Below are 115,343 nucleotides of genomic sequence, written 5' to 3' on the forward strand. Positions count from 1 at the left end.
AAAAATTGGTATGCCTGCCGAAATGTGGTTAAATAATCAAGAAGAATAAATTTGAATTCATGAAAAAAACAATATCAATACTACTATTGCTGACTTTATCTTTTTTTACTTGTAAACAAGCTGAAAAAAAGACATGAATATGGATGTTCATCATGAAGACATACTTAATAATGATTGGATAAATGATATTAAACTAAACGAAGGCGCCAAATGGCAGGTTAATAAAGCTACTCATGAGGGTGTTTTAGAAATGCAAACGCTTTTAAAAACTGAAAAAACAGTATCGATTGAAGCGTATCATCATTTAGCAACACAACTGAATCAAGTTAAAAATACCATCATAAAAAAATGCGATATGAAAGGAAAAGCACATAATAATTTACATGTATGGTTGCTTCCGCTTATTCAAAAATTGGATGTGTTATTAAATTCAAAGTCGGTTGAAGATGCATCAAAATTAAAATATAGCATTGAGGAAAACATCAATAAATACAACACCTATTTTCAATACTAATTTAAATTAAATATCATGGAAAAACATACTTATAACGTTAATATTAGTTGGACACAAGACCGAAAAGGAATGATGTGCTCACCAGAGTTAAAAAAGAATGAAACCAATGAAACCTATTGCATAGAAGTTGCAACACCACCAGAGTTTGATAAAGGAATTCCAAATATCTGGACGCCAGAACATTTATTTACAGCAGCTGTGAGCAGTTGTTTAATGACTACCTTTTTGGCTATTGCCGAATATTCAAAATTAGAATTTGTCAGTTTTAAATGTGATTCCAAAGGGATTTTAGAGAAGCTAGATGGTAAGTTTGTAATTAGTGAAGTATTATTGTTTCCAGAAGTCATCATTACAGACGAATCTAAACGAGAACGTACAGAACGTATTTTAGATAAATCTGAAAAAGCCTGTTTAATTTCAAATTCAATTACTTCAAAAGTTACTATGAAGAGTAAAATCACTATTCAGAATTAGTTAATTTGAGCATTTCTGTTAAACATATCAGTAAAACGTATAAAAAGGCAAAAGCTTTACAAAACATTTCTTTTGAGGTTAAAAAAGGGGAACTTTTCGGACTTATTGGTCCTGACGGAGCAGGAAAAACGACTCTGTTTCGCATTTTAACCACCCTTTTAATCCCAGATGAAGGAACAGCAAACGTTGATGGTTTTGATGTGTTTAATGATTATAAAAAAATACGAAATGGTGTGGGTTATATGCCAGGGAAATTTTCGTTGTATCAAGACTTAACAGTTAAAGAAAATTTAAATTTTTTCGCAACTATATTTGGAACAACCATTGAAGAGAATTACGATTTAATTAAAGAAATCTATGTACAAATAGAACCTTTCAAAAATCGTAGAGCAGGAAAGCTTTCTGGAGGTATGAAACAAAAACTAGCCTTGTGCTGTGCGCTAATTCATAAACCAGAAGTTTTATTTTTAGATGAACCAACTACTGGAGTAGATCCAGTTTCTCGTAAAGAATTTTGGGAAATGCTTAAGCGTTTACAACAAAAAGGTATTACTATTTTAGTTTCTACACCATATATGGATGAAGCTGAACTTTGCGACAGAATAGCATTAATTCAAGATGGAAAAATTTTAGAAATAGAGACACCTCAAGCCCTCGTTAAAAAGTTTCCTAAATCCATTTATAATATTGGGGCTAATAACATGTATCAACTTATAAAAAGCTTAAAAAGTTATTCATATCAATATAGCGTGTTTCCATTTGGAGAGTTTGTGCATTATATTGATACGAGAGAAAATTTTAGCACAAGAGACTTATTACAGTTTTTAGAATCTCAAAGTCTTTCTGATATAACCATAGAAAAAACACAACCAACTATAGAAGATGCCTTTATGGAATTATCCAAATAAAGAGCCCTGAATAGGAGATTTAAAATAAATAATGAGCGATAATAAAGTTATACAAGTTAAAAATCTAACCAAAAAATTTGGTGATTTTACTGCTGTAGATACCATAACATTTGATGTTGAAAAAGGAGAAGTATTTGGTTTTTTAGGAGCTAATGGTGCAGGAAAAACGACCGCCATTAAAATGCTTATTGGTATTTCTAAACCAACATTTGGTGAAGCACAAGTTGCTGGCTTTAATGTATTTACTAATGCCGAAGATGTTAAAAAGAATATTGGTTATATGAGTCAGAAATTTGCGCTATACGATGATTTAACAGTTAGAGAAAACATCACTTTTTTTGGTGGTATTTACGGATTATCTAAAACTAGAATTAAAGAAAAAGCAGATGCGTTAATAGAAGAATTGGGATTAAAAGGAGTTAGTAATCAATTAGTTAAGAGTTTACCTTTGGGATGGAAACAAAAAATATCTTTTTCAGTAGCCTTATTGCACGACCCGAAAATTGTGTTTCTAGATGAACCCACTGGAGGAGTAGATCCTATTACTAGGCGACAGTTTTGGGAACTCATTTATAAAGCAGCAAGCCAAGGAACTACCATTTTTGTAACAACGCATTATATGGATGAAGCTGAATATTGTGACCGCGTATCGATTATGGTTAATGGAAAAATAGAAGCATTAAACACTCCTAAAAATCTAAAAGAACAGTTTAAAGTTGCTAATATGAATGATGTGTTTTTAATGTTGGCGAGAGGATGAAAAAATTTAAAGGCTTTATAAAAAAAGAATTCTATCACATCTTTAGAGATAAACGCTCGTTGTTTATTCTTTTTGGAATGCCTATTGCACAAATCATGCTTTTTGGGTTTGCTATTACCAACGAAATAAACAATGTAGATATTGCTATTTTAGATCATGCTAAAGATGCTACTACAAAAGAAATAATCAATAAAATTTCGGCATCTTCTTATTTTAGTATTCATCAATTTATTGAAAATGAATCAGATATTGAGTCCGTTTTTAAAACAGGAAAAATAAAAGCAGTATTAAATTTTGAAAAGGATTTTAGTAAAAATCTAATTAAAGAAAACCAAGCAACGTTACAAATAATTGCAGATGCTACCGATCCTAATACAGCGAATACAATTAGTAATTATGTAAATGCCATGCTTTTAAATTATTTAAAGGAGCAAAATAAAGATATTAAAATAGCGTATCAAATAATGCCTCAAACCCGTATGGTGTATAATCCAGAGTTAAAAAGTGTGTATATGTTTGTGCCTGGTGTTATGACTATTATTTTAATGTTGGTTTCTGCTATGATGACCTCCATTTCTATTTCTAAAGAAAAAGAACTAGGGACGATGGAAATTTTATTGGTATCGCCTTTAAAACCTTTTTTAGTTATAGTTGGCAAAGTGTTTCCATATATATTTTTATCAATTATTAATGCAGCAGTTATTATCATTTTAAGCATGTTTGTTTTTAAAATGCCTGTTCAAGGAAGTTTGTTTTTGTTAGGATTAGAAAGTGTTTTATTCATTATAACATCATTATCATTAGGTATTTTAATTTCAACTATTTCTGCTACGCAGCAAACTGCTATGATGATTTCATTAATGGGATTAATGCTTCCAACAATTTTGTTATCGGGGTTTATTTTTCCTATTTCGAGTATGCCGCTCCCTTTGCAAATTATTAGTAACATTATTCCTGCAAAGTGGTTTATTATTATTGTAAAAGGTATTATGCTAAAAGGTGTTGGTTTATCATTTATATGGAAAGAAACATTGGTTTTATTTGGTATGACCGTTTTTTACATGGTGATAAGTGTGAAGAAATACAACATTAGACTCGAATAAATGTAAACACATGAAAACGATTTTTTACATCATACAGAAAGAGTTTAAGCAGATTTTTAGAAATAAAAGCATGTTGCCCATTATATTTATCATGCCTTTGTTTCAACTTATTATACTTGCAAATGCTGCGACATTCGATATTAAAAATATCAAGTTCGCTTATATTGATAATGATCATTCATCAACTTCTAGAGCTTTAATTGATAAATTTAGAGCTTCAAATTATTTTAATGTTATAACTGATTTTTCTTCAGAAAAACAAGGAAGTGCAGCAATGCTTAAAGGAGATGTCGATGTGTTATTAGAAATTCCAGTACAATTTGAACGTGCTATACAAAAAGAAAAATATGCTAATTTAGGAATTACCATCAATGCTATTGATGGGGCAGCTGCTGGTTTAGAAAATGTATATGTGACACAAATAATACAACGCTTCAATACGCATTTAAAAACAGATTTACAGATAGCTTCTAATAGCAGTATTAAACCTTTAAATATTGTAAGCATTCCATTATTTTGGTATAATAAAACTTTAAATTATAAAACCTTTATGGTTCCAGGTATTTTGGTTTTATTAGTAACGATGATTACTTTATTTCTATCGGGAATGAATATTGTACGAGAAAAAGAAATAGGTACTTTAGAACAAATTAACGTGACACCTATTAATAAAAGTCAGTTTATTATTGGCAAATTATTTCCATTTTGGGTGATAGGATTAGGGTTATTAACCGTTGGTTTGCTTATTGCAAAACTTGTTTTTAATGTTCCTATGGTGGGTAGTTTTCTTTTAATGTATTTCTATACGTCTATATATCTATTAGTAGTTTTAGGTATTGGTTTATTTATTTCAAACTTTACTGATACACAGCAACAGGCTATGTTTATTTCTTGGTTTTTTATGGTGATTTTTATTTTAATGAGTGGGTTATTTACACCTATTGAAAGTATGCCAGAATGGGCGCAAATTATCACAGAATTTAATCCCATTAAATATTTTGTAGAAGTTATGCGTATGGTGATGCTAAAAGGTTCAGGATTTATCGATATACTTCCACAACTAGCAAAAACCTTATTATATGCGCTTGTTATGAACGGATTAGCAGTTTGGAGTTATAAGAAAATATCTTAATTATTTATTAATAACTAACGAATCAAGTACGGCTCCACCTATAGATGCAATGGCTTTTAATTTAAGTTGACGTCCTTTAATATTAATAAGTGTAAAATGCCCTCTATGCGCTGTTGCAGCAACAATATTTTTATCACATTGTCCTGGATTCCAATCTTTTTTAAGCTTCCCTCCTGCGCCCGTAGTAATTTGTATAAAACCATCTTTAATGTCTCCGTATTCGTTTAATGGAGTATTATAGTGCTCCATAACCTTTCCGTTTTTATCAAAAGGCATTAGTCTTTCATAAGTATGAGCATGCCCGTTTAAAACTAAATCCACATTGTATTTAGTAAACAGCGGATACATATCAACAACAGCTTTATATTCTGGTTTATAAGTACATGTAATACCATTATGATGGAAGTATACAAAGATCCAATCATACTTTCCTTGCGCATTTTTTAAGTCGTTTTCAAACCATTCTATTTGATTTTCTTGATCGTACATTTTTCCACTTCTAGTGTCTAATGCAATAAAATGTGCATTGTTATAATCAAAAGAATAGTAGTGTTCATTATTAGGAAGTTTCCATTCTGTAGCAAAATTTATATCAGGATTAACGTGCCAATCATGGTTTCCTAAGGCAGGATAAAAAGGAATGTTTTTCAAGATAGATTCCATAGGCTTAAAAAGATAAGCATCTGCGAAAGCGCTTTTTCCATCTGGATAAATGATGTCTCCTAAGCCGAGGCCAAAATCTGGATGCTTTTTTAAATTGTGTATTTGCCAAGATGTAATTTCAGGAAAACCACCTTTATTTATAGGCTCACCAATATCTCCCATAGCATAAAAGGAAAAACTAGCATTTTTTTCAGCAGATTCGGTTTTAAAAAAATAATCTTCACCCGAGGCTAGTCGTTTATCATCCGTATAAATAGCATAATAATATTTCTTACCACGCTCAAGACCTTTTATGGAAACTGTATTTCTTAATTTTAAACTGTCTTTTGTTATAAAGCCATGTGCAACTTTATCTAAAACTTTAGATGTTCCATACTTTACTATAGCCTTTTTACCTTTATTGGTAATCCATAAAATACTGATACTATCTTTAAAAGCATTCTGTAAATATGGTTGTCGGATTAGATTAACAGTATTTCTTTTATTGTAAGATGATTTACAATTAAATGCTAAAAACAAACAAGTTAGTATCGTTATTAGTTTGAGAATAGTGTTAGTTGAAAATGTCATATTTTAAATTTAGGAGATATGAGGTAAAGGTATAATCTTCTTTGTTATGCGATGGTTAACATAGTATTATAAAATCACATTAAACAAATATCCTGAAATTATTATACATAGTGTTACAACACTAAAAAAGATACCTATTAGTTTTAATGACATCACTTTTTTAAGGAGCATGGCTTCTGGCAATGATAAGGCAACAACCCCCATCATAAAAGCAATAGCTGTACCTAATGGAATACCTTTACTGACTAAAACTTGCACTACAGGAAGTATTCCTGAGGCATTGGAATACATTGGAACCGCTAAAATAGTAGCTAATGGAACAGCAAAAATGTTGTTTTTGTTCATATATTGTTCAAAAAAACCTTCTGGAATATAACCATGCATTATCCCTCCAATAGCTATACCTACCAGAACATAAGGTATTACACCTTTTAATATTTTTATAGTATCATTATATATTGTAGGCAGCTTTTCTATAAAAGATTTAGGTTCTTCTTTAAGGCTATTTGGATTATTTTTTGATGCCATTAAAACCTCTTTAACCCAAGGGGTTAAAAGCTTATCTAATTTTAAGTGTTGTAAAATGAATCCCGAAATAGTTCCCAATAAAATACCACTAATAATATAAATTGCGGTGATTTTAAATCCGAATAATCCTAAAAACAAACCAATGGCAACTTCATTCACTAAAGGCGATGTAATTAAAAATGCAAACGTAACTCCTAACGGAATTCCTCCTCTTACAAAACCAATAAATAAAGGAACAGAAGAACATGAGCAAAATGGTGTAACAACACCAAAAAGACTTGCCATAAAATAATCTAGACCAAATAATTTATGTGTGGTAAGATAGTTTTTAACCCTTTCTACAGGAAAATAACTATTAACAAATCCCATCAAGAATATTATGATGACTAATAATGTTATGATCTTTATACTATCGTAAATAAAGAAATCTAAAGCTTTAGCAAAATGACTTTCGGAGTTTAGTTTTAAAAGGATATTTACGTAGCTTTTAACGATATACAGTAAGACGTGAAACATTCCTATTTGGTTAACAGCTCGTACACTTCATTTTTAGATGGAACTCTACCTTTAATACCAATAACACCATCAATTACTATAGCTGGAGTTGACATGACATTAAATGTCATTATTTCAGCAATGTCTTCAATTTTTTCAATATGTGCATCAATATTATTTTCGCTTACAACATTTTGAACTAAATCCGTTACAGCTTTACATTTAGAACATCCTGTTCCTAAAATTTTAATTGTTTTCATGTGTTTGTATTTGCTCGTTTTTATTAGTTAGATGCAATATCCTGCTAATCAAATTGGGTTACATTTTACTCTATATATGGAAATGATAGGTTAGTATAAATTCTTGTAAAATTACACCATCTTTATATAGCTTTACATGATAATTATCATGTTAAAAAGATCGTATTCAATTAAAAATATTGAGCAAATAAAAGTATGATTTTGTAAAAAAAATACTGATGATGAATTTTTAGAAATATCGAGTTCTCACTTAAAAATAAATTATGATTTCTAGTAATCATTAAAAATATATTAAAAATGTTTTTTTATAATTTAATCCTTTAAAAGAAGCTTCTGTATTTTGGTATATTTCGCCTTTTATTATAAAAACCACTCATTTTTTTATTTAAACAAAACAAATTAATTTATGCAAGATGTAGTAACTACTGCTGTAGAACAAAAAGAACTTATTTCAGCTATTGATACCGTTTGGGTTGCAATATGCGCAGCAATCATTTTTTTAATGGAAGGAGGTTTTGCACTTCTTGAAGCAGGTTTTGTTCGTGCTAAAAACGCCATGAGTATAATAGCGAAAGTTATAATTGATATTACTTTTGGAGGGCTTGCATTTTATACAATTGGATTTGGAATTGCTTATGGCGCTTCAAATGGTTGGTTTGCTTTTGATATAGGCATCACAGAAGCTGATTTAGGTTTAGGTCTAACGGTCTCTAATAAATTGTTTTGGTTTATCCAACTTGGTTTTGCCATTGCTGCTATTTCAATAGTTTCTGGTGCGGTGGCTGAAAGGATGAAAGTATGGGCCTATGCGGTTTTTGTTGTTATTTTTTGTTCAGTCATGTATCCGTTAGCAGCTAATTGGGTTTGGAATCCTAACGGTTGGTTGGCGCTAAGAGGTTTTAATGATTTTGCTGGATCTGCAGCAGTTCATGCTATGGGAGGCTTTGCAGCTTTAGCCGCTGCTATTGTTTTAGGACCTCGTTTAGGTAAATATGATACCGATGGAAAGCCAGTTGCCATTCCAGGGCATAATTTACCTTTAGCGGCAGTTGGTGGATTTATATTGTGGTTTGGTTGGTTTGGTTTTAATCCCGGCTCTACCTTAGGTGCTGTTGGTAATTGGGAATTAATAGGAATTATAGCAACCAATACCTTTTTAGCCTCGGCAGCAGGAGGTATTTCTACTATGTTTTATACTTATTTTAAATACGGACAAATTGATGTTACCATGACTATTAATGGTGTTCTAGCCGGTTTAGTTGCTGTTACTGCTGGGTGTAATATTTTAGATTCAGGATCTGCTATTATAATTGGATTAATTGCAGGTGTTTTAGTTGATGTTGCTGTTATTTTTATTGATAAAATTAAAATTGACGATCCGGTTGGTGCTATTGCAGTTCATGGAGTAAATGGATTATTTGGTACCATAGCTGTTGGTTTATTTGCTGCAGATGGTGGCTTGTTTTTTGGAGGTGGTGCTGATTTATTAATTACGCAAGTAATAGGAGTCTTAGTTATTGGTTCTTTTTCTTTTATCCTTACTTTTATAATAATGACTATTTTGAAAAAGACTATTGGTATTCGCGTAAATAGATCGGAAGAAACTGCTGGAATTGATGCTGTTTCGTTTGGAGTTGAAGCTTACACAACTTTTGAATAAAAAATTAATAGACTAAATAAAAATTACAAAGATGAAAAAAGTAGAAGCTATTATAAGACCATCAAAGTTAAAAGCAGTACAACGCGGATTAAAAGAAGCAGATATACCATGTATTACTGTTATTCCTGTAAAAGGTACTGGGTTACAAAAAACATATTCTGAGCGCTATCGTGGAACGGAGCAGTCTATGATTCTTCAAAGTCGCGTTATGATTATGTGTGTAGTTAGCGATAAACATTTACAAAAATGTATCGATGTTATTAAGAATAATGCCTGTGAAAATCAAGCTGGAGATGGTAAAATATTTATTTATCATGTAGAAGATGCTATTCGACTAAGTACTGGTGTTCAAGGTATTGATGCTATTATTTAATAATAATAAAATCTATAATTATTGCGGATTTTTAACCTTAAAAGAACCTATAGATAGAAATAAAATAAAAGTAATCGTTATATAACTGATATATTTATAAGATCCTAAGATGGTAAAAGAATAACTAAATAAACTAGGTGCTATTGCACTAGCTATGACAAGAAAACTCATTACTTTTCCTGTTATTGCTCCTAAATGTTTCCTACCATAATATCGAGGCCATGTAACAGCATTAACTACTGCAAACAAACCTCCAAGTATTCCTAAACCTATTATTAATAAATAAATGCCTATCGGGTTAGATAGAAATAATAACCCGAACGATGCTAATACTCCACTTGCTAGCATGATGTATAAATAGATTTTATGATATACATAATCACTTAAAATATTACCAAGTGTAGATACTGAAATTGCAATAATTGAAATAGGAACAAAAACAGCAATAGCTTGCGATTTTGAATAATCCTGACTTGCAAAAATAGACACTACATGAAACGTAAAACCTGTTATAAAAAAACTATTAAAAGCTAAGGTTAAACCAATCATCCAGAAAGCTCTTGTGTTTTTTGCTTGTTTTAAAGTGAAGTTTTTTTCTGTTTTAACTTTTTTAATTGTGTTTTTTAATTCTTTAACCTTTCCATCGGGTTTTAAATTAAAATCTTCTGGTCTGTTTCTATAGAATTGAATGATGCAAATGCTAAATACAAATAAACAAACCGCTAATATTTGCCAACTCATTTCCCAACCATGGTTATCAATAAGTTTATTAATTAAAATAGGTGAACTTGAGAAGCCCAATGAAACCGTAATGCTACTTATAGAGTTTACTTTGCCCCTGTTTTTATCAAACCAAATCATAATCATATTACGAGATGCCATAGTTAAAACACCCTGACCACAAAATCTTATGAATAAAAATAAGATAGTCATTAATACAAAAGGAACTATCCAAGATTGAAAACTTATTATTGATTTTATTTTGTCACTTATTTCAACCGAAACGGAACATAATAATAGTGATAGCCCTAAAAAAAATGCTGCAAAAAATGCCACATATCGTGCACCATAATTGTCAAATAGTACACCCGCTCGTGCAACAAAAAAAGCACTTAATAAGGTTCCTATCATGTAAGCATTACTAAATTGATTTCTGGTAAGTCCTAGCGCATCTTTTACTGGATCGGTAAATACAGAAACACCAACTGTTTGCCCCGGAATACTTGCTAATACACCTATACTTCCAATTATCAATACCACATATCCATAAAAAAATGGTGATTTGTTCGGATTGATTAAAGAAAATCTATTGATTTTGGACATGAGTCTGTTTAGCAATTAAAAGGATATGAAATTCTAATATCCGGAATGATTTCAAGTATTTAAAGTATGTTTTTAATAGCTTTAAACCAATCTTCAATATCCGTTTTATTCGTGTTTAATGCTATACTCCTGTTACCGTAAGGTGCGTAAATATTTTCATTTGTAACAGAAAAGAAGCCGACAGTAGGGGTTAACGAGGCACTTGCTAAGTGCATCACACCATTATCGGCAGCTATAAAAATAGATGTGTTTTTTATAATAGCTCCCATTTCTCTAATGTCTTTACTGTAAAAATTCGGTGCTTTGAAATTAATTTTTGAAATGTTTTCAATCGGTAACATTTCAATAATATTATGATCAGGAAATTCCTTTTGCAAACGTGTGTAAAAAGTTAACCACCAATCTTCAGAATAACACTTATCGCCTGTAGCATTGGTATAAATACAAATCGTTTTTTTATCATTTTTAATGATGTCATCTAAAATCTTCTTGCCTTTAGAAAGCTCAGAATCATTTAATTTTATATCTAATAATGGGACTTCACTTTCATTTTCAGGGAACCCAATTTTAGTTAAGTAATGTCTTAAATTATAAATAGGATATTTTGATATGTGTTGATAATCGCTATATTTTTGTTGTATTTCTTCGTTTATATCTCCAAAAACTTTTATCGAGGCATCTGCTAAATTTGTTAGTAATCGTCCTGATGATGAGTTTTTATCGCCATTAATCACTAAATCATATTTTTCTTGTTTAATAGATATCCATGCTTTAGCATATTTAAATAAATTACTGAATGGTTTTCTTGGAAGTTGAATTATTTTGTTTATCGCTTTATAATTTTCAAATACAGGAAATGCCACACCACCTTTAACAAATAAATCAATTTTACAATCTGGAAATGTATTAATAACTTCTTGTACAATTGGTGTTAATAAAAGTTGATTTCCCAATCTATGATTAGGTCTAATAATTAAAACTCTTTTTATATCGGATTTATTAAGAGCTCCTACTTTTGGTTCAGAATATGAGCTACCAATATTTTTAGTAATACTGTGTGTAATTTTTCTTCTAATCTGATTGATGCGTATTTTGAATGACATTTAGCTTTTTTCTAAAAATAAAATCGAGGCAAAAATACTAATTATAAGTACAATCGTAATCTTGCTACAACTATTATTACTAACTAAATAGTATTTTACATATTTTTCAACTCACTTACCAAGTCGGTTAATGCAGCTTTAGCATCACCAAATAACATAGAGGTTTTAGAATTGTAAAACAATTCATTTTCAATACCTGCGTAACCCGCATTCATACTTCGTTTATTAACAACAATATGCTTTGCATTTTCTACATCTAAAATAGGCATTCCATAAATTGGACTAGCAGGGTCGTTATGTGCAGCTGGATTTACAACATCATTAGCGCCAACTACTAAAACAACATCAGCGTTATTAAATTGCGGATTTATATCATCCATTTCTATAAGTAATCCATAATCAACATTAGATTCAGCTAGCAAAACATTCATATGTCCTGGCATTCTTCCAGCAACTGGATGTATGGCATATTTTACATTAACACCTTTACCAGTAAGTATTTCTTCTAGCTCATGTATTACATGCTGTGCTTGAGCTACCGCTAAACCATAACCAGGAACTATAATAACATTAGTAGCATAATTCATCATTATAGCAGCATCACTAGCATTTGTGCTTTTTATAGTCCCTAAACTTTTATTACTCCCTGCTACTCCAGCTGTCGCTGTGAATGATCCAAAAATAACAGAGGCTAAAGTTCTATTCATAGCTTTACACATTGCTATGGTTAAAATAATACCAGCAGAACCTACTAATATACCGCCAACAAGCATTACCATATTGTCATATAGAACACCTGTAATAGCAGCTGCAATACCTGTTAACGAATTCAATAATGATATAACTACTGGCATATCGGCACCACCAATAGGAAGTACAAAAAGAATTCCGTAGACTAAACCACCTGCTAATAATCCGTAAAGCAATAATGGATTATATCCACCAGACAGTATCATAAATACAGCTAGTGCAATAAGGGCTATAAAAAACACATTATTTACAATATTGTATTGTGGAATTTTAATAACACTTTTTAAAGATCCATTTAACTTACCCCAAGCTATTAAACTTCCTGAAAAAGTAATAGCGCCTATAATTATACCAGAAACAATGGTCGTTGCTTGCATGGCACTATCTACATTTTTACTAAATTCTACTAAGCCAATAAGCGTCGCACTGGCACCTCCAAAGCCATTAAATAAAGAAACCAATTCTGGCATTTTGGTCATTTCAACTTTTACCGCAATCAACCAACCTATAATAGAACCCAGAAGAATGGCAACACCTATTAAAATATAAATGATAGTTGGCACTTCAATTTCATGAATGAAAATAGTTCCAACAATGGCAAGCCCCATACCAGCGGCAGCTATTAAATTTCCTTTTTTGGCTGTTTCTGGATGCCCAAGCTTATTTAACCCAACAACAAAAGTAATTGTAGAAATAAGATATATAACACTTAATAAAACACTCATTATTTTCTCTTTTTAAACATTTGTAACATTCTGTGAGTAACAGCAAAACCACCAACCACATTTAAAATCCCTAAAACCACTGCTAAAAAACCTAAAGTCAATGCTAAATAATCATTAGGATCTGAATGTAACATTACTAAGATAGCGCCTACTATTACAACACCACTTAAGGCATTTGCACCAGACATTAATGGTGTATGTAATACCGCTGGAATACTTTTTATGACTTCTATTCCAACAAAAATGGATAGAATAAGAATGTATGTGATTTGAATGTTGTCTTTAATAAAATCAATTAATTGAATCATACTATATTATTTTTTTCTGATGTCTCCATCCTTTACAATCAATGTTTCATCTGTAATCTCTTCTTCTAAATCCCATTTAAAATTAGTATCCTCTGTTAGATGAAGAATGAAATTATAAATGTTTTTGGCAAATAATTCGCTAGCATTGGTAGAAACACTCTCTGGTGCTATCGTACTTCCTATAACTTTAACACCATTTAATAGTATGGTTTCATCTAGCTTGCTAACCTCGCAATTACCACCTTGAGCCGCAGCTAAATCGATAATAACTGCGCCGTTTTTCATTTGTAAAACTTGTTCTTCTGTAATTAAAACAGGTGCTTTTCTACCAGGTATATTTGCAGTAGTAATAACTAAGTCTGCCTGAAATAATGATTTATTAACAGCTTCTTTTTGTCGTTTTGCATAATCTTCAGAAGCTTCTTTTGCATAACCGCCTTCAGACTCCTCCCCTTCATTATCTACTGAAATAAACTTTGCTCCTAAAGATTGTGCTTGTTCCTTAGTTTCAGAACGAATATCGGTTGCTTCAACAACAGCACCTAAACGTTTAGCAGTAGCAATGGCTTGTAAACCAGCAACACCAACGCCATAAATTAGGACTTTAGATGGCGTAATGGTTCCTGCAGCTGTCATCATTAATGGAAATATTTTAGTCATTTCATAAGCACCACGAATAACGGCTTTGTAACCTGCTAAGTTATTTTGCGAACTTAAAACATCCATATCTTGTGCTCTAGAAATTCTAGGCATAGCATCAAGTGAAAATGCTGTTGCTCCTTTAGAAGCAATAGCTTGAATGAGACTAGGATTAGATTTATGGTATAACTGACTTATTAAAACTTGTCCTTTGTCTACAAGTTTTAAATCTTCTTCATCAAAAGGATTAATTTTCAATAGAATATGCGCTTCTTTAAAAACCACACCTCTCTTTTCAACGTTCACACCTACATCTACATAATCTATGTTTTTATAAGATGAATTTGTGCCAGCTTCTTCTTCAACTATAATTTCGAAACCTTTAGCTATTAATTGTTTTGCAATATTTGGAGACATTGAAACTCGCTTTTCTCCTTTTTGAGTTTCCTTAAGGATACCTATTTTCATAGTGTCTGTTAAGTATTAAGTTGGCTAATATAACCGAAAACAAATCAAAAAAAACAGTAGAAAGTTACTTTTACGAATAGTTAATCATTCATTTATAATCATTGAAAAGACTATAAGGAAATTTGAATATTACCTAATTTTAAGTAGTGCGTATTTTTGATAAATCCATTTTATGATTTATTTAGCTATCATTTTAAAGCTTCCATATTTAACATTTAAAAAAAATATTTCAGGTAAATGCAAATCTTTCATCAGATGCTAAACTTACAGATTATGATTTAGTTGTTGAAGATTTAAAAATAGGTATTGCAGCTGATTGTGATGCAAATTTAACTGTTACTAATACTATGGATATAGATGCAACTGCCGATTGTGTTTTAAGATATAAAGGAAATTCAGAAATTATTCAACAGCATTAGATAGCCGATTCTAGAATCAAAGAAATAGATTAATTTTTAGTTTTTCTTCCTTTATACCAAACATTTAAAACCATACCGCCTATAATTAATGCGATACCTAATAGATTCCAAAACGTATAAATTTCGTTAAATAACAGAACTCCTAAACAAGCTGTAAAAATAACCTCGACGTATTTTATAGGAGCTATTAAGTTTGTGGTTGCACTTTGAAAAGCTTTGGTCATAAAAATTTGACCAATATACCCGAAAACACCTAAACTTGACAAAAACAACCATTCTGTACCTTTAGGTGTCACCCAATTACCAATTGAAAGCACGCCACCTAAAACAGTTGCAATTACCATAAAGTAATTAACAATAACTACAGGGTGCTCGCTTTTGCCTATTTTACTTATAATGACGTATACTAAACCACTAAGAATAGACGCTAGTAACACCAGTATTAATCCAGTGGTATGTATTTGAGTATCTAAGCCTTTTAATACAAGAACCCCAAAAAATGAAATAATAAAAAACAACCATTGCAAAGGTTTTATTCTTTCACGTAATAAAATAACAGCGAAAATAGCAGCAAAAATGGGTGCTAAATATCTTAATGATACAGCTGTACCAACAGATAAGTATTTAACAGACATAAAAAATAATAACATGGAAGTAGCACCTGTTATAGCTCTTAAAACAAGAAGTGTATTCTTTTTCCCGATAATGGGAATTTTATTTTTTATTAGAAATCCAAAGGTGAAGAATAAAGAACCTAAAGACCTGAAAAACACTATTTGATATGTGTTAACATCCTTTAGATACTTTACGGTAACATTCATACATGCAAATGCTAGAGTACTAAAAAGCATGTATTTTATAGCTTTTTTAACGTCCAATACCCCTAGGTTTTATAACTCGTTTAGAATTAATAAAATAAACGCCTGTTAATAATACAATTGCTGCAATTATTGATTGTGTTGTAATTTGTTCATTTAAAATCCACCAGCCTAAAATTAATGCAATAATAGGGTTAACATAAGTAGACGTTGCAACTTTTTCAGGAGACACCACCTGAAGCAAATAATTAAACGCTGTAAATGCGATAATACTACCAAATAAAATAAGTGCTAACATAGACCATTGTACATTAGAACTCCATGAAGATGGTAAAGTCCATGTTTCGCCAAAACAAACACTACCAATTGCTAACATAATACCACCAGAAAGCATTTGGTAGCCTGTATTAACAAAATAGTTTGAAGGTAAGTTTGCTTTGCCAACAAACAAACTACCATAAGCCCAACTTATCATACAAATAAAGATCATAATCATACCTGTTATTTGATTTTCTTGACTTATTAATTGTTTTTGACTTACCAAAAGATAAATACCAATAAAGCCTAAAACAACACCAATATAAGACATGGTAGAAATTTTTTTTCCTTGCAGAATTAGCATTAAAAGAAGAACCACTAAAGGTTGTGCAGAAATTTCTAAAGCGGCAAAGCCACTATCAACATATCTAAGTGACCAAACAACAATACCATTTCCAAATGTTAAAAACAAGAAGCCTGCAATAATGGTATTTTTAAATTGCTCTTTAGTGATTGAAATATTAACTTTTAAAATTTTGGCAATAATAAAAATAAGAATTCCTGCAACAATAAAGCGTATTGATGCTAGTTTAAATGGCGGTAATTCTGTAACCGCTATTTTATTAAGTAGATACGTAGAGCCCCAAATAACATATATCGCAAAAAAAGCTAATGCAATTGTAACTGTTTTTCGAGATACACTCATTTTAAAAACAAAGACTTAATGAAACAAAATTACTTAAAGAAAGATTAAATCTTTTTTACTCGAACAGCATTCATTCCTTTTTGTCCGCGTTCTAATTCGTAAGTAACTTTATCGTTTTCTTCAATAGGTTCAAGAATACCACTAACATGAACAAAATATTTTTCTTGATTGATACTATCAATAATAAAACCGAATCCTTTCGAATGATCGAAAAATGAAACTTTGCCCTCTTTGTTCGCTGGTTCTTCCTCTTCTCTATCTTCTTTTTTAGGAATTCCTAACTCAATACTTTCTGCCTCAACTTTTTCACGCATTGCTGGATCTGGAGGCGTATCAGTTAAATTTCCATTAAAGTCTACATAGGCAAATTGAATACCTTGTGGGTTTTCTTTAGCTTCCGCTTTGCGAGCTTCTTTCTTTTTTTGCTTTTCTTCCCTCTTTTTTAAGCGCTTTTTTTCTTTTTCTATTTTATTAAATGTTACTTGTGACTTAGCCATTGTTTATGTAAAAGTGATTTAAAATTTTTAGAACGTAAAGATACGCCTTATTTTAAGGATGGAATAATAATATTTAAGCTAAATTACACTGTCTGCTATTCTTCTGGCGGATAACCAAAAATTTCTTCGAAAACCTCATCAAAATTTGAACGCAAATAGGCATTTAATTTTTTTCTATAATCGCCTTTTAACCATTCAACAAAATTAAAAGTACTTTTACTGATGCATTTAGTATAGCGTTGTATTCTAAAGTCTATATCATCTCCTAACATTTTAGCTAAAGCTAGGGCATCATAAACATCTTCACTATTTTCAATACATATTTTGGCATGTTGCGCTATAGAACGCTCTAAAACAACTTTTGATGATTCTCCGTTTCTTATAGAGCTTACATAGGTTTTTTGAATATCGAAGTAAACATCCTTAGATTTCGAAAACTCAGCACGTAATTCGTCTGGCATTTCATATCTAAAATTACTTTCTAAATCTTCATCACTTAAAATAGCATCTAAATAATAATTAGGTGATCTAAAAATACGTTGCCAATCTAAATCATCACCCCATGGTCCAAAACGATGAAAATTATTTCCTAAATCAAGTACACTAAATGTTTTCTTACTTTCTAATACACGCGATCCACGACCAATCATTTGATAATAAAGCGTTAACGATTTTGTCGCTCTATTTAAAATAATACAATCTACTGTTGGTTCATCAAAACCAGTAGTTAAAATACTAACCGATGTTAATATAGCATCGGGTGTTTTTTTAAACCACTTAAGTATAAGTGCACGCTCTTTTTTACTGTTGGTATTATCTAAGTGAGCAATAGGATACCCTGCTCTTTTAAACGTATCATATACATGAAGCGATGTATTAATACCATTATTAAATATTAATGTTTTCTTACCTTTTGCACGTTCTTCATAAGCCTGTAATAGCTTAGAAAGCATGTCGTTGGCAGTATACAGATCTTCAGAAGATTTTACGGTATAATCACCATTAGCTCCTACTACCAATGAAGTTAAACCCACATTATATGAAAACATTTCAGCCCGTGCTAAAAATCCGTTTTCAATTAAAGATTCAATACTTTCACCTACAATAAGTTCATCATAATTGTCAGTCATAGGCAACTCCATACTTGAGCTTAATGGTGTTGCAGTAACGCCTAGAATGAACGACTGACTAAAAAACTTAAATAATTTAGTGAATGAATTGTAGTGAGCCTCATCAATAATAACTAAACCAATATCAGAAATATCAAGTTTATCATCATTTAACCTATTATTTAAGGTTTCAACCATAGCCACAAAACAGCTATATTCGGCTTGATCACTTAAATCAGCTTTACTATCAACCACTTTATTATGCACACCAAACTCTGTAAGTACTTTAGAAGTTTGTTTACATAATTCAATACGGTGTGTCATGACTAACACCTTCTTTTTATGATGTTTAAGATATTGTCTTACAATTTCAGAAAATATAACCGTTTTTCCACCTCCAGTTGGTAATTGATATAGTAAATGATAGTCATCTGGAGATTCTTCAAATGCTGTAAAAATCTTATCAATGGCCCCTTTTTGGTAACTATATAAATCTTTGCCTTCTTTTCTTTCTTCTAATTCGGTTTGCGAAATGGACATGTATCTTACTTTTAGTAGCGTGCAAAAATAACATCTTTAAAGGGTTTTTAACGACTATTTTCTATTAAAATTTTGAAATGATTTAAACTGAACTAGATTAATTGGATATCTCATGTAAATAAATAATCAAATAGACGGTGTGTATAGAATTAATTAAAATTGTAATTATTGTAAAAAAGAAGTAAACTTATTTCTATTTTTATCATTCAAAATTATTTAATGAATTATGCAGATAAACGACAAAACCGAAATTAAAGCTTATCAAGCTTCAGAACAACGTTATGATACCATGAAATACAAACGGACAGGAAAAAGCGGTGTTCTTTTACCTGCCATTTCATTAGGTTTATGGCATAATTTTGGATTTGTTGATAGTGTTCAAAATGCGAGAGAAGTTTTGCGCTGCGCTTTCGATTTAGGAATTACGCATTTAGATTTAGCAAATAATTACGGACCGCCATATGGTTCTGCCGAAGAAAATTTCGGAACTATCTTTAAAAAAGATTTTCAAAACCATAGAGATGAATTATTTATTGCCTCCAAAGCAGGATATGATATGTGGCCAGGACCTTATGGTAATTGGGGTTCTAGAAAATATTTAATATCGAGTTTAGACCAAAGTTTAAAACGTATGGGGCTAGATTATGTTGATGTTTTTTATCATCATAGACCAGATCCAGACACACCTTTAGAAGAAACAATGGGTGCATTGGCAGATATCGTTCGTCAAGGAAAAGCGTTATATGTTGGTATTTCTAATTATCAACCTAAAGAAACTCAAGAAGCCGCAGAAATTTTAAAACGTTTAAATACGCCATTTATATTGCATCAAGCACGGTATTCTATGTTCGATCGTTGGGTTGAAGATGGCCTTTTAGACACATTAGAAGAAAATGGTGTAGGTTGTATTACTTTTTCGCCATTAGCGCAAGGGATGCTTACTAATAAGTATTTAAAAGGAATACCAAAAGATTCTAGAGCTGCTAGAGATTTAACGTTTTTAGATGAAGCAACTGTAAATAGTAATATTGATAAAATTCAAAAATTAGCTACTATTGCTGAAGCACGCGGACAAAAATTATCGCAAATGGCTATTGCTTGGATATTAAGGCAACCCCAAGTAGCATCGGTACTTGTTGGAGCTAGTTCTGCTAATCAATTAAAAGAGAATGTAAATGCTTTAAATAATTTAAGTTTTACTAATGAGGAATTGAAATTAATTGATAAGATTATTGGTTAATTAATTTTATTCCTTCATGATAATAATAGTTGCTTTTACTCCTTTAGCAAGGTTCCATTGGTTGGCAGATACTAAATTCCCTGCATCATCAACAACTCTAAATTCGGCTGTATTAGGTCCCGACGAACCTTGGTTTAAGGCTAAAAAATCTATTTTATTAAACCCTTTTTGTAAATCTAATTTAAAACCTTTAAATCCTCCTGATAAAAACACTCTTGCGTGAATAATATCGTCGTTTACTAAAACTTGAATAACATCACCGTCAACATATCCGTGATCACGATAAACGACATTTACAAATTTAGCTTTACTTTTAAAATCTCCTAAAAACTGATCAGTTAAACTTCCATTTCGCTGTTCTATTTCTTCAGGAGTTAATTTTAAATTTTCTATATTTTTATTAATCTGTTTTGTGTAAAGTTCTCCAGGATTTCCAAATTTTTCTTCTGGAAACATAGAAAATTCTTTTTTCGGAAAATTCAAGTTTGTAGATACTTTTGGAGTGTTTAAAGCATTAAATTTATTATTATCACTTTTTATTGGTTCTTTAGGTATTACAGTATTAGATTCAATTGAGTCTTTAGGACTTTCTACCGCTGGTATAGATATAGAATTATTTCTACTATCTATTTGAGAAAAAGCAGATAGCGTAAAAATTGTGAATACAAGAAATGAAAAATAATACTTCATCGTTATTAAAACTACTTCAATTATAAGTGCTCGTATAATTAGCATCAAATATAATTCTTATGATGAAAATTTCAAGCATGCATTAATTATTTAGTAAAATATTAATACAAATACTGTTCCTAAAACTAATTCAGTCAAAATATTTGCCTATTCTTCTAAGCTATTCAAAAGTAAATCGTTAAAATATGTTAATTTATTACTTTGTTATACATAGTACTGTAACAAATTCAAATGCTAATCGTCTATCAAGTATAAATCAATTAAAATATTAGAAATCATGAGAACTTTAAACAACAATCAATTAACAGGAACATTAGTATCAACTAAAAGTAATAACTGGAACAATAAAAGACGTTACAGATAAGTAGCGTCTTTTCTATACAATACTTTTCATTAAACAAATAAAAAAAATGAAACCAATTACTAGAATATCAAAACATTTAAATACGATTACTAAAGAAAATTTATTTTCAGGCAGACGTATTTTAAATTTTCAATCTTCACAAACTTGTATTTGGACAGGGACTAAGCGATATGCGCATTAGTTAGTTTTCAATTGTTTATGGTATTGTTTTTGTGAATATCAGTTCATATTAACATATAAATCTATAATCATGAGACAATCAAGGCTAATGCCCGAAGTAAATGCAGGTTCAATGGCAGATATTGCATTTTTATTACTTATTTTCTTTTTAGTAACCGCCGCCATTCCAAAAGATAAAGGGATTAATAGAAAATTACCTGCTGAATGTCCTCCAGGAGTTATTTGCGATAGTAAAATAAAAGAACACAACCTTTTACGAATTGTTCTTAATAGTAATAATGATATTATGGTTGAAAATGATATTATTGCCATTGAAGATTTAAAAGACATCACAAAACAATTTTTAGACAATAATAAAGATGGAAGTTGTGATTATTGTAGCGGACAAAAATTTGAAGACGCATCAGATAATCCAACAAAAGCAGTTATTTCATTACAAAATGATAGAAATACAAGCTACAATCAGTTTATTGCGGTACAAGACGAATTGACCAAAGCGCTTTTTGAATTAAGAAAAGATTATGCTAAAAAGAGGTTTAATAAATTTCCAGAAGATTTATCGGCAGAAGAATTGAAACAAGTTAAAGCCGCCTATCCATTTATATTATCGGAAGCTGAAACCAAATAATTGAATTAATCACGCTTTGGAATGCCGTATTCGATGTATATTTTTTTTCGCCCCCACTCTTTTGCTGCTTTTACATCAACACCCATATAAATATCAATACGGTTTTTCCATCGCGCATGCATTTTGTCTTTAACATAATAAATATTGTTAAAACCTTCAATTCTTATCGGTGTATTATGTTTTAGACCTAATTTCAATAGGTCTCTAGAAACTGCAATGTAATTTAATCCTGGTTTCAAACTGTCTCCAAAGGCCGTAATACTAGGATTATAATTGGTTTGATAGGATAACGAATTATATGCTGTAGCAGTAACCTCTATCTTATGCCATGTATAATTTTTTTCAAAAGAGTTTTCTGCATTTTTACAGTTAAATATTAATAACAAAAAAATTAATAGTGTCCTCAAAATATGTCATTTTATTAAATTGAATATAATAAATTATTCTTCAAGCAGTGAAAATTTAAAATCCACTAGATTTAATTAATAATCTAAAAGACTTTTTAAGGCAGATTCAAACCTGTCTTTTGGAAGGTATTGTTGCTCTAATTGGGACGCAAAAGGTATAGGACTCTCCATACTGGCCACACGTTTTACTGGAGCATCAAGATATTGAAAACAATTTTCCATAATACTTGCTGAAATATCACTAGCAATACCACCAAATAAAGAGTCTTCTTGTAAAATAATAGCTTTACCTGTCTTTTTTACAGAATTATAAATGGTTTCTGTATCTAAAGGTTGAAGTGTTCTTAAATCAATAACATCGGCATTAATAGTGGGATTTTTACCTAAAGTTTCTAAAGCCCAATGAGTTGCTGCTCCATAACTTATTATTGTAACATCACGGCCTTCTTTTAAAACAGCTGCTTTACCAAACGGAATGGTGTAATAATCTATTGGAACATCTTGACGAATGCTTCTATACAATCCTTTATGCTCGAAAAACAATACAGGATTTGGGTCGTTAATTGCAGTATTTAATAATCCCTTAGCATCATAAGGAAATGAAGGGTATACCACTTTTAATCCAGGTGTTTTTGTAAACCATGCTTCATTGGTTTGTGAATGAAAAGGACCTGCAGCAACACCACCGCCACAAGGCATACGGATAACCACATCGGCATTTTGATTCCATCGATAATACGATTTGGCTAAATAATTTACGATGGGATTAAAACCAGAGCTTACAAAATCTGCAAATTGCATTTCAACAATACTTTTCATACCTGCAATAGATAAACCCATAGCCGTTTCAACGATTGCCGATTCGCAAATTGGGGTATTTCTAACCCGATTTTTCCCAAACTTGGTAACAAAACCTTCAGTAATTTTAAAAGCACCTCCATATTCTGCAATATCTTGCCCCATAATTACTAAGTCATCATGCCGTTGCATACTCTGTTTTAAACTATTAGAAATGGCATCGATAAATCGCATTTCCTTAACTTCTGAATAATTATTAAATTCTTGATAGTCATAAGATTGATAAACATCATTTAATTCAGTAGTTTCATTAGGAATGATAATTTCTTCATTAAAAGCAATATCTAAATGCTCATTAATTTCACTTATAATAGTTTCTTTTATTGTTACTTCATCTTCTTCATTTAAAATAGTATGCGCTCTTAAAAACGATTGAAAATTGATAACAGGGTCTTTTGCTGCCCAATTATCCATAAGCTCTTGTGGCACATATTTTATACCACTTGCTTCTTCATGTCCACGCATTCTAAAGGTTTTAAATTCAATTAAAACTGGATGTGGGTTAACACGAACACGTTCAGCAATGTCTTTAACTTTTGTATAAACTTCAATAATATTATTTCCATCGATAATATGGGATTCCATACCGTAACCCAAACCTCTATCTACAATATCTTTACAATTATATTGCTCACTTGTTGGCGTCGATAAACCGTATCCGTTATTTTCTATACAAAACAATACGGGAAGTTTCCAAACAGATGCCACATTTAAAGCTTCATGAAAATCACCTTCACTAGTACCACCTTCTCCTGTAAAAACTGCTGTTACTTCATTTTTATTTTTTAATTTTGAAGCTAAAGCAATCCCATCAGCCACCCCTAATTGCGGACCTAAATGAGAAATCATGCCTACAATTTTATAGTGCTGTGTTCCAAAATGAAAAGAACGGTCTCTACCTTTTGTAAATCCAGAAGCTTTACCTTGCCATTGTCCAAATAATCTATATAATGGAATGTTTCTAGTGGTAAAAACACCTAAATTCCGGTGCATGGGTAATATATACTCGTCTTTATTTAAAGCCATAGTAACGCCTACTGAAATAGCTTCTTGACCAATACCCGAAAACCATTTGCTTATTTTTCCTTGTCGTAATAAAATAAGCATCTTCTCCTCTATTAATCTTGGTTTCAGCATGTTTTTATAAAGCTGAATTAAAGTGCTATCTTCAAGAGAATCAGCATGGTATTCAATGTTAAACGAAGTAGACTCTTTATTCATGAATTTGTAATCATAATTGTATCAAATATAGCAAAAATGTAAATATGATATTGAAAGTTATATAAAATTGAAAGTCTAAAATTTTACAATGTTTTTGTACATTTGTAATACATTCAAATTAAATTTATTCCATTATGAATATGATTCCAAGTGTCGATTTAAATGATTTCATTTCTAACGATCCTAAAAAAAAACAAAAATTTGTTGATGCTATAGGTAAAGCTTATGAAGAAATTGGCTTTGTTGCATTAAAAGGTCATTTTTTAGATGATACTTTAGCTGATAATTTATATAAAGAAGTAAAACATTTTTTTGAATTGCCTGTTGAAACAAAACAATCCTACGAAATACCAGGAATTGGAGGACAGCGTGGATATGTATCATTTGGCAAGGAAAGTGCTAAAGGAAAAAAAGAAGGTGATTTAAAAGAATTTTGGCATTTTGGTCAATATGTAGAAGATGATGATAAGCTAAAAGCAGAATATCCAGATAATGTTATTGTTAATGAGCTTCCGGAGTTTAATAAAGTAGGTAAAGAAGCTTATCAAATGTTAGAAAAAACGGCAAAGTATGTATTACGTGCTTTAGCCTTGTATTTAGGGTTAGATGAATTGTATTTTGATGTCTATATACATAATGGAAATTCTATTTTACGGCCTATTCATTACCCACCTATTACACAAGAACCTGATGAAGCTGTTCGAGCAGCAGCACATGGCGATATTAATCTAATTACGCTTTTAATGGGGGCGCAAGGAAGAGGTTTACAAGTTCAAAATCATGAAGGCGAATGGATTGATGCTATAGCTGAGGCTGATGAACTAATGATTAATGTAGGCGATATGTTATCAAGACATACTAACAACAAACTAAAATCTACGATTCATCGTGTTATAAATCCTCCTAGAGAACTCTGGGGAACATCTCGCTATTCTATTCCATTTTTTATGCACCCTATAAGCGATATGAAACTGAATGTTTTAGATGGTTGTGTTGATGAAGAAAACCCTAAAGCATTTGAGGATATTACTGCTGGTGAATTTTTAACAGAACGCTTAATAGAATTAGGACTGATAAAAAAATAAGTTACATTCTTAAGTAATTAATATACATTAATTTACTATTACTATTTTATCTACCTACTGAAAACTAAATACTGAATACTAAAAAAAATGGATTTACAGGACCAACTAAAAAACTTATTTCCAGATCACGTTCAAGAAGAATCTGCTGAAAATATTAGTGACGAATCTCAAATATGGATGCAAGACGACCCTTTAATTTGTAAATATGAAAAGCGAAAAGGAAAACCTATAACCATTATAGAAGGCTATACAGGTGCCAACGAAGATTTTAAAATACTTGCTAAAGAAATAAAAACCAAACTTAGTGTTGGAGGCAGTTTTAAAGATGATAAAATAATTATTCAAGGCGATTATCGTGATAAAATTATGCAGATGTTAAAAGATAAAGGCTTTTTAGTAAAACGTGTAGGAGGCTAATTCATATGGATAAAAAAACGCTTCATATCACCAATGGCACAAGTTTAACCCATGTTTTAAATGAGTTAAACCTTGAAGGAGATAAGCTTACATGGCAAGAAATGCTTTGTGAAGGTCCTACTTTAGAGCATGTGTATTCAGAAAAATTTATAGAACTTAGAAAAGCTTTTTTTAGTTCTTACTACGATATTGATTTAAATGTTTCAGAAATTAAAGAGGAATTAGATAAATTAAATCATATAACTAATTATTCTGAAATTGTACTTTGGTTTGAATACGATTTGTTTTGTCATATTAACTTATTAGCTATTATTAATTTAATTCAACAAAAGAAAATAACACTTCCATTGTATTTAGTCACTAGTGGAAGAGTGCGAGGAAGTAAAAATTTAAAAGGTTTAAGCGAATTAAACCCAGGAAATTTATTGAAACACTATCGAGACAAAGTAGAACTCACTCCTGAAGATATAGATTTAGCAAGAACCGTTTGGAACATATACTGCGGAAAAGATCATAATTTACTAAAACCTTATATCGTAAAAAGCTCCTCGTTTATTTATCTAAACAGCTGCTTAAAAGCACATTTAGAGCGTTTTCCAGATTCAAAAAGTGGCTTAAACAATATAGAAAGAAACATATTAGAAATAGTAAAAGATGCTAATATAAAATCGTATCATCATTTATTAGGATATGCGCTTAATTATCAGGGTTTTTATGGTTATTCTGATTTACAAATATTAAGAATTATTGAAAAACTTAAAATTTTTATCAGCGAAGATGATACCAATTTAAAACTAAACCGAAAGGGACATGAAGCTTTATTAGGTAAGCATAACTTTGCTTTAGAAATTGGTAATAATATAAAATACGGTGGTGTTTATAAATTCGATTTTCAATTCAATAAAAAACAAAACAAACTTGTAAAAACGGTGTATAATGCCAATTAAGGAATCTGAACTTATATTAAATCCAGATGGTAGTCTCTATCATTTAAACCTGAAACCAGAACATGTTGCAAAAACGGTTATTTTGGTAGGCGATCAAGACCGTGTTAAGAAAGTATCTAAACATTTTGATACTATTGAATTTGAAACCCAAAAAAGAGAATTTAAAACCCATACAGGGACTTACAAAGGAAAACGAATTTCGGTAATATCAACTGGTATAGGTCCAGATAATATTGATATTGTTTTAAATGAACTAGATGCTCTTTTTAATATTGATTTAATAACAAGACAACCTAAAGTAAAACTCACTAATCTTGACATTATTAGAATTGGTACCTCGGGTTCTTTGCAAAAAGATATTCCAGTAGATGCCTTTGTTTTAAGTACACATGGCTTAGATTTAAACGGGATGCTTCACTCCTATCAAATAGAAACCATTGCTAATATAGATATTGAAGATACTTTTGTAAAACACACCAATTGGGATACAAACAAGGCGCGTCCTATTGTAATTAATAACAGTAGTGTTTTAGAAAAAAAATAGAAAGTAAAAAAACATTTAAAGGTTTAACAGCTACAGCAGGTGGTTTTTACGGACCTCAAGGTCGAGTGTTGCGTTTACCTGTTCAAGATGCTGACTTAAATCATAAAATGGATACCTTCAATTATAATGGCTTAAGAATTTCAAATTTTGAAATGGAAACTTCTGCTATTTATGGCTTATCAAAACTTTTAGGACACAATGCCTTATCTTTAAATGCTATTATAGCGAATAGGGCTACTGGAAATTTTAGTAAGAACGCAGCTCAAACTATAGAAAATCTTATTCTGTATACTTTAAATAAAATTGTTGAATAATAATTCAAACTGATTAGATGAAGAAAGTAAAAATTGGTGGTGTACCAGAACATTTTAATTTATCGTGGTATTTAACTTTGAAAAACGGAGAATACAAAGAAAAAGATATTAATCTACGTTGGAAAGATTACCCTGGTGGCACAGGTGATATGTGTAAAGCATTGCGTGAAAAGGAGATTGATATTGCTGTTATTCTTACTGAAGGTATTATTAAAGATATTATAGCAGGAAACCCAAGTAAAATTGTGCAAACCTTTGTACAAACGCCTTTAAACTGGGGTATTCACGTGGCTCATAATTCGCCATATAAAAACATTGAAGATTTAAAAGGAACTAAAGCTGCGATAAGCCGATATGGTTCGGGATCGCATTTAATGGCATATATAAATGCTCAAAACAATCATTGGAATTTAGAAAAGGATTTAAAATTTGAAGTTATTAAAAATTTAGACGGAGCTGTTGAAGCGTTAACCAATGGTATTGCCGACTATTTTATGTGGGAGAAATTCACCACAAAACCTTTAGTTGATCAAGGTGTTTTTAGACGTATTGGTAATTGCCCGTCACCATGGCCATGTTTTGTTATTGCTGTTAGAGAAGATTTTATAGCGTCGAATAAAAATGACCTAAAAGCTATTTTAGAAATTATTAATAATACAACTATAGATTTTAAAGATATTCCAAGTATTGATAAAACCATTTCTAATCGCTACAAACAACAATTAGGAGATGTACAAGAATGGCTAAGCATCACCGAATGGTCTCAAGATTTAATCGATAAAAAAACGATTATAAATGTTCAAAAAGAATTGTTCGCTTTAAATATTATTCCTGAAATTGTCGAATACGATAAACTTACTTATAAGTTATAATTATATTGTTTATTCGATCATTTAATATTTTATAAAAAACTAGCAAGGGATTTTTAAATTGGTCTTGTAATTATAATAGTAATAAAAATAACCGTAAAGTGTTTTATATTGAATTTAAGATACTTTTAAATATTATACTAATTATACAAATCACCATGAAGAAATTTCTATTATTACTGATAGCTCCTTTACTATTATGTGCTTTTACAGTTAAAAGCAAAACTAGCAATTTAACAACTCTGAATACTCAATTAGAAGATTATGAGTTTTTTGTTAATCCACCTGCTTTCCCTGGTGCCGAAGGTTTTGGGAAATTAGCTACTGGTGGTACTATACCAATGTAGAAGTTTATTTAAATAGTCTTGTTTCATCTATAATATCTAGTCAAAATGAAAACGCATTATCAGTACAAAACAATAAAATAGATTATTCAGAAGTAAAAATATACCCTGTGCCTTTTCAAAATCAGTTTTATATCAATTTTGGAAAAGCAGAAAAAGTCGAGCAGATTTCAGTATATAATGTTCTAGGTAAGCAAATACGTTTAATTAAAGGAAACGAAATAAAAAGCCAAACCTTAAAAATTGATATTAATGATAAAACAGGTAACCTTTTTATAGTTAAGATAGTAACAGCAAATGGTGTCATAAACAGAACCATTATAAAGAAATAAATAATAGTGTTTTTATTCTTTTTTTAAACCATCTACCAAGAATATAATATTCATGATAGGTGGTTTTTTTATAAACCTTGTTAGGTTTTAGTCCTGTTTTAATAATGAAATCCAGGAAGATTTATCATTAAATACCTAAATTAATGTTAATCCTTCACTCAAATTCAAGTTAAATAAGTCATTATTTATATTTTTGCAACCACTAAAAACTTAACATGAAAAAACTTCTTTTATTATCTTCAGTAATAGCTATGTTTGCTTGTAAAACTGAACCTAAAAATTATGTAACATTAACTGGTAAAATAACAGATAAAAATAGTGATTCTATTGTTGTAAGAACAAGAACATTTTCAAAAACTATTAAAGTAAATAATGATGGTACTTTTAGTGATACATTAAAAGTAGAAGCAGGAATTCACAATGTTTTTGATGGAAGTGAATCTACTTACTTATTTCTTAAAAACGGTTACGATTTAAATATAGATGTCGATACTAAAGAATTTGATGAATCTATAAAATATTTAGGAAATGGTGCTGAAACAAATACTTATCTTGCTAAAAAAACATTGTTACAAGAAAGTATTTTTAATGCAAATCTTTTTGACTTAGATGAAGAAGCTTTTACTAAAAGAGCAGCTGAAATTAAAGATGAATTTTTAAAATTATTAGAAAATTCTAAAGGATTAGATTCAATAATAATAACCCAAGACAAAACCGATTTAGAAAAGTTACCAGAGGGTCTACTTCGAGCTTATAAACAACAACAAGCTAGAGCAAATCAGTTTGCTGATTTTATTGGAAAACCATCACCTTCTTTTGAGGACTATCAAAACTATGATGGAAGCAAAACTTCACTTTCAGATTTTAAAGGCAAATACGTTTATATAGACATTTGGGCGACTTGGTGTGGTCCTTGTAAGGCAGAAATACCTTCGTTAAAAAAAGTAGAAGCAGCTTATCATGACAAAAACATAGAATTTGTTAGTTTATCTCTTGACAATGCTAGAACTCACGGAGGTTCTTGGGACAAAGCAGTTGCAGATTGGAAAGCAATGGTAGCCGATAAAGAATTAGGTGGCGTGCAAATAATTGCTCCAGAAAATGGTGAATCAGAATTTGTTTCAGGATATAGAGTTTCTGGAATTCCAAGATTTATTTTAATAGATCCTGTGGGTAATGTAGTTAACGCGGATGCGCCTAGACCTTCAAGTCCTAAACTTACAGAGTTGTTTAATTCATTAAACATTTAGAAAAAAATAACATAATAGTAAAAAAGCCGCTTTAAGCGGCTTTTTTACTTTAATTTCTTTCCTGTTCAGTGTCCTCTTCTGCCACTTGAAGTGATTCAGGCTGCTTAAATAAATCAATATAAGCTTCTCCTAGATAGTCAATAATATGACTTGCTATTAAACTTTGATACCCAAAATCTTCCACAGCAATATCGGCAGATCTTCCATGTAAATAAACACCGAAGATAGCAGCTGATAATGGATTGTATCCTTGAGAAATTAATCCCGTTATTATACCAGTTAAAACATCTCCACTTCCTGCTGTTGCTAATCCAGGGTTTCCGGTAGTATTAATGTGTAAATTATCATGATAGACAGTAATGCTATTTGCACCTTTTATCACTATAATAACATCATACTTTTTAGAGAATATTTTTACTTTATTGAGTTTTTCAAAATCATCTTTCCATTTACCTACTAAACGTTCTAATTCTTTGGGATGTGGTGTTAAGACAGTTTGAGCAGGTAGTGATTTTAATAATGTTTTCTTTTTAGAAAGTATGTTAATGCCATCGGCATCAATTACTAATGGTGTTTTGTTGGTTTTTAAAAAAGTCTCAAAAGCTTTTGAGGTTTTAATACTTATTCCTAAGCCCATTCCAATACCAATAACGGTTGGTTCAATTTTAAATTTAATAGCTGTAATTTCTTCTTTATCAACATCCGTAACAACCATAGCCTCTGGAAAAGATGATTGCAAAACAGTATATCCACATTTTGGAACAAAAGCTGATACCAATCCTGCTCCACTAGACAAAGCTGATCTACTAGCTAAAGTTACCGCGCCAATTTTACCATAGCTCCCTCCTATTATTAAACTATGACCGAATTGCCCTTTATGAGAAAACTTTTCTCTTGGTATATACATGGGTAAAACTTCATTTTTCCCAATTAAATCTACTTCGGTTGTAGTTTCAGATAAAAAATCAGGATCTAACCCTATATCTAATACTTCCCATTGCACTGTGTATTTAGCTGTTTCAGGCAAAAAGAAAACCAATTTAGGCGATGCAAAACTTAATGTGTAACCAGCCCAAACCACAGCGTCTTCATTAGTTACAGCTTTATCCGTGTATAATCCAGAAGGAATATCAACAGATAAAGTAAAAGCTTTGGTTGTTCTAAAATGCACAAATAAAGCTTTTACCCAATCGTCTACAGGGCGGTTTAAACCAATACCGAAAACAGCATCTACAATAATGTCTTCAGATTGAATTTCAGGAAAATCATTAGAACAATTTAATAACTCTGGCCATTTTTTAGTAACATTTTTGATGCGATCATAATTAATTAAAAAGTCTTTAGAACGCTTATCGCTACAATTAATAATATAGGTATTTACATTATAGCCATGTATAATTAAATGTCTGGCAAGCACCAAACCATCTCCACCATTATTACCGATACCACAAAACACATGAATAGGTACTTGTGCCCCTTGCATACGCATATGCATCCAATTAAAAATTTGTTCCCCAGCACGCTCCATTAAATCGGTTGAGGATATATTTTGTTTTTCAGCTGTTAACGCATCACCTTGGTAAATTTGTGCTTTAGAAAATATCTTCATTAGTTCATTATTGATTTTTCAATTCTTAAATGTATTCCTTATTTTTTTTAAAGGAAATAAGCTTCAATATAAGAATACTGTAAAAAAAAAGTTTTTGTTTTTTTATAGAGTTAAAAGTAATACTTTTGATTTGTATTATTATAGATATAATGAATCATTTAATCCAAAATACTAGCACGTTTCTTCCTTTTTTTACAAAAGGAAATACATCTATTTTTGGAACAACTACAATTACTACAACCCTTTGGGGTTGCTAATTATATATTCTTCGGGCTATCTTTGTAATTACACCAATTACAATATTTTCAACTATTATTTCAATTATCAATTCATTAAAACATGAAACTTCCATGACGACAAGTTTATCTTCAAGATCAATCATGATATGGAAGCTACATGTGACCATTGAAAAAAAATAACATAAAACACATGAAAGTTTTAAAATTTGGAGGAACTTCAGTAGGATCCTCAAAAAACATAAATAACGTTATTAGCATTTTAGAAAAATATGCTAAAAAAGACTCTGTAGTATGTGTAGTTTCAGCTGTAGGAGGCATCACAGACAAACTACTTTTAGCGGGTAAACAAGCACAAAATAAAGACACAAATTACATAGATACATTTGCTTTAATTAAGGATATTCATTTTAACATTATAAATGAACTTAATCCAAATAAAAGTAATGCTATTATCGATTATGTTGATGAACAATTAAGCGATCTTAAAAACTTATTAGATGGTATTTATTTAATAAATGAATTATCGCCTAAAACATCTGATAAATTAGTCAGCTTTGGAGAACTTCTGTCTTCTTTTATTATTGCTGAAACTATGAAAAGTCGTGGTTTATCAACGGAACGTAAAAATTCTCAAGAGTTAATGATTACTAATTCTAATTTCACAAAAGCTGAAGTTAATTATAGTGTCACTAATAAGAATATTCAAGATTATTTTAAAACAGCTTCACAAGAAATTACAATTCTTCCTGGTTTTGTTTCAAAATCGCTTACTGGAGAGCAAACAACTTTAGGTCGTGGCGGATCAGATTTTACTGCTGCCATTGTTGCTGCAGCTTTAAAAGTAAAACAATTAGAGATTTGGACAGATGTAAGCGGTATGTTTACTACTAATCCAAAACTAGTAAAGCAAGCCTACCCTATTGATAAAATATCGTATCAAGAGGCAATGGAATTATCGCATTTTGGAGCGAAAGTACTATATCCTCCAACGGTGCAGCCTGTTTTAGATTTGCAGATTCCTATCCATATTAAAAATACATTGGAGCCTGAAGCAGTGGGAACTATTATTTCTAATGATAAAACAAACTCTACATCTCCAGTAAAAGGCATCAGTAATATTTCAAATATTGCATTGTTAACATTGCAAGGAAGTGGTATGATTGGCATTCCTGGGTTTTCTAAGCGCTTGTTTGAGACGTTATCACAGGAGAAAATCAATATTATTATGATTACTCAAGCGTCATCAGAACATTCTATATGTTTAGGTATTGATGAAAAAGAAGCTGATATTGCTAAAACAGCTATTGATACTGCATTTGAAAATGAAATTGCTTTACACAAAATAGATCCTATTATTGTTGAAACTAATTTATCAATCATTGCGCTTGTTGGTGATAATATGAAAAACCATCAAGGTATTAGTGGTAAAATGTTTAGTGCTTTGGGTAAAAACAATATTAATATTAGAGCTATTGCACAAGGAGCTTCTGAAAAAAATATATCTGCTGTAATAGCAGAAAATGATGTAAAAAAAGCTTTAAATACGTTGCATGAACAGTTTTTTGAAGCTAAAACGAAACAACTAAATGTATTTATTACTGGCGTTGGTAATGTTGGTGAGAAATTAGTAGAACAAATAAAACAGCAACGTAAATACCTTAAAGAAAATCTTAAAATTAATTTAAGAATTACAGGGTTATCGAATTCTCGAAAAATGATTTTTGATGAAGAAGGTATCGATTTAAAAAATTGGAAAGACCTACTAGCAAACGGAGAAACGGCTACTTTAGATGGTTTTTTTGAAAATACAAAAGCATTAAATTTACGCAATAGTATATTTGTTGACGTTACTGCTAATAAAGATGTTGCAGGTTTATATGCAAACTATTTACGTGAAAGCATTGGCGTTGTAGCTTGTAATAAAATTGCTTGTTCTAGCGATTTTGAGAACTATAAATTACTGAAACGTTTATCGCTTAAATACAATGCGCCTTACCTTTTTGAAACCAATGTAGGTGCAGGTTTACCAATTATTGATACACTTAATAATTTGATTGCTTCTGGTGATAAAGTAAAGTCTATTCATGCCGTATTATCGGGAAGCTTAAATTTTGTGTTTAATAATTTTAATGATACAACTAAGTTTTATGATATTGTTAAACAAGCTGGAGCAGAAGGTTATACCGAACCAGATCCAAGAATTGACTTAAGTGGTGTAGATGTTGCTAGAAAAATTTTAATTTTGGCACGAGAAAGCGGTATGGAAATGAATTTAGAAGATATTAAAAACACACCATTCTTATCAGAATCTGGATTAAAAAGCGATACAGTTGATGATTTTTATGAAACTTTAATAGCAGATGAAGCACATTACCAAAGTTTATTTGCTTCTGCGAAAGCGAATAAAAGTCAGTTAAAATATGTGGCTGCTTTAAACAATGGAAAAGCGAGCGTGAGCTTACAAGAAATACCAGAAGGTCATCCATTTTATAATTTAAAAGGAAGTGATAATATCGTGATGTTTTATACAGAACGCTATCCAGAGCAACCTATGATTATTAAAGGAGCTGGTGCTGGAGCCGATGTTACTGCTTCAGGTCTTTTTGCCGATATTATTAGAATTGGAAACAATTAAAATCTCATGGAATTGCATAAAAAAAGTGTTCTTTTTTGTTCTAGCTCAGCCGAAAACTATTTAATTGACAAGATGAATGAAATAAAAATATTCTCTCCAGCAACCGTTGCAAATGTATCATGCGGTTTCGACGTTTTAGGATTTTGCTTAGATAGTGTTGGAGATGACATGGTTATTAGAAAAATAGAAAAAAAAGGAATTTATATATCCAAAATTGAAGGTTTTGATTTGCCTTACGAAACAGAATTAAACGTTGCTGGTGTTTCTGCTTTAGCTATGTACAACAGTTTAGATTTAGACTTTGGTTTCGAAATTGAAATTTATAAAAAAATAAAACCAGGAAGTGGTATTGGTAGTAGCGCCGCAAGTGCTGTAGGTAGTGTTTTTGGAATGAACGAACTTTTAGGACGACCTTACAATAAAACCCAACTTACCGAATTTGCTATAAAAGGAGAAGCTTTAGCTAGTAAATGTGAGCATGCTGATAACCTTGCTCCTGCTCTTTTTGGAGGCTTTACATTAGTGAAAAGCTTGAAACCTTTAGAAATATTACAAATTCCGTCACCTGATGATTTGTTTGCCACCATCATCCATCCACAAATTGAAATTAAGACATCTGAATCTAGAGCTGTTTTACCAAATCAAGTTGCACTAAGTGACGCCATTACGCAATGGTCTAACTTAGGAAGTTTAGTGCATGCTTTGCATACGAGTGATTATAATTTAATTAAAAATTCATTACACGATGTCATAATAGAACCTCATAGAAGTAAGCTGATTCCGCATTATGAAGAAGTGAAAAAAGTAGTGTTAAAAGCTGGAGCGTTAGGTGCTGGAATTTCAGGATCTGGACCTTCAATTTTTTCATTATGTAAAGGAATTGAAATGGCTAAAAATGTGGAAGATGCCATGAGAAATGTATATGCTAAAACAGGAATTGAATTTGATATTCATGTTTCAAAAATTAATATTGAAGGGATTAAAATAAAATAAGACCGAAGACTGAAGACTGAAGAGATCGATATGCAAAAGTTCAAATTTGAAAAGCTTATTATTTGGCAAAAAGCTATGGATTTTGGAGAAATCATAAATGAATTAACAGTGGCTTTTCCAGATAAAGAAAGATTCAATTTATCTTCTCAAATTTGCAGAGCGTCTGATTCGATTGCATTAAATATTTCTGAAGGTGCTATTGGACAATCAAATCCAGAACAAAAAAATTTATTGGGTATTCCATAAGATCTTTGGCAGAAGTTGTTACTTGCTTATTTAAAGCAAAAAAGCGAAATTACATTTCAGAAACAGAATTCATAGAATTATATAACCAAGCTCATCACCTTATGAATATGATGAGTGCTTTTAGAAAAAATATTAAATAAATCATACATTTTCTTAATTGAAAACGAAAATAAACTTCCGTCTGCCGTCATTGGTTTTCGGTCAATTTTAAAACAATGAATTACTACAGTTTAAACAAACAAGCACCAAACACATCGTTTAAAGATGCTGTTATAAAAGGATTAGCACCAGATAAAGGTTTATATTTCCCAGAAAGCATCACACCTTTACCTAAAGAATTCTTTGATAATATTGATGATTTATCATATTCAGAAATAGCTTTTGAAGCCATTAAACAATTTGTGTCTCCCGAAATTCCTGAAGCTGTTTTAAAAACCATTGTAGAGGAAACATTATCATTCGATTTTCCTGTTGTAGAATTAAATAAAAACATTTCTACTTTAGAATTATTTCATGGACCTACCATGGCATTTAAAGATGTTGGAGCGCGTTTTATGGCACGTTGCTTAGGCTATTTTAATAAAGATAACACAAATGAAGTCACTGTTTTAGTGGCTACATCTGGAGATACAGGTGGTGCAGTTGCTAACGGTTTTTTAGGCGTTAAAGGTGTTAATGTAGTTATACTCTATCCTAGCGGAAAGGTAAGTGATATTCAAGAAAAACAATTAACAACTTTAGGTCAGAATATTAAAGCTTTAGAAGTTAATGGTACGTTTGACGATTGTCAAGCTATGGTAAAAACAGCTTTTTTAGACGATACTCTAACTAGCAAAATGCAGTTAACATCAGCAAACTCTATTAATGTGGCACGTTGGTTACCGCAATTGTTCTATTTTATGTTTGCTTATAAGCAGTTACACAATGAATATAAAGATATTGTATTTTCTGTGCCTTCTGGTAATTTTGGTAATGTTTGTGCAGGTATGATGGCGCAACAATTAGGCTTGCCTATTAACCATTTTGTAGCGTCTAACAATGCTAATAATGTAGTAACACGTTATTTAATCTCACAATTATACGAACCAAAACCATCTGTACAAACCATTAGCAATGCTATGGATGTAGGTGCTCCAAGTAACTTTATTCGTATTCAAGAAATTTATAAAAATAATTTCGATAGTTTAAAAGAAAACGTATCGTCTTATAGTTTTTCTGATGACGAAACTAAAGAGGCTATGCTAGAAATTTATAACAATTATAACTATGTAGCAGATCCGCATGGTGCAGTTGGATATTTAGGTTGTAAAGCCTATTTAAAAGAAAATTCAAACGCACATTGTGTCTTTTTAGAAACAGCTCATCCAACTAAATTTTTAGATGTTGTTGAAGAAGTTATTAAAGAAGAACAACCTTTACCAGAACAAATTCAAGCTGTTATGGGAAAAGAAAAAGAATCAGTTGTAATTTCTACTTATGAGGATTTAAAAGTGTTTCTGTTGAAATAATTAAATTTGACTTTATAAAAAATCAATTATCTTAGAGCATATCTAACATAAAATTAGTCAAATTGAAAAACTTCTATTTTATAATTTTATTAGTAGTATGTTCATGTTCTCAAAAGAAAAATAATCAGGTTTTACTCGAAAGTGATTTCTGTTCAAGTATCCATAGAAATGACTCTGTAAGCTTATCTGCTGAACTCAAAGATGTTTCTGAAATAATGACCACCAAAACAGGTGTTTATGTTTTAGAAGATGGTGCAGGTTCCATGGTGGCTAGAGCTTGGCTTTCTGAATACTCAGAAAAAACTATTGATATTCAATATTTTATATTCTCTATTGATAATATTGGCCTAATTGCCTGCGATTATTTGGTAAGAGCAGCAGACCGAGGTGTGAAAGTTAGAATTCTTGTAGACGATATTATGGTTGATGCTGAAATTGAAGATATTTTGGCGCTAAATTCACACAAAAACATTAGCATAAAAATATATAATCCTGGTGTTAATTTAGGCAAAAATATTTTTTCTAAAATTAAAAAATTTGCTACCGATTTTAGAACAGCTAACCAACGTATGCATAATAAAACTTTTATTGTAGACGGAAAGGTAGTAATAACAGGAGGTAGAAACATTGCTGATGAATATTTTGATTACGATCATGAGTATAACTTTAGAGACAGAGATGTTTTATTAATTGGCAAAGAAACAAAACGTGTTAGTGCTTCTTTTTCTGAATTTTGGAACAATTCTTTAAGTGTTCCAGTATCAGATTTAAGTGATAGAGAATCTAATAATTATGTCGAATATAATTTTGATAAACTTCATGAATACGCTTGTAATCCTGAAAATTTTTGGCCTCAAGTAAGAACTAGAATTCAAAAATTCCCAACTGTTTTTACAGAATTAAAGAAATCTGAAGAGCTGGTTTGGGTAGATGATGTTTCTTTTATTTCAGATATACCAGGAAAAAATGATGGAACAAACGGCTTAAAAGGAGGTGGTGTTTCTACAAGTAAATTAATTGAATTATTAAATAACGCAAAACGTTTTGTTGAAATTCAAACCCCATATTTAATTACAACAGAGTTAAGTAGAAGCTTATTTAAAGAAGCGGTTAATAGAGGTGTAAAAATTAGAATATTAACTAATAGTTTAGCTTCTACTGATAACACAGAAGCTTTTAGTGCATATCAAGGTGATAGAATTAAACTTCTTGAGACTGGAGTTGAAATCTTTGAATTCCGTCCTGATGCCGAAGAGCGGATTACGATGATGACTGACGAATTACATGACACATTAGAAGACAAACCTATTTTTGGATTACATGCAAAAACGATGGTTATAGACGGAGAAACCACAGTAATTGGAACCTTTAATCTAGACCCTAGAAGCGCCAACTTAAATACAGAATGTATAACCATTATTAATTCTGAAAAAATTTCTAAAGCAGTACTAAAAGGAATTGAAAAAGAGTTTAAACCAGAAAACTCTTGGCAAATAACACCTAATTTTAATCCTGACTCTGAAGTGAGCAATTATAAAAGAATAAAAACTTGGACTCGTAAGGTTTTACCAAAATCAATATTATAGGATTTTAGATTTGAGTTGTAATTCACTCTATTTGAAGGATTATCAGGGTAAATATTCATTCACTTTGTTTCTGAAAAATACTTGATGTTTTTATTTAAAAAAGTAGTTTCAAACATCTACTAACCTACCTCTACTTCACTCAAAAGGAAAGTGATAATCGCTTTCAAATATTTACAGTATTTCGTTTTTTTTTCTCTTTATTTTCGTTTACTCTCTTTTTATATCTTAGCAAAACTAAACACATAATAAGTATATTTATTATATGACCATCATGTAATGAGAAGTAAATAAATCAATAAAAATGCCTAGAAAAAAATTAAAAAGAGTAGCTAACATAGTACTTATGGGAGTTTTTTCTGTGATGTTTTTAACACAATGTAGTCATGCTAAACAAAAATCACCAAAACCTAGAATATTAATCAGTACGGATATAGGAGGAACAGATCCTGACGATTTCCAATCTATGATCCATTTATTAATGTATGCCGATCTTTTTAAAATTGAAGGTTTAGTGTCTACTTCTTTTAAAACAGGAACTACACAAGACCTTCTTGATATGATTGCTCTTTATGAAATGGAGATCTCCCCAACCTTGAATTCTTTTTTGGAGAACAACAAGGAGCTAGAACTATTTCAAAACACCGGGAAGCTTTTCTAATGGATTGGGCAAAACGATGGGAATGGCTTAAGAATTGAAATCATGAATTTGAATATTATTTTGCTTTGAAGTTATTAAACATGCTTTCCCATTTGTTTCCAAATTCATATTATTTATTTGAATTAAAACCAACTAAACTTAAATAAACTAAACTTATAAATCATGATGACTAAAACTAATAAAATAGGTCTATTATTTTTATTTATCTTTGGAATATGTATTGTTTCAGCTCAGGAAAAACCTAGGGTTTTTGTTTTAACTGACATTGAAAATGAACCTGATGATGCCATGTCTATGGTTCGGTTTTTAGTCTATGCCAATAATTATGATATTGAAGGATTAGCTGCTACTACATCTGTTCATCAACAACATGAAGTTGCCACATATCGAATCAAAGAAATAGTTGAAGCGTATAGTAAAGTCCGTGATAATTTAGAAAAACATGAATCAGGGTTCCCTACAGGAAATTACTTAAAATCTATAATAACAGAAGGACTTCCAGAATATGGTTTAAAAGCAGTAGGTAAAGGAAAAGATTCTAATGCATCTGAATTATTAATACAATCTATTGATAAAAACGACTCAAGACCATTATGGGTAACTGTTTGGGGAGGACCAAATGTTTTAGCACAAGCACTTTGGAAAGTGAAACAAACTCGATCGGCTAAAGATATTCAGAAATTTGTTTCAAAAATTCGGGTTTATACTATTTCCGATCAAGATGATAGCGGTCCATGGATACGTAAAGAATTCCCAAATTTATTTTACATAGTCAGTCCTGGGTTTAATGCAGGAGGTGGTTATCATCATGCTACTTGGAGTGGCATAAGTGGCGATTTTTTCCATGCACGTTGTGATGGTGCAGACTTTACCATAGTAACAAATGAGTGGTTAGACATAAATATTAGAAAAAAAGGATCTTTAGGAGCCGAATATCCGCGTTGGGATTACCTAATGGAAGGCGATACACCATCATTTTTATCATTAATTAATAACGGATTAAATAATCCTGAGCATCCTGAATGGGGAGGTTGGGGAGGTCGTTATGAACTATATACGCCTCGTTTCAAAAAGTGGCACCTTTATCCTGAAAGCAGACCTATTTACTCTGATGCAGAAGATGAAGTGTTAGGAGAAGATAATCGTTGGCATCTTGGAAATCATGAAACTATTTGGCGTTGGAGAGCGGCTTATCAAAATGATTTTGCTTCTCGAATGGATTGGACAATCAAAGCATACGATAAAGCCAACCATCCTCCTACTGTAAAAATAGATCACGATTTGAATTTGACAGCAAAAATAGGAGACCGAGTTAATTTAAGTGCAAAAGGGTCGAATGATCCTGATGGAGATGCTCTATCTTATAAATGGTTTTATTACAAAGAGGCTGGAACTTTTTCTGTTTCTAGTGCGCGTAGTGGTCAACCCGTTGAGATTCAAAATAACGATCAGCAAGACGCTTGGTTTACTGTACCAACAAAACGATTGGGTGGCGATGGTACAGGAACTATGCACATAATTTTAGCGGTTACAGATCATGGATCACCTCGTTTAACACGTTATCAGAGAATTATTGTTACAATTCAGAAATGATTAAAAAAAAATCCACAACTATGGAGCATAATCAAAATAGGAAGATGCTATACTAATACTTCGAATTCAATAATAATATTATAAAAAATAAGATTAAATTTAAAGATGAAAAAAATAATATACTTATTACTAATCCTTGTTATAATACCATCTGGTATTGTCCTTAATGCACAAGAAAACGAAACTGGTAGAATTCCACAATACGAAATTCCTTATGAATATCCATCGGCAGAAGGTATTAAAGCCGTTTTAAACAGAATGAAGACTTATTACGAATCAACAAGTCCACAAACCATAATTGATGAGAAAACTGGAGAAGAAATCACCGATTTTTCAAAATTCAATCCAAATGCTGTTCCTTCAAGGGGCTTTTCAAGTGAGTGGTCTTACACACACGGCGTTGTTTTGTCTGCATTTAGTTATATAGAAGATGTAACTGGAGATAAAACTTTCTTTTCTGATAATGTGAAATTTTATGACTATGTTCTTAAATATCTACCTTATTTTAAAAAGAATAAAGATAAAATTGAAAAAGTAAAAATTGGTAATTGGGGACGAATTTTAAATTTCCATGCACTAGATGATTGTGGTTCAATTACTGCAGCAATGATTAAAACATATTTAAAAACCAAAAACGATGATTATTTAGAGTTAATTAATCAAACAGCAGATCATATTTCAAATAATCAGTTTCGTTTAGAAGATGGCACTTTAGCTAGAAATAGACCCCAATATAAATCTGTTTGGGCAGATGATATGTATATGAGTGTGCCTTTTTTAACTAATATGGGCGTGCTTACTGGCGATAATAAGTATTTTGATGATGCTGTAAAACAAGTGCTTCAAATGGCAAAACGCTTATACATTCCTGAAAAGGAATTATTCGATCATGGTTGGAATGTAACGTCTGGTGATTACGATCCAAGATTTTACTGGGGTCGCGCTAATGGATGGGTTTTAATGTCTATGGCCGAATTACTTAGTGCATTACCAGAAAACTATCAAGGACGATCTGAAATTTTACATTTATACCGTTCTATGGTACGTTCATTGGCTAACCTCCAAGGAGGTGATGGATTTTGGCATAATCTTTTAGATAAAAATGATACTTATACAGAAACATCATGTACAGCGATGTTTACTTTCGCCATAGCAAAAGGTATTAATGAAGGCTGGATAAGTCATGTTTACGGACCCGTAGCACTAATAGGTTGGAATGCTATCCAAACACGAGTACTTCAAAACGGTGCTGTAGATGGTACTTGTGAAGGCACTACCTTTGCTCACGATAATAGCTATTACTACCATAGAGGAAAAAGTATTTATGCAACACATGGTTACGGACCTACACTTTATGCAGGAGCTGAAATGATTCGCTTATTACAAAATGATAGCATTGAAGTTAAAAAGGCCAGAATTAATTCTCGCAATAGTACGTTCCATTATTTGTTAAAAAGTGAGTGGCCTAAAAAAAATTGAAGCACTATATCTTTAAAAATGAAAATACTAGTAATAGAAGACGAACCTGAAATGAAAGGTTTGATAAAACAATTCCTTGAAGACGAAAATTACGTTGTAGAAGTTGCTGATAATTTTAATTCCGGTTTAGATAAAATTGTATCCTACGATTACGATTGCATTTTATTGGATATTACACTTCCAGACGGAAGTGGACTTGATTTATTACAACAATTAAAAAACTTAAAAAAAGCAGATAGTGTTATTATTATTTCTGCTAAAGATTCTATTGAAGATAAAGTTAAAGGCTTAAACCTTGGAGCTGACGATTATCTTACTAAACCATTTCACCTAACAGAACTCAATGCCAGAATAAAATCTGTTATTCGAAGGAAAAAATCTGATGGACAGACTTTTATCGAATTAGAAAATGTCAAAATTAATATTGAAGAACGCCTAGTTTTAATAGATAATCAATCGGTAGAATTAAATAGAAAAGAATTTGACATTCTTGTTTTCTTCGGAATGAATAAATCTAGAATTGTAAGCAAGTCGGCTATTGCCGAAAATATATGGGGCGATTATATAGACCAATCAAACGATTTTGATTTTATTTATTCTCAAATAAAAAACCTGCGCAAAAAACTCCGCATCCATAGTGCTGAAATTGATATAAATTCAGTCTACGGAATGGGATATAAATTAGTTTATAAATGAAATATTGACATCTAAATATTTAATAAACAGCGAAATAATTAAATAAATGTTACAGATGACCGATAAAAAACAATAGATATAAACAGATGAAACTAATAAACCATACGTTATTAATTCTATCAGTAATTTTATTTACAACAGTTGGTTTATGGGCTTTTCTATTTTATTCGCAGCTATTAAGTCAAATTAAAACAACTATTGATGAAGGGCTTTCAAATCATAAAATTGCAATTATAGATAATTTAAAAGATGATAAAACGATTTCAGAACAACTTGATTTTTTAGACAAAAGCTATATTATAAAAAAGGTAAACGAAGATTATGCACTTCAAGTAAGAGATTCATATAAAGACACATTAATTTTTTCTAGTCTTAAGAATAATAATTATGAAGCGCGTTTACTTACCACAGCTTTCGTTTCTTCGGAAGGAAAATATTATGAGATGAAAGTACTATCTCATGAATTGAATAAAGGAAAATTAATAAAAAAAATTATTACGTCGCTTTTAGGGTTGTTTTTGCTTTTATTTTTAAGTACCGTGTTAATGAATAAGTTTGTATTAAAAAATACATGGAAACCCTTCTATCAATTATTAAACTATTTAAATGATTTTAGGTTAGACAAAAGCGCTTCTCAAAAATTATCAAAAACAAATATCAAGGAATTTGCTTTACTAAATGAATCGGTTCAAAAACTATTAAATACAAATGTGGATATTTTTAATAGCCAAAAACAATTTATTGAAAACGCATCACATGAATTACAAACACCCATAGCTATTGGTATTAATAAACTTGAATTATTTGCTGAAAACCCAGATTTATCACCTGAACAATTGAAGAAAATAGGCAATATTATTGAATCATTTCAACGATTATCAGGGTTGAACAAATCCTTATTATTACTTTCTAAGATAGAAAATAAACAATTCATTTCTAAAGAATTATTAAGTTTTAATGAATTATTAAGCAGAATAAAACAAGATTTTTTAGATTATTCAGAATTTCAAAAAATTAAAATAACTTACCTACAAGAAGGCCATTGGGAATTTAAAATGAATAAAGACCTTGCTGAATTACTTATTGTGAACCTCATAAAAAATGCCATTATTCATAATAAAGAAAAGGAAGGAAAAGTTGTAATTAGATTAAGTTCATCGTATTTCACTATTGAAAATACAAGTGATAATCCATCAATAGATGTAAATAGATTATTTCAACGATTTAACAAAAACTCAAATAGTAAAAGTTCAACAGGCTTAGGATTAGCTATTGTTAAAGCTATTGCTGATGCGTCCGATTTATCGGTTACTTATTCATACAATAATAACAAACATATTTTTAAAGTAAACAGTATAACTAACAAATGAAAATAATAAAACTTATTCTACTTTTTTTAATTACAACAAACACTCTTTTTGCCCAAATTAAAGTTAGCTGTGTTGGTAATAGTATTACTGAAGGTTGGAATGGCAACCCTTCGTATGTTCCAATACTTCAAAAATTACTTGGTGCAAATTATATTGTGAAAAATAATGGAAAAAGTGGCGCAACGATTTTAAATAAAGGCAATAAACCTTATTGTAAACAAGAAGCCTTTTTACGAGCGCTAAATGATAATGCGGATATTATAACCATTTTGCTTGGGACTAATGATACTAAATCTCAAAATTGGGATAAGTATAGTAGTGATTTCAAATCAGATTACGTGGCATTAATTGATACATTACAATCAACAAATAGAAATGCTAAAATATTTCTAGTTATCCCAGTTCCTGCATGTAGAGGTAATTTTGGAATAAGAAACGACATTTTAAATTTAGAAATTCCAATAATTAAGCAAATAGCAAAAGAAAAAGGATTGCCTATTATTGATGCTAATACACCATTGCTTGAATCTTGTAACTATTTTAATGATGGTGTTCATCCAAATGCTGAAGGTGCAAATGCCATTGCTCTGTTATTATATCAAAGTATAACCAAATAAATTTATTGGGTTAGTTTTACTTTTAACATATACTTCTATATGCTTTCCCATTTGTTTCCAAATTTATGTTATTCATTTGTATGTAGTTATAGTATGTTATAGGAAGAAAATGAAACGTTAACAACTAAATATTGATAACTAGGGTAATGATTAAATGAATACTAAAAGTGGCCCTTTAAAAACAATAAATATAAACACATGAAACAAATAATAGTAATAATTGTATTTGTTCTTTTCACAAAAAGCACTTTCTCACAAAATATAGATCAAAGCAAAGTACCAGCAGTAGTATTAAATGCTTTTCAATTAATATATCCAAATGCAAATGATGTTCATTGGGAAAAAGAAGATCAAAATTACCAGATTAAATATAAAGTCAATAGCAAGCCTCATATTTTAAAAATGGACTACAAAGGATATGTTTTTCAGCACTTACAGGATTTATATGCTAGTGAGATACCTCCGGTAGTTTTAAATACGATTCAACCAAGAATTACCTATTTTGATATAGAAGACGCAGATAAATACGAAAAAGATAATAGAATTACATACGAAATCAAATTTAAGATTGATGGAAAACACCATTACTTCTGGGTAAACGAAAAAGGAAAATTATTAAAGTATAGAAAAGAATTAAAAGATAGTGAGGTTCCTTTATCTATCATGAATAGTATTAAAAGTAAATATGGAAACATAGATATTGATTATTCTAAATATGTTGAAGAAAGGGGTGAAATAATATACATTGTTCGAGGTGAAATTAATGACAACGACCATAATTTTAGATTTGATGATAAAGGGAATATTGTTAAACTAGTTGTGAATATTAAAAATTCAGAGATTCCAGATTCTATTATTAAAACTTTAACTACTTCCTATAAAGATTATGAAATTCGAGATACTGATCTCATTGATGAAAAGGGGGAAACAATTTATATCCTTAGAATTAAAAAATCAAAAGACCAGGTTTATGTAACCTTTAATGCTAACGGAAAAATACTGGAAGTAAAATAATCCATTATAAAATGCAAATAAAAAAAATCATATCTGTTACGATATTAACCCTAACAATAACTATTGGCTTTACTCAAAACAAAGTCCCCAACTACCTCAATAAAAAATGGAATTATGTGGCAAAAAATATGCCATCAGATTGGTATGGGTCCAATGAAGCAAAATTGGTTGCAGAACATGTATTACTTACTCAAAAAGACATTGGAGGATGGGAGAAAAACAAACCATATCATCATAGTTTTTCAGAATTAGAAAGGGAAGAATATATTAAAAACAAATCTAAAAAAGGAGGAACATTTGATAATGGATCAACTATTACCGAGCTATTTTTTTTAGCAAAAGTATATTTACAAATACCCGATGAGCGATATAAACAAGCTTTTGAAAAAGGAGTAAATTATATTTTTATTGCACAATATGAAAATGGCGGATGGCCGCAATATTTCCCTATTAAAGATGCCGAAGATGAAATTCTTTTAGATAACACAGAGCCCTATTCAATGCATATTACATATAATGATAATGCGATGGTTAACACCATGAAGTTTTTAAAAAGTATATTTAATAACAGCCAAGTGTTCGATGCTTTAAAAATAGACAAAGTCATAAAAGAAAAGGCTAAAAAAGCATTTAAAAAAGGGATTGAATGTATTCTCAATACTCAAATAATTGTTGATGGAAAACGCACAGTATGGTGTGCACAACATGATGCAAAAACACTGGCACCTGCTAATGCTAGAAGCTATGAACTAGCATCGTTTAGTGGAGCAGAATCAGTAGACATTGTATTATTATTAATGGAAGAAAAAAAGCCGTCAAAGGAAATTATTGCATCTGTAAACGGTGCTGTAAATTGGTTTAAAAATCACAAAATTGAAGGATTAAAAATAGAAAGAGAAATTCAAGAAGATGGAAAGCGTAACAGAATTGTTGTTAAGGATAAAAATGCACCAACCTTATGGGCTCGTTTTTACGATTTAGATACTGAAATGCCTTATTTCTGTGACCGTGATGGTATAAAGAAAAAAACATTAGCTGAAATAGGTTACAATCGCAGAAATGGATATAGTTGGTATACCAATAAGCCTCAAGTAGCATTAGATAAGCATCAAGAATGGCTGTTACAAACAATATGCTATTCAGATGTTCTAGACTATTTAATTTCAAACTAACACTTATAATTTTATTATATGAATAAACTTATTTTATACATACTGATAGCTTTATTGTTTTTTGGTAAATCTTGGTCTCAACAGCTAGCATTTCCTACTGCTGAAGGTTATGGAAAATATACCGTTGGAGGACGCGGCGGTAAGGTCTTTGAAGTGACTAATTTAAATGATTCTGGTGAAGGAAGTTTAAGAGCTGCAGTTGAAGCATCAGGACCTAGAACTGTTGTCTTTAGAGTATCAGGAACTATCGTGCTTGAAAAACCGTTAACAATTAAAAATCCATATATCACTATTGCAGGTCAAACAGCTCCAGGCGACGGTATTTGCTTAAGAAAATGGCCATTGATAATTGGGACTAACAATGTTATTATTCGATATATAAGAGTACGTTTTGGAAATGAATCAGGTTCGGATGCCGATGCCATTTCAAGTAGATATACTAAAAACTTGATTCTAGACCATGTTTCAGCGAGTTGGAGTGTAGATGAAACCATGTCCATTTATCATTGTGAAAATGTAACAGTACAATGGTGCATCATTTCAGAAAGTTTGTATAACTCTAATCACATAAAAGGAATTCACGGATTTGGCGGTATTTGGGGATCTAATTATAGTAGCTACCACCACAATTTAATAGCAAATCATTCCAGTAGAAATGTGCGTTTTGCCTCAGGTTCCGGCAATACCGACTATAGAAATAATGTTATTTACAATTGGGGCTATCAAAGTGCTTATGGCGGAGAAAACCAACAAAAAGGTAATGATAAATTTAATTTTTCTAATATTAATATGGTTGCTAATTATTATAAACCTGGACCTGCAACGCAACCAGGAAATGTATCCTATCGAATAGTAAATCCGTCTCGTCGTGATGTGGTAACTGATTACGGAAAATGGTTTGTAGCAGATAATTTTATGGAAGGAAATCCAAATGTTTCTACCAATAACTGGAATGATGGTGTGCAACCTCAAGACGGTGATTCAGATTTGGAAAGAGTAAAAGCAAATCAACCATGGCCTGCCATGGCTATCAAGCAACATACCGCAAAAGAAGCTTATAATTTAGTACTCGAAAATGCGGGAGCAACGCTTCCAAAACGTGATTCGGTTGATACTCGAATAATTAGTGATGCTAAAAGTGGTATGGCCACTTTTGAAGGTCCTACTTATAGAAAAACCAAGAAAATGAAAGACATATCTAAAAAGAGCGGTATTATTGATACACCTAACGATGTTGGAGGATGGCCAAAATTAAAAAGTGCCCCAGCTCCAATAGATACAGACCATGATGGTATGCCAGACAAATGGGAAAATAAAAATGAATTGAATCCAAAAAATGCAGATGACAGAAATAATTTAGGCAAAGATGGATACACCATGTTAGAAATATATCTGAATAGTATAAATTAAAAACTAAATTAGGTTCTTATGAAAAAATACATTTTTACCATACTAGCATGTGCACTATTTTTAACGGCTGCTAGGTCTCAACAACTCGCATTTCCTACAGCAGAAGGTTTTGGCGCCTACTCTAAAGGAGGTCGTGGAGGTCAGGTGCTTTATGTCAATAATCTTGATGACGAAGGAAAAGGAAGTTTACGTTGGGCTATAGAGCATGAAGGCCCTCGTACAATAGTGTTTTCAATTTCTGGAACCATTGAACTCAAAAGTCGATTAGATATTAAAAACCCTTACTTAACTATTGCTGGTCAAACGGCTCCTGGTGATGGTATTTGTTTAAAAGGTGAAACACTGAAAATTTTAACGCATGATATCATCATCCGTTACATACGTGTGCGCTTAGGTGATGGGAAACATGGTGAAGGCAGCAAACAAGGTAAAGATGGTATCGATTTATCTTTAGGTGAAAATATTATAGTAGATCACTGTTCTGCTAGTTGGAGTTTAGATGAAGTGTTATCTACTTCATCCTATAGACCAACTTTAACTAAAGTTACGGTCCAATGGTGTTTTATTACAGAAGCTTTAAATGTTGATGGTCATGGTTTCGGATCTTTAATTCGTGGTACAGGAGGTGCAAAATACAGTTATTTACATAATTTGTATGCTCATAATCAAGGGAGAAATCCACGTCCAGGAAATTACAATTCTAACCCATACACTAAAGACCCTGAGGGTTTACTTCTTGATTTTACAAACAATGTATTATATAATTGGGGTGGTGGTCATGCAGGATATAATGCCGATTCTATAAGCGTTACGCGCCTAAATTATGTAAATAACTATCTTATTGAAGGTAAGGATTCTAGACAAACAGGTATTGCATATTCTACAGGTTCTCCGTATAATAAATCATATTTTTCTGGAAATTATTACAATAACCAACTTCCAGAAAACCCATGGAATCTTGTTAAATTTAAGAGTAGTTGGACAGAAAAAAACATTCAAGATTATAAACAAACAAAACCTTTTGAAACTGCAACTGTGAAAATAGAAGATGCAAAAATAGCATATCAACGGGTTTTAAAAGAAGGTGGTGCCATTTTACCAAACCGAGATGCAGTTGATAAACGCATTGTAAATCATGTAAAAAAGCGAACAGGTCAAATTATAAAAAGTCAAGAAGATATTGGAGGCTGGCCAGAATTAAAAAGTACCCCTGCTCCTATTGATTCAGATAACGATGGTATGCCCGATTTATGGGAAAAGAAAAATAAACTAAATCCTAAAAAGGCAAATGATAGAAATAAATTATCTCCTGATGGCTATACCATGTTAGAAGTTTATTTAAACACTATAAAATAAAAAGTATTACACATTCTAAATATAAATTTTTATATAAATTTTTTGAATCAAGATATACGCACAAAAACACACAACTAATAACGCCCTTTTTTTATTCTTTTAACTTTTCGTAAAAACGGTCATCTATATTTTTTCAATACATTTGCTTTTCAAATTTTGAATACGTTTTAAATGAAAAATACGGCTTTAACAAAAACACATCAAGCTCTTGGAGCTAAAATGGTACCCTTTGCAGGTTATAATATGCCTGTTCAATATGAAGGTGTAAATATTGAGCATGAAACAGTGCGTAAAGCTGTTGGTGTGTTTGATGTTTCACACATGGGAGAATTTTTAATAGAAGGCGAACATGCCTTAGATTTAATTCAAAAGGTATCAAGTAACGATGCTACAAAATTAACCATTGGAAAAGCACAATATAGCTGTATGCCAAATAATAACGGTGGTATAGTTGATGATTTAATTATTTACAAGATAAAAGAAAACACCTATTTATTAGTTGTAAATGCTAGTAATATTGAAAAAGATTGGAATTGGATTCAATCTAAAAATGATGTCGGTGCTACCATGCGCGATTTAAGTGAAGACTATTCATTGCTTGCTATTCAAGGGCCTAAAGCTATTGAAGCCATGCAAAGTTTAACAAGTCATGATTTAGCTGCTATTAAATTTTATAATTTTATAATTGGTGAGTTTGCAGGCATTGAAAATGTAATCATTTCGGCAACTGGCTACACAGGAAGTGGCGGATTTGAAATTTATTGTAAAAACAGTGAAGTGAAGCAAATTTGGGATAAAGTATTTAAAGCTGGAGCAGATTTTGGTATTAAGCCTATTGGTTTAGCTGCTCGTGATACTTTACGATTAGAAATGGGGTATTGTCTTTATGGTAATGATATCGACGATACCACTTCTCCTATTGAAGCTGGTTTAGGATGGATTACAAAATTTACAAAAGATTTTACAAATTCAGAAGCCTTAAAAAATCAAAAAGATCACGGTGTAGAACGTAAACTTATTGCTTTCGAAATTGACGGTCGTGGTATTCCACGCCATGGATATGATATAGTTGATGGCAACGGAAATAAAATTGGAGAAGTCACCTCAGGCACCATGTCTCCTAGTTTAGGTAAAGGTATTGGCTTAGGGTATGTTCCAACAATTTTTGCTGATGTGAATACCAAAATTAATATTCAAATACGTAAAAACGCTATTCCTGCAACGGTTATAAAATTGCCTTTTTATAAAGAATAAATAATTCTTTTTTTAATGTAAATGGATTAATGAGAAAGAAAAAAGAGAGCAAACATAGAATATTAATATTAGGTGCCAGCGGATTTTTAGGTGGTGCTATCTACAAAGAACTCTGCTCCTATTTCAGGACTTTTGGTACGTATAATATTTCAAATAAATCACTAGAAAAAAACAAGCATTTTTTTCAGTATAACATTGAAGAAGATGATATTTATGAAATTCTAGATATTGTAAAACCAACCATTATCATTTCATCACTTCGAGGCGATTTTGCAGCACAATTTATTGCACATAAGCACCTCGCTGAATATGTGTTTTCTACTAAAATTAAAATTTTATTTTTATCATCAGCCAATGTATTTGATGCGTATAGCAAATACCCGAGTTATGAACTAGATAAAACATATAGTAATAGCATTTATGGGCATTTCAAAATAAAAATTGAGAATATGCTTTTACGCCTACCCAAAAAACAAGTTGCTATTTTAAGATTGCCCATGGTGTTTGGTGCACAATCACCAAGGGTTTTAGAAATTAATCAGAATATAAAAGAAAAAATACCAGTAGAAGTATTTCCAAATTTAATAATGAACGCTACTAACGATAGTAAGCTAACTCAACAAATTCACTATATTATTAATAGAAATAGAACAGGTATTTTTCATTTAGGTTCTACCGATTTGGTGCATCATGACGATTTTATTAAAGAGATAATCAAATCTTTAGAATTAAAAAATGCTATATATAAACAAGTGTTTACGACTAATGACGACAGATATTTAGCTGTAATACCAAAATATAATTTACTTCCAAAAAACTTGCAGTTATTAAGTCAAGAAATATTAACAGAACTGGAAATATAAGATTTCAAATGATTAAATTGGTGAAAATTTTTGAACCAAAAAAAACATCCTTAATTATGAGTAAATTATCTGAAGAAGATATAGAGAAAAAACTTTTACAATTTCCAGATTGGGATTATTATGACAATGCCATTCATGCTGAATTTGAATTTGAAAATTTTAAAGACTGTTTTAGCGCTATGAGCCGTATTGCATTTGAATGTGAAGCTTTAAATCACCATCCAGATTGGTCTAATGTTTATAATGTACTTACTATCTCATTATCAACTCATGATGCTAAAGGAGTTACAAATAAAGATTTTAAATTAGCTGAAGCAATTGAAAATATTGTAGAACCTGATGAGGAATAATTTGCAATTAAGGACTAGGTTTTTAACTTTGTAGAAATAATCAAAAATTAGTTTAATTTAATAAGATTCCTGCCTTTTCAGGAATGACAAGATAAATTATGGGAAGAGCTTTTGAATTTAGAAAAGCACGTAAAATGAAGCGTTGGTCTGCTATGAGCAAAGCCTTTACTCGCATTGGTAAAGATATTGTAATGGCCGTAAAAGAAGGTGGTCCAGATCCAGCAAGTAATTCACGTTTAAGAGCTGTTATACAAAATGCTAAGGCTGTAAATATGCCTAAAGACAATGTAGAACGCGCCATTAAAAAAGCAAGTGATAAAAGTCAAGGTGATTATAAAGAAGTCGTTTTTGAAGGTTACGCACCTCATGGTATTGCTGTTTTAGTGGAGACTGCAACCGATAATAATACACGAACTGTGGCCAATGTACGTAGCTATTTTAACAAATGTGATGGTAGTTTAGGAACCTCTGGCTCTGTCGTGTTTATGTTCGATCATACTTGTAATTTTAGAATAAATGCTGAGGGCTTAGACCCCGAAGAGTTAGAATTAGAATTTATCGATTTTGGTGCCGAAGAAGTTTTTGCAGATGATGATGGTATATTAATTTATGCGCCTTTTGAAAGTTTTGGAGCCATTCAAGCTGAGTTAGAAAGTCGTGAAATTGAAATTTTATCTTCTGGGTTTGAACGTATTCCTCAAGTTACAAAACAATTAACGGCAGACGAAGTTGCTGATGTTGAGAAGCTATTGGAAAAACTTGAAGAAGACGATGATGTACAGTCAGTATATCACACTATGGAAGAAACGGCAGAGTAAATAGAAAAATGCATCATTTATAAAAAGAGCTATTAAGCTCTTTTTAATTTTTAATATAATTTATTTATGAAAACTATCAATTGGGGAATTATTGGATGTGGAGATGTTACTGAAGTAAAAAGTGGTCCTGCTTATAAATTAACAGAAGGCTTTAATATTACAGCTGTCATGCGACGTGATATAGAAAAACTAAAAGACTATGCAAAGCGTCATAATATTGAAACTATTTACACAGACGCCGATGCCCTAATTAATGATAAAACTATTGATGCTGTTTATATAGCAACACCACCAGATACTCATAAATTGTATGCGCTTAAAGTAGCAGAAGCTGGAAAAATTTGTTGTATTGAAAAACCTATGACACCAAATTATACTGATAGTTTGGAGGTTTATAATGCATTTAAAGAAAAGGAAATCCCCCTTTTTGTTGCTTACTACCGTCGTTCATTACCAAGATTTACCAAAATTAAAGACTGGTTAGAAAATAATTATATTGGAGAGGTTAGACATATAAATTGGAACTTTAGTAAACCTGCTAGTGACATTGATAAATTAGGAGAATACAATTGGCGAACAGATATCGAAATTGCTCCTGGAGGCTATTTTGACGATTTAGCAAGTCATGGCTTTGACTTATTCGCATACCTGCTTGGTAACATAAATACGGCAAAGGGGATTAGTTTAAATCAACAAAAAAATTATACGGCAAAAGATGCCATAACAGCATGTTGGCTACATGACACAAACACTACAGGTTCCGCTTTTTGGAACTTTGACTGTGACGTTCATTTGGATGATGTGGTTATTTATGGAAGTGAAGGGCAAATCAAGTTTTCAATTTTCCATGAAAATCCTATTATACTAGAAAGTAGGTCTAAAAACGAAGAACTATTTATTGAGCACCCAAAGCATATTCAAATACACCATGTTGAAGGTATGAGAGATATGCTGATACATAAAGATTATACGCATCCATCTCTAGGAGAATCAGCACTTCATGCCAATTGGGTTATGGATAAAGTATTAGGAATTATTTAGAAACAGGTTTAACTATTTATTCCTTACATAAATTAATTTAAATCGTCCATTTGATTGATCTCTTTGTTCCATTTCAAATTGATCTAACGATTTAAATAAAGGGGTTAATTTTACAAAACCAAAATTTCTTGAATCAAAATTTGGCTGCTTTTTTAATATTAAAGAACCCACATCTCCTAAAAAAGCCCAACCATCATCATCGGCAGCATCATCAACTGAGTTTTTAAGAAGTCTAATAACTTTAGGGGTTATATTATATAAATTTTCTTTTTTAGCGCCCCCTTCTTTTGTTTCCTTTTCGTTATCATTTTTAAGAATCTCTAAATAAATAAACTTATCGCAAGCCACAATAAAAGGATTAGGCGTTTTTTTCTCTCCCATTCCATATACTTGCATGCCTGCTTCTCTTAATCGAGTAGCTAACTTCGTGAAATCACTATCTGAAGATACTAAACAAAAACCATTTACTTTTTCTGAATATAAAATATCCATAGCATCAATTATCATAGCTGAATCTGTAGCATTCTTTCCTGTTGTATATCCATATTGCTGAATTGGCGTTATAGCATTCTCTAGTAGTATATTTTTCCATTTTGAAAGATGCGGTTTGGTCCAATCTCCATAAATTCTTTTTATAGTTGGTGTGCCATATTTAGCGATTTCTTCCATCATTTCTGAAATGTACTTTGAAGGGATATTATCTCCATCAATAAGTACTGCTATTTTTGTGTCTTTTATCATAATGTTTAAAGATAAATAAATATTAGAGATTGCGTCGCGTAGTAAGTAAAAAAGCTACCATTATGGTAGCTTTTTATCTTTAAGTATAAACTCAATGTTTCTTTTTAGGAACAAATAATTGTTTACTTTATGTTTCATCGAATAATACAATACACTTAAATCAATATTTGTGCCAAAATTAATTAAAGTTTTTAGATATAACTACGAATATTTTGGAATCTTACCTTTAACGTCTTCAAAAAAAAGGTGCATGAATTTAAGATCATTTTCCATACTATTTGTTGGATAAAATGGTTCAGAAATTTTATTTTGCTTATTTTCAAAATCGAAGCTAATCATAATGATAGGTACATGAGCTTTCTTGGCTATATAGTAAAAGCCCGTACGCCATTCTTTTACTTTCTTTCTTGTGCCTTCTGGAGCTAATGCCATTCTAAATTCATCCTTTTCTTTAAATAATTTAGCTATAACATCAACTTTGTTTGCTTTTGTAAATCTATCTATTGGAGTGCCTCCTAATACCTTAAAAAACCACCCAATTGGAAAAACAAACAATTCTTTTTTGCCAATAAAATTTATTTTAATATTTACTACAGATCGTAATAAAATACCAATATAAAAATCGTGCCAACTGGTATGTGGAACAGCAATTATAACTGCCTTTTTAATTGAATTTTTAGAAATAGTAGTATTACCTATAACTTGCCAACCTAATACTTTAAAATAAATAAATTTGGCTAGCCATTGCATATTACATTTTTTTATAGAGTTCTTTCAACTTTTTAGGTGTAGCAATTGTTTTCCAATTTTTTCCTAATGCATTTTCCCATAAAGGCTCTAAACTTAAAGATATCTTAATTAAAACATCAAATTCATTATCACTTAAATTAGTACAAATGCCTTGAGGTATTTCAATATTATGTTTAGATACCATTTCCTTAAATAGTTTAACACCTTCAGGATAAAATTCTTCTAAATGATTAAAAACAATACAATTACCAATACCATGCTTTGTGCCTAATAAATAGGATAACCCATAACTCATAGCATGAGCAACACCAACTTGAGAATAAGCAATACTCATGCCTCCATGCCAACTTGCCATCATGAGTTTATCTTGCAAATCTTTTTCTGATGAGTTATTTTCTAAAAACACTTCTTTGCATAAATCGAAAGCTTTTTCGCCATAACTCTGACTAAAAGCATTGAGATACGTTCCATTTAAAGATTCTATACAATGAATATAACAATCCATTCCTGTATAAAACCATTGATTTTTTGGTGTGCTTTTAGTAAGTTCTGGGTCTAAAATGACTTGGTCAAAAGGCGTATAATCAGAATTTATACCTAGTTTTTTTTCAGGACCTGTAAGCACTGTTGTTCTTGAAACCTCTGCTCCTGTTCCTGATATAGTTGGAACACCAACATGGTAAATAGCTGGATTTTTAACCAAATCCCATCCTTGATAATCTTTCGTTTCACCTTGATTTGTTAGCATTATGGATACAGCCTTAGCTAAATCTAGAAGTGTACCGCCACCAATTCCAATAATACCAGAAGGCCGCTCTTTGGTTTTTAAAATAATATCCTCAACCAATGCATCAACTTGAGATGTTTTGGGCTCTTCATTTGCTGAAATATAGATTATTTTATCATCATACGATAAATGTATTCTAGATATTAACCACGTATTATTCTTAAATACATCATCTATTAAATAGATGAAAGGTGCTTTAATGTTTAATCGCTTTGGGGCTATTATATCATTTAATTGACTGAAACTATCTCTACCAAAAATAACTCTTGGTACCATTGGAAAGTTTTTGTAATTCATTTAATATATTTTCTTATTCAAAAAGTAAAAGTAGTATTATTTTAAATTTACTAGTTTAAATATTAACGAAATTTCCTAAAAATTCTAAAATAACAAGTATTTATAATCTATGTTCTTCAACCATTAATTCAACAGTTTTATAACTTCAAATAAAGAACTTATTGTTTTATAGGCTTTACCATTTGTTTCTTGTTCACTAACTTGCTCATGAGCCCATGTGGTATGAAAAGGAACGTGTATGGCATTTGCCTTAATATTTACTAAAGGCAAAACATCGGATTTTAATGAATTTCCAATCATTAAAAATTCTGAAGGGTTTATATCTAAATGGTTTAGTAATTTAGAATAATTTGCTTCTTTTTTATCGCTTAAAACTTCAATATGATGAAAATAATCGGTTAACCCAGATTTTTCTAATTTTCGTTCTTGATCTAACAAATCGCCTTTTGTAGCTAAAATTAATCGGTATTTTTTTGATAAGCTTTTCAAAACCTCTTCTACTCCATCAAGTAGCTCAACAGGTTTGTTTAACATGTCTTTACCTATATTTAAGATAGCTTCTATTGTTTTATTGGATACTTGATGGTTTGATAATTCTAAAGCCATTTCAACCATAGACAACACAAATGCTTTAACACCATAACCGTATAATGGAAGGTTACCGATTTCTTTTTTAAATAACTCTTGATCTATCTTATTGGGAGTTTCATATTTAGATAATAAGCTAGCAAATGCTAATTCGGCTTCACGAAAATAAGTTTCGTTTACCCAAAGTGTATCATCAGCATCAAATCCAATAACTTTTATGTTTTTATAATCTATTTCCATATTTTTTTGGCACGTTCTAAATCTTCTGGAGTGTCAATTTCTACGCCTTCTACATTAGTTTCTACCATTTTTATTCGTTTTCCATATTCTAAATAACGAATACATTCAATTTTTTCTGAAGCTTCTAAAGGAAGCATAGGTAGATTATAAAAATCTAATATGGCTTGTTTTCTAAATGCATAAACGCCTTTGTGTTTAAAATATTTGGCACCAACATTTGTTTCTCTTGCATATGGTATCGGGCTTCGTGAAAAATATAATGCAAAATTAGATTGGTCTACAATAACCTTTACAGTATTGGGATTATTAATTTCATCTTTATCTGTAATATGAACCATTAATGATGCTAAATCTACATCTTCTTTAGGGTCATTTTTAAATACTTCAATAAGTTTAGACAACGATTCTTTATCTGTAAATGGTTCATCGCCTTGAACATTTATAACCACATCAATATCCATGAACTCGACAGCTTCAGCAATTCTATCGCTACCACATTCATGTTCCTTTTTACTCATTATTGCTTTGCCCCCATTATTTACAATTTCATCATAAATAATAGCACTATCGGTTACAACAAAAACGTCATCAAACAATTTTGTAGCAACGGCAGCCTCATAAGTACGAAGTATTACTGTTTTTCCACCTAAGTCCTGCATAAGTTTAGCTGGAAAACGAGTAGCGCTATACCGCGCAGGTATCATAGAAATTATCTTCATTTATTCTGTATTCAAATCTTTGTCAAAAATAGCACTATTTAATGATTTAAGTATTTCTTGTATTTAAACTTTTTATATAATCACAAAAATGATAGTTAGACAACTAAAAATATAGAAATCTTAATCTGCAGGTTATAATTAGTTCTGTTTTATAGAATTAAAATATAATCAAAAACTAGTCCTCAAAAAAATCATCTTTAAAGCCAATAAGATATAATTTTTCTTTAGCTCTAGTTACTGCTGTATAAAGCCAACGCAAATAATCTCTATCAATACCATTAGGCAAGTAAGGTTGCTCTACAAAAACAGTGTTCCATTGTCCGCCTTGAGATTTATGACAGGTAATAGCATAAGAGAACTTAACTTGTAATGCATTGAAATGTTTGTTTGCTTTTACTTTTAAAAATTTTTTATACTTAGCGGTTTCACTTTCATAATCTTTCATCACTTCTTGATAAAGCCTGTTAGAATCTTCATAAGGCAACGAAGGTGTTTCGGCTTCAATAGTATCTAATAATAACACCGTTTCAAATGGACGCATTTTTGGGTAATCCACCATTCTTACTTTTACTTCTGCAAAACGAAAGCCATAAAGTTCTTCAATTTTAAAAATCTCTAAAACTTCAATTATATCACCGTTTGCTATAAAACCAGCTTCGGTAGTAGGTTTTATCCAAAAATAATTATTCTTAACAACCATTAAAAAATCTCCAGATGACAATTCATTCTCATTGAATAAAATCCGACCACGTATTTGCTGATTGTATAAATTAGCTCTTTTATTACTCCTTACAATGATAGCCGTTTCTTCGTTGCCTAAACTACTATAAGCATCATTTATAGCATCCATAATATCATAACCATCAACTAACCTAACAATATCTTTAAAGTTGTTTAAATCAAACTTAAAAGCATCATGAACCGAATTTGACAAAGCTTCTCGTAAAACAGTTGCATTAACAAGAATACCTGAATCTTGTTCTTGTCTCATGACTTCATCTAACTCCATTTTAGTAACTTCTTTGTTATAATTTAAAGCCAAGGTATTTTCGTTTAAAGCAGGACTTAAATCTAATTTTACAGGTGGAAGTTGTGCTGTATCACCTATTAAAAGCAATTTACAGTGATGACCAGAATATACATATTGCATTAAATCGTCTAAAAGCGAACCGTTTTCAAAAAGTTTAGAATCTCCTGGGGTATCAGGAATCATAGATGCTTCATCTACAATAAAAATGGTGTTTTTATGCTTATTAGGTTGTAAAACAAACTTAACGCCTCCTCCTTGTTCTTTTTTTGGAAAATATATTTTTTTATGAATAGTAAAGGCTTCTTTTTTTGAGTAATTTGAAATTACCTTTGCAGCTCTACCTGTTGGAGCCATTAACACCGCACTCTTTTTTGCTTTCCATAAATTACTTACTATACAGCCTATTATAGTTGTTTTTCCTGTTCCAGCATATCCTTTTAATAAATATAGTGCATTAGGCGATTTACTAAATATAAATTCTGACAACTGTTGTAAAACAATATTTTGTTTTATGGTAGGTTGAAACGGAAAGTCCTGTTTTATAAGGGAATAAAATTCGGGTGATGTCATTTAAATTAAACGGATTAAAAATTATTCAAATATATAAATGATTTTTACGCGCTTTCGTTTTTACGATTAAAAAAAAATTGTAGATTTGCTAAATACCATTATAATAATTTATTTTTAATAAAAACCCATTATGTTAACATTTATTCTTATTGCTGTTGCTGTAATATTAGTTACAATTGGCTTAGTAAAGTTGATTGACAAATTTGTTCCTCAAAAATTTAAATCTGTATTAACTATCGCCTTGTGGGTGTTAATATTTTTTCTAGGCTATCAAACATTTATGTCTGTTTATAATCCTGTTTTATTTGAGCAAACAAAAGAAAAGCGTTATGCTATAGTTATTAAAAGTTTAATTGATATTAGAGATGCAGAATTAGCACACAAACAAGTTACTGGAGTTTTTGCTGGTAATTTTGATAATTTAGTAAAGTTTATTGACACCGCTGAATATACAATTACCCAACGTCGTGATTCAAGTGTAATTGATCCTGTTTTAACGAAACAATTTGGAGTAGATATGTTTAAAGAAATAGTTATCATTGACACTCTAGGTACTGTTTCTGTAAAAGATTCATTATTTAAAACGTCTGAGAGGTATAAAACTATGATGAATGTACCAGTTGGTGAAGAAGGTGCTAAATTTGAACTTAAAGCTGGTTTTATAGAACAAAGTGATGCTAGAATTCCTGTTTTTGAAGCTAAGGTTAAAAAAGCTGTTATTTTATTCGATCAAGATAAAGATTTAATAAGTCAAGAAAATGAAGTAGTTTCAGTAGAAGGTGTAAATGGAGATGCTCTTACAGTAGGCTCTATGGATGAAGTTAATACTGGAGGAAACTGGCCAAAAACTTATGGCAACAACGAGTAATACTATTAACAAACTAACTAATATAGACCTGTCCATTCAAATAAGTTTGAGTGGACTTTCTTTTTGTATCCTACAGAGAGATATTAATACCATTTCTACATTAAAACATTTTGACTTTAATAAAAAGTTAAATCCTTTAGAAGTTTTAGAGAAATTAAAGCATGTATTTAATACGGAGAAAGCGTTGCAAGACGATTTTAATAAAGTTTGTATCATACATGAGAACGAACTTTCAACATTAGTACCAAAGCCATTATTTAATGAAGATTGTTTAGCTGATTATTTAAAGTTTAACTCTAAAATTTTAAAATCAGATTATATTACTCACGACGATATTCTTATAAATGATAGTATCAATGTTTATGTTCCATACATAAATATTAACAATTTTATTTATGATAGATTTGGCTCATTTACTTTTAAACACGCCTCTACCGTTTTAATTGAAAACATTTTATTAATAGAAAAGAATTCAGATACAACAAAAGTATATATTAATGTAAGTAAAAATCATTTTGAAATCGTTGTTGTAAACAATACCAGCCTAATTTTTTATAACACCTTTGAGTATAAAACTAAAGAAGATTTTATTTATTACTTACTTTTTACTGCAGAGCAATTAAAGCTGAACCCAGAAACATTACAATTAATTTTTCTTGGAGAAATAGATACTAAAGACCAACTTTATATTATAGCCTATAAATACATTAGATTTGTGTTTTTAGGTAACCGAGAAGATAATTACAAATACAGTATTGATGCACAACCTGCAACTCATCAAAGTGATTTCACCTTAATACATAGTTTTTAATGCGCATTATATCAGGTTTATATAAAAGTAGAAAAATAGTAGCACCTAAAAATCTACCCGTTCGCCCCACAACAGATATGGCGAAAGAGTCATTATTCAATATTTTGAACAATACGTTTTATTTTAACGATATTTCTGTTTTAGATTTATTTGCAGGTACAGGTAATATAAGTTATGAATTTGCTTCAAGAGGTACCGAACACATTACGTGTGTAGATCAAGATTTTGGTTGTATTAAGTTTATTAACGAAACAGCCGATAAATTTGATATGCCCATACAAACCATAAAAAGTGACGTCTTCAAATTTTTAGAAAAAACAGCTATTCAAGCCGATGTTATATTCGCCGATCCACCTTATAGTTTTTCTGAAGAACAGTTCTCTGTAATTCCTGATTTAGTTTTTAAAAACAATCTTTTATTAGAAGAAGGTGTACTTATTATAGAACACTCAAAACACACCAATTTATCTAATTTAGCTAATTATAGTCACTCTAAAAGTTATGGTGGCAATATGTTTAGTTTCTTTGAAAGTGCCTAATTAAAATCACTTCGCTTTTTTAATTCACTTTTTTTCAGTACTTTAGAGTTCTCCTTAAGAGCCCCAGGCTCTACAATTCTTTTCTTAACAAAAGAAATCATACTTTTCTTTAAAATGTTTATGGCTTGTTTTTAATATTAACTACTAAAAACCATAAATAAAATGAAAAAACTTTTTTTAATTGGACTTGCATTACTCGTATTTAATGCCTGCCAAAATCAGCCACAACGGTATTTTGAAGAATCTGCAGAAATTGAAACTACAAAAGCAGGTATAAAAGCTTATGAAACACAAGATTGGGATACTTGGAAAGCAAATTTTTCTGATACTGCAAAAATCTACCATAATACCAATAAAGGAGCGACTCCAGCTGAAATGATGACAGGTATGAAACAAATGCTTTCTAATTTTGAATCTTATGGTTTTGGAGACAAAGGAACAGAATACGAAATGATTATAGATAAAGATGGTGATACTTGGGTAAACTATTGGAATACTTGGAAAGGAAAAGCCAACGTTACAGGCAAAGAATTAACTATTCCTGTACATTTAACTATACAGTTTGTAGATGGTAAAATTGTAAAAGAATATGCATATTATGATACTGCAGGCATTGGCGCTACGATTGCAGAAATAGAAGCTGCTAAAATGGCTGAAGAAGTAGAAACTTCTGAAGAATAAAAATTTCACTAACAAAAACACGTTCTAATTATGAAAACACTTATAAAATCTTTAGTAATAATAAGTGCATTATGCTTATTTATTAATATGTCATATGCACAAAAAATGTATCAAATTCATCAAGACAATGTTAAGCCTTCTATGGTAAGTTTATATGAGAAAACGGCTAAAGAATTCACAGAAGCTTGTAATAAACACAATCCACAAGCTCCTTGGATAACCGCAACAACTGGTAACATGCAGTATTTATACATTAGCCCATTAGAAAATTTTGCGGCATTAGATGAAAATGTTTTTTCTGATATGAGAAAAGCTATGGGAGATAGTTGGAGTAATATATTTAAAAATTTTAATAAATGCTATGATTCTCATTCGGACTATATAATTACATTATCAGAAAAATTATCATATATGCCAGAAGGTATTACTCAAATGCAAGAAGGACAAAATTATAGAAATTGGTATTACCTATATTATACTCCAGAAAATGGTGAAAATATATTGGAAGCCATAAAAGGAGTTAAAGAATTATTTAAAAGTAAAGCATCAAAAAGTTATTATCGAATTTATAGAAGTGGCTTTGGATGTCCAGAAAGTTTTTATTTAGTAGCTGTTTCCTCTAAAGACGAATTAGATTCGGCTATTAAAGGGAAAGCTAATCAAGAAACGCTAGGCGAAGACAGAAAAGCAGTTTTTGGTAATTTAATGCAATATGTAAGTAGATTTGAAGAAATTACTGGAGAAATGAGACCTGATATATCTTATTCGCCAAAATCAAATTAACCAACCATCCTTTATTAACCCAAAAACCCTTCTTTAAATTAAAGAAGGGTTTTTTTATGAGTAAGTAAATCTATAAGCCGGATTCTGTATATCCTGAACGCGTTTCAGGATCTCTCCTAAAAAAGTTAGAATACCCTTATCATTTATCTGAGTGCATTGTTACCAATACACTTTAGCTGCCTACCCTCCAGTATCGAGCGTGCCGCCCTCAAGCACTGGTTTACATGACATTGCACCACATAGAGTTTACCTGGTTTCACTACAGCATTACCTGTACATACTTTCTGTTGCACTTTTCCTAACCTCACGGCTGGTGGCCATTAACCACTATGTTGCACTACGGTGTCCGGACTTTCCTCCATTCATTTACATGAACAGTGATAAGGCAATCTACTTGGGTGCAAAATTACAATAAACTGAAACTAAAATCTAAATTAAAATCGTTTTTCATGGCTAGACATCGAATTCCATTGTATTTGAAAAACTAAACATTTGGGCGTTACCCTAAAAAAGGGTCAGGCTTTCCGTTACAAGTCCTCGCTCCTAGCGTCGCTGTGGGCTTTTCTGTTCAATGCTTAACGCGCTTATTTGATGGCTTATGATTTTTAATGTAAAGTTATTTTATTTTGGTGAGGTTCGTTTAACAGTTAGTATATCTTAAGTTAGCCTTATCAAATATAAGTTATAAATTAAGAATCAAATCAGAAGCTAGCAAACTAGCAACAACCAAATGATAAAACTAAAGTAGCAATTTTTTATAGGATACGGTGTTGCCCAAAGTTATTTATTTGTTTGATAATCATTCATATCCTTAAATTTAGTCAGATAATTAATATGTTCAAATAAATTTCCAATTGTAAATTTAGAATCATTTTCTTTAATAGTTTCTTTGTAATATTCGACATAAAAATCAAGTATATCTTTATTTCCAGAGCCAATGAACCTTTCCGATATATTCATTATACAAAGATTGATTCCATTAACAGTAAAATCATCAATAAACAAAGGATTTTTTTTGTTTAAAATCAGAACTTTGTTTTTTGATAAAGGAAAAATAACTTTTTCAAAAACATTATCTAAAGTCGGTTTATCATTTAAAAACAGAATAGGCATATCTCCAATTAAAAATTCGTAATTAGAATTAGTATTTAGGCTAAATAATTTCCAGAATTTTATAAGTTTAGTAATTTCCTCTTTACTTGCATCCGAATTGGCTACAATAACTTTTAAGTGTTTTGCAAATTCTGAATTATTCAAAATTTCCTCTTTTATTTTTTTTACAGATTCATCTTTATCCGTTAGTCGTTTTCCCGTTTCTATATTTGATAATCCAAAATAAGGATTACAAAGACCTTCTTTTTGTATCAATTCTTTTAAAAGAGAATCGGAAGTTGGTGTTCTCCAGAATAAATTTATCATAAAATTTAAGAGACCAGCTTTTTCAAAATCGGATGAAGAATCTACTAAACTCTTATTTTTAATGATTTTTTTTACAATTACACTTCCAAAATTATCAAATGGTCCATAAACATTTTTTTCAGAACTCATAATGATTTTATTTTCGTGTATAAAGTTGTTTAGGTTTTTTTTAAAAATCGTCTATCAGGAATTGAAGGTGGATAAATTATATCTAATTCTTTGTCATAAACATAAATCAGTTCATTTTCATTGCAAAATCCTTTTTGAAAGAATATTGGAATATAATGATGATTTATTGACTGTTTCAATGGCGTTTTTTAATTGTGGGCAACGACTTGATATGAAATCGTTTTAATACTTCGGCTTCGCTCAGTACAGGATAATTATACCTAATGTTAAACGAAGTTATCATTTTTTTCTGACAAAGTCAAGAAAAAACATACCATCACAATCAGTATTATTTGTTAATAACTCCTATTAAATTCTAAGTTCAAAATTCTAAATTATCAATTGAATTTTTAACTTTGTTATCTATTCAATAAGCATCTTAAGATGTTTAAATAATTAGGCAAAATTGGAACACTTTGTAGTATCGGCTAGAAAATACAGACCCCAAACGTTTAAAGACGTTGTGGGACAGCAGGCTATTACAAATACCTTATTAAATGCCATTGAACACAATCATTTAGCACAAGCCTTACTGTTTACAGGGCCTCGTGGTGTTGGCAAAACAACCTGTGCCCGTATTTTAGCTAAAATGATTAATAGTGAAGGCAATGATACTGAAGATGAAGATTTTGCTTTTAATATTTTCGAATTAGATGCAGCATCAAACAACTCGGTTGATGATATTAGAAGTTTAACCGATCAGGTTCGTATTCCGCCACAGGTTGGAAAATATAAAGTTTATATTATTGATGAGGTACACATGTTATCTCAGGCGGCTTTTAATGCGTTTCTTAAAACGCTAGAAGAACCCCCAAAGCATTGTATTTTCATTTTAGCAACTACTGAAAAGCATAAAATAATACCAACCATCTTATCGCGTTGTCAAATTTTTGATTTTAAACGTATTACCGTTAAAGATGCAAAAGATTATTTAAAATATATAGCAGAAGAACAAGGTATAACTGCCGATGATGATGCGCTTCATATTATTGCTCAAAAGGCAGATGGCGCTATGCGTGACGCCCTTTCTATATTTGATCGCGTGGTTAGTTTTTCAGGAAAAAACCTAACACGACAAGCTGTAACCGAAAATTTAAATGTACTTGATTATGATACCTATTTTACAAGTACAGACTATATTTTAGAAAATAAAATACCCGAACTTTTACTACAATTTAATAATACGCTTTCCAAAGGTTTTGATGGGCATCACTACATTGCTGGTTTAGCATCTCATTTTAGAGATTTATTAGTCAGCAAAACACCAGAAACTATTGAATTGCTTGAAGTAGGCGATCAAACAAAAGCTAAATACTTAGAACAGTCGCAAAAAGCATCTCAAGACTTTCTGTTAAAGGCTATAGAACTAGCAAACGACTGCGATCTCAAGTATAAAACCAGTAAAAACCAACGACTACTCGTTGAATTATGTATCATGCAGCTTGCCTCTATCACTTTTGATGGAGAAAAAAAAATAGCAAACATTACATAATACCAGCTTCTTATTTTAAAAACAAGGGCATTACTCCTATTCCTGTTAAAGTTCCTGAGCAAAATTCTACTCAAGAAATAAATACTTCAAATAAAACAGAAACAACCACTGTAGCGTCTAAACATATAGAATCTCTACAAGTAAAAGAGCCTCCTAAAATTGTATTAAAACAAAATACGAAGCGAACTTCTGGACTTTCATTAAGTAGTATAAGAGCAAAAAAAGAGCATCTCATAAAACAAATGGATGTTGTTGTTGATGAAGAAGATTTACCAAAAGAAGATTTTACCGAAGAAGCATTAAGAAGTTATTGGAAAAAATTCACAGATATTTTAATAGAAAAAGGAAAGCACAATTTGGCTTCTATTCTATCTATGGATACGCCTAAAGTAAAAGGAACAACCGTATATTTAGAATACCCAAATGCAACAAATAAAGTAGAATTAGAACGTCAGCAATATGATTTAATGTCATATTTAAGAAAGTCACTAAATAACTATGATATTAGTTTAGAAATTACCGTGAACGAAGTTCTTGAAAAACAATATACTTATACGTCTGCTGATAAATTTGAAAAATTAAATGAAAAAAACCCTAATTTAGATCTTTTAAGAAGAACTTTTGATTTAGACATTTAAAACACTGTATATGAAAAAGTTACTATTATCTATTTTATTATTGAGCATTATCTTTATTAGTTGTGATGGTAGAGATAGAAGATACAAATCAAATGCTGAAGTTTTACAAGAATCAAACCTTTTAAAATCATTTTCTGCTCAAACAAAATTCTTTCCAAATGAATCTGTAGAGATTATTACAGATACTATTTTTAATAATGGGTTTCATGTAAAATTAAAATACAATGCGCTTGAAAATGATTTTATTTCAAAAACAATACAATCTAATAACGATGCTTTAATTCATAATAATTATAAAAACTTTGAAGCAATCATATTAGTTTTAAAAGATGAAAAAATTATTTCTAAAGGCATTATAAATAAAACATTATTCCAAAATCATGAAACACCTTCATTTTGGAAAAACGCTATTATGCAATATGTTTGGATAAATTATGAAACATCAACTGATACTCATATAATTTTAAACACGTCGTTTCATATTCCTGAAACAGATATATTTAAGGATTTTTCTATAAGTATTGATACCTTTGGAAATATTGAAATATCAAAAATTAACCTTATCGAAAGTACCATATAATTATGTTAGGACTTAAACTACCAACAGACCCACGTTGGGTTAATATTGTAGAAAAAAATATTGAAGAAATACTTACCGATCATGCGTTTTGCGAACAAAAAGCGACAAGTACAGCCATTTCTTTAATTGTTAGTTTCCCTGAATATACAGAACTCGTACAAGAAATGACGGCTTTAGTAAAAGAAGAAATGAGTCATTTTAAAATGGTTCATGATATTATTATAAAACGGGGTTGGACTTTAGGTAGAGATAGAAGAGATGATTATGTTATTCAGCTCATAAAATTCTTTCCAAAAGGTGGTAGTAGAACAACTCAATTGGTACATAGGCTTCTTTACGCAGCATTAATTGAAGCAAGAAGCTGTGAACGCTTTAGATTATTGTCTGAAGCATTAGAAGACAAAGAATTGGCTACTTTTTATAGAAATTTAATGGCTAGTGAAGCAAACCACTATACGATGTTTTTAGGTTTTGCTAGAAAGTATGGTAATAAAAAAAGAAGTTGATACCAAATGGCAGCAACTTCTTGAATATGAATCTGAAATTATTAGTAATTTAGGTAAAACTGAAGCTATACACGGTTAAAATTTGTAACCAACTCCAATTTGTATATTTGTATTTTTTGCTGTAATTCCTTGTGCATCATCAAATATATCAGAGATACCATAAGTATACCTAACATCAGTAAACAACACGTGAGTTAATTTATATTCAATTCCTGCCACACCAGAATATGCAAAATTTTGAATACCGTCTTCATACTTGTATACTTTTAATCCAACTTGTGGTCCTAAACCAAAATGAATTTTTTCACTTATTCTAAATCTTAATAAAATTGGAATTTGAATGTAATCTAAATGTAAAACTTCTGCTTTAGCGCCTTCAGGAGAAAACTGTATTTCTGGAACTAATGAAATCGTTTTAGATAAACCTATATCTGCAAAAAAACCAACATAAAAACTGTTTCTATGCTTATTCTCCATGGTTGGAGTAGCATCAAAATCTAAATTAGAAATGGTTAATCCAGTTCTAACACCATATTTAACACCTTGAAATGTTGAGCCTTTAGCCTTTTCTTCCTTAGTTTCTTTTTCTTGAGAAAAACTAGAAAAAGAAATAACAAGTAGGATTGTTAATAGTAATAGTCTTTTCATAATTAAATAGTTTTGGGTTATAATTCTATTGCGACGAATATATATTAATTATGCTATATACTAATATTTTAAAAGATAAAGTGCAAAATATTACTGTGTATTGCTTGAAACCGTATCATAATAAATACTTTTTATTATACCATCTGCTAATCCAATTTTTGGAACATATATGTTTTTTGCTCCACTCCATTTCATTGAAGAAAGGTAAATTCTCATAGCTGGAATGATTACATCTGCTCTATCTTGGTTTAAATCAAGTTCGGTAATTCGCTCTTCATAAGAATACGTTTGGAGCATATTATAATACGAAGTCAGATAAAAATAGGTTAATGGTTTACCCATTGCTTTTCCCGATATTTTAAATATTTTATTGATGTTTCCACCGGACCCAATAACACTAATTTTATCATAACCCATGGCATTTAATTTTATCCATTCTTCTAATTCTTGCCAAGATTCTTTTTTCACCATATCATTAAGCAAGCGAACAGTACCTATTTTAAATGAACGAGATGCCACTGGTTTTCCTTGATGAATTACAGTAAATTCTGTACTACCACCACCAACATCAACATATAAATATGTTTTATTATTATCTATATATTTATTTAAATCTGTAGCTGCAATAATAGCGGCTTCTTCTTCACCCCCAATAATATCAATACTTATACCTGCTTGCTCTAAAACTAAATCTACAATCCTTTTTCCGTTTTCAGATTCTCGCATTGCCGATGTTGCACAGGCTTTGTATTTTACCACTTTATGAGATTTCATTAAGAGTTTAAATGCTAACATCGTATCTAACATACGCTGGGTATTATCTTTAGAAATTCTATTTTTAATAAAAACATCAGCCCCTAAACGAATGGGAACACGTACTAATGAGTTTTTTTTAAACTGAACAGGTTTACCCTTTTGCTCAATAATATTTGAAATTAGTAATCTTACCGCGTTTGATCCTATATCTATAGCTGCGTATTTTTTTATTGAAAGCATATTAACCTTTTATCTTATTTAAATAATAATCGTAAGTGGCAAATTGCGATCTTACTTTCGGCTTATCATTGATTTTATATTCATTCTCTTGAGACTCATTTAGTAATCGAGCTTTAACATTGTCATTCCAGCAAATATCAAAAGTGTCTAAAATTTCTTGTTTAATATCTTCATCATAAATAGGGCAGCTTACTTCTACCCTATTATCTATGTTTCTTGTCATCCAATCTGCAGAAGATATATAAATTTTAGTATCTCCGTTATTACCAAAAATATAAACCCTAGAATGCTCTAAAAATTTATCAATAACACTTATTACTTCAATGTTTTCACTCATTCCTTTTATTCCAGGAACTAAGCAACAGAGCCCTCTAATAATCATTTGAATTTTTACACCCGAATTGCTTGCTTCATATAATTTATCAACCATTTTATAGCTTGATATACTATTCATCTTCAATTTAATCAAGCCTTGTTTTCCCTTTTTAACGTTTTCAATTTCAGTATCAATTAATTTAAAAATTGCTTTTTGTGTGTTGTGAGGAGAAGTTATTAAGTGTTTATATCTGTATATTTTATAATTGGTTTCAAAAAAGCTAAAAATTTTATTTACATCTTTTAAAATACGTTGATCTGAAGTGAATAAAGTATAATCCGTATAAATTTTAGCAGTTGATTCGTTAAAATTCCCAGTACTTACAAAGCCATAACGTTTTAGTTTTTTGTTTTCTTCGCGCTCAATAACACACATTTTACTATGAACTTTTAAGCCTGCAACACCAAAAATTAAATTAACACCTTCTTCTTCCATTTGTTGGGCGTAATCAATATTAGCTTGCTCATCAAATCTAGCCCTAAGTTCTATTGATACTGTAACAGATTTACCATTAATAGCGGCATTTATTAAAGAACTAGCAATATGTGAAATTTGAGCCAGACGATAAATGGTAATTTTAATTGTTTTTACAGCAGGATCTAGAGCTGCTTCTCTTAAAAATTTAACGACATAAGAAAATGTATGATAAGGTGCGTACAATAAATAATCTTTTTTCTTTATGGCTTTAAAAATGCTAGCTTCTAAGCTAAGTCCTTTTATAGGTAATGGTTCAATTTTATCATAAAGCAAATCTTTTCTACCCAAACTTGGGAAACTCATATAATCTCTCCTATTATGATATCTGCCTCCAGGGATTATACTATCTGTTGTATCAATACCCATTTTTGACATTAAGTACTGTAAAGTATCATCATCTATAGTTTTATCATATACAAAACGTACTGGTTCCCCTATTTCTCTATGCTTAACACTATCTGATATTTTTTCAATAAAACTTTTACTTAAATCACTTTCAAAATCAAGTTCACCATCACGAGTAATCTTAATCATATGCGCAGAGATACTTTTGTAATCGAAAATATTAAAAATATCGCTTAAGGAATGACGTATTAAATCGTCAATCATAATTATAAAACGCTTATCTCCTTGTTTTGGTAAAACAACAAATCTATTGATTGTTTTAGGTATTTCAATAAGAGCAAATTGTATTGAACCATCTGTCATCAACATTTTTACAGCCAAATAAGCAGCGCTATCTTTTAAATTAGGTAGAACAATAGAATCATTCAAAATAATTGTTACCAACGCAGGACTTACAGTCTGTATAAAATATTTTTTTATAAAATCATGTTGAGAATTATCTATCTGTTCTTCATTTATAACATAGATGTTTTCATCTTCTAACCGAAGACCTATTGTATGCAAAATTTCTAAACTTTTACTTTGTTGCTTTATTACAATTTCAGTTATCTGCTCTAAAAGTTCTTTAGCTCTAATTCCTCCAAGTTCACTTTTACCTCCTTTTCCTGCTTCAACAATTCGTTTTACTGTAGCATATCTAACTTTGAAAAATTCATCTAAATTATTAGAAAATATTCCTAAAAAACGCAATCTTTCAATTAATGGAACGGTTTCATCAGACGCTTCTTGCAAAACTCTAGCATTAAATTGCAACCAACTTATTTCTCTATTTATATAAATATATTCTTGGCTTTCTGATTTAGTCATTTAATTTAACTGGATTATAATTACAAAAACAAATATATTCTATTTCACCTAAATAGCCTTACAAAATAGCTTTGTGAATTTGTTAATAATTGAGGTCATTTGATTAGATACTATTACTTTAAATCTTTAGGAAATAATGTAAATAAAGTTTTACCTGCTTTCAAATCTTTCCAATTCTTAATATTAAATTCAATAATTACAACGCCACAAGTAGGAACATTATCTATAAATTGGTTTCCATAAGTATTTACAAAAGCTGTAATGGCATGATTATGTCCGAAAATCATTAAATTATTAATTGAATCTTCACAATCTTTAATAACTCTCAATAAATTCCTGCCCTCAAAATCATATAAATCATGGTTAAAACAAACTTTTTCGTCAGTAAATCCAAGATTATCAATAAATATTTCAACAGTGGTTTTTGTGCGTATTGAATCACTAGATAAGAGAAGGTCTAAATCGGGTAAATTACTTTTTAATGCCTTTGAAACTAAATTAGCATCATTAACACCTCTATCGTTTAAAGGTCTTTCATGATCTATCACATTATGTTTCCAAGAAGATTTTGCATGCCGTACTAAAATAAGTTTTTTCATATAAATTCGATTAAACGCATTATTTATCGACAAAACGTTGTTTTTGTCGATAAAATTCATTTTATTTGCTTCTTAAAGTTAATTAAAATAATAAATGATAAAAGTAAATATGAAATTTAATTGTTAAATAGCTAAGAATCAATATGGGAGTCGATGAATTTTAATAAAAAAGTCTTCAATAAGTAATTTGTTTACTCTTTATCGTTTTTTTAAGTTTTTTAACATAATTTTTTGAAAATATAAACCATTGTATGTTCATTTGTTTTAAATATAAATATTATGAGACCCCAAATCTAGTTTAATATTATAAGTTTTAGAATCGCTTAACCGATACTCTTCCCTCACTACTTTATAAGATTAGAATTTAGATTGCAATTAAAATGTTGTAATAATAATACCTAATACCTAAATTAACAATAAAGTAACTTTTTGTTACCCAATTTTTTTGACCTATGAAAACAACTACATTTAATCTGTTATCAAAAACAAGCGTACAAATAAAGCATTATTTGTTTGCTTTTGCTTTACTGTTTGTAGGAATACTAAATGTGCACGCTGACTGTACTATAGATAATGCTGCAACTGAAGGTGATAATATTATGTCTGGTGCAGAATTGCTATCATATATTAATAGTAATAATTGTACAGGCTCTATTACAATTTCAAATGGAGTTCAAATACAACTTTACACCAATATTATTATTCCTAGCACTATTGACAGACTAATTATCGAAGATGGAGGACAAATTATGTGGTATGCTGATGTTGATTTAACCTTAGCTCCTAATTCGGCTATTGTTATTGAAGATACTACTGAAACAGATACGTCTCAAGGAGGTGCTGGAGCAATATCTTCAAATGGGCAATGTAACAATAACAGAAATATATTTATAGGTAACATCCGATATTCAGCTTGCGCAGGTCAAGGTCAAGTTTGTATTATTTTTGATCAAGTAATCGCTGCTGGAGGTACTATTCAAATAGATCCTGATTTTGGAGTTCTTGATGGAACTGATAATGACGTTTGTTTTACTCCAACTCAAATTAATATAGAATTAAATGGATTTGTTGATGGAAATCCAACTTTTGTTTGGACAGTAGTCTCAAAACCAAACCCTGGAGCAACTGTTACTTTTGACCCAAACAATACCACTCAAGACCCTATAGTAACAGTATCTGAACCTGGTGTTTACACATTTAATGTTGCAGTTACTTTAGCATTAAGTGATGATTGTTTGAACCAATTTGTAACTGTCGATAGTGATATTGAAATTGAATTTAAAGCTGGTGTAACAGCAACGACAATGGCAACTTCTCCAGGTATTGGTGGAACTTGTAATTTAGATGTAGATTTTACATCAAATACTTCTAATGGTGGTAGTAACACTAGTTATTCATGGAATTTTGGAGACGGTTCACCTGTAAGTACTGATCCAAACCCATCTCACACGTATGCAAGTAATGGTACTTATAATGTATCATTAACTGTAACTGACCCTGATGGAGTTTCTCCATGTAATGTGGCAGTTGTTAACAAAGAACTTATTTTAAATAATGAATCTCCTGTTATAACCGCACCTTCTTCCCCTTTAAACATAGAAGGCTGTGATATAAGTGCTGCACCTGCTAAAGTAAATACTGTAGCCGATTTAGAATTACTAGGCTTTACCATTAGTGATGATACGACGGCCGATGCAAACCTAACTGTTAATAATTCTGATAGTGTTAATGGTACATGCCCAATAGTAATTACGAGAACATATACTATAACTGATGATTGTGGTGGTTCTGTGCAAGCGGATCATATAATAAATATTAACACTCCAGATATTAATGTAACAACACCTTCAGCGGTTAATTTAGTTGCCTGTACTTCAGAAGCAGATATTCTTACTGCTTACAATACATGGAAAAATGGATTCACAGTTTCTGGTGGATGCAGTCCAACTGATAATATGGCTAGTTTCCCAGAACTTACTGATTTAACGTGTGGTGGTAGTTTAGGCTTCACTCTTTCGGCTACCTCATTAGGTTGTAGTAGCTCAGAATCTGCAATTTCTTCTTTTACTGTTGAAACAGCTCCAGACTTAGTAGCAACTGCTCCTGCAGCGGTTAATCTACCTGCATGTTCTACTACTGTAGATATTCAAACCGCTTATGATGCTTGGAAACTTGGATTCACTGTCTCTGGTGGATGTAGTCCAACTGATAATATGGCTAACTTCCCTGCGCTTACCGATCTAACATGTGGTGGTAGCTTGAACTTTACGCTTTCAGCTAATAATGTTGCTGGTGGTTGTGTGGATTCAGCTTCATCGGCTGCCTCTTCTTTCACTGTTGAAACAGCTCCAGACTTAGTAGCAACTGCTCCTGTAGCGGTTAATCTACCTGCATGTTCTACTACTGCAGATATTCAAACCGCTTATGATGCTTGGAAACTTGGATTCACTGTCTCTGGTGGATGTAGTCCAACTGATAATATGGCTAACTTCCCTGCGCTTACCAATCTAACATGTGGTGGTAGCTTGAACTTTACGCTTTCAGCTAATAATGTTGCTGGTGGTTGTGTGGATTCAGCTTCATCGGCTGCTTCTTCTTTCACTGTTCAAACAGCTCCAGACTTAGTAGCAACTGCTCCTGCAGCGGTTAATCTACCTGCATGTTCTACTACTGCAGATATTCAAACCGCTTATGATGCTTGGAAACTTGGATTCACTGTCTCTGGTGGATGTAGTCCAACTGATAATATGGCTAACTTCCCTGCGCTTACCGATCTAACATGTGGTGGTAGCTTGAACTTTACGCTTTCAGCTAATAATGTTGCTGGTGGTTGTGTGGATTCAGCTTCATCGGCTGCCTCTTCTTTCACTGTTGAAACAGCTCCAGACTTAGTAGCAACTGCTCCTGTAGCGGTTAATCTACCTGCATGTTCTACTACTGCAGATATTCAAACCGCTTATGATGCTTGGAAACTTGGATTCACTGTCTCTGGTGGATGTAGTCCAACTGATAATATGGCTAACTTCCCTGCGCTTACCAATCTAACATGTGGTGGTAGCTTGAACTTTACGCTTTCAGCTAATAATGTTGCTGGTGGTTGTGTGGATTCAGCTTCATCGGCTGCTTCTTCTTTCACTGTTCAAACAGCTCCAGACTTAGTAGCAACTGCTCCTGCAGCGGTTAATCTACCTGCATGTTCTACTACTGCAGATATTCAAACCGCTTATGATGCTTGGAAACTTGGATTCACTGTCTCTGGTGGATGTAGTCCAACTGATAATATGGCTAACTTCCCTGCGCTTACCGATCTAACATGTGGTGGTAGCTTGAACTTTACGCTTTCAGCTAATAATGTTGCTGGTGGTTGTGTGGATTCAGCTTCATCGGCTGCCTCTTCTTTCACTGTTGAAACAGCTCCAGACTTAGTAGCAACTGCTCCTGTAGCGGTTAATCTACCTGCATGTTCTACTACTGCAGATATTCAAACCGCTTATGATGCTTGGAAACTTGGATTCACTGTCTCTGGTGGATGTAGTCCAACTGATAATATGGCTAACTTCCCTGCGCTTACCAATCTAACATGTGGTGGTAGCTTGAACTTTACGCTTTCAGCTAATAATGTTGCTGGTGGTTGTGTGGATTCAGCTTCATCGGCTGCCTCTTCTTTCACTGTTCAAACAGCTCCAGAATTAGTAGCAACTGCTCCTGCAGCGGTTAATCTACCTGCATGTTCTACTACTGCAGATATTCAAACCGCTTATGATGCTTGGAAACTTGGATTCACTGTCTCTGGTGGATGTAGTCCAACTGATAATATGGCTAACTTCCCTGCGCTTACCAATCTAACATGTGGTGGTAGCTTGAACTTTACGCTTTCAGCTAATAATGTTGCTGGTGGTTGTGTGGATTCAGCTTCATCGGCTGCCTCTTCTTTCACTGTTGAAACACCAAATGCTATAGTTTACACCAATCCTTCAGATGCCAATCTTCAGTCTTGTGATTTTGCTGATCAAGGTGAAATAGATACTGCTTTTACAAATTGGGTAAATGCTCAGTCAACTGCTATTGCAGAAGCTGATGGGTGTTCTCCTGTGTTAACAAATAATAGTGCTTCTGCTACTATTCCTGATAAATGTTCTGGTGGCACTGCTACTGTAACATGGACAATTACAGATCTTTGTGAAACTATTAACACCATTACAGCTGACTTCAATCTAACTAAACAACAAGATATTGGTCATGAAGAACCAGACAGTAAAACTGTTGAAGCTTGTTCATTTAATAGTTCTAATCTTGTAGATGCTCAAGCTGCTCTAGATGCAGATATAGCTGCATGGGTAGCTAAAGAACAATTTGATACAAGAATTATCGAAGGTGGATGCTCCCCTACAATAACAACTAACTATGGTTCTCAGTCTATCGATTTTTGTACTGGTGGAAAAGTTACTATTACTTTTACAGTTAATGATGATTGCCAAGGTCATTCTCATGATGCTACCTATACTTTAATTCAACCAGATGCTGTAGCTTATACTAATCCTTCAGATGATACAAGTGTAGCTTCCGAATTTAATGATTCAGATCCTACTGTTGCACAAACAAACCTTGATAATGATATTATTGCTTGGGTTACCGCTCAAACTGATATTATTAATAATAGCTTAACTGGTGGGTGTTCGCCTAACGTATCTAATGATTTTGTAGATCAATCTATAGCATTTTGTGCTTCAGGATCTATAACAATTACTTGGACTATCGAAGATGTCTGTGGAACAACTAATCCTACGGCTACCTATACATTTACTCAACCAGATGTAGTGGAGTATACTGCACCTAGTGGAGATACTGCTCAGGCTTGTGAATTTGACAATGAAGATGCTGCTGCAGCTCAAACAGCTCTTGATGCTGATATTGCTGCTTGGGTATCCGCTCAAACCGATATTATTAATAATAGTTTAACTGGTGGTGGATCACCTACCGTATCTAATGATTATATAGCACAGTCTATCGATTTCTGTACAGGTGGTGATGTAACCATTACTTGGACGGTTGCTGATATCTGTGCAACAACAAACCCTAAGGCTACTTATACGTTAACGCAACCAGATGCTGTGGACTATACAGCGCCTAGTGGAGATACTGCTCAGTCTTGTGAATTTGACAATGAAGATGCTACTGTAGCGCAAACAGCTCTTGATGCTGATATTGCAGCTTGGGTTACCGCTCAAACCGATATTATTAATAATAGTTTAACTGGTGGTTGTTCGCCTATCGTATCTAATGATTTTGTAGCACAGTCTATCGATTTCTGTAAAGGTGGTGATATAACCATTACTTGGACGGTTGCTGATATTTGTGGAACAACAAACCCTACGGCTACTTATACGTTAACGCAACCAGATGCTGTAACTTATACGGCACCTAGTGGAGATACTGCTCAGTCTTGTGAATTTGATAATGACGATGCTACTGCAGCGCAAACAGCTCTTGATGCTGATATTGCTGCTTGGGTTACTGCTCAAACGGATATAATTAATAATAGTTTAACTGGTGGGTGTTCACCTACCGTATCCAATGATTTTGTAGCACAATCTATCGATTTCTGTAAAGGTGGTGATATAACCATTACTTGGACGGTTGCTGATATTTGTGGAACAACAAACCCTACGGCTACTTATACGTTAACGCAACCAGATGCTGTAACTTATACGGCACCTAGTGGAGATACTGCTCAGTCTTGTGAATTTGATAATGACGATGCTACTGCAGCGCAAACAGCTCTTGATGCTGATATTGCTGCTTGGGTTACTGCTCAAACGGATATTATAAATAATAGTTTAACTGGTGGGTGTTCACCTACCGTATCTAATGATTTTGTAGCACAGTCTATCGATTTCTGTACAGGTGGTGATGTAACCATTACTTGGACGGTTGCTGATATTTGTGGAACAACAAACCCTACGGCTACCTATACGTTAACGCAACCAGATGCTGTAGCTTATACGACTCCTAGTGGAGATACTGCTCAGTCTTGTGAGTTTGATAATACCGATGCTGCTGCAGCGCAAACAGCTCTTGATGCTGATATTGCTGCTTGGGTTACCGCTCAAACCGATATTATTAACAATAGTTTAACTGGTGGATGTTCGCCTACCGTATCTAATGATTTTGTAGCGCAGTCTATCGATTTCTGTACAAGTGGAACAGTTACAATTACTTGGACTGTAGCTGATATATGTGGAACAACAAACCCTACGGCTACGTATACATATACTGCAGCTACACCTGTTGTTTTTGATCAACAAAGTCTACCAGAAGATATGACTGTAGAATGTGATAATGTTCCTAATGCAATCATTTTAACTGCATCAACAAATTGTGGAGCTATTGTCGTGAATTATAATGAAAGCAAATTAATAGATGGCAATTGTCCTTCTTCTTATAAATTAAAAAGAACTTGGACGGCTACTGATCATTGTAGTACAACAATATCACACACGCAAACTATTACAGTTCAAGATACTAAGGCTCCTACAGCGTCATCATTTGATACAATATTAGATGTAAGCTGTACAAATATTCCAGAAATTCCATCAATAGAATTTACTGATAATTGTTCTACAAATCTTAAAGTAGAATTTGAAGAGACAAATTCGTATGATGAAAATGTTTTAACTGATTACCAAATTGTAAGAACATGGACTGTTACTGATGAATGTGATAACACCGCTGACTTTACTCAAACTATCAATGTTTCTTTAGATGAAGTTGTTACTCAAATCACTTCACAACCTAGATGTTATGATGATGGCATAGTCGATTTAAATTCTTTTTTAAGTAATACCAACTTAAATGGAACTTGGGAAATTGTTGAAGGAGATCTTATAGCTACGCTTAGTGGTAGTCTTTTTAATCCTACTACTCTAGAAATTAGCGATGACTTTTTACCTGAAGATGGTGGAATTGATTATCTATTTAAATACACAACTTCAGAAAATGGTTGTATAAGTGTCATTGAATTGACTATGAATATAAATGCTGATTGTGTGGTATTACCTTGTGGTGAAAATGATATTGAAATTTCTAAAGCTGTAACTCCTAATGGAGATAGTTATAATGAAACCTTTGATATAATGGGTATTGATTTATGTGGTTTTGTTGCTGAAGTAAAAATATTTAACCGTTGGGGCGCCTTAGTGTATGAATCAAATAATTATACATTAGGCAGTATTGATACTTCTGGTACAAATGGAGATTGGAATGGATCAGCGCCTAAAGGTTCTCTTGGAAATGCTGAGAAAGTACCAAACGGAACTTACTATTATATAATTGTATTAAAAAATAGTGGATTGAAACCATTTACAGGCCCAATTTACTTAGGAACCAAATAAAATACCTAACCTATGAAACTTTTAAAAAATTACATAATCGCTATTTTGTTGTTTAGCTGTACTATTTCTTTAGCACAACAGCTACCACAATTTACCCAATACATGTACAATGCAATTTCTATTAACCCGGCATATGCAGGAAGTAGAGAAGCTTTAAGTATTGTTGGATTACACAGAAGTCAATGGGTTGGCTTTGATGGTGGACCTATAACTCAAACACTTTCTATTCATACACCTTTAAGGAATGATAGAATAGGCTTAGGATTGTCTTTTATTGAGGATGATCTAGGTCCAGAAAATTTTTCATATCTATATGGAGATTTTTCATATGCGATTCCTACAGGTGTGAATGGAAAACTAGCCTTTGGTATAAAAGCTGGATTTACCCAATATAGTTTAGACTCAGACTTTAGAGAAGCCGAAAGTTCAGATCCGTTAATTTATGGAATTCAAAATCGTTGGACACCAAATATAGGTTTAGGTGTGTTTTGGAGTACTAATAAATGGTATATAGGTTTATCTACTCCTAGAGTTTTAAACACAGATCGAAATAAAGAAGAAGGTTATGAAGCTTTAGAGCGTTTAAGCTATTATTTTACAGGAGGCTATGTATTTGATTTAAGCAAAACAATTAAATTTAAACCTTCTTATATAGTTAAAGCTACAAATGGTGCAACTGTATCATATGACTTAACTGCTAACTTCTTATTTAATGAGAAATTTTGGCTAGGTGGTTCATATAGAATTAATGAATCTACTGGTGCTATTGGAGGTTTTGTAGATTTTCAAGTTTCAAGACAATTACGTGTTGGTTATGCTTACGAAAAACCAATTTCAGATATATCAAGATATACCAATGGAACACACGAGGTTTTACTTATTTATGAATTCAAATTCTTAAGTTCTAAATTAAAGTCACCAAGATATTTCTAATTTATATTTTATATGAAATGCGTCATACCATTTTTTTGAAATCAACCAATATTTTTAATGGCGAATTACATTTTAGAGATAAAAAACAATAAATATAAACAGATGAAAATTAAAAACTACATATTAGTTTGTATCATAATTCTATTAAGCTTTAATTCATTTTCTCAACAAGGAAAGCAAAAAAAAGCGGATACATTATTCAATAAGTTTTCTTTCGTAAAAGCTGCTGAAGTTTATAAAGATCTCATACAAAATAATTATAATAAAGAATATGCTACAAGACAGCTTGCTGATTGTTATGCCTTTCTAAGAGATCCTAAAAATGCATCTAGATACTATAAAAGTGTTGTTAATCAAGAAAATGTACCTGTAGAATACTATTATAAATATGCACAATCACTACGTGGTATAAAAAAATATGACGAATCTCAAATATGGCTTGAACGCTATAAAGACTCCGGAGGTGTCGTTAATGCGAATGATTTTTCTAAAGACATTAATTTTATAACAAGTGTTTTTGGTGCCAAACAACAGTATTTTTTAGATAGAGTACATTTCAATTCAAAATTTAGTGATTTCGGAGCTATTGAATATGATGGAAAAGTATATTTCACATCAGCTAGAGATGAAGGCGTTGGAATTAAACGTTTATATGGTTGGAATGAACAACCTTTTTTAGATGTTTATGTTACAGATGCTAAATCTAAAAGTAATGTAGACCACACTGGCAAAATAAAAGGTGATATTAACTCTATGTATCATGATGGTCCAGTCGCTATTACAAAAGATGGTAAAACCATGTATTTTTCAAGAAATAATTTCAATAAAGACATTGAAACTAAAGACAGAAAAGGGTTAACCAATATGAAAATTTACCGAGCAACTTTAGTAGATGGCTTATGGACAAACATTGAAGATTTATCAATAAATGGTGATGAATTTTCAACACAACATCCTGCATTAAATATTGACGATACTGAATTGTATTTTACTTCTGATAGACCAGGAACAAAAGGAGGCTCAGATATATGGAAAATTGAAATTCTTCCTGATGGTAATTTAGGGAGTTTGAAAAATTTAGGAGATGTAATAAATACAGCAAATGCTGAAGGATTTCCTTTTATAAACAATGAGAGTGTTTTATTCTTTTCATCTGATGGGCATACTGGATTAGGTCTATTAGATATTTTTGGAACCATTAAAGGTGATGATGATGAATTTGTTGATGTTATAAACTTAGGTGTTCCTGTGAACTCTAATAAAGATGATTTTTCTTTTACTATGAACTCAAATGGTATTACGGGATATTTTGCATCAAATAGAACTGGAGGACGTGGTAGTGATGATATTTATGCATACCATAGAGAACTTGTTTTACATGTAGAAGGTGTAGTTACTGATGCTATTAACGTAAAACCAATACCAAATGCAAAGATTACATTATTTGATGATAATAATCAGCAAATAGCTTATATGCTAACGGATGAAAAAGGATATTATCAAATAAATATTGATAGAAATAAAGATTATAAAATTGTTGCTAGTCAAGAAAAATATATTGATGATTATCGCAATTTTTCATCAAAAAATCTACAAACAGAACTCAAAACGATAACAGCTAATTTAATATTAAATCCTGTTCATGATGTTGTAAAACTTGCAGAATTAAATACCATTTATTTTGATTATGACAAACATAATATTAGAGAAGATGCTGCTTTAGAACTTGATAAAATTATTAATTTAATGACAAATGATTACCCTGAAATGGTAATACGCATTGAGTCGCACACAGATTCTAGAGGTAAATTATCTTATAACGATAAATTATCAATAGACAGAGCTAACTCTACTTATGACTATTTAATTTCTCATGGAATTGCACCAGAACGCATTACAGAACATGAGGGTTTTGGAGAGCGTAGATTAACAAATGGATGTGAAGATGAGTCTGATTGTGAAGAAAAAGATCACCAATTAAACAGACGTACACAATTTATCGTGGTTAAAATGGAATAAATAATATCATCACAATATTATTTTGTGATAAATAAACTTAAAAGTAACCTAGCTTTTTAAAATATGACCCCATGAAACTAAAAAACTATTTATTAGCTTGTATTTTATCTTTTATTGGCTTTTCAACATTTGCTCAATATGGATCACAAAAAAAAGCCGATAATTTATTTAATAAATTTTCGTATTCAAATGCTATAAAAGTATATAAATCGCTTATAGATAAAGATTACAATGCAGATTATGCTACTAGACAATTAGCAGATAGTTATGCTTTTTTAAGAAATCCAGATAGTGCTGTTGTGTACTATAAAAAAGCTGTTGAGCAAGAAAATATTCCTATAGAATATTATTATAATTATGCACAAGCTTTAAGAGGTGTAAAAAATTATAAAGAATACCGTATTTGGATGCGTCGTTTTAAAAAAGCTGGTGGTAAAATTAATGAAGATAATCTTCTAAAAGATAGCGATTTTGTTAATTCTATTTTTAATGCAAAGCTGCAATACTTTTTAACCGATGTAAATTTTAATTCAAAATATAGCGATTTTGGGGCTTATGAACATGATGGTAAAATATATTTTTCATCGTCTAGAGACGAAGGTGTTTCATCAAACCACATCTATGGATGGAACGGCGAACCTTTTTTAGATATTTATACAGCAAATGACAGAACCGATAATTTAATTAATCATAAATCTAAACTAAAAGGATCTATTAATTCTATTTATCATGATGGTCCTTTAACGATAACTAAAGATGGCAAAACCATCTATTTTTCAAGAAATGATTACAATAAAAACGTTTTAGGGAAAAATGAAGAAGGAATAAGTAATCTTAAAATTTACAAGGCAACTCTCGTTGACGACAAATGGACAAATATTGAAGAACTTCCTTTTAATAATAACTCCTACTCTACTGGTCATCCTGCATTAAATAAAGATGAAACAAAATTATATTTTGCTTCAGATATGCCTGGAGGTATTGGTGGAACAGATATTTATTATGTAGAAATAAATAATGGCTCTTACGGAGAACCTAAAAATGCAGGAAACATTATTAACACAAACAAAAATGAACGATTTCCTTTTATTAATAGTGAAGATGTTTTGTTTTTTGCTTCCGATGGACATCCTGGATTAGGTTTGTTAGATATTTTCGGAACAGTTTCTGATAAAAACAATAATATTGTTAGTGTTATAAATTTAGGTGTACCTGTTAATTCTAGTAAAGATGATTTCTCTTTCTTTATGAATGATGACGGATTATCAGGTTATTTTGCTTCCAATAGAAACGGAGGTGTTGGTAGTGATGATATTTATGCTTACGACAGAATTCCTCAATTAAAAATAGAAGGAACGGTTGCAGATACTCTTAATAATCCTATAGCAAACGCTACTGTTGAATTATTTGATAAAAACGGAAATATAATTGCCTATTTAGATACGGATGATGAAGGCTATTATGAAATAAACATTGATAGAGATTCTAACTATAACCTAAATGCTAAAAAAGAGGGGTATACTGACAACACGAAGTTTGTTTCTTCTAAAGGCATTGAACGTAGTATAAAAAGTATTACAGCCGATTTTGTGCTAAACTATAAAAAAGTAGTTATACCTATTACAGAACTCTACCCTATTTACTTTGATTTTAATAAATATGATATTAGAAAAGAGAGTACGACTGAATTAGATAGAATAGTTAATCTAATGATGAACACCTACCCAGATATGGTAATTAAAATTGAATCTTATACAGATTCTAGAGGAACAGCTGAATACAATAAAAAATTATCTATTGAAAGAGCTGATGCTACTTATAAATATTTAATAAATAAAGGTGTAGATCCTGATAGAATAACTGAATATAATGGCTATGGTGAGCAAAATTTAGTAAATGGTTGTGATGGTACTTTTAATTGTACTGAAGCGCAACACCAACTTAATAGACGTACACAATTTATTGTGATAAAAATGGAATAATAATAAATTCAGATAACATAATTAAAACCATCAAGAGATTTTATCTTTTGGTGGTTTTTTATTAAATAGAAGTGTATCAATTCTTCTCTAAATACTTCTATCTTTTTATATTAATCTTTTTGAAAATACATTTTATAAAAAATGCTTAAAGTTTATATCACAAATTATAAAAAGTAAGTGGAAACCAATATTTCTATTTATAATATTAGATACTTTCTATAGCGTAATACTTGACTTTGAAATTTAACTCAACTAGTCTTTAAGTTAGTTTTTATTAATGTCTTATTGTATAATATCTGTTCTTTACTGGTAAATAATAAAAAGGAAATTTAACGCTATTCATAAGGCTTAATTCATTAAATAATATAGTTTTACGACCACTTTAATTGCAACATTTTTTGTTAAATATGAATTAAGTAAAATTTATATAAGCAATATAAATCAAAAAAATCCTCTCAAGAAATTGAAAGGATTTTATACCTAAAGCTAAATATAATAACAATTAAGTTATTAAAATAACCAGTTAATTTCTTCAACGTACAATTTACCACATTGCACTTAGTTGCTACTAATCAGAAAATTAAAAGGTTATGTTGTTATTGCTTTTTTTAAGACAAAAGCAAAATTATTTTTTTATAAATATATTTGTGTAATACCACTTTCCTAATTCACTTTCTTCCGCTGAAACCCCAAAATTTGTAAAATCCCCTTCAATGTTAGCTTTATGACCTTCACTTTTTAACCAAGCTCTTACAACAGATTCAGCTGTAGTATAACCATAAGCTACATTTTCTGAAACTTTTTTTGCACCAGCATTAGATTTTAAATATTCGCTGCGTTTATAAAAATTGGCATGTGACACTTCATTGTTATCAACCATGTAATCTGTATGAGTATATGCAACAGATCTTACAAGAGTCATATCTGATAAAGGATTTAACCCTAAAGATAATCGGTGATTATTAATTAATTCTAAAATTTGAACTTCTATGGTTTTAGTTTCAGGTGCAGTTGCTAGATTTAGCTCAATCGTATCTGCTTTTTCATCTAGACTGTCTGTTGTACAAGAAAACAATGTAAATACAACTAACAATGCCAATATTGGCAGTTTGGTTAATAATTTCATAAGTAGGTAACTTTAGATTTGGTTATGTAAAGTTACCTGCATCGTTAGCTTTAAACTGTTAATAAAATGTTAAAATCGATTAAAAACATGTGTTTAATCGATTTTTAATGTATTTAATCGTCAAAATACATAAATAACATCATAATATATGCGCTTAAACGATGTTTTACGGAGATAGTCGATTTATTAGCCAGTTGTAGTCCTTTTGTAGTTGATACCGTATTCTATCATGTAGTCTATTAGGACGTCCTTGCCAAAATTCAATTTCTATAGGTTTTACTATATATCCACCCCAAGTTTTTGGTCTTAAAATTTCTTTTCCTTCGTATTCTTTTTCTAAGCTGAAGAGCTTGTCTTCAAGACATTGCCTATCAGTAATAATTTCACTTTGGTTTGAAACTAAAGCTCCCAATTGACTGCCGCGTGGTCTTGATTCAAAATATCCATCACTTAAATTTTTTGCAATTTTTTCAGCCTTTCCTTTAATAATAATTTGTCTTTCTGCTCCATGCCAAAAAAAAGATAAACATACATTTGGATTAACATCAATTGCTTTGCCTTTTTCACTGGTATAATTGGTGTAAAAAATAAAACCTTCATAAGTGTAACGTTTTAAAAGTACTACTCTATTCTTGGGGTAACCATCCAAACCTATAGTAGAAATAGTCATGGCATTGGTTTCATCTTCAACGAAAAAATTATCAATTTCATAAAACCATTTTTGAAATAATTCCATAGGATTTTCTGGCACTTCACTTAAAAGTAATTCACCTTTTTCGTATGATTTTCTATAATCACCTAAGTTTGTATTCATTATAAAAACAATATTTTCTTAAAAATTAATTTTTTTATTGCTCAATTAAAACATATAAATTTAAGAATTAAATTATAGCAATGTACTTCGAAAACTCTAAATATACTAAAGAGCATAACATAAAAAAAATATGAGCATGATGCAAGCTTAGGATATATTTCAAATCGAGTTAACCCTTACTCTATAAATCAACAAAAACAGAAATAAGTCCTAGCTAAATAGGATATTATTATTACCAATTCTATTATAAATTATACTACATTATAAATTCTATAATGCATCTCATGAAAAGGTATTTTTTATAAAAAGTATAAAATGTTGCCTGTCTTTAAAAGAAACTATAGAATAATTTTTAAATACATTTAATTCTTAAATTCGAAAACTTTTCCGTCTTCACATAATTCTACATTTTCAAAAACCTCCTGGGCTTCATCTTTAAAATAATTTAAGCTATCGTAGCGGGTAGAATAATGACCAAGCAACAATGTGCCTGCATTTGATAATTTAGCTATAGTAGCTGCTTCTTTTGATGTAGAATGTTTTGTTTTAAATGCTAAGTGAGCATGTCTTTCTAAAAAAGTAGACTCATGATAAATAACACTCACATTTTTTATTATTGGAACAATATCTTCTTTATAACAAGTATCACTACAAAAGGCATAACTTTTAGGTTTATTACCTGGTTTTGTTACAAGTTCATTTTTTACTAATTCGCCTTCTTCATTTTCAACATCAAAGCCTTGTTTTAATTTTCTGTAATAGGCTTTATCAATATTAGCAGCTTTAGCAGCATCAATATCTAATTTTCGTTCGCCCTCTTTTTCTTTAAACAAAAACCCATTGGTATAAATTCTATGTTGTAAAGGAATAGTATAAACTTGAACTTTATCGTCTTCAAAAATTAATTCAGAATCTTTAGAGGTTAACTCATGAAAAAAAAGCTTATAATTGGTCCAGGAATCTGCTAATTTCATTTGTAATACAACAATTTCTTTGATGCCTTTTGGACCGTAAATATGTAAATCGGTTTCTCGTGTAAGCAATCTAAATGTTGAAATTAAACCTACAAGTCCGAAAAAATGATCACCATGTAAATGTGATATAAATATATGCTTAATACGATTAAACTTAATTTTATGTTTTCTTAATTGAACTTGCGTTCCTTCTCCACAATCAATTAAAAACATATGATTGTTAATCTCTAAAACCTGAGACGTTGTATTGTTCAAGGCTCTAGGTGTCGCACTATAACAACCTAATATTGAGAGTTTCATACTATTTGTTTGTAGGTTAGTGCATCGGTTACTGAAAATTTATTTTTAAAAGTAAAGGCATGAGGTGTATCTCCATGATTATTAATATAATCTAATCGGTTTTTAGCATCTTGCATTGTAGGCTCATACCCTTCTGGTATATACCAAAATGCCATATGTAGTATTTTCATTTTGCTAAACCATTCCTTTTTTCGTTTAAAAACTTCTATATGACCAGAGTTATAGGTGTAATTAAAAAGTGATTCTAAGTTTTTCCAAACAGACATATTTATAATCAATGTGTCATCTCGAAACATACTTGTAGCTAAATCTTTATCTTCATCCTTCAATCTCCAAATAAAACCATCTGCATTATCTGCAATAGCATTTATTTTGTCGACATTTTTCACGAAATCTAACATGATTGGATCATCCATTGGAGCTAACCTCCTTGCTATATTTACTTGTGCAAGATGAAGTTTACTCATAGTTAAAGTCCTAAATCCCGCTCTATATCTTCCATTTCAATAATATCATAAGCTTCTTGCAAGGTTGGCACTAGAATAATTTCATTAGGAATAGTGTCTAAATCTACCTTATCTGAAACAATAACAAAGGAATGATTTTCTCCTCTATGTGTATTCGATATTTGAAGAAATTCAACAATATCTTGTGAACTTAACTTGTTTAAAGAAGTTAGAGTAACAATAATGTTATCATTCTTAAATTTAGGATATAAGGTTTGTAGTTTTTTAACTAACTCTACAACTGTAGCTTTTTCTTGGGTGATAATTGAAGTATTACCGCTTTTATCAAAAATCATAGGTTTACTGTTTTATTTTAGACGCTAATAAATAGATAGCTGCCATTCTTATAGCAACGCCATTTTGAACTTGATCTAAGATGATAGCCTGTTTAGAATCTGCCACATCACTAGTTATTTCTACACCCCTGTTTATAGGACCAGGATGCATAATTGTAATTTCTTTATTTAAAGAATCTAACAATTCTTTATTAACTCCAAACTGTTGTGTATACTCTCTTGTAGATGGAAAATAGCTAATATCCATTCGCTCATTTTGAACACGAAGCATATTCGCTACATCACACCAATTCAATGCTTTAATTAGATTTGTTTCAACCTTTACTCCAAGTTTATTTATATACTTAGGAAGTAATGTTTTTGGTCCACAAACCATAACTTCTGCTCCTTGAAGTTGTAACGCAAATATATTAGATAGTGCCACTCTACTGTGTAATATGTCTCCAACTATCACAACTTTTTTTCCGCCTACTTCTCCAAGTTTTTCTCTTATAGAATACGAGTCTAACAAAGCTTGAGTTGGATGCTCGTGAGCACCATCACCTGCATTAATGATACTAGCTTTAACATGTTTTGATAAAAAGACGCCTGCTCCCGGATTTGGATGTCTCATAACGACCATATCTACTTTCATAGATAAGATGTTGTTTACGGTATCAATTAATGTTTCTCCTTTTTTCACTGAAGATTGTGCCGATGAAAAATTAATAACATCTGCAGATAATCTTTTTTCAGCTAATTCAAAAGATAGTTTTGTTCTAGTAGAATTTTCAAAAAAAAGATTAGCAATAGTAATATCTCTTAGCGAAGGTACTTTTTTAATGGGTCTATTAATCACTTCTTTAAAATGATCGGCAGTTTCAAAAATAAGTTGAATATCTTTTTTGTTCAGATATTTAATTCCTAATAAGTGATTTACACTTAACTCGCTCATGCTTTATTAGTATTCAGTGGCAGTTTTCAGTTGCCAGTTGTTCTTTTCTAGCCTCTAGCTAAATTATTACTTTTCAATTAAATAAACCGAATCTTCATTGTCGTTCTCTTTCCAGTTTACTTTTACTTTTTCGTTGTTTATAACATCCACTTGTCTACCTCTATAATTTGGTTGAATGGGTAAATGCCTGCTAAAACGTCTGTCAATAAGTGTTAAAAGCTCAATTTCATTAGGTCTTCCAAATGATTGTATCGCTGTTAGAGCTGCTCTTATACTTCGACCTGTATGCAAAACATCGTCAATAAAGACAATATCTTTATCTTCTACTAAAAAGTTAATTTTTGTACTATTAGCTTCTAAAGGTTTTTCACCACGCCGAAAATCATCCCTATAAAAAGTAATGTCTAAATATCCTAATTGTACATTTTTAACCTTGTAGTCTTCTTTTAAAATTTTTGCTAAACGGTTTGCTAAAAACACCCCACGTGGTTGTAAACCAATTAAAACGGTGTTAGAGAAATCGTTATGTTTTTCAATAAGCTGACAAGCCAATCGATGAAGAATGATGTTTACCTCTTTTGCGTTAAGTAAAACTTTTTGACTCATATTTACTATCCAAACGTGTTTGGTATACAAAGGTAATGCAAAAATTTAAAAGTATAGTTTATAAAAATAATATAAATAAAAAAAGCCTTCAATTTCTTGAAGGCTTTAGTTTTATAAAAGTTTGGAAAATTATGCTTTTCCGTCCATTTTATCTTTAAGAGCTTGTAAAGCATCATTAGCATCACCAAGAGTTGGTTTTGCTTCTGCTGCTGCACTTGCCGCTTTCTTAGCTGCTACTTTTACGTTTTTAATCTCTTCAGCTTTAAATATAGCTGTATGAGATGCTACAACGCGTTTAAATTCTTTGTTAAATTCAATGATTTTAAACTCAGCACTATCTCCTTTTTTAAGTTTCTTACCATCTTCTTTTTCAAGGTGACGTGTAGGTACAAAAGCAACGATATCTTCGTTAAACTCTACAGTAGCTCCTTTATCTACGATTTCAGAAATCTCAGCAGTATGAACTGTTTCTAAAGCGAACTCAGTTTCATATTTATCCCAAGGATTAACAGTTGTTTGTTTGTGACCTAAAGATAATTTACGTCCTTCAACATCTAACTCTAATACAACAACATCTAATTTATCACCAACTGCACAGAACTCAGATGGGTGTTTGATTTTCTTAGTCCAAGATAAATCAGAGATGTAAATTAATCCATCAATACCTTCTTCTAATTCAACAAATACACCAAAGTTTGTAAAGTTACGAACAATACCTGTGTGTTTAGATCCTAATGGATATTTACCAGTAATATCTGTCCATGGATCTGTAGTTAATTGTTTGATACCAAGAGACATTTTACGATCTTCTCTATCTAAAGTTAAGATTTGAGCTTCAACTTCATCTCCTACAGATACGAAATCTTGTGCAGAACGTAAGTGTGTAGACCAAGACATTTCAGATACGTGAATTAATCCTTCAACACCATCAGCAACTTCAATAAATGCACCGTAATCAGCAATTACAACTACTTTTCCTTTTACTTTATCGCCAACTTTAACCTCTTCTGCAAGAGCTTCCCATGGGTGTTTAGATAATTGTTTAAGACCTAATTGGATTCTTGATTTGTTTTCATCAAAATCAAGGATAACTACATTTAGTTTTTGATCTAACTCAACAATCTCATTTGGATGGTTGATTCTAGACCAAGATAAATCTGTAATATGAACTAATCCGTCAACACCACCAAGATCAATAAATACACCATAAGAAGTAATGTTTTTAACAACACCTTCTAATACTTGACCTTTTTCTAATTGACCAATAATTTCTTTTTTCTGTATTTCAATATCAGCTTCAATTAAAGCTTTATGAGATACTACTACGTTTTTAAATTCGTGGTTGATTTTAACAACTTTGAATTCCATAGTTTTATTAACATACTGATCGTAATCTCTAATTGGTTTAACATCAATTTGAGATCCTGGTAAGAATGCTTCAATTCCGAAAACATCTACAATCATACCACCTTTAGTTCTGCATTTTACAAAACCGTTAACGATTTCACCAGTATCATGAGCATTATTTACACGATCCCATGCTTTAATAACTCTAGCTTTTCTGTGAGATAATACTAATTGTCCAGTTGCATCTTCACGAACATCAATTAATACTTCTACTTTGTCTCCAACTTTTAAGTCTGGATTGTAACGAAATTCGTTTAAAGAAATAACACCTTCAGATTTAGCATTGATATCAATAATAGCATCTCTATCAGAAATGTGAACTACTGTACCTTCAACTACTTCATCATTTAAAGTGTCAACGAAATTTTCTGCTACTAATTTTTCAAATTCTTTAAGTTGTTGATCGTCAACTTCATCAATACCTTCTTGGTAATTGTGCCAGTTAAAATCTGCTAAGAATTTTTCAGGGTTTGCTTTTGCTTCAGATACTACTGGAGCTTCAACAGTTGTTGCTTCAGTTGCTTCAACTTCAGCTTGTTTTGCTTTTTCAGCCATTTAAAATAATCCTGTAATTATCATAGATATCCGTTTTTTTTCGGAAACGCATGTAATTACGTTTTTGTATTCTGTATGCTTCGGAAGATTTAAGCAATTAACACACAGAAGTGTTATAAATTTTTTAGTTTCATCCCTTTTATCTTTCCGTCGATTTGCTAAAAGGAGTGCAAAAATACATATTATTGAGGTAATTACCTAAAAATGAATCAATAAAATTGATGTGACTTTTTACAAATATTTGTATCTAAATAACAAACAGAAACCTTAACTTTTTATTAATATGAAAATGAATATGAAATTTACTATATTGATAATCATAAGTAACTTTAAAAATTTTAAATTATGACAACAAAAGCAAAATACCAAGAAGTACTAGATTTAGGAGAAGCCTTAAACATTAAAGACGGTAATGTTACAGAAGAAAATGGAGTTCTTAAAGTTAAAGGAATGGCTAAAACTCAATATGAAAAAAACAGACTTTGGGATAAAATAAAAGAAATTGGAGGAGACAAGCCAACAGATATTATGGCAAATATAACTGTTGAAGATGAAAGCATATACGCAAAGCATACTGTAAAAAGTGGTGAAACCTTAGGCAAGATAGCAAAACACTATTACGGAAATGCATCAAAATATCAAGCTATTTTTAAAGCGAATACAGATGTTTTAAAGAATCCTGATTTAATTCACCCAGGACAAGAATTGGTTATTCCGAATCTATAATTTACTAGATTTAGTATAAAAATTAAAAGCGGCAATAGCCGCTTTTTTATTCAAGGTCTTCAATAGTCATTGTGACTAATTGAAGTATTTTATTAAACTGTTCTTCTAAAGACATATTAGAATTATCAATTTCAATGGCATCATCTGCTTTAATTAAAGGAGAATCTTTTCTATTAGAATCTAAATAATCTCGCTCTTGCACATTTTTAAGAACATCTTTGAATGTTACATCATCTCCCCTTTCAATTAATTCATCATAACGTCTTTGTGCTCTTGTTTCTGCAGAAGCTGTCATAAATAATTTAAGTTCTGCTTTGGGGAACACAACCGTTCCAATATCTCGACCATCCATAACAACACCTTTACTATCTCCTAGTTTTTGTTGAAGCTTTACTTGTTGCTGTCTCACTTCGGGAATAGCTGCCACTTTACTAACAAAACTAGAAACTTCTAACTTACGAATTTCTTTTTCGATATTTATGCCATTTAAATAAACTTCGGCAAATCCTAAAGATTCATTAAACGTAAAACTTATATTTATTTTTGGTAATTGATAAATAAGCCCTTCTACATTAAAATCGTCTTTATTTATAAGTCCGTTTTGCATCGCATAAAACGTCACCGCTCTATACATAGCACCAGAATCGACATATACGTAACCCAAATGTTTAGCTAGTTGCTTAGCTACTGTACTTTTTCCTGTAGATGAAAACCCATCTATTGCTATGGTGATTTTGTTCATGAATTAAGTTTGAAGTGTCTAAATTACTTAAAGTGTGCTAAAGTGAAACATACTAATCATTTTAATTATAGTTAAATGAAAAAAATATTTGAGTAAGATTGAATACTGCTACTGTTTGCTTAAAACTATTTTACTGTAAATCTATCTGTAAACCAAAAAAGTTTGAATTAGCTGCACTGGTGTATTTTGCATGCGTATAACTAAATCGCATTTTATTCATTTTTATTGAAAAGCCTGCAGATACCCCTGAAAAATTACGTTGATCTATAATTCGTAATTCTTCCCCTCTTCTAAAGTTATAACCTAGTCGTATATTAAATCCACCTTCGGGAAACAATTCTGCTCCTAAAATAGTATGCCTTATAACTTGTCCTAGAAAACCTATTTTTTCAGAAGTACTATTACCGCTTAAGTCACTAGTAATACGAGCAGGATTTGGTCTAGCAATTGGCCAATCTTGAAGGTTTTCGAATGTTACATACCAACAAATTGGCACATTTTCTAAACGCTGAGACATACCAAAATCAACCTCAAAAGGCAACGGTTCATTTAAGTCAGCATAAGTGGTAATTTGAGAACCTAAATTTCTAACAGCTAAAGCAGCATGAAAATCTAAATCTTCATTAATATACAATAACCCTAAATCTACAGCTGCTCCTAACGAACTGTATTGTTCTAATTTTGAAGTTATCAATTTCACATTAGCACCAAAATAAAAATCGGAATACCCAATTTGAAGTGCGTAGCCCATAGATAAAGCAGCTTCATTCCCAGCAAAAGTTCCTGTTGAATTACCGTTTTCATCATATCCATCAAAAGTCCCGTAATTTATATAAGTAATCCCCGCATGAAATGTTTGAGTACGTCTATCAACTGTGTAAGCATATGCTGCCGTTCCATAACTAATACCACCTAAATAACTTGAATAATTTAATGCTAACTGATTATCCATATCTACATTTATAGTAGCAGGATTAAAAAGTGCTTGTGTTACATCATAATCTACATTAGTTAACACTTTTCCTCCTAAAGCTGCTTGACGAGGCGATGATACTAAATTAAGAAATTGATAAGTAGCTTCTCCCCCAACTTGTGCTATAGCATGCACACTTATAGAGAGACTAATAAAAGTGATAATTTTCTTCAGCATATAAGACACAAAGTAAGTAAATCTATCTTAAAACGTTTACAAGTTTCTTTTATTTTAAAACATAAAAAAACCTCGATTTTATTTTCGAGGTTTTTCCGAATTAAAAATTTTATAATGTCTTAGCGTTTTTAACTTTTTGATTGGTAAGCGCTATTTTAATAACATCGCTCATATCAGTCACATAATGAAACGTTAAGCCTTTTAAGTATTCAGGTTTAATTTCCTCAATATCGCGTCTATTTTCTTCACACAGTAAAATCTCTTTTATTCTAGCGCGTTTAGCTGCCAATATTTTTTCTTTAATACCTCCAACAGGGAGCACTTTTCCACGAAGTGTTATTTCTCCAGTCATTGCTAAACTTTTCTTTACTTTTCTTTGTGTAAATAATGATACTAATGAGGTTAACATTGTAACACCAGCACTCGGTCCATCTTTTGGTGTAGCGCCTTCAGGCACGTGAATATGCACATTATACTTATCGAAAACAGTTGAATCAACCCCAAATTCATCTGCATTTGATTTGATGTATTCCATAGCAATAGTAGCCGATTCTTTCATGACTTTACCAAGGTTACCAGTAATATTCATCGCACCTTTCCCTTTAGAAAGGATAGATTCTATAAATAAAATATCACCTCCAACACGGGTCCAAGCCAAACCTGTAACGACTCCTGCAACATTATTATTTTCATATTTATCACGCTCTAATTTAGGACCGCCTAAAACTTTAATAACATCTTCATTAGAAACTTTAATATCGTAATCTTCTTCCATCGCGATATTTTTAGCTGCATAACGTACCATTTTAGCAATTTGCTTCTCTAAACCACGAACACCAGATTCTCTTGTGTATCCTTCAACTATTTTTTCTAATTGAGGTTTTCCTATTTTAAGATGCTTATCGGTTAAACCATGTGCTTTTAATTGCTTAGGCAACAAATGACGTCTTGCGATTTCTACTTTTTCTTCAATAGTATAACCAGAAACATTTATAATTTCCATACGATCAAGTAAGGCTGGTTGTATTGTTGATAAACTATTTGACGTTGCAATGAACATGACTTTAGAAAGGTCGTAGCCCATTTCTAAAAAATTATCGTAGAACTCACTATTTTGTTCTGGATCTAAAACTTCAAGCATTGCAGAAGAAGGATCGCCTTGATTTGAATTAGATAATTTATCAATTTCATCTAGTACAAACACTGGATTTGATGTTCCCGCTTTTTTAAGACTCTGAATAATACGCCCAGGCATGGCTCCAATATAGGTTTTTCTATGACCTCGTATTTCTGCTTCATCACGTAAACCACCCAATGAAATACGCACATATTCTCTTCCTAAGGCTTCAGCAATAGATTTACCTAAAGATGTTTTTCCAACTCCCGGAGGACCGTAAAGACATAAAATTGGTGATTTCATATCATTACGAAGTTTCAATACAGCTAAGTATTCAATAATTCTTTTCTTAACATCTTCTAACCCGAAATGATCGCGATCTAAGATTTTCATAGCACGTTTTAAATCGAATTTATCTGTACTAAACTCATTCCACGGTAAATCTAAAAACAGCTCTAAATAGTTACGTTGAATAGAATACTCTGCCACTTGCGGATTCATACGCTGCATTTTGGCAATTTCTTTTTCAAAATGTTTAGCTACCTTTTCATCCCATTTTTTTTCTAGAGCACGCACCTTCATTTCTTCAATTTCCTCATCATGACTAACACCTCCTAATTCCTCTTGGATGGTTTTCATTTGTTGGTGCAAGAAATACTCACGTTGTTGCTGGCTCATATCCATCTGAACTCTAGATTGGATATCATTTTTAAGCTCTAGTTTTTGAAACTCAACGTTCATGAACTTAAGCGTAGCAAGCGCACGCTTTTTAAGATCGTCCATTTCTAAAAGTGACTGTTTTTCATTAACAGACAAATTCATATTAGAAGACACAAAGTTTATTAAAAACGAATTGCTTTCAATATTTTTTATAGCGAAAGAAGCCTCACTTGGAATGTTTGGACTTTCTTTAATGATTTCTAAAGCTAGATCTTTTATAGATTCGATAATAGCTGAAAACTCCTTGTTTTTAACTGCAGGTTTTGCTTCAGGAATATCTCTAATTGTTGCATTCATGTAAGGTTCTTCAGTAAGTACCTCGGCTACTTTAAAACGTTTTTTTCCCTGGATAATAACCGTTACGTTACCATCAGGCATTTTTAAAACACGTAAAATTCTAGCAACAGTTCCTGTTTCATGAATATCCATTGCAGTTGGATTTTCAATCGTTTCATCCTTTTGAGCTACTACACCTATAACTTTTCCGCCTTTATTAGCATCATTTATAAGTTTAATAGATTTATCTCTGCCAGCAGTAATAGGAATTACAACACCAGGGAACAACACTGTGTTACGTAATGATAAAATTGGCAGTGTTTCTGGCAATTCTTCATTATTTATTTCTTCTTCATCTTCAGGGGTCATTAGCGGAATTAATTCTGAGTTTTCATCAAATTCCTGTAATGACAAACTGTCAAGGGTTATAAAATTAGATTTCTTCATATATATATTTAAGTCAATGTGTCATTAAAACACACTAATCTTTTAAGTTTACAAATTATATAAATTTTTAAACATCTTAAAATCAGTTAATTAAATAAACAATAAGATGTTTTACTATTATATAAATTCAATAGCTATGCCATAATAAATTTAAAAGAAACAATATTATTTTATTGATTCAAGAAAACCCTTACACTTGTAGGATAATTCAAGTATTAAATATACTTTTACACACTTAAAATCTAAAAACAAAAAAAATGAAACTTAAACAAATCCTACTTTTTACATTATGCATTACTTTTTTTGCATGTAACACAGAATCAACAGAGAGCCCTGAAGAAAAAGAAGACACTACTTTATTAAAGAAAACTATTGAAACAGACTCTGATGGTGAAGCTGAAACAACTATATATACTTATGATGATAATAAATTAACCAGTATTGATTCTGGTGATGGTTGGAAAAACATTTACACCTATGAAAATGAAAAATTAGTTAGAGATGATCAATATACAGACAACGAGTTAACTGCTTACCTAACATTAGAATATAATTCTACTGGAAAGCTTACAAATATTAAAGAATATTTTTTAGAACCTTCTGGATTAAATGGTGCTCATAAATACATTTTAACATATAACAGTGATAATACCATAAAAATTGAAAATTACTTTGGCGATTTTGACTCTCAAACTAACCTATCTTCCACTTATACTTTTTCGTATAATGGGAAAAATATTTTTAAAATAGAAGATGATGATAATTCAAGTCCAGAATATTATAATGTAATATATGATAACAAAAACGGAATGTTTAAAAATGTAAATGCCATTGATGTATTAAATATTGTAACAGAATTATCAGAATTTAGTGCTTCACTTTATGGAAACACTAATAATCCAACAAGTATTGCTGGAATATACCACCAAGAAACATTAGATGCATTTGAATACACTTATAATGATAATAATTACCCAATAAAGGCAACTTACCACGATTCTTACCAAGGAAACATAGATTATACAGCTACCATAGAATATTTCTACGAATAAAAGCATTACAACTTAACAAAAAAAAGGCTAATTCGAAATATGAATTAGCCTTTTTTTCTTTATTAAAATTAGGATAATTTACATTTTCCCAGCTTTCTTTAAAACAAACAATAAAACTATTGGTAAAGCTAATAAACCAATCATAAGTAAATTGGTTTGAAATAACCATGGAGATAAAATTAAAGTAATGACATAGCCACCAATAGCACCACCAAAATGAGCATCATGACCTATATTGCCAATTCTTTTTTTCATTCCGTAAATAGAATATAATAAATACCCTATACCAAAAATATATGCAGGAATTGGGATAGGTATAAAAAACATTATTAAACTCATACCTGGTTGTAACAAAATAGCTGAATACAAAACACCTGTTACTGCACCGCTAGCCCCTACAGCACTATACTGGTATTCATTTTTATGAAAATATAGCGATAACAAATTACCAAAAAACAAACTCCCTATATAAATCAATAAGAAACTAACTATACCAACATAATTAATTACTGTACCTGCAAAAAAATATAAGGTTAGCATATTAAATAATAAATGCTGCGTATCTGCATGTAAAAACCCAGAACTAAATAAACGTATTTTTTCTCCACGTTGTATACCGCCAACATTAAACTTATATTGATCGAAAAAACCATAGTCACCAAAACCTTTATAAGATATAATAACATTGGCTGCTATAATTATTATAGTAACTAAATCTAAATTGCCCATTACTTAAAAATTTTAATTTCAAATTAGCATATATTTGCTGCTACAAATCTAAAATTAATTCATGCAATTTCTAGCATATATTCTTGTTTATCCTCTTTTATGGTTAATATCTATTTTACCCTTTAAAATACTATACGTTGTATCTGATGGTGTTTATGTATTACTGTATTACATTATTGGATACAGAAAAAAAGTAGTTACCAATAACTTAAAGCTTGTTTTTCCCAACAAAACTGAAACAGAAATAAAAGTCATCAGAAAAAAATTCTATCACCATTTATGTGATATGTTTTTAGAAATGGCAAAAACCATGACGATTTCTGAAAAATCATTAAAAAAACGTTTTAAAATTAAAAACCCTGAAGAATTAAAACGACTTGAGGCCTTAAATAAAAGTATTATTTTAATTTTTGGGCATTATGCTAGTTGGGAATGGTCTATTGTTATTCAAAACTATATTAATTTTAAAGGATTAGCCGTTTATAAGCAATTAGCAAACAAATATTTTGATAAGCTTGTTAGAGATATTCGGTCAAAATTTAACACCTCTTTAATTAGCACAAAAGAAACTATATCCGCTATTAATCATAATGAGGAAAATGGTATAAAAAGTATCACTGGTTTTTTAAGCGATCAATCTCCTAGACTCACTAAAGATGTATATTGGAGTTCGTTTATGGGTATAGAAGTTCCGTGTTTTACAGGTGCTGAACGTTTAGCAAAAAAATTAGATTTATCTACCGCCTTTTTAAAAGTAACCAAAGTAAAACGTGGATATTATGAAGCTGAAATTATGACACTTGCTGAAAACTCAAACGATTATAAAGACTACGAACTTACCGATATGTTTTTACGCGAAGTTGAAAAGCAAATTTATGAAGCACCTGAATATTATTTTTGGACTCATAAACGTTGGAAACATAAAGGAAAGAAGTAAATAAAAATATTTCATTACTATCTTAAACACCAAAGCAATCTAAATTATTAGATTGCTTTGGTGTTTTATTACTCAATAGCTTTAAATTTTAGCAATCGCTCCTATTTCCTCAATAAGCTTATCAGCTAAAGTATCAGCTTCATCTTGAGATTTTGCTTCTGTATAAATTCTAATAATTGGTTCTGTATTACTTTTTCGTAAGTGTACCCAACTTTCAGGAAAATCTATTTTCACACCGTCAATGGTTGTTAATTGCTCATTTTGATAACGTGCTTCAATCACTTTTAAAATACCATCAACATCTAAATCTGGTGTTAACTCGATCTTCTTTTTACTCATAAAATAATTAGGATAGGTTTTTCTAAGTTCACTTACGCTCATTCTTTTGTCCGCTAATAAACTTAAAAATAAAGCAACTCCAACAAGCGCATCACGTCCATAATGTGCATCAGGATAAATAATACCACCATTACCTTCTCCTCCAATAACTACTTTATTCTTTTTCATGAGTTTAACTACATTCACTTCTCCCACAGCACTAGCTTCATATGTGCCACCATGTTTTTCGGTAACATCTCGTAAAGCTCTGGTAGAACTCATATTACTCACGGTATTCCCAGGTGTTCTACTTAATACGTAATCGGCACAAGCTACTAACGTATATTCTTCGCCAAACATCTCTCCGTTTTCATCCATAAATGCTAATCTATCAACATCTGGATCTACCACAATCCCGAAATCGGCTTTATGCTTTTTCACTGCTTCAGATAAATCGGTTAAATGTTCTTTTAAAGGCTCTGGATTATGTGGAAAATGTCCGTTTGGTTCACAATACAATTTAATGACATCAACACCTAAACGTTCTAACAATAAAGGAATAGCAATACCACCAGTAGAATTCACACCATCAACAACTACTCGAAAACGAGCTTCTTCAATAGGTTTTACGGTAACCAATGGTAAATCTAAAACTTCAATAATATGCAAATCTATATAGGCTCTATTCTTTGTTATTTTTCCTAAGCTATCTACATCGGCAAAATTCATGGTATCACTTTCGGCTATTTCTAGAATTTTAGCACCTTCTTCACCATCAAGAAATTCTCCATCTGCATTTAATAATTTTAAGGCATTCCATTGTTTTGGATTATGACTGGCAGTTAAAATAATGCCTCCATCGGCATGCTCCATAGGAACTGCAACTTCTACAGTTGGTGTTGTAGAAAGTCCTAAATCAACAACATCAATTCCCAAACCAATAAGTGTATTCATAACTAAATTCTGCATCATCTTACCAGAAATACGAGCATCCCTACCAACAACTACTTTATAATTTTCTTTATCACGTTGCTGCTTAATCCAAACCCCATAAGCAGATGCAAATTTAACCGCATCAATAGGTGTTAGGTTTTCACCTACTTGTCCGCCAATGGTTCCTCTAATTCCTGAAATTGATTTTATTAATGTCATAGTCACTTTTAGTTTAAAAAAACAAATATAGTATTTCAAAATTGCATTTGTTAATTGGTTATTCGTAAATTTCACAAATGAATTATTTAGCACACATATACCTTTCTGGAGATAATGATTTAGTAACTATTGGTAATTTTATTGCTGACGGTATTAAAGGGAAAGATTATAAAAATCACCCAAAAGAAATCCAAATAGGCATCTTATTACATCGAAATATTGACACCTATACAGATGCTCATAAAACGGTTAGAAAAAGCACGAAACGTTTACACGAAAAATATGGACATTACTCTGGTGTTATTGTTGATATTCTTTATGATCATTTTTTAGCTAAAAACTGGAATAAATATAGTGAGACACCTCTAGATAATTATGTAAATACTTTTTATGATTCGCTTGAAGAACACTATGATGTACTCCCTTTGCGAATTCAAAAAATGATACCTTTTATGATGACTGATAATTGGTTATTAAGTTATGCTTCTATAGAAGGGATTTCAAGAGTTTTAGAAGGTATGAACAGGCGTACAAAAAATCGATCAGGTATGCATGAAGCTGTTCAAGAATTAGAAGAATTTTATAATGAATTTGAAAATGAATTTACATTGTTTTTTGACGAATTAATCAGTTTTTCAAAACAAAAATTAGAAAAATATTCTTTTGAAATATTGTAAAAGTAACTTCCGACAGAATCCATTTAAATAAGATTAAATACAAAGCCTTATACCGATTATCGAAATCAAATAACATCTGTCGGTTTTTATCGGTTTTACTATTTTAATTAGCTATTAATTAATAATTTAGAACCGGATTACTATTTTAAAATAGTCTTATTAGTGAAAATTATGCCCATCAAATCAAAAAAAATATTAAAAATAGTATTAGGAGTAATTATATTTTTCACCTTACCAAGCTTTCTTTTTTTTGGTTTTCTTTATTTTAAGTACAATGAAGATCTACCCACAGGTATTGAAGGTAAAAAAGCAGATACTTTGGCATATAAAATGCTAGAAGCTTTAAACTATGAGGCATATGAAAACACCGATTATATTGAATGGACATTTAAAAAGCGTCGCCACTATAAATGGAAAAAATCTAAAAATATTTGCGAAGTATACTGGAAAGAACACAAAGTAAATCTAGACCTGAAAAATTACTCAAATAGTAAGGTTTATATACATGGTTTTATAATAGAAAGTGATCTGAGAGAAGAGCTTATTGAAAAAGCTATAAAGTATTTTAATAACGATTCGTTTTGGTTAGTTGCGCCTTATAAAGTTTTTGATGCTGGTGTTGCGCGTAAATTGGTAACCCTTGAAGATGATAGCAAAGCCTTATTGGTTACATACACAAAAGGTGGAAATACTCCAGGAGATTCGTATTTGTGGTTACTTGACAAAACCTATAAACCTAAAGCATTTAAAATTTGGGCTTCTGTATTGCCTATTAATGGTTTAGAAGCTTCTTGGAGTAATTGGACTGCTTTAGATAGTGGTATACAATTGCCAACATTTCACAAATTACTATTTTTAGGCATAGAGATTACTGATATTAAGGGAACGTATTAAAAAAACATTGAATGCAAAAAAGTTTTATTAATAGGAAATGGATTTGACATAGCCCATAAAGCTCCTACTAGTTTTCTTGACTTTTCAGAGTATCTAATTAAAGAAATATACATTTAAAAAAGATGCATCAATATATTTTGAATCTACAATAATCAATAAAGCCTCAAAACACTGTCTTTCCGGGAAATGAAAATTTAAATTGTGCAAATTGGAACTTATTTGGTGTTTTTGTTTTCAATAAAAACAAACAATATGAAATGCTCAATAGAAATGCAGACTATTGGTTAAACCATTTATCCAACAAACTTCTCTTTATTCTATTAAAGGAAAAATCGAAATATTGGTTTAGCATAGAAGATACATTTTACAGACATATTAATGAGATTTATAATAAAATGCAATCTGCTAATTATGAACTAAAAAATTTAACTCCAACACTTGATAAATTAAATAATGATTTTAACGAGATTAAGAGTCTTCTAAAAGAATATTTATTAACTATTAATATTGAAAAAAACAGATCTGTTGAATTGTTTTTTAGAAAATTTAATGAAGGAAATAATCTCCTAAATGGTGAGTTACACATAATAAATTTTAATTATACAGGAACAATAAAAAATACAACTTACCTAAAAAAGCATTACACTTGTATTACCCAATTCACGGTACTTTAGAGAATGAAATAATATTTGGGTACGGAAATGATATAGATAATAGTTATCATTTAATAAAAGAATTTGGTGATGATAAGTTCCTTCACCATTTTAAAACTCACAAGTACTTACTTAATCCTATATTTCAAAGTATACATTCTAATTTATTGCAAACAAAAAAACTTTTTGAAGTTCATGTATTTGGACATTCGTTAGGATTGACAGATAAAACTTTACTTCAGGAAATCTTTAACTCGCCAAATTGCAAAAAAAATCCATCTTTACAAAAGATCTGATGAATACAATAATAAACTTAAAAATAGTGAACAAATCTTAGTTGAAAAAGAATTTACTAAGCTAACAATGGCTGCATCAAGAACTATTGATGATGAAATAGTAGAATTAAAATAGTTAACTGTTAAGATTCAAAATTTTTCCCTTCTATCAATCATTCAATTTATAACAGCTGCCGAAAAGAGACGAGATAGAGGTAGTGGCCGAAGGTTTTCAATGGTTTTAGATGCAGGAGAATATTTAACTGCAATTCAATCTGGGCAATAAATCATTATAAATAGGGGTAATACAGTAAGAATTTATGTTTCTAATGTAAAATCTTCAACAGATATTAATATTTATAGTATTACAGGTGCCTTAGTTAAATCATTAAAAACTAACAAAGACACTAATTTCGAATTTAAATCTGGTCTTTGGATTGCTACAGTAAAAACTGAAGAAGGTCAAAAATCAGTAAAATTATTTACTAGATAATTTATCATTTTAAATTAATACTTTTAAAGGGTGTGTATTATATAATACACACCCTTTTTTGATATACATATATTATCTATTTAGCCTATTTATTTTATAATTAAATTCAAGTTTATGAAATTGGTCGCCGCTCAAAAATTACACAGTTTAATTATTGATTTAACAATATTGCAAGTTAGATTCTACAATGTCTATCATAACTAATTTATAACCCTTATTATTATTATTTTATGCAAAAACGTTTTTCAGGAGTTGTAGTACCAATGATAACTCCACTAAATAAAGATTTAACTGTAGATGTTGTTGCTGTAAAACGCATTGTGACACTATTTTCTAAAAATAACATTCATCCTCTAGTTTTAGGAACAACAGGTGAATCAAGTTCTATTAACGAAAACGAAAGTATTAAATTAGTTGAAGCTGCAGTAAAGGCAAAGGGTGAAAATCAATGTATTTATGCCGGGATAGTTGGTAATCAAGTCAGTGATTTAATTAATCGTGGTAATGCATATATAGCGCTTGGTGCAGATTGTGTGGTTGCTACTCTTCCCTCCTATTATGGACTTACACCAGATCAAATGACTATTTTTTATAAAACACTAGCCGATAAAATATCTGGACCAATAATGCTATATAACATAACAGCTACTACACAAATGTCTATTCCATTTGAAGTAATTAGCAAGTTATCTAATCATCCAAATATATGGGGGTTAAAAGATTCGGAACGTGATTTAAATCGCATGAAAAATTTTATAAATGAATATAGAGAAAATGAAAAATTCTCATATTTCTGTGGATGGGGAGCACAAAGTGCTGGAAGTTTAAAACTGGGAGCCGATGGCATTGTACCGAGTACAGGTAATTATGTGCCAGAAATGTACAAAGAGTTATATAATGCTGCTTTAGATAAAGAATGGAATGTATGTAGTAAATGGCAAAAAGAAACCGATTTAATAGCTCAACAATACCAAAAAGATAAAACTTTAGGGCAATCACTAGCAGTTCTAAAATCTTTGATGCAGAAAAAAGAATTATGTAATAAAACCATGATGCCACCATTAACCGAGGTGGAATAATTTATACCAACTATAACCAAACCATTATGCTAAATATTCACTGGATTGATATTGTTATCGTAATTATTTCTGTCGCCTTTACTTTAGGTGCAGGATTTTACTTTGCAAATCGACAAAAAAGTTCCGATCAATATTTCTCAGGAAGTAAAACCATACCTGCCTGGGCTATAGGTATTTCAATTTTTGCCACTTTAATAAGTAGCGTAACGTTTTTAGCTTATCCGGCAGCGGCATACAAATCAAACTGGATTTTATTGGTTCAAGGTTTAATGGTTCCAATAGTTTTAATTGGTTTAATTTGGGTTATTGTTCCGCTATTCCGTAAGGTAATCAGACTAAGTACTTACGAGTATTTCGAGCGTCGATTTAGTGTGTTCGCTCGTATGTACAGCTCTGTTGCTTTTATTCTTACTCATTTTTCAAAAATGGGAACCGTTTTATATTTAGTAAGTTTAGCATTAGCAACACTTACAGGAATAGATGTAACTACATTTATTTTGTTTTTAACAATTATCATTATCATTCTAACCCTATTAGGTGGTATGGAAGCTGTTATTTGGATGGATGTTATTCAAGGGTTTTTACTTATTGGAGGTGGCTTGTTATGTATAGGTGTTTTATTATTTAATTCCGAAGGTGGTCCTGGATATATGATGAGTGAAGCCATTTCAATGAAGAAAATTGATTTTGGTCCTTATGATTTTAGTTTTTCAGAATTAACGTTTTGGGTTTTAATTATTAACGGTGCTTTTTATGCGCTACAGAAATATGGTACCGACCAAACTATTGTACAGCGCTACTTAGCTGCTAAAAATGATAAAGATGCTAAAAAGGCAGCCTATATTGGTGTTTTGGCAAGTGTCCCAGTTTGGGCATTATTTATGCTTATTGGGTCATTATTGTTTGTGTTTTATAATACGGGTGGCGCTGTTTTGCCAGAAGGAATGAAAGCAGACCAAGTATTTACTTATTTTATTGGAACCGAATTACCAGTAGGTGCTGTAGGCTTAGTATTAGCGGCTTTAATTGCGGCAGCGGTGTCTAGCTTAGATTCAGATATGAATTGCTTAGCTGCTATTGGTGTAGAAGATTTTTACCAGCGATTTAATCCTAATTGCTCTGACAAGCAACGTTTAATTGTCGGACGCCTACTAGTACTTTTTGCAGGAATATCTATGGCTAGCGTAGCATTATTATATGCAGCTTGGAGTGGTCAAGGCGTTTTAGGAGTAGTTTTTAAATTATATGCTATTTTCTCTGCTGGTATTGTAGGCATTTTTCTTTTAGGATTATTCTCAAGACGAGCAAATAAACAAGGATTACATATTGGTATTGCAACTTGTATAGCTTTCACTGCTTATGCCATATTAACAACTACCAAAATTGGAGATTCATTAATACTTGATTTAGGACATTATAATTTTCCTCATCATAAATACATGTTGGGTGTTTATAGCCATCTTATTGTATTGGTAGTAGGTTACTTTGCTAGTTTTTTATTTAAATCTGAAAAAGTAAAAGACGAATTAACCATTTACGGATATTTCAAACTAAAAGAAAAAGAATCATAAAACATAAAATGAATTCAATCACATTATTACAACCTCAAAAAATTGTTTTTGGAGAAGATTCTATAAAAGAACTTTCTAATGATTCTATCATAGAAAATTCAAATAGAATATTATTATTAGTCGCCACTCCATTATTAGATGCTGTTGAATCAACGACAAAAAGTATTCAATCTAAAAATAAAGAAGTGCAACTTGTAGAATACACGTTTGTTGGAGAACCTACATTTGCTCAATTTAATGAATTACTAAATGCTAATAAAGGGTTTAATCCCGATTGTGTAATAGGAATTGGAGGCGGAAGCGTATTAGATTGCGCTAAATTACTAGCAGCACTAATTAATAATACACAAAAGCTTGAAGATATTGTTGGTATTGGTTTTTTAAGCGGAAGAAAAATAAAGCTAATTTGTATTCCAACAACATCAGGTACAGGTAGTGAAGTATCACCAAATGCCATTTTATTAAATGAAGAAACACAAGCTAAAAGCGGTATTATTAGTCCGTATTTAGTTCCAGATGCTTGTTATCTTGATCCTGTTTTAACACTTAGTTTACCTCCAAAATTAACAGCAGAAACAGGCATTGATGCTCTATCACATTGTATTGAAGCCTATACCAATAAATTTGCGCATCCAGCAGTTGATACGTATGCTTTAAAAGGGATTCAACTTATTTCAGAAAACATTCAAAAAGCATATGAAAACGGAAATGATATAGAAGCACGTTCAGCGCTTTTATTAGGTTCTATGTATGGCGGATTGTGTTTAGGACCAGTAAATACATCGGCTGTTCATGCATTGTCTTATGGTTTAGGTGGTAAATTCCATATTGCTCATGGCTTATCGAATGCTATCTTAATGCCCGAGGTATTACGTTTTAACCTTCCTTCTAACCCCAAAAGACATGCCGAAGTAGCTAGAGCTTTAGGCATAACATGGAATGGGAAAGATGAATATATAGCTTCAACAGGAATAGAAAAAATTGAAGGATTATTAAAAACATGTGGTATTCCTAAAAAATTATCTGAAATTGGTATCACCGAAGCTATTATACCAGAATTAGCCGATATAGCGATGAAAGTAACTCGTTTGCTTAAAAATAACCCAAGAGAAGTTACAAGGGAAGATGCTATAAATATTTATAAAAAATTGCTTTAAAATTAAATTGATGAAACCAAAAATAGGAATTTCAATGGGCGATCCCGCAGGAATTGGCCCAGAAATAATCATAAAAACATTAGCTTTAGAGGATGTATATAATAGATGTAATCCTTTAGTAGTTGGTGATGCTCAAACCATGCAAAATGAAGTGAACTCATTAAAATCTTCATTAAAAATTAATGCCATTCAAGAAGTAGATGACGCAAAATTTGAATGTGGAACCATTGACGTTTTCGATTTAAAAAATGTTGACAACGCCAATTTACAACCAGGAGTGGTTACCGCAATGGCTGGAAAAGCAGCTTTTGAAGCGGTTATAAAAAACATAGAATTAGCATTGGCAAACGAGATTGATGCAACGGTTACTGCGCCTATAAATAAAGAATCTATTCATAAAGCGGGACATAAATATTCAGGACATACAGAGATTTATGCAGAGTATACAAATACCAAAAAATTTGCCATGCTTTTGGCCGATGAAAATTTTAGAGTAATTCATAACAGCACACATGTATCGTTAAGACAAGCTTGCGATTTATGTAAAAAAGACCGTGTGTTTGAAGTAATTACGTTACTTGATGATGCTTGTAAAAAATTCGGAATTAAAAACCCAAGAATTGCAGTCGCTGGATTAAATCCGCATGCAGGCGAAAATCAATTATTTGGAGATGAAGAAGTCAACGAAATAATTCCAGCTATTGAAGAAGCTAATAAATTAGGGTACACCGTTGAAGGTCCTTTTCCACCAGATACCATGTTCGTTAAAGCGGTGCAAGGAAAATTTGATGGATGCGTAGCAATGTATCACGATCAAGGTCATATTCCATTCAAGCTAGAAGGTTTTAAATGGGATAATGAAAAAGAAACCATGAAAAGTGTAAAAGGTGTTAATATTACTTTGGGATTACCAATTATTCGCACATCGGTAGATCACGGTACAGCATTTGAAATAGCAGGTCAAGGCATAGCTTCTGCTGATGCCATGCTGGTTGCCATAGATTATGCGATTGTAATGGCTAAACATAAAAAACAATGATTACTGTAATTGCTGATGATTTAACAGGAGCTGCAGAAATAGCAGGCATTTGTCTTAGATATGGTATTCATGTGGCTTTTGGTATTGATACTATTCCAGAAAAAGAAGCTACAGTTAATATTATAGCAACAGATACCAGATCAATGACTGAAGATGAAGCTTATGAAACACATTTTCATTTAGCTGAGGAAATCATTTCAAATACAAATAATATCATATTTAAAAAATGTGATTCTGTATTACGAGGACATGTGCTAACTGAGCTTTCAGCATTACTAGATTCAAAAAAGAAAGATCATGTTTTATTGCAACCTTCAAATCCATTAGGTAATCGGTGTATTAAAAATGCATCTTATACAATAAATGATGTTCTAATAGAAAATACGGACTTTGCTCTAGACCCCGATTTTCCTTTAAAAGGATCATTAGTTAAACGCTTACTTTTAGACAGGAGTTCTAAAAAAGATACCATGGAAGTTTTCACGGGAAAAATCAAAGAAATCAATTTAAAAGGTATCTATATTCCCGATTGTAATTCTGTAGAAGAACTATCAAAATGTATTAATTTATACCACGAAGAAACCATTATTGCTGGAAGTGCAGCGTTTTTTGAGCAATTTCTAATTAAAATGAAGTTAGCAACTTCAAAAATCAAAAAACAAAAACATAGTTTTACAAGTAACTATTTGCTCCTTTCAGGAAGCACACATACTAACAGTGTTCAGTTTTCAAAAAATCTAGAGAAAACGAATTGCCCTTTGGTTACTTTTCCTGATTCACTTCTAGAAGACAAGTTAAATGAAACTGCTTTAAGCGATTTCATAATTAAAATAGCTGACCATTATAATGAACACAAAAAAGTAGCTTTAAAAGTTTCAAATAATGTTATTCAACTAAAAAACAGCACTTTGAATTTAAAGACTCGAATGAGCTTAGTTGCAAAAAGGTTTGTGGAAACTTCTAATACAAACGAGCTTTTTATTGAAGGTGGGGCTACAGCTTACGATTTGTTTAATGAATTACATTGGAAATCGTTTACTCCCATTGAAGAACTAGCTTCAGGCGTGGTTCGTATGCAATATGATAAAAACCCAAACCAGTATATTACCATAAAGCCTGGAAGTTACAAATGGCCAGATGGTTTAATAAATTAGTATATTTAAAATTAGAAACAAAGCATTTAAATGATAAACTTAAAAGGAATAGCTTGGAATCATACTCGTGGATTTACTTCGGTAGTGGCAACGGCTCAGAGATTTGAAGAACTCAATCCCGATGTAAGAATTACATGGGAAAAGCGTTCTTTACAAGCTTTTGCAGACGCCTCTCTAAATGAATTAACAAGCAATTATGATTTGTTAATTATGGATAATCCACACGTTTCAATAGCTGCTAGAGATCAAGTGCTTTTACCTTTTGATGATTATTTAAGTGCAGAATTCATAAATGAACTGAAAAATAATAGTGTTGGAAAATCTCATGCCAGCTATAATGTTAATGGTAAGCAATGGACTTTAGCTACCGATGCCGCTACACCTATTGCCACATGGAGAGAAGACTTAGTGAGCCAGCAAAATATTCAAATCCCAAAAACATGGAAAGAACTTTTAGAATTAACTAAAACAGGAAAAGTCGCATTTGCATCTATTCCTATAGATACTTTGATGCATCATTATATGATGTGTATCGCTTTAGGTGCTCCTGTTTTTGAAAGTAAGACTGAAGTAGCACCACGTCATATTATGATTGAGGCTATTAAAAACTATAAAGAACTAGTAGATTTAGCTCCATCATTTTGTTTAGAAATGAATCCAATAAAGATTTATGAACGTATGACACAATCTGATGACATTGTTTATAGTCCTTTTAACTATGGCTATTCAAATTATTCTAAAAAGAACTATGCAAATCACATATTAAAAGCAGGAGGTTTAGTCTCTTTTAATGGCAAAAGATTACGTTCTACTTTGGGTGGTGCAGGCATAGCTGTATCTGCTAAAACAAAACACGCAGAAGCTGCTATGAAATATGCCGAATTTACGGCTTCAGAAAAAATTCAATCTGGTTTATATTTCGAATTTGGCGGACAACCAGGACACAGGAAGTCTTGGTTAAATGATGACGTAAATAATCAATCTAAAAACTTTTTTAAAGATACTTTACAGACTTTAGATGAATCGACTATGCGTCCACAATATTATGGATATATGCATTTTCAAGATGAAGCAAGTCCAGTAATTCATGAGGCTGTTTCAGGGAAGGTTTCTATAGAATCTGCTGTTGATAAAATGAATACTATTTATAAAGAATCACTAACACATTAATAAAATAAAGTATTGAAACCACTAGAAGGTTTATTGGTATTAGAGTTTTCTCAATTTTTGGCTGGACCCTCAGCAGGTTTAAAACTAGCCGATTTAGGGGCTCGTGTTATTAAAATTGAACGTCCAATAAAAGGAGAAGCTTGCCGACAATTGAGTATTAAAGATTTATTTGTTGATGAAAGCAGTATGCTGTTTCATACAATCAACAGAAATAAAGAATCGTTTGCTGCGAATTTAAAAGACCCAAATGATTTAGTACAGGTTAAAAAACTAATTGCTATAGCAGATGTGGTAACACATAATTTCCGTCCAGGTGTTATGGAAAAAATAGGACTGAGTTTTAGCGATGTTATTGCTATAAATCCTAAAATCATCTATGGCATAATTTCGGGTTATGGAAACACAGGACCATGGGCAAAAAAACCAGGACAAGATTTATTAGTACAATCGCTTTCTGGCTTAACCTGGTTGAGTGGAAAAAGTAGCCAAGGTCCTGTACCTTTCGGGTTAGCAGTTGCCGATTTAATGTGCGGCAATCATTTTGTACAAGGCATTTTGGCAGCTTTATTAAAACGAGCCAAAACAGATAAAGGTGTTTTAGTTGAAGTTAGTTTACTTGAATCCATTTTAGATGTTCAATTTGAAGCTTTAACTATTTTTTTAAACAATGGCGGTCAATTAGCAGATAGAGGAAATGTAAAAGGAAGTGCACATGCTTTCTTAAGTGCACCTTATGGTATTTATGAAACCAATGATGGTTATATAGCCCTCGCCATGGGCGATTTAATGCAATTAGGCCGTATTATAGAAGTCGATTTAAGTGCTTATTCAGATAAAAAAACATGGTTTACAGGTAGAGCTGCTATTCGAAAAATACTAAGAAAAAAAATAACCACTAAAAGTTCTGAACATTGGGTGGGCATATTGCGAAAAAATGGTATGTGGTGTGAAAAGGTATTTAACTATAATGATTTAAATAATCAACCTTTTATGAACGATTTACAGCTAAAACAAACGGTAAGAAATTCTGAAGGAAAAGAAATGATAACCACTAGACTTCCAATACAATTTAATGGAGATATTTTGACCAGTACCAAGGCAGCTCCTCAAGTAGGTGAAGATAACGAGAAGATATATCAACAATTTTTAAATGATTAAATGCGACCATTAGAAGATTATTTAATAATAGATTTTAGTCAGTTTCTATCAGGTCCTTCGGCAAGTTTGAAATTGGCAGATTTAGGAGCACGCGTTATTAAAATTGAAAAACCAATAACAGGCGATATTTGTCGTACGTTGTATTGTTCAGATTTAATAATGAATGAAGAATCGTCCATTTTCCACACTATAAATAGAAATAAAGAATCGTTTGCAGCCGATTTAAAAAATGCAGAAGACCTAAAATTAATAAAAGCATTATTAGCTAAAGCAGATGTGGTTATGCATAATTTTAGACCAGGCGTTATGGAACGTATCGGACTAAGTTATGAGGATGTTAAGACTATAAATCCGCAGGTTGTTTATGCCGAAATATCGGGATATGGGAATCATCCTGATTTAATAAAACACCCCGGACAAGACTTGTTATTACAGTCGTTAACCGCTTTAACATGGTTAACTGGGAATAAAAATGATGGTCCTGTTGCTATGGGATTATCTATTGTAGACATGTTGGCAGGAGCACATTTAGCACAAGGTATTTTGGCGGCACTATACAGAAAAACAATTAATAATTCAGGAGCATTAGTTCAGGTAAGTATGCTAGAATCGGCTATCGATTTTCAATTTGAAACCATTACAACCTATTTTAATGATGGTGGAGAACTTCCTGTTAGAACAAAAAGTAATAATGCTCACGCGTATTTAGGAGCGCCTTATGGTATCTATAAAACTAGCGATGGCTTTTTAGCACTAGCCATGGGGTCTATTCCTGTGTTGGCAGATCTTTTAAAATGCGATGCTTTACTAAAGTATCCTGAAAACACGTTTGAATTACGAAACGAAATCAAAAAAATTCTAGCCGCACATTTAAAAACACAAAACACAGCATATTGGTTAGCTATTTTAGAACCTGCTGATATTTGGTGTGCGAAGGTTTTAAATTATCAAGAACTCTTTGAAGAGGAAGGTTTTAAAGTCTTAGATTTTATTCAAAAA

At 31.2% G+C, this 115,343-nt stretch carries 102 protein-coding genes, 1 other RNA gene and 4 pseudogenes (2 of these 107 only partly in view); 66 read left to right on the plus strand and 41 right to left on the minus strand.

The window, feature by feature from the left end:
- The 7 genes from RHP49_15645 to RHP49_15675 form a co-directional block, all read left to right on the plus strand.
- A protein-coding gene (locus tag RHP49_15645) for an HlyD family efflux transporter periplasmic adaptor subunit (protein WNH12312.1) crosses the window boundary here: on the plus strand, positions 1 to 49 show its end. 848 nt of this gene lie to the left of the window's left edge; only the last 49 of its 897 coding nucleotides appear in the window; the start codon falls outside the window, past its left edge; the stop codon is at positions 47 to 49.
- A 90-nt stretch (positions 50 to 139) separates the two neighbouring features.
- Positions 140 to 514, plus strand: coding sequence for a hypothetical protein (locus tag RHP49_15650; GenBank protein ID WNH12313.1), 375 nt, complete (start codon positions 140 to 142; stop codon positions 512 to 514).
- Between the two features lie 15 nt (positions 515 to 529).
- On the plus strand, positions 530 to 988 hold the full coding sequence (locus tag RHP49_15655) for an OsmC family protein (protein WNH12314.1): 459 nt from the start codon (positions 530 to 532) through the stop codon (positions 986 to 988).
- Positions 989 to 993: 5 nt separating this feature from the next.
- Positions 994 to 1,896 carry an ABC transporter ATP-binding protein gene (locus tag RHP49_15660; GenBank protein ID WNH12315.1) on the plus strand — a complete coding sequence of 301 codons (903 nt, stop codon included), beginning with the start codon at positions 994 to 996 and terminating at the stop codon, positions 1,894 to 1,896.
- Positions 1,897 to 1,927: 31 nt separating this feature from the next.
- On the plus strand, positions 1,928 to 2,656 hold the full coding sequence (locus RHP49_15665) for an ABC transporter ATP-binding protein (GenBank protein ID WNH12316.1): 729 nt from the start codon (positions 1,928 to 1,930) through the stop codon (positions 2,654 to 2,656).
- A complete protein-coding gene (locus tag RHP49_15670) occupies positions 2,653 to 3,759 on the plus strand; it encodes an ABC transporter permease (protein ID WNH12317.1) in 1,107 nt (368 codons plus the stop codon). The genes RHP49_15665 and RHP49_15670 overlap by 4 nt, the downstream gene beginning before the upstream one ends.
- Before the next feature lie 10 nt (positions 3,760 to 3,769).
- Positions 3,770 to 4,891 (plus strand): ABC transporter permease, encoded by a 1,122-nt coding sequence (locus RHP49_15675; protein ID WNH12318.1) that lies wholly within the window; start codon positions 3,770 to 3,772, stop codon positions 4,889 to 4,891.
- Here the strand turns inward: RHP49_15675 and RHP49_15680 are convergent, their stop codons facing one another.
- The 3 genes from RHP49_15680 to RHP49_15690 form a co-directional block, all read right to left on the minus strand.
- Positions 4,892 to 6,124, minus strand: a complete 1,233-nt coding sequence (locus RHP49_15680) for a metallophosphoesterase family protein (GenBank protein ID WNH12319.1) — start codon at positions 6,122 to 6,124, stop codon at positions 4,892 to 4,894. It abuts the gene before it with no gap.
- A gap of 66 nt (positions 6,125 to 6,190) precedes the next feature.
- On the minus strand, positions 6,191 to 7,168 hold the full coding sequence (locus RHP49_15685; protein WNH12320.1) for a permease: 978 nt from the start codon (positions 7,166 to 7,168) through the stop codon (positions 6,191 to 6,193).
- A gap of 2 nt (positions 7,169 to 7,170) precedes the next feature.
- On the minus strand, positions 7,171 to 7,407 hold the full coding sequence (locus RHP49_15690) for a thioredoxin family protein (protein ID WNH12321.1): 237 nt from the start codon (positions 7,405 to 7,407) through the stop codon (positions 7,171 to 7,173).
- Positions 7,408 to 7,813: 406 nt separating this feature from the next.
- Between RHP49_15690 and RHP49_15695 the strand changes: the two genes are divergently transcribed.
- On the plus strand, positions 7,814 to 9,067 hold the full coding sequence (locus RHP49_15695) for an ammonium transporter (protein WNH12322.1): 1,254 nt from the start codon (positions 7,814 to 7,816) through the stop codon (positions 9,065 to 9,067).
- 31 nt (positions 9,068 to 9,098) lie between these two features.
- A complete protein-coding gene (locus RHP49_15700; protein ID WNH12323.1) occupies positions 9,099 to 9,440 on the plus strand; it encodes a P-II family nitrogen regulator in 342 nt (113 codons plus the stop codon).
- Between the two features lie 18 nt (positions 9,441 to 9,458).
- On the opposite strand, the gene RHP49_15705 is transcribed toward RHP49_15700, so the two are convergent.
- From RHP49_15705 to RHP49_15745, 9 genes are all read right to left on the minus strand, one after another.
- A complete protein-coding gene (locus tag RHP49_15705; protein WNH12324.1) occupies positions 9,459 to 10,763 on the minus strand; it encodes an MFS transporter in 1,305 nt (434 codons plus the stop codon).
- A gap of 59 nt (positions 10,764 to 10,822) precedes the next feature.
- Entirely contained in the window at positions 10,823 to 11,866 is a 1,044-nt protein-coding gene (locus RHP49_15710; protein WNH12325.1) for a glycosyltransferase family 9 protein, read from the minus strand.
- 95 nt (positions 11,867 to 11,961) lie between these two features.
- A complete protein-coding gene (locus RHP49_15715) occupies positions 11,962 to 13,341 on the minus strand; it encodes an NAD(P)(+) transhydrogenase (Re/Si-specific) subunit beta (protein ID WNH12326.1) in 1,380 nt (459 codons plus the stop codon).
- A complete protein-coding gene (locus RHP49_15720; protein WNH12327.1) occupies positions 13,341 to 13,649 on the minus strand; it encodes an NAD(P) transhydrogenase subunit alpha in 309 nt (102 codons plus the stop codon). Before RHP49_15720 ends, RHP49_15715 begins: the two co-directional genes overlap by 1 nt.
- Positions 13,650 to 13,655: 6 nt before the next feature.
- A complete protein-coding gene (locus RHP49_15725) occupies positions 13,656 to 14,756 on the minus strand; it encodes a Re/Si-specific NAD(P)(+) transhydrogenase subunit alpha (protein WNH12328.1) in 1,101 nt (366 codons plus the stop codon).
- Between the two features lie 448 nt (positions 14,757 to 15,204).
- Complete coding sequence (locus tag RHP49_15730; GenBank protein WNH12329.1) at positions 15,205 to 16,053, minus strand: DMT family transporter; 849 nt, start codon at positions 16,051 to 16,053, stop codon at positions 15,205 to 15,207.
- The gene (locus RHP49_15735; GenBank protein WNH12330.1) at positions 16,043 to 16,957 is read right to left on the minus strand and encodes an EamA family transporter; all 915 of its coding nucleotides are present in this window, start codon (positions 16,955 to 16,957) and stop codon (positions 16,043 to 16,045) included. The genes RHP49_15730 and RHP49_15735 overlap by 11 nt, the downstream gene beginning before the upstream one ends.
- 44 nt (positions 16,958 to 17,001) lie before the next feature.
- The gene (locus RHP49_15740; GenBank protein WNH12331.1) at positions 17,002 to 17,454 is read right to left on the minus strand and encodes a cold shock domain-containing protein; all 453 of its coding nucleotides are present in this window, start codon (positions 17,452 to 17,454) and stop codon (positions 17,002 to 17,004) included.
- Positions 17,455 to 17,549: 95 nt separating this feature from the next.
- Positions 17,550 to 19,103 carry a DEAD/DEAH box helicase gene (locus RHP49_15745; GenBank protein ID WNH12332.1) on the minus strand — a complete coding sequence of 518 codons (1,554 nt, stop codon included), beginning with the start codon at positions 19,101 to 19,103 and terminating at the stop codon, positions 17,550 to 17,552.
- A 226-nt stretch (positions 19,104 to 19,329) separates the two neighbouring features.
- Here RHP49_15745 and mgrA point away from each other — a divergent pair, with 226 nt between their 5' ends.
- Positions 19,330 to 20,343 (plus strand): L-glyceraldehyde 3-phosphate reductase, encoded by a 1,014-nt coding sequence (mgrA, locus tag RHP49_15750; protein ID WNH12333.1) that lies wholly within the window; start codon positions 19,330 to 19,332, stop codon positions 20,341 to 20,343.
- A gap of 6 nt (positions 20,344 to 20,349) precedes the next feature.
- On the opposite strand, the gene RHP49_15755 is transcribed toward mgrA, so the two are convergent.
- A complete protein-coding gene (locus tag RHP49_15755) occupies positions 20,350 to 21,033 on the minus strand; it encodes a hypothetical protein (protein WNH12334.1) in 684 nt (227 codons plus the stop codon).
- A 410-nt stretch (positions 21,034 to 21,443) separates the two neighbouring features.
- Between RHP49_15755 and RHP49_15760 the strand changes: the two genes are divergently transcribed.
- Positions 21,444 to 21,578 (plus strand): hypothetical protein, encoded by a 135-nt coding sequence (locus RHP49_15760; protein ID WNH12335.1) that lies wholly within the window; start codon positions 21,444 to 21,446, stop codon positions 21,576 to 21,578.
- Between the two features lie 69 nt (positions 21,579 to 21,647).
- Entirely contained in the window at positions 21,648 to 22,205 is a 558-nt protein-coding gene (locus RHP49_15765; protein WNH12336.1) for a biopolymer transporter ExbD, read from the plus strand.
- 5 nt (positions 22,206 to 22,210) lie between these two features.
- Here the strand turns inward: RHP49_15765 and RHP49_15770 are convergent, their stop codons facing one another.
- Positions 22,211 to 22,612: a hypothetical protein gene (locus tag RHP49_15770; GenBank protein ID WNH12337.1), complete on the minus strand. Its 402-nt coding sequence runs from the start codon at positions 22,610 to 22,612 to the stop codon at positions 22,211 to 22,213.
- A 75-nt stretch (positions 22,613 to 22,687) separates the two neighbouring features.
- A complete protein-coding gene (locus RHP49_15775) occupies positions 22,688 to 24,691 on the minus strand; it encodes a dehydrogenase E1 component subunit alpha/beta (GenBank protein ID WNH12338.1) in 2,004 nt (667 codons plus the stop codon).
- A gap of 134 nt (positions 24,692 to 24,825) precedes the next feature.
- Here RHP49_15775 and RHP49_15780 point away from each other — a divergent pair, with 134 nt between their 5' ends.
- The 8 genes and pseudogenes from RHP49_15780 to RHP49_15815 all read left to right on the plus strand — a co-directional run bounded on the left by RHP49_15780 (position 24,826) and on the right by RHP49_15815 (position 30,793).
- Positions 24,826 to 25,776 (plus strand): 2-oxoglutarate and iron-dependent oxygenase domain-containing protein, encoded by a 951-nt coding sequence (locus tag RHP49_15780; protein ID WNH12339.1) that lies wholly within the window; start codon positions 24,826 to 24,828, stop codon positions 25,774 to 25,776.
- Positions 25,777 to 25,863: 87 nt separating this feature from the next.
- Entirely contained in the window at positions 25,864 to 26,193 is a 330-nt protein-coding gene (locus RHP49_15785) for a translation initiation factor (GenBank protein WNH12340.1), read from the plus strand.
- A 5-nt stretch (positions 26,194 to 26,198) separates the two neighbouring features.
- A complete protein-coding gene (locus tag RHP49_15790) occupies positions 26,199 to 27,140 on the plus strand; it encodes a DUF1835 domain-containing protein (protein WNH12341.1) in 942 nt (313 codons plus the stop codon).
- Positions 27,130 to 27,998: pseudogene (locus RHP49_15795) on the plus strand (nucleoside phosphorylase). Before RHP49_15790 ends, RHP49_15795 begins: the two are co-directional and overlap by 11 nt.
- A 17-nt stretch (positions 27,999 to 28,015) precedes the next feature.
- Positions 28,016 to 28,870, plus strand: a complete 855-nt coding sequence (locus RHP49_15800; GenBank protein WNH12342.1) for a substrate-binding domain-containing protein — start codon at positions 28,016 to 28,018, stop codon at positions 28,868 to 28,870.
- A 155-nt stretch (positions 28,871 to 29,025) separates the two neighbouring features.
- Positions 29,026 to 29,214 carry a hypothetical protein gene (locus RHP49_15805; protein WNH12343.1) on the plus strand — a complete coding sequence of 63 codons (189 nt, stop codon included), beginning with the start codon at positions 29,026 to 29,028 and terminating at the stop codon, positions 29,212 to 29,214.
- Positions 29,215 to 29,321: 107 nt separating this feature from the next.
- Positions 29,322 to 29,543 (plus strand): T9SS type A sorting domain-containing protein, encoded by a 222-nt coding sequence (locus RHP49_15810; GenBank protein WNH12344.1) that lies wholly within the window; start codon positions 29,322 to 29,324, stop codon positions 29,541 to 29,543.
- 215 nt (positions 29,544 to 29,758) lie between these two features.
- Positions 29,759 to 30,793 carry a TlpA disulfide reductase family protein gene (locus RHP49_15815; protein ID WNH12345.1) on the plus strand — a complete coding sequence of 345 codons (1,035 nt, stop codon included), beginning with the start codon at positions 29,759 to 29,761 and terminating at the stop codon, positions 30,791 to 30,793.
- A gap of 49 nt (positions 30,794 to 30,842) precedes the next feature.
- On the opposite strand, the gene RHP49_15820 is transcribed toward RHP49_15815, so the two are convergent.
- Entirely contained in the window at positions 30,843 to 32,402 is a 1,560-nt protein-coding gene (locus RHP49_15820; GenBank protein ID WNH12346.1) for an NAD(P)H-hydrate dehydratase, read from the minus strand.
- Positions 32,403 to 32,831: 429 nt separating this feature from the next.
- On the opposite strand from RHP49_15820, the gene thrA reads away from it, so the two are divergent.
- The 20 genes and pseudogenes from thrA to RHP49_15920 all read left to right on the plus strand — a co-directional run bounded on the left by thrA (position 32,832) and on the right by RHP49_15920 (position 55,300).
- Positions 32,832 to 35,276, plus strand: a complete 2,445-nt coding sequence (thrA, locus tag RHP49_15825; protein ID WNH12347.1) for a bifunctional aspartate kinase/homoserine dehydrogenase I — start codon at positions 32,832 to 32,834, stop codon at positions 35,274 to 35,276.
- Positions 35,277 to 35,348: 72 nt separating this feature from the next.
- The gene (locus RHP49_15830) at positions 35,349 to 36,269 is read left to right on the plus strand and encodes a homoserine kinase (protein WNH12348.1); all 921 of its coding nucleotides are present in this window, start codon (positions 35,349 to 35,351) and stop codon (positions 36,267 to 36,269) included.
- 75 nt (positions 36,270 to 36,344) lie between these two features.
- Positions 36,345 to 36,655, plus strand: a pseudogene (locus RHP49_15835) (four helix bundle protein).
- Positions 36,656 to 36,730: 75 nt separating this feature from the next.
- Positions 36,731 to 38,023 carry a threonine synthase gene (gene thrC, locus RHP49_15840; protein WNH12349.1) on the plus strand — a complete coding sequence of 431 codons (1,293 nt, stop codon included), beginning with the start codon at positions 36,731 to 36,733 and terminating at the stop codon, positions 38,021 to 38,023.
- Between the two features lie 62 nt (positions 38,024 to 38,085).
- Complete coding sequence (locus RHP49_15845) at positions 38,086 to 39,609, plus strand: phospholipase D family protein (protein WNH12350.1); 1,524 nt, start codon at positions 38,086 to 38,088, stop codon at positions 39,607 to 39,609.
- Between the two features lie 301 nt (positions 39,610 to 39,910).
- Positions 39,911 to 40,267: a DUF1593 domain-containing protein gene (locus RHP49_15850; GenBank protein WNH12351.1), complete on the plus strand. Its 357-nt coding sequence runs from the start codon at positions 39,911 to 39,913 to the stop codon at positions 40,265 to 40,267.
- Positions 40,268 to 40,429: 162 nt separating this feature from the next.
- Positions 40,430 to 41,860: a DUF1593 domain-containing protein gene (locus tag RHP49_15855; GenBank protein WNH12352.1), complete on the plus strand. Its 1,431-nt coding sequence runs from the start codon at positions 40,430 to 40,432 to the stop codon at positions 41,858 to 41,860.
- A gap of 105 nt (positions 41,861 to 41,965) precedes the next feature.
- Positions 41,966 to 43,339, plus strand: coding sequence for a glycoside hydrolase family 88 protein (locus RHP49_15860; GenBank protein WNH12353.1), 1,374 nt, complete (start codon positions 41,966 to 41,968; stop codon positions 43,337 to 43,339).
- Between the two features lie 18 nt (positions 43,340 to 43,357).
- Positions 43,358 to 44,035, plus strand: a complete 678-nt coding sequence (locus RHP49_15865) for a response regulator transcription factor (GenBank protein ID WNH12354.1) — start codon at positions 43,358 to 43,360, stop codon at positions 44,033 to 44,035.
- Between the two features lie 86 nt (positions 44,036 to 44,121).
- Positions 44,122 to 45,405: a HAMP domain-containing sensor histidine kinase gene (locus RHP49_15870; GenBank protein WNH12355.1), complete on the plus strand. Its 1,284-nt coding sequence runs from the start codon at positions 44,122 to 44,124 to the stop codon at positions 45,403 to 45,405.
- On the plus strand, positions 45,402 to 46,022 hold the full coding sequence (locus tag RHP49_15875) for a GDSL-type esterase/lipase family protein (protein WNH12356.1): 621 nt from the start codon (positions 45,402 to 45,404) through the stop codon (positions 46,020 to 46,022). Before RHP49_15870 ends, RHP49_15875 begins: the two co-directional genes overlap by 4 nt.
- Positions 46,023 to 46,220: 198 nt before the next feature.
- Complete coding sequence (locus RHP49_15880; protein WNH12357.1) at positions 46,221 to 47,036, plus strand: hypothetical protein; 816 nt, start codon at positions 46,221 to 46,223, stop codon at positions 47,034 to 47,036.
- Between the two features lie 11 nt (positions 47,037 to 47,047).
- The gene (gene pelA, locus RHP49_15885) at positions 47,048 to 48,208 is read left to right on the plus strand and encodes a pectate lyase (GenBank protein ID WNH12358.1); all 1,161 of its coding nucleotides are present in this window, start codon (positions 47,048 to 47,050) and stop codon (positions 48,206 to 48,208) included.
- 18 nt (positions 48,209 to 48,226) lie between these two features.
- Positions 48,227 to 49,618, plus strand: coding sequence for a pectate lyase (locus RHP49_15890; GenBank protein ID WNH12359.1), 1,392 nt, complete (start codon positions 48,227 to 48,229; stop codon positions 49,616 to 49,618).
- An 18-nt stretch (positions 49,619 to 49,636) separates the two neighbouring features.
- Entirely contained in the window at positions 49,637 to 50,974 is a 1,338-nt protein-coding gene (locus RHP49_15895; GenBank protein WNH12360.1) for a pectate lyase, read from the plus strand.
- A gap of 171 nt (positions 50,975 to 51,145) precedes the next feature.
- Complete coding sequence (gene gcvT, locus RHP49_15900; GenBank protein ID WNH12361.1) at positions 51,146 to 52,228, plus strand: glycine cleavage system aminomethyltransferase GcvT; 1,083 nt, start codon at positions 51,146 to 51,148, stop codon at positions 52,226 to 52,228.
- Positions 52,229 to 52,257: 29 nt separating this feature from the next.
- Positions 52,258 to 53,091, plus strand: a complete 834-nt coding sequence (locus tag RHP49_15905) for a sugar nucleotide-binding protein (GenBank protein ID WNH12362.1) — start codon at positions 52,258 to 52,260, stop codon at positions 53,089 to 53,091.
- A 56-nt stretch (positions 53,092 to 53,147) separates the two neighbouring features.
- Entirely contained in the window at positions 53,148 to 53,441 is a 294-nt protein-coding gene (locus RHP49_15910; GenBank protein WNH12363.1) for a 4a-hydroxytetrahydrobiopterin dehydratase, read from the plus strand.
- A gap of 98 nt (positions 53,442 to 53,539) precedes the next feature.
- Positions 53,540 to 54,259 (plus strand): YebC/PmpR family DNA-binding transcriptional regulator, encoded by a 720-nt coding sequence (locus tag RHP49_15915; protein WNH12364.1) that lies wholly within the window; start codon positions 53,540 to 53,542, stop codon positions 54,257 to 54,259.
- 66 nt (positions 54,260 to 54,325) lie between these two features.
- Positions 54,326 to 55,300: a Gfo/Idh/MocA family oxidoreductase gene (locus RHP49_15920; protein ID WNH12365.1), complete on the plus strand. Its 975-nt coding sequence runs from the start codon at positions 54,326 to 54,328 to the stop codon at positions 55,298 to 55,300.
- Between the two features lie 12 nt (positions 55,301 to 55,312).
- Here the strand turns inward: RHP49_15920 and RHP49_15925 are convergent, their stop codons facing one another.
- From RHP49_15925 to RHP49_15950, 6 genes are all read right to left on the minus strand, one after another.
- Positions 55,313 to 56,041, minus strand: a complete 729-nt coding sequence (locus RHP49_15925) for an NYN domain-containing protein (GenBank protein WNH12366.1) — start codon at positions 56,039 to 56,041, stop codon at positions 55,313 to 55,315.
- Positions 56,042 to 56,242: 201 nt separating this feature from the next.
- Positions 56,243 to 56,791, minus strand: a complete 549-nt coding sequence (locus RHP49_15930; GenBank protein WNH12367.1) for a 1-acyl-sn-glycerol-3-phosphate acyltransferase — start codon at positions 56,789 to 56,791, stop codon at positions 56,243 to 56,245.
- A gap of 1 nt (position 56,792) precedes the next feature.
- Positions 56,793 to 57,875 (minus strand): iron-containing alcohol dehydrogenase family protein, encoded by a 1,083-nt coding sequence (locus RHP49_15935; protein ID WNH12368.1) that lies wholly within the window; start codon positions 57,873 to 57,875, stop codon positions 56,793 to 56,795.
- Positions 57,876 to 57,998: 123 nt separating this feature from the next.
- Positions 57,999 to 58,703, minus strand: a complete 705-nt coding sequence (locus RHP49_15940) for an HAD family hydrolase (GenBank protein ID WNH12369.1) — start codon at positions 58,701 to 58,703, stop codon at positions 57,999 to 58,001.
- Complete coding sequence (kdsB, locus tag RHP49_15945; protein ID WNH12370.1) at positions 58,694 to 59,422, minus strand: 3-deoxy-manno-octulosonate cytidylyltransferase; 729 nt, start codon at positions 59,420 to 59,422, stop codon at positions 58,694 to 58,696. Before kdsB ends, RHP49_15940 begins: the two co-directional genes overlap by 10 nt.
- A gap of 175 nt (positions 59,423 to 59,597) precedes the next feature.
- A complete protein-coding gene (locus RHP49_15950) occupies positions 59,598 to 61,022 on the minus strand; it encodes an AAA family ATPase (protein ID WNH12371.1) in 1,425 nt (474 codons plus the stop codon).
- Positions 61,023 to 61,152: 130 nt separating this feature from the next.
- On the opposite strand from RHP49_15950, the gene RHP49_15955 reads away from it, so the two are divergent.
- From RHP49_15955 to RHP49_15975, 5 genes are all read left to right on the plus strand, one after another.
- The gene (locus RHP49_15955; GenBank protein ID WNH12372.1) at positions 61,153 to 61,890 is read left to right on the plus strand and encodes a hypothetical protein; all 738 of its coding nucleotides are present in this window, start codon (positions 61,153 to 61,155) and stop codon (positions 61,888 to 61,890) included.
- Complete coding sequence (locus RHP49_15960) at positions 61,874 to 62,701, plus strand: DUF3822 family protein (GenBank protein ID WNH12373.1); 828 nt, start codon at positions 61,874 to 61,876, stop codon at positions 62,699 to 62,701. The genes RHP49_15955 and RHP49_15960 overlap by 17 nt, the downstream gene beginning before the upstream one ends.
- Positions 62,701 to 63,240, plus strand: coding sequence for an RsmD family RNA methyltransferase (locus RHP49_15965; protein WNH12374.1), 540 nt, complete (start codon positions 62,701 to 62,703; stop codon positions 63,238 to 63,240). Before RHP49_15960 ends, RHP49_15965 begins: the two co-directional genes overlap by 1 nt.
- A 162-nt stretch (positions 63,241 to 63,402) precedes the next feature.
- Positions 63,403 to 63,921 (plus strand): nuclear transport factor 2 family protein, encoded by a 519-nt coding sequence (locus tag RHP49_15970; protein WNH12375.1) that lies wholly within the window; start codon positions 63,403 to 63,405, stop codon positions 63,919 to 63,921.
- A 30-nt stretch (positions 63,922 to 63,951) separates the two neighbouring features.
- Positions 63,952 to 64,704, plus strand: coding sequence for a hypothetical protein (locus RHP49_15975; protein WNH12376.1), 753 nt, complete (start codon positions 63,952 to 63,954; stop codon positions 64,702 to 64,704).
- Positions 64,705 to 64,761: 57 nt separating this feature from the next.
- On the opposite strand, the gene rnpB is transcribed toward RHP49_15975, so the two are convergent.
- Positions 64,762 to 65,101: RNase P RNA component class A (gene rnpB, locus RHP49_15980), an RNA gene on the minus strand.
- A 383-nt stretch (positions 65,102 to 65,484) separates the two neighbouring features.
- A complete protein-coding gene (locus RHP49_15985; GenBank protein WNH14440.1) occupies positions 65,485 to 66,300 on the minus strand; it encodes a DUF4238 domain-containing protein in 816 nt (271 codons plus the stop codon).
- A gap of 397 nt (positions 66,301 to 66,697) precedes the next feature.
- Between RHP49_15985 and dnaX the strand changes: the two are divergent.
- The 3 genes and pseudogenes from dnaX to RHP49_16000 all read left to right on the plus strand — a co-directional run bounded on the left by dnaX (position 66,698) and on the right by RHP49_16000 (position 69,586).
- A pseudogene (gene dnaX, locus RHP49_15990) lies at positions 66,698 to 68,421 on the plus strand (DNA polymerase III subunit gamma/tau).
- 10 nt (positions 68,422 to 68,431) lie between these two features.
- Complete coding sequence (locus RHP49_15995) at positions 68,432 to 69,001, plus strand: hypothetical protein (GenBank protein ID WNH12377.1); 570 nt, start codon at positions 68,432 to 68,434, stop codon at positions 68,999 to 69,001.
- Between the two features lie 2 nt (positions 69,002 to 69,003).
- A pseudogene (locus RHP49_16000) lies at positions 69,004 to 69,586 on the plus strand (tRNA-(ms[2]io[6]A)-hydroxylase).
- Here the strand turns inward: RHP49_16000 and RHP49_16005 are convergent.
- From RHP49_16005 to RHP49_16020, 4 genes are all read right to left on the minus strand, one after another.
- On the minus strand, positions 69,583 to 70,155 hold the full coding sequence (locus tag RHP49_16005; protein ID WNH12378.1) for a porin family protein: 573 nt from the start codon (positions 70,153 to 70,155) through the stop codon (positions 69,583 to 69,585). The pseudogene RHP49_16000 and the gene RHP49_16005 overlap by 4 nt on opposite strands.
- Positions 70,156 to 70,245: 90 nt before the next feature.
- Complete coding sequence (locus RHP49_16010; protein WNH12379.1) at positions 70,246 to 71,151, minus strand: exopolyphosphatase; 906 nt, start codon at positions 71,149 to 71,151, stop codon at positions 70,246 to 70,248.
- A gap of 1 nt (position 71,152) precedes the next feature.
- Positions 71,153 to 73,216: a polyphosphate kinase 1 gene (ppk1, locus tag RHP49_16015; GenBank protein WNH12380.1), complete on the minus strand. Its 2,064-nt coding sequence runs from the start codon at positions 73,214 to 73,216 to the stop codon at positions 71,153 to 71,155.
- A gap of 113 nt (positions 73,217 to 73,329) precedes the next feature.
- Positions 73,330 to 73,815 (minus strand): histidine phosphatase family protein, encoded by a 486-nt coding sequence (locus RHP49_16020; protein ID WNH12381.1) that lies wholly within the window; start codon positions 73,813 to 73,815, stop codon positions 73,330 to 73,332.
- Positions 73,816 to 74,267: 452 nt separating this feature from the next.
- On the opposite strand from RHP49_16020, the gene RHP49_16025 reads away from it, so the two are divergent.
- The 4 genes from RHP49_16025 to RHP49_16040 all read left to right on the plus strand — a co-directional run bounded on the left by RHP49_16025 (position 74,268) and on the right by RHP49_16040 (position 86,140).
- Positions 74,268 to 81,206, plus strand: a complete 6,939-nt coding sequence (locus RHP49_16025) for a gliding motility-associated C-terminal domain-containing protein (protein WNH12382.1) — start codon at positions 74,268 to 74,270, stop codon at positions 81,204 to 81,206.
- Positions 81,207 to 81,218: 12 nt separating this feature from the next.
- Positions 81,219 to 82,139: a type IX secretion system membrane protein PorP/SprF gene (locus RHP49_16030; GenBank protein WNH12383.1), complete on the plus strand. Its 921-nt coding sequence runs from the start codon at positions 81,219 to 81,221 to the stop codon at positions 82,137 to 82,139.
- A gap of 102 nt (positions 82,140 to 82,241) precedes the next feature.
- Complete coding sequence (locus RHP49_16035; protein WNH12384.1) at positions 82,242 to 84,158, plus strand: OmpA family protein; 1,917 nt, start codon at positions 82,242 to 82,244, stop codon at positions 84,156 to 84,158.
- 71 nt (positions 84,159 to 84,229) lie between these two features.
- The gene (locus RHP49_16040) at positions 84,230 to 86,140 is read left to right on the plus strand and encodes an OmpA family protein (GenBank protein WNH12385.1); all 1,911 of its coding nucleotides are present in this window, start codon (positions 84,230 to 84,232) and stop codon (positions 86,138 to 86,140) included.
- A gap of 625 nt (positions 86,141 to 86,765) precedes the next feature.
- On the opposite strand, the gene RHP49_16045 is transcribed toward RHP49_16040, so the two are convergent.
- From RHP49_16045 to rpsA, 8 genes are all read right to left on the minus strand, one after another.
- Complete coding sequence (locus RHP49_16045) at positions 86,766 to 87,266, minus strand: CAP domain-containing protein (GenBank protein WNH12386.1); 501 nt, start codon at positions 87,264 to 87,266, stop codon at positions 86,766 to 86,768.
- 166 nt (positions 87,267 to 87,432) lie between these two features.
- On the minus strand, positions 87,433 to 88,080 hold the full coding sequence (pdxH, locus tag RHP49_16050) for a pyridoxamine 5'-phosphate oxidase (protein ID WNH12387.1): 648 nt from the start codon (positions 88,078 to 88,080) through the stop codon (positions 87,433 to 87,435).
- A 362-nt stretch (positions 88,081 to 88,442) separates the two neighbouring features.
- The gene (locus tag RHP49_16055; protein WNH12388.1) at positions 88,443 to 89,354 is read right to left on the minus strand and encodes a ribonuclease Z; all 912 of its coding nucleotides are present in this window, start codon (positions 89,352 to 89,354) and stop codon (positions 88,443 to 88,445) included.
- Positions 89,351 to 89,821, minus strand: coding sequence for a DUF3291 domain-containing protein (locus RHP49_16060; protein ID WNH12389.1), 471 nt, complete (start codon positions 89,819 to 89,821; stop codon positions 89,351 to 89,353). Before RHP49_16060 ends, RHP49_16055 begins: the two co-directional genes overlap by 4 nt.
- 2 nt (positions 89,822 to 89,823) lie before the next feature.
- Complete coding sequence (locus RHP49_16065) at positions 89,824 to 90,156, minus strand: ribonuclease Z (GenBank protein ID WNH12390.1); 333 nt, start codon at positions 90,154 to 90,156, stop codon at positions 89,824 to 89,826.
- A 4-nt stretch (positions 90,157 to 90,160) separates the two neighbouring features.
- Positions 90,161 to 91,090 (minus strand): aspartate carbamoyltransferase catalytic subunit, encoded by a 930-nt coding sequence (locus tag RHP49_16070; protein WNH12391.1) that lies wholly within the window; start codon positions 91,088 to 91,090, stop codon positions 90,161 to 90,163.
- Positions 91,091 to 91,156: 66 nt separating this feature from the next.
- On the minus strand, positions 91,157 to 91,696 hold the full coding sequence (gene pyrR / locus RHP49_16075; protein WNH12392.1) for a bifunctional pyr operon transcriptional regulator/uracil phosphoribosyltransferase PyrR: 540 nt from the start codon (positions 91,694 to 91,696) through the stop codon (positions 91,157 to 91,159).
- Between the two features lie 129 nt (positions 91,697 to 91,825).
- A complete protein-coding gene (gene rpsA, locus RHP49_16080) occupies positions 91,826 to 93,658 on the minus strand; it encodes a 30S ribosomal protein S1 (GenBank protein ID WNH12393.1) in 1,833 nt (610 codons plus the stop codon).
- A 345-nt stretch (positions 93,659 to 94,003) separates the two neighbouring features.
- Between rpsA and RHP49_16085 the strand changes: the two genes are divergently transcribed.
- On the plus strand, positions 94,004 to 94,384 hold the full coding sequence (locus tag RHP49_16085) for a LysM peptidoglycan-binding domain-containing protein (protein WNH12394.1): 381 nt from the start codon (positions 94,004 to 94,006) through the stop codon (positions 94,382 to 94,384).
- A gap of 46 nt (positions 94,385 to 94,430) precedes the next feature.
- On the opposite strand, the gene cmk is transcribed toward RHP49_16085, so the two are convergent.
- From cmk to lon, 3 genes are all read right to left on the minus strand, one after another.
- Positions 94,431 to 95,126: a (d)CMP kinase gene (gene cmk, locus RHP49_16090; GenBank protein ID WNH12395.1), complete on the minus strand. Its 696-nt coding sequence runs from the start codon at positions 95,124 to 95,126 to the stop codon at positions 94,431 to 94,433.
- 130 nt (positions 95,127 to 95,256) lie between these two features.
- A complete protein-coding gene (porQ, locus tag RHP49_16095; GenBank protein WNH12396.1) occupies positions 95,257 to 96,276 on the minus strand; it encodes a type IX secretion system protein PorQ in 1,020 nt (339 codons plus the stop codon).
- A 109-nt stretch (positions 96,277 to 96,385) separates the two neighbouring features.
- Positions 96,386 to 98,836: an endopeptidase La gene (gene lon / locus RHP49_16100; protein WNH12397.1), complete on the minus strand. Its 2,451-nt coding sequence runs from the start codon at positions 98,834 to 98,836 to the stop codon at positions 96,386 to 96,388.
- Positions 98,837 to 99,093: 257 nt separating this feature from the next.
- On the opposite strand from lon, the gene RHP49_16105 reads away from it, so the two are divergent.
- Complete coding sequence (locus RHP49_16105) at positions 99,094 to 99,888, plus strand: hypothetical protein (protein WNH12398.1); 795 nt, start codon at positions 99,094 to 99,096, stop codon at positions 99,886 to 99,888.
- A 78-nt stretch (positions 99,889 to 99,966) separates the two neighbouring features.
- Here the strand turns inward: RHP49_16105 and RHP49_16110 are convergent, their stop codons facing one another.
- Positions 99,967 to 100,617 (minus strand): rhomboid family intramembrane serine protease, encoded by a 651-nt coding sequence (locus RHP49_16110; GenBank protein WNH12399.1) that lies wholly within the window; start codon positions 100,615 to 100,617, stop codon positions 99,967 to 99,969.
- Between the two features lie 61 nt (positions 100,618 to 100,678).
- On the opposite strand from RHP49_16110, the gene RHP49_16115 reads away from it, so the two are divergent.
- Entirely contained in the window at positions 100,679 to 101,554 is an 876-nt protein-coding gene (locus RHP49_16115) for a lysophospholipid acyltransferase family protein (GenBank protein WNH12400.1), read from the plus strand.
- An 81-nt stretch (positions 101,555 to 101,635) separates the two neighbouring features.
- Here RHP49_16115 and glmM read toward each other — a convergent pair whose 3' ends face one another.
- Complete coding sequence (glmM, locus tag RHP49_16120) at positions 101,636 to 103,024, minus strand: phosphoglucosamine mutase (protein WNH12401.1); 1,389 nt, start codon at positions 103,022 to 103,024, stop codon at positions 101,636 to 101,638.
- A gap of 77 nt (positions 103,025 to 103,101) precedes the next feature.
- Here glmM and RHP49_16125 point away from each other — a divergent pair, with 77 nt between their 5' ends.
- From RHP49_16125 to RHP49_16175, 11 genes are all read left to right on the plus strand, one after another.
- Positions 103,102 to 103,701, plus strand: a complete 600-nt coding sequence (locus RHP49_16125) for an acyl carrier protein phosphodiesterase (GenBank protein WNH12402.1) — start codon at positions 103,102 to 103,104, stop codon at positions 103,699 to 103,701.
- A gap of 171 nt (positions 103,702 to 103,872) precedes the next feature.
- A complete protein-coding gene (locus RHP49_16130) occupies positions 103,873 to 104,595 on the plus strand; it encodes a hypothetical protein (GenBank protein ID WNH12403.1) in 723 nt (240 codons plus the stop codon).
- A gap of 257 nt (positions 104,596 to 104,852) precedes the next feature.
- Positions 104,853 to 105,269 carry a hypothetical protein gene (locus RHP49_16135; protein WNH12404.1) on the plus strand — a complete coding sequence of 139 codons (417 nt, stop codon included), beginning with the start codon at positions 104,853 to 104,855 and terminating at the stop codon, positions 105,267 to 105,269.
- Positions 105,270 to 106,246: 977 nt separating this feature from the next.
- Positions 106,247 to 107,095, plus strand: a complete 849-nt coding sequence (locus RHP49_16140; protein ID WNH12405.1) for a dihydrodipicolinate synthase family protein — start codon at positions 106,247 to 106,249, stop codon at positions 107,093 to 107,095.
- A gap of 26 nt (positions 107,096 to 107,121) precedes the next feature.
- On the plus strand, positions 107,122 to 108,666 hold the full coding sequence (locus tag RHP49_16145; protein WNH12406.1) for a sodium:solute symporter: 1,545 nt from the start codon (positions 107,122 to 107,124) through the stop codon (positions 108,664 to 108,666).
- 8 nt (positions 108,667 to 108,674) lie between these two features.
- Positions 108,675 to 109,823, plus strand: a complete 1,149-nt coding sequence (locus RHP49_16150) for an iron-containing alcohol dehydrogenase (protein ID WNH12407.1) — start codon at positions 108,675 to 108,677, stop codon at positions 109,821 to 109,823.
- Between the two features lie 10 nt (positions 109,824 to 109,833).
- Positions 109,834 to 110,862 carry a 4-hydroxythreonine-4-phosphate dehydrogenase PdxA gene (gene pdxA, locus RHP49_16155; protein ID WNH12408.1) on the plus strand — a complete coding sequence of 343 codons (1,029 nt, stop codon included), beginning with the start codon at positions 109,834 to 109,836 and terminating at the stop codon, positions 110,860 to 110,862.
- Positions 110,859 to 112,016 carry a four-carbon acid sugar kinase family protein gene (locus RHP49_16160; GenBank protein ID WNH12409.1) on the plus strand — a complete coding sequence of 386 codons (1,158 nt, stop codon included), beginning with the start codon at positions 110,859 to 110,861 and terminating at the stop codon, positions 112,014 to 112,016. The genes pdxA and RHP49_16160 overlap by 4 nt, the downstream gene beginning before the upstream one ends.
- A 30-nt stretch (positions 112,017 to 112,046) precedes the next feature.
- Positions 112,047 to 113,186, plus strand: coding sequence for an extracellular solute-binding protein (locus RHP49_16165; GenBank protein ID WNH12410.1), 1,140 nt, complete (start codon positions 112,047 to 112,049; stop codon positions 113,184 to 113,186).
- 12 nt (positions 113,187 to 113,198) lie between these two features.
- Positions 113,199 to 114,344, plus strand: a complete 1,146-nt coding sequence (locus RHP49_16170) for a CoA transferase (GenBank protein WNH12411.1) — start codon at positions 113,199 to 113,201, stop codon at positions 114,342 to 114,344.
- Positions 114,345 to 115,343: the 5' portion of a CaiB/BaiF CoA-transferase family protein gene (locus RHP49_16175; GenBank protein ID WNH12412.1), read on the plus strand. Its footprint extends 141 nt past the window's final position; 999 of the gene's 1,140 nt are visible here — the first part of the coding sequence; the start codon lies at positions 114,345 to 114,347; its stop codon lies beyond the right edge, outside the window.

This window comes from Flavobacteriaceae bacterium HL-DH10 (genome assembly GCA_031826515.1).
Taxonomy (GTDB): domain Bacteria; phylum Bacteroidota; class Bacteroidia; order Flavobacteriales; family Flavobacteriaceae; genus Thalassobellus; species Thalassobellus suaedae.

Bases quoted from the DNA above. Each gene is read 5' to 3' on its own strand.
- RHP49_15650 (WNH12313.1), top strand. From the start codon at position 140: ATGGATGTTCATCATGAAGACATACTTAATAATGATTGGATAAATGAT.
- RHP49_15655 (WNH12314.1), top strand. From the start codon at position 530: ATGGAAAAACATACTTATAACGTTAATATTAGTTGGACACAAGACCGA.
- RHP49_15665 (WNH12316.1), top strand. From the start codon at position 1,928: ATGAGCGATAATAAAGTTATACAAGTTAAAAATCTAACCAAAAAATTT.
- RHP49_15670 (WNH12317.1), top strand. From the start codon at position 2,653: ATGAAAAAATTTAAAGGCTTTATAAAAAAAGAATTCTATCACATCTTT.
- RHP49_15675 (WNH12318.1), top strand. From the start codon at position 3,770: ATGAAAACGATTTTTTACATCATACAGAAAGAGTTTAAGCAGATTTTT.
- RHP49_15680 (WNH12319.1), bottom strand. From the start codon at position 6,124: ATGACATTTTCAACTAACACTATTCTCAAACTAATAACGATACTAACT.
- RHP49_15685 (WNH12320.1), bottom strand. From the start codon at position 7,168: ATGTTTCACGTCTTACTGTATATCGTTAAAAGCTACGTAAATATCCTT.
- RHP49_15690 (WNH12321.1), bottom strand. From the start codon at position 7,407: ATGAAAACAATTAAAATTTTAGGAACAGGATGTTCTAAATGTAAAGCT.
- RHP49_15695 (WNH12322.1), top strand. From the start codon at position 7,814: ATGCAAGATGTAGTAACTACTGCTGTAGAACAAAAAGAACTTATTTCA.
- RHP49_15700 (WNH12323.1), top strand. From the start codon at position 9,099: ATGAAAAAAGTAGAAGCTATTATAAGACCATCAAAGTTAAAAGCAGTA.
- RHP49_15705 (WNH12324.1), bottom strand. From the start codon at position 10,763: ATGTCCAAAATCAATAGATTTTCTTTAATCAATCCGAACAAATCACCA.
- RHP49_15710 (WNH12325.1), bottom strand. From the start codon at position 11,866: ATGTCATTCAAAATACGCATCAATCAGATTAGAAGAAAAATTACACAC.
- RHP49_15715 (WNH12326.1), bottom strand. From the start codon at position 13,341: ATGAGTGTTTTATTAAGTGTTATATATCTTATTTCTACAATTACTTTT.
- RHP49_15720 (WNH12327.1), bottom strand. From the start codon at position 13,649: ATGATTCAATTAATTGATTTTATTAAAGACAACATTCAAATCACATAC.
- RHP49_15725 (WNH12328.1), bottom strand. From the start codon at position 14,756: ATGAAAATAGGTATCCTTAAGGAAACTCAAAAAGGAGAAAAGCGAGTT.
- RHP49_15735 (WNH12330.1), bottom strand. From the start codon at position 16,957: ATGAGTGTATCTCGAAAAACAGTTACAATTGCATTAGCTTTTTTTGCG.
- RHP49_15740 (WNH12331.1), bottom strand. From the start codon at position 17,454: ATGGCTAAGTCACAAGTAACATTTAATAAAATAGAAAAAGAAAAAAAG.
- RHP49_15745 (WNH12332.1), bottom strand. From the start codon at position 19,103: ATGTCCATTTCGCAAACCGAATTAGAAGAAAGAAAAGAAGGCAAAGAT.
- mgrA (WNH12333.1), top strand. From the start codon at position 19,330: ATGCAGATAAACGACAAAACCGAAATTAAAGCTTATCAAGCTTCAGAA.
- RHP49_15755 (WNH12334.1), bottom strand. From the start codon at position 21,033: ATGAAGTATTATTTTTCATTTCTTGTATTCACAATTTTTACGCTATCT.
- RHP49_15760 (WNH12335.1), top strand. From the start codon at position 21,444: ATGAAACCAATTACTAGAATATCAAAACATTTAAATACGATTACTAAA.
- RHP49_15765 (WNH12336.1), top strand. From the start codon at position 21,648: ATGAGACAATCAAGGCTAATGCCCGAAGTAAATGCAGGTTCAATGGCA.
- RHP49_15775 (WNH12338.1), bottom strand. From the start codon at position 24,691: ATGAATAAAGAGTCTACTTCGTTTAACATTGAATACCATGCTGATTCT.
- RHP49_15780 (WNH12339.1), top strand. From the start codon at position 24,826: ATGAATATGATTCCAAGTGTCGATTTAAATGATTTCATTTCTAACGAT.
- RHP49_15785 (WNH12340.1), top strand. From the start codon at position 25,864: ATGGATTTACAGGACCAACTAAAAAACTTATTTCCAGATCACGTTCAA.
- RHP49_15790 (WNH12341.1), top strand. From the start codon at position 26,199: ATGGATAAAAAAACGCTTCATATCACCAATGGCACAAGTTTAACCCAT.
- RHP49_15800 (WNH12342.1), top strand. From the start codon at position 28,016: ATGAAGAAAGTAAAAATTGGTGGTGTACCAGAACATTTTAATTTATCG.
- RHP49_15805 (WNH12343.1), top strand. From the start codon at position 29,026: ATGAAGAAATTTCTATTATTACTGATAGCTCCTTTACTATTATGTGCT.
- RHP49_15815 (WNH12345.1), top strand. From the start codon at position 29,759: ATGAAAAAACTTCTTTTATTATCTTCAGTAATAGCTATGTTTGCTTGT.
- RHP49_15820 (WNH12346.1), bottom strand. From the start codon at position 32,402: ATGAAGATATTTTCTAAAGCACAAATTTACCAAGGTGATGCGTTAACA.
- thrA (WNH12347.1), top strand. From the start codon at position 32,832: ATGAAAGTTTTAAAATTTGGAGGAACTTCAGTAGGATCCTCAAAAAAC.
- RHP49_15830 (WNH12348.1), top strand. From the start codon at position 35,349: ATGAATGAAATAAAAATATTCTCTCCAGCAACCGTTGCAAATGTATCA.
- thrC (WNH12349.1), top strand. From the start codon at position 36,731: ATGAATTACTACAGTTTAAACAAACAAGCACCAAACACATCGTTTAAA.
- RHP49_15850 (WNH12351.1), top strand. From the start codon at position 39,911: ATGCCTAGAAAAAAATTAAAAAGAGTAGCTAACATAGTACTTATGGGA.
- RHP49_15855 (WNH12352.1), top strand. From the start codon at position 40,430: ATGATGACTAAAACTAATAAAATAGGTCTATTATTTTTATTTATCTTT.
- RHP49_15860 (WNH12353.1), top strand. From the start codon at position 41,966: ATGAAAAAAATAATATACTTATTACTAATCCTTGTTATAATACCATCT.
- RHP49_15865 (WNH12354.1), top strand. From the start codon at position 43,358: ATGAAAATACTAGTAATAGAAGACGAACCTGAAATGAAAGGTTTGATA.
- RHP49_15870 (WNH12355.1), top strand. From the start codon at position 44,122: ATGAAACTAATAAACCATACGTTATTAATTCTATCAGTAATTTTATTT.
- RHP49_15875 (WNH12356.1), top strand. From the start codon at position 45,402: ATGAAAATAATAAAACTTATTCTACTTTTTTTAATTACAACAAACACT.
- RHP49_15880 (WNH12357.1), top strand. From the start codon at position 46,221: ATGAAACAAATAATAGTAATAATTGTATTTGTTCTTTTCACAAAAAGC.
- pelA (WNH12358.1), top strand. From the start codon at position 47,048: ATGCAAATAAAAAAAATCATATCTGTTACGATATTAACCCTAACAATA.
- RHP49_15890 (WNH12359.1), top strand. From the start codon at position 48,227: ATGAATAAACTTATTTTATACATACTGATAGCTTTATTGTTTTTTGGT.
- RHP49_15895 (WNH12360.1), top strand. From the start codon at position 49,637: ATGAAAAAATACATTTTTACCATACTAGCATGTGCACTATTTTTAACG.
- gcvT (WNH12361.1), top strand. From the start codon at position 51,146: ATGAAAAATACGGCTTTAACAAAAACACATCAAGCTCTTGGAGCTAAA.
- RHP49_15905 (WNH12362.1), top strand. From the start codon at position 52,258: ATGAGAAAGAAAAAAGAGAGCAAACATAGAATATTAATATTAGGTGCC.
- RHP49_15910 (WNH12363.1), top strand. From the start codon at position 53,148: ATGAGTAAATTATCTGAAGAAGATATAGAGAAAAAACTTTTACAATTT.
- RHP49_15915 (WNH12364.1), top strand. From the start codon at position 53,540: ATGGGAAGAGCTTTTGAATTTAGAAAAGCACGTAAAATGAAGCGTTGG.
- RHP49_15920 (WNH12365.1), top strand. From the start codon at position 54,326: ATGAAAACTATCAATTGGGGAATTATTGGATGTGGAGATGTTACTGAA.
- RHP49_15925 (WNH12366.1), bottom strand. From the start codon at position 56,041: ATGATAAAAGACACAAAAATAGCAGTACTTATTGATGGAGATAATATC.
- RHP49_15930 (WNH12367.1), bottom strand. From the start codon at position 56,791: ATGCAATGGCTAGCCAAATTTATTTATTTTAAAGTATTAGGTTGGCAA.
- RHP49_15935 (WNH12368.1), bottom strand. From the start codon at position 57,875: ATGAATTACAAAAACTTTCCAATGGTACCAAGAGTTATTTTTGGTAGA.
- RHP49_15940 (WNH12369.1), bottom strand. From the start codon at position 58,703: ATGGAAATAGATTATAAAAACATAAAAGTTATTGGATTTGATGCTGAT.
- kdsB (WNH12370.1), bottom strand. From the start codon at position 59,422: ATGAAGATAATTTCTATGATACCTGCGCGGTATAGCGCTACTCGTTTT.
- RHP49_15950 (WNH12371.1), bottom strand. From the start codon at position 61,022: ATGACATCACCCGAATTTTATTCCCTTATAAAACAGGACTTTCCGTTT.
- RHP49_15955 (WNH12372.1), top strand. From the start codon at position 61,153: ATGTTAACATTTATTCTTATTGCTGTTGCTGTAATATTAGTTACAATT.
- RHP49_15960 (WNH12373.1), top strand. From the start codon at position 61,874: ATGGCAACAACGAGTAATACTATTAACAAACTAACTAATATAGACCTG.
- RHP49_15965 (WNH12374.1), top strand. From the start codon at position 62,701: ATGCGCATTATATCAGGTTTATATAAAAGTAGAAAAATAGTAGCACCT.
- RHP49_15970 (WNH12375.1), top strand. From the start codon at position 63,403: ATGAAAAAACTTTTTTTAATTGGACTTGCATTACTCGTATTTAATGCC.
- RHP49_15975 (WNH12376.1), top strand. From the start codon at position 63,952: ATGAAAACACTTATAAAATCTTTAGTAATAATAAGTGCATTATGCTTA.
- RHP49_15995 (WNH12377.1), top strand. From the start codon at position 68,432: ATGAAAAAGTTACTATTATCTATTTTATTATTGAGCATTATCTTTATT.
- RHP49_16005 (WNH12378.1), bottom strand. From the start codon at position 70,155: ATGAAAAGACTATTACTATTAACAATCCTACTTGTTATTTCTTTTTCT.
- RHP49_16010 (WNH12379.1), bottom strand. From the start codon at position 71,151: ATGCTTTCAATAAAAAAATACGCAGCTATAGATATAGGATCAAACGCG.
- ppk1 (WNH12380.1), bottom strand. From the start codon at position 73,216: ATGACTAAATCAGAAAGCCAAGAATATATTTATATAAATAGAGAAATA.
- RHP49_16020 (WNH12381.1), bottom strand. From the start codon at position 73,815: ATGAAAAAACTTATTTTAGTACGGCATGCAAAATCTTCTTGGAAACAT.
- RHP49_16025 (WNH12382.1), top strand. From the start codon at position 74,268: ATGAAAACAACTACATTTAATCTGTTATCAAAAACAAGCGTACAAATA.
- RHP49_16030 (WNH12383.1), top strand. From the start codon at position 81,219: ATGAAACTTTTAAAAAATTACATAATCGCTATTTTGTTGTTTAGCTGT.
- RHP49_16035 (WNH12384.1), top strand. From the start codon at position 82,242: ATGAAAATTAAAAACTACATATTAGTTTGTATCATAATTCTATTAAGC.
- RHP49_16040 (WNH12385.1), top strand. From the start codon at position 84,230: ATGAAACTAAAAAACTATTTATTAGCTTGTATTTTATCTTTTATTGGC.
- RHP49_16045 (WNH12386.1), bottom strand. From the start codon at position 87,266: ATGAAATTATTAACCAAACTGCCAATATTGGCATTGTTAGTTGTATTT.
- pdxH (WNH12387.1), bottom strand. From the start codon at position 88,080: ATGAATACAAACTTAGGTGATTATAGAAAATCATACGAAAAAGGTGAA.
- RHP49_16055 (WNH12388.1), bottom strand. From the start codon at position 89,354: ATGAAACTCTCAATATTAGGTTGTTATAGTGCGACACCTAGAGCCTTG.
- RHP49_16060 (WNH12389.1), bottom strand. From the start codon at position 89,821: ATGAGTAAACTTCATCTTGCACAAGTAAATATAGCAAGGAGGTTAGCT.
- RHP49_16065 (WNH12390.1), bottom strand. From the start codon at position 90,156: ATGATTTTTGATAAAAGCGGTAATACTTCAATTATCACCCAAGAAAAA.
- RHP49_16070 (WNH12391.1), bottom strand. From the start codon at position 91,090: ATGAGCGAGTTAAGTGTAAATCACTTATTAGGAATTAAATATCTGAAC.
- pyrR (WNH12392.1), bottom strand. From the start codon at position 91,696: ATGAGTCAAAAAGTTTTACTTAACGCAAAAGAGGTAAACATCATTCTT.
- rpsA (WNH12393.1), bottom strand. From the start codon at position 93,658: ATGGCTGAAAAAGCAAAACAAGCTGAAGTTGAAGCAACTGAAGCAACA.
- RHP49_16085 (WNH12394.1), top strand. From the start codon at position 94,004: ATGACAACAAAAGCAAAATACCAAGAAGTACTAGATTTAGGAGAAGCC.
- cmk (WNH12395.1), bottom strand. From the start codon at position 95,126: ATGAACAAAATCACCATAGCAATAGATGGGTTTTCATCTACAGGAAAA.
- porQ (WNH12396.1), bottom strand. From the start codon at position 96,276: ATGCTGAAGAAAATTATCACTTTTATTAGTCTCTCTATAAGTGTGCAT.
- lon (WNH12397.1), bottom strand. From the start codon at position 98,836: ATGAAGAAATCTAATTTTATAACCCTTGACAGTTTGTCATTACAGGAA.
- RHP49_16105 (WNH12398.1), top strand. From the start codon at position 99,094: ATGAAACTTAAACAAATCCTACTTTTTACATTATGCATTACTTTTTTT.
- RHP49_16110 (WNH12399.1), bottom strand. From the start codon at position 100,617: ATGGGCAATTTAGATTTAGTTACTATAATAATTATAGCAGCCAATGTT.
- RHP49_16115 (WNH12400.1), top strand. From the start codon at position 100,679: ATGCAATTTCTAGCATATATTCTTGTTTATCCTCTTTTATGGTTAATA.
- glmM (WNH12401.1), bottom strand. From the start codon at position 103,024: ATGACATTAATAAAATCAATTTCAGGAATTAGAGGAACCATTGGCGGA.
- RHP49_16125 (WNH12402.1), top strand. From the start codon at position 103,102: ATGAATTATTTAGCACACATATACCTTTCTGGAGATAATGATTTAGTA.
- RHP49_16130 (WNH12403.1), top strand. From the start codon at position 103,873: ATGCCCATCAAATCAAAAAAAATATTAAAAATAGTATTAGGAGTAATT.
- RHP49_16135 (WNH12404.1), top strand. From the start codon at position 104,853: ATGCTCAATAGAAATGCAGACTATTGGTTAAACCATTTATCCAACAAA.
- RHP49_16140 (WNH12405.1), top strand. From the start codon at position 106,247: ATGCAAAAACGTTTTTCAGGAGTTGTAGTACCAATGATAACTCCACTA.
- RHP49_16145 (WNH12406.1), top strand. From the start codon at position 107,122: ATGCTAAATATTCACTGGATTGATATTGTTATCGTAATTATTTCTGTC.
- RHP49_16150 (WNH12407.1), top strand. From the start codon at position 108,675: ATGAATTCAATCACATTATTACAACCTCAAAAAATTGTTTTTGGAGAA.
- pdxA (WNH12408.1), top strand. From the start codon at position 109,834: ATGAAACCAAAAATAGGAATTTCAATGGGCGATCCCGCAGGAATTGGC.
- RHP49_16160 (WNH12409.1), top strand. From the start codon at position 110,859: ATGATTACTGTAATTGCTGATGATTTAACAGGAGCTGCAGAAATAGCA.
- RHP49_16165 (WNH12410.1), top strand. From the start codon at position 112,047: ATGATAAACTTAAAAGGAATAGCTTGGAATCATACTCGTGGATTTACT.